Here is a 114449-nt window from a genome sequence, read left to right as displayed (position 1 = left end):
ACCCGGCCGCGACGCTGTCGCGCACCACGGTCGCTGCGGCCTCGTCGCCGGAGGCGATCGTGCGCGCGACGAAGCGCGCGGTGGCCTCGGCACCGAGCGCGGCGTTCTGCACCGCCCCGAGCGCGAGCACCAGGTAGACGATCGGCACGAGCAGGATCAGCCCGGCGACGATGAACTCGAGCGACGCGCTGCCGCGCTCGTCATCCCGCGGATTCCACGGGCGCATGCGCGGTCACCACCGATCCGGCCGAGATGCCGAAGAACCCGACGAGCGGATAGGTCGCACCGAGGTCGACCTTGACCATATCGACGCCGTTCATGCTCATCCGCGTCACGAGCGCCCACTCGATCGTGTCGTGACCGAGCGCGGCCGTCACCACCTCGTGAGCGCGGTGCTCGGCCTCCGCGTCGCTCGTGTCGGCGAGCGCCGCATGGAAGGCGGCCTCGACGGCCGCGTCCTGCACGATGTTGCGGGCGTACATCGCGAGCCCGAACTGCAGCACCGCGAGGGTGAGCGCCGTGAGCAGCAACCCGACGAGGATGAACTCGGCGGGCGCCGACCCGCGTTCGCCCGCGCTGTCGGGCTCGGCCATCACATGCCGTTGATGAGCCCGAGCGCCTTGCCGAACAGCCCCTCGAGCGCGGGACCGGCGATCGCCCAGATCGCGACGCCGATCGTCACGGTCATCAGAGTTATGAGTACCCAGCCAGGGATGTCGCCACGCTCCTCGTCGCGGATCTCGCCCCACGCGTCGCGGGCTCGGATCGAGCCTCTGATGGTCAGTTCTGTCAGTCGGTCGTACATGCGTGTCGCCTTTCATCTGCGGATCAGAACCCCTGTTGGAGAATCGCGACCCCGGGGAAGATCGCGAACAGAACGGAGAGGGGGAGGAGGCCGAAGACGAGCGGAATCATCATCAGAATCTCCTTGCGCCCGGCCGTCTCGATGAGCGCGCGCTTGGCGTCCTCGCGCGCGTCCGATGCCTGTGCTTCGAGCGTCTCGGCCAGCGGCGAGCCCCGCTCAATCGCGGCCACGGCGTGATCGATCGCGCGCGTGAGCACGGGCGCCTTGATGCGCCTCGTCATCGCGGTGAGCGCGTCGGTGAGCGTGGCGCCGGTGTCGACCTCGACGGTCGCGGCGCGCAGCTCGGCGGTCAGCTCGCCGGTTCCGACGTCGGCGACGCGCCGGACGCTGCCGAGCACGCCCTCGCCAGCCGACAGGCACAGGGCGAGGAACTCCAGGACGGTCGGCAGCTCCTCCTCGATGCGCGCGACGCGCGAGCGGGCCGCCGCCGAGAGCAGCAGGTCGCGCGCGACGACTCCGGCGGCCGCGGCGATGAACGGGACGGCGATCGCGGCGACGGACATGCGCCCGGCGGTCATCATCGCGACGACGATCGCGGCGCCGATGCCGAGGCCCGCGAGGCCCCAGACCAGCTGCGAGCCGCGGAACGCCGCGACGTCCGGGGTCCGGCCCGCCTGCGCGAGCCGCAGTTCGAGCGATTCCGCGCCGCCGAGGATCCGGGCGAACTTCGCCTGCCCGCGCCGCCACAGCGATCCGACGCCGCCCGCGAGCGCCGCGGTCGGATCGGTGATGGCGTCGGCGAGCGTCGTGCCGGCGGGATCCGTGACGTCGCGCACGTACGGCCCGACGCGGCGCACGAGCGCGGGGGATCGCCATGACGGAAGCGCCGCCGCCACGCACCACGCGCCCACGCCGATGCCGCCGCCGAGGAGCAGGGCGATCGCCACATCGGTGGCCCCGGTCACGCGAACCACCTCCGCGGCTCGGGGAGGCGCCCGACGCGCAGCATGATTCGGTAGGCGACGAACGAGATGACCGCACCGACGAGGATGAGCGTGACCCCCGACGCGCTCGCGTAGGCCTGCGCGCCCTCGGGTCGAACCGACATCACGGCGAGCACCGCCCACGGGGCGACAACGCCGAGCACGGCGGCCCCCTTCGTCCACGACTGCTTCGACTCGACCTCGCCGCGGAGAGCGGCATCCGATCGGATCGAGACCGACAGCGCCCGGAGGACGGGCACGAGCTCGGTGCCGCCGACCTCGCGGGCCATGCGCAGCGTCTCGACGATGCGGTCGGCCATCGGATCGGAGAGCTGCTGCTTCAGCCGGTCGAGGCTCGACGCGAAGTGACCCGATGCGCGCACATCGCGGTCGAACTGGGCGAAGGCGGGCCGCACGGCGCTGGGCGCCGAATCTCCGAGCACCGCGACCGCGTCGGGCAGGGAGAGCCCCGCGCGCACCGACCCGACGAGCAGATCGCACACGTCGGGCCACACCGCGCGGCGCACGCGCACGAGCCGGGCCGCGCGCGAGCGCAGCCACACGAGGGGCGCCCACGCGGCCGCAACCCCGGCGAGAAGGGCGAGCGCGCCCGCGGTCGTCACGAGCCACGCCACGGCGGCCGCGGTGAGCGCGCACCCGGCCATGACCGCGCCGAGCACGCGCGGCGCGACCTGCGCGTATCCGGCCGCCTCGAGCAGCTCGGTCGCTCGCGAGACGAGCGCGTTCGGACCCTTCGGCGCCCGCGCGCGCGAGCGATCCGCGGGCCATAGCCAGGGGGACGCGACGAGCAGAAAGCCGATGCCGAGCCCTCCGCCGAGGAGGGCGATCATGCGGCGCGCTCCGATCGGCGCAGTGACGGGGCGCGGTCGGTATGCGCGCGGTAGATCGTGCGCGTGGTCGGTGCGCCGCCCGTGATCTCGCCCGTCGGCTCGATGATCTCCTCGACGTAGCGAGCGCCGTCGGCAGACCGCGCGCAGTGCACGACGAGATCCAGCGACCCGGCCACGGCCGGGAGAACGAAATCGCGGTCGATGTTGCGGCCCGCGAGCAGCGGCAGAGCCGAGAGCTTCACGAGCGCGTCCGCCGCGGAGTTGGCGTGGATCGTGGCGGCGCCGGGGAGGCCCGTGTTGAGCGCGAGCACGAGATCGAGCGCCTCCGCGTCGCGCACCTCTCCGACGATGAGCCGGTCCGGCCGCATGCGGAGGGCCTCCTTCACCAGGCGGCGCAGCGTGATCTCGCCCGTGCCCTCGAGGCTCGGCTGCCGCCCCTGCATCGCGACGAGGTCGGGTGCATCGATCGACAGCTCGAAGGTCTCCTCGACCGTCACGATGCGCTGCTCGGGCCGGCACTCGGAGGCGAGGGCGCCGAGCAGCGTGGTCTTTCCGGCGTGCGTGGCCCCGGACACGAGCACCGAGCGTCCCTCGCGCATCGCGTCCCCGAGCAGGTCGGCCGTGCGGCGGGGGAGCGAATCCAGCTCGACGAGGCGGTCGAGGGACCCGACGGACGGCAGGAACTTTCGGATGTTGACGGCCCAGCTGCCCCGCGCGATTCCGCCGTGCACGACGTGCAATCGCGAGCCGTCGGGCAGCGAGGCGTCGACGAACGGCTGGCTGATGTCGATGCGCCGTCCCGACGTGTGCAGCATGCGCTCGACGATGTCGCGCACCAGATCGTCGGTGAGCTCCATCGGCACGCGCTCGGAGACGCCGGCCCGAGCGATGAACACGTCTCGGGCGGAGTTCAGCCAGATCTCTTCGATGCCGGGGTCGTCGAGGAGCGGCTGCAGCGGGCCGTATCCCGCCACGGCGGCGACGACCTCGCGGGCGGCGGCGTCGAGGTCGTCGACGGTGCGGGATCCGCGTGCGAGCGCGTAGTCGTTGTGGCGCCGGATCTCCGCGAACGCGAGGCGCCGGACGTCGTCGGCCAGCACGGCGCGACCGCTGAGGACCGACTGATCGCCGCGGATGCGCTCGCGCACGCGCTCGACGATCGAGTGCTGCTCCGGATTCATCCGGCAAGCGTGCCAGAAATCCGAGATCAGCCTCGAAAGTTATCCACAACCAGAAGTTTTCGGCCTCTGACCTGGGATTGACCAGCCTCCGTGGAGGAATCCTCTCAGTGCGTCGTCGCCTCGAGCTCCTTGCGAACGATGCTCGAGCCCGCGCTGAGCGCGCTCAGCTTGCCGAGCGCGACGTCGCGGGACAGGGGCGCCATGCCGCAGTTCGTGCTCGGCACGAGCTTGTCGGCATCGACGAACGCGAGCGCCTTCCGGAGGGTGTCGGCGACCTCCTCCGGCGTCTCGATCGTCTCGCTCGCGACGTCGATCGCTCCGAGCATGACCTTCTTGCCCCGGATGAGCTCGATGAGATCCATCGGGACGTGGGAGTGGTGCGATTCCAGCGAGACGATGTCGATGGCCGACTGCTGCAGGAGCGGGAACGACTTCTCGTACTGCCGCCACTCCGACCCGAGGCTCGCCTTCCAATCGTTGTTCGCCGCGATCCCGTAGCCGTAGCAGATGTGCACGGCGGTCTCGGCGCGCAGGCCCTCTGCCGCCCGCTCGAGCGCCGCGATGCCCCAGTCGTGCATCTCATCGAAGTAGACGTTGAACGCGGGCTCGTCGAACTGGATGATGTCGACGCCCGCCGCCTCGAGGTCTCGCGCCTCCTGGTTGAGGATCGTCGCGAACTCCCACGCGAGCTTCTCGCGGCTCTTGTAGTGGCTGTCGTAGAGCGTGTCGATCATGGTCATCGGGCCGGGCAGCGCCCACTTGATCGGCTGATCGGTCTGCTGGCGGAGGAACGTCGCGTCCTCGACGAAGACGGGCCTCTCGCGGCTCACGGCACCGACGACGGTCGGCACGCTCGCGTCGTAGCGGTCGCGGATCCGGACCGTCTCGCGCTTCTCGAAGTCGACGCCGCTGAGGTGCTCGATGAACGTCGTCACGAAGTGCTGGCGGGTCTGTTCGCCGTCGCTGACGATGTCGATGCCGCGGCGGCGCTGCTCCTGGACCGCGACGCGCAGCGCATCCTGCTTGCCCTCGACCAGGTCGTCGCCCTCGAGCTTCCACGGCGACCACAGGATCTCCGGCTGTGCGAGCCACGACGGCTTCGGCAGGCTGCCGACGATGGAGGTGGGGAGCAGCGCGGGCGTGACCGGGCGCTCTGCGCCGGTCATGCGGCGGGCACCGGGTAGGCGGCGGCCCACTGTTCGAGGATCTCCCCGTGCGGCTTCATGAAGTGCTCCTCCGTGTATCGTCCCTGCGTGATCGCGAGCTCGCTGCGCTCCACGCGATCGTAAGCGATCTGCGTCGGCGTGAAGTCCTGCCCCTCCAGGCTCGGTCGGTAGACGTCGGCGGCGGGAACGTTCGCGCCGTAGATCTCGGGTCGATAGATCTTCTGGAACGTCTCCATCGTGCTGATGGTGCCGATGAGCTGCAGGTGGGAGTAGTCGTTGAGCAGGTCTCCGCGGAAGTAGAACGCGAGGGGCGCAGAGCTGCCGGCGGGCATGAAGTAGCGCACCCGCAGCCCCATCTTTCCGAAGTACTCGTCGGTCATCGAGAAGTCGTCCTGCCGATACTCGACGCCGAGCACCGGGTGGTGGTTCTCGGTGCGAGAGTACGTGCGGCTCGTCGACACGCTGATGCAGATCACGGGCGGCATCGCGAAGCGCTCCCGATACACCGGGGAGGCGAGGAAGTGCTCGAACAGCTTGCCGTGCAGATCGCCGAAGTCGGCCGGAACGGCGGGGCCGTTCGAGGCGTCGCGAGCCGCCGGCAGCAGCACGCTGAAGTCGTAGTCGCGAACGTAGGACGAGAAGTTGTTGCCCACGATGCCGTGGTGGCGCCGGCCGGTGTGGCGGTCGACGATCTGGATGTCCAGGACCTCGAGCAGCGGGAACGCCCGATCGTCGCCCTCGGCCGTGAACTCGAGTGCGACGGACACGATGTCGAGCTCGAGGGTGTAGCGGTCGCGGTTCGGGTTGTCCCAGTGCGCGAGAGCGTTGAACCGGCGGTCGATCATCGTCAGCGCGTTCCGGAGGTTCTGCTGACGGTGCTCGCCCCGAGCGAGGTTCGCGAAGTTCGTGGTGATCCGCGAACTGTCCGTCGGCGAGTAGTCCTCGTCGAAGCGGGTGGTGGTGATGCTGAAGGTGAAGTCGTTCGCCATGAGCGGCCAATCCGGTGGTTGGTCGGCCGGGCCCGGCCTAACGGAAGTCGATTCGGCTACGTTACGTGCGCGCCGCGGTCATCGAGTAACCCGGCTCGACTATGACGTTCTATAGTTTTTGACTATGACCCGAGGATCGAGCGGCATCACCCTGCAGCAGCTGCGCTATTTCATCGAGGTCGCGGCGGAGGGATCGATCTCGGCCGCCGCCGACCTGCTCTACGTGGCCCAGCCGACGATGTCCGCGGCGATGAAGGATCTCGAGACGAGGGTCGGCCGCGCCCTCCTGCGCCGGTCCGCCCGCGGCGTGACGCTCACGGATGAGGGCGCCGAGTTCCTCGGATACGCCCGGCAGGTCGTCGAGCAGGTTGCGCTGCTCGAACACCGCTATCTCGGTCAGCCGCTGTCGCGACGCCTGCTCGGGGTATCCGCGCAGCACTACTCGTTCGTCGTCGACGCGTTCGTCCGCATGGTGAAGGACGGCGGGGCGGACGAGTACGAGTTCTCGCTGCGAGAGACCCGCACCTGGGACATCATCGAGGACGTCCGCACGCTCCGCAGCGAACTCGGAATCCTCTATCGGAACGACTTCAACCGCAAGGTCATCGACAAGCTGCTGCGCGATTCGGGGCTGGCGTTCCACCCGCTCTTCCTCGCCGTGCCGCACATCTTCATCTCGCGGAAGAACCCGCTCGCATCGAGAGATCGCGTCACCCTCGCGGATCTCGCCGAGTTTCCGCGGCTCACGTTCGACCAGGGCGCGAACAACTCGTTCTACTTCGCCGAGGAGATCCTCTCCACGATGTCGACCAGTAGGGAGATCCGGGTCTCCGACCGCGCGACCATCTTCAACCTCATGAGCGGACTCGACGGCTACACGATCTCGACGGGCATCATCAGCGACGACCTCGACCCCGAGATCGTCGCGATTCCGCTCGATGTCGACGAACGCATGGAGATCGGCTGGATCGGCCATTCCTCGATCCCGCTCAGCGAGCAGGCGCAGCGCTACCTCACCGAGGTGCGGGCCGTCGTCGCGGGTTTCGGCGTTGCGCTGATCGGCTAGCCCGACGCCATAGAATGGTCGGCGCGCGGGCGTGGTGGAATCGGTAGACACGCAGGATTTAGGTTCCTGTGGCTTCGGCCGTGCGGGTTCAAGTCCCGCCGCCCGCACCCAGCGCGGCGCGCTACCTGTTCGGCGAGTATCGCGGCACCCACCGCATGAAGCCGAGCGCACCGACGAGGCCGATGGCGCCGATGACGCCGGTGGCCACGGGAAGCGACGCGATCGCGGTGATCCCGGCGACGAGCAGGGGAGTGGCCGACGCCCCGCCGTCCGTCATCGTGCGCCACGCCCCGAGGAACGGGGCCGGATCGTCCTGCGGCGCCTGGTCGGATCCGAGCGTCATGAGCGCGCCCGACGAGAGCCCGTTGCCGATGCCGATGATGATGGCGCACACGGCGAACGCGATCTCCGCCGATCCGGCATTGTGCGTCAGCGCGAGGCAGAGCAGCGACAGGCCCATCATGAGCTGTGACGGCACGGTCGCCCAGATGCGGCCGAAGCGGTCCATCACCTGGCCGCTCGCGTAGAACAGCGAGAACTCGGCCGCGCCGGCGAAGCCGACGATGAGCGAGATCTGCCACGATTCGAGGCCGATCGCGAGCCCCCACAGCGGGAGGATCGCTTGGCGCCCCGCGCGCACCGCGGCCATCGAGGCCGCCGACAGCCCGAGGCGCGCGAGCACGCCGCGGTGCCGGCGGATCGTCGCGAACAGGCCGTGTCGACCGGCCGCAGGGATCGATCCGGTCACCGGTTCGCCCGTGTCCTCCAGCTCCATCGATCGCTCCCGTGCGCGCCGCGCGCGATCGTCCGCGGCGGCGCGCGTCTCCGGATCCGGTCCGAACGCGACGAGGAGGCCCATCGCGACGAGACACGCGCCGAAGAACCACAGCGTCGACGTCTCGCTGCCGGTCATCGCGATGAGGCCCGCCGCCATGAGGGGGCCGGTGAACGTGCCGAGCCGGAAGGATCCGCCGATCAGGGCGAGCGCCCGCGCGCGGAACGCGAGCGGCGCGCGCGTGGTCATGAACGCGTGCCGCGCGAGCGCGAAGACCGATGCGCACGTGCCGATGAGCAGGGCCCCGAGGCCGAGCACCGCGATGTTGGGCGCGAGCAGCATGACCGCAATGCCGACGAGCGAGATCCCCGCGGCGACGATCATCGCGGCCCGCTCGCCGAAGCGCGCGATGAAGACGCCGGCGGGCAGGTTTCCGCACAGCTGACCGACCGGAATCATCGCCGCCACGAGCGCCGCGGCCGGCAGCAGGGCCTCGGGGGCGAGCCCCGCCGCATGGTGCGCGGCGATCTTCGGCAGCACGGGGATGAGCGCGCCCTGACCCATCGAGTACATCGCCGTGGGAGCGTAGATCATCGGCCAGTACGCGCGGATCGCCCGCCCAGCCGCGCCCCGCGCCGCGGGTTGTCCGGTCATTGCACTCCAGGTCGCTCGCAGTGAGAACGCTCCCCGCGTGAGCAGGATAAGCTTCTCAGGACATGCTAGAACTCGATCTCTCCGCCGAAATCCACTCGCTGCGCACCACCTTCGACAACATCCGCGAGGTGGTCGACGTCGATGGCCAGCGCGCCGAGGTCGCCAAGCTCGAGGAGCGCGCGGCCGATCCCGACCTCTGGAACGATCAGGAGAACGCGCAGAAGGTCACGAGCGCGCTCAGCCACCACAAGGCGGCGATCCGCAAGATCGAGTCGGCGGCATCGCGCCTCGACGATCTCGAGGTGATGGTCGACCTCGCCAATGAGATGGACGACGAGGACGCGGCGACCGAGGCGCGCACCGAGCTCGCCGCGCTCGAGACCACGATCCAGGACCTCGAGGTGCAGACGCTGCTCGACGGCGAATACGACGAGCGCGCCGCGGTCGTCACGATCCGCGCCGGAGCGGGCGGCGACGACGCCACCGACTTCGCCGAGATGCTCATGCGCATGTACCTGCGGTGGGCCGAGCGCAACAGCTACTCGACGAAGGTGCTCGACACGTCCTACGCCGAGGGCGCGGGCATCAAGTCGGCGACGTTCGAGATCGACGCCCCGTACGCGTTCGGCGTGCTGTCGGTCGAGGCCGGCACGCACCGCCTCGCGCGCATCAGCCCGTTCGGATCCGCGGACAAGCGCCAGACGAGCTTCGCCGCCGTCGAGGTCATCCCCCTTATGGAGGAGGCGACCGAGGTCGACATCCCCGAGAACGACATCCGTGTGGACGTGTTCCGCTCGTCCGGCCCCGGCGGCCAGTCGGTGAACACGACCGACTCGGCTGTGCGCATCACGCACATCCCGACGGGCATCGTGATCTCGATGCAGAACGAGAAGTCGCAGATCCAGAACCGCGCCGCGGCGATGCGCCTGCTGCAGACGCGCCTGCTGCTGCTCCAGCGCGAGCAGGAAGCGGCGAAGAAGAAGGAGCTCGCCGGCAACATCACGGCGAGCTGGGGCGATCAGATCCGTTCCTACTTCCTCTACGGCCAGCAGCTGGTCAAGGACCTGCGCACCGGATACGAGATGACGCAGCCCGACCAGGTGTTCGACGGCGATCTCGAGGGGCTCATCAACGCCGGCATCCGGTGGCGCAAGCGAGCGGACAATGACTGACGAGACGTCCGCTGACGACGACGCCCTCCGCTGGGACGGCGACGACGATCCGACCCTGCGGGCGACGCCGCGCGACGAGGCCCCGGCGCCGCGGAAGGTCGCGGCTCCGGTGTCCGAGCCCGCTGGCGATGAGGCCGAGCCCGTAGCCGGATCCGGCAACGTCGCGCTCGTCGCGTACGGCGTGCTCGGCGGGATCTACGCGCTGTGGACGGCCGGCTGGGTGCTCGGGGCGATGCGCCTGCGGGAGCGCATCGAAGGAGCCACCGGCGCGGTCGCCGACTTCATGTTCCTCGGCAGCATGGTGCTCGCGATCGTGACGCCCGCCGTGTGGTTCGTGACCGCCGTTCTCGGCACCCGCGGAAAGCGTCCGTGGCAGCGATTCCTCTGGCTCGGTCTCGGCGTGCTGCTGCTCGTGCCGTGGCCCTTCATGATGGTGGGGGTGGTCGGACAGTGACCGATACCGCTTCCTCGAAGAGGTCCGCCCCCGCGTGGGTCCTCGCGAGCATCGCCGGCCTCTTCGGCCTGTTCTACGCATACGCCGTGTGGGCCGGAGTGCAGTACCTCATGGTGACCCTGCAGGAGATCTCCCGCCAGGAGGAGCTGCTCGGCGCCGAGGTCGCGCTCACGCCCGTCGCATGGATCGCGCTCGTCATGGCGATCCTCGTGCCGATCGCCGCCTTCGCGATCGCGATGGTTCTCGGGCGCGGAAAAGCCGCGTGGAAACTCGCGCTGCTGCTGCTCGCCGGCCTCGCCATCACCTCGGTGTTCTGGCTCGACGTGCAGGCGTTCACGATGACCGCGCGCATCATCGCCTGACCGCGGGGTGTGCGGGGCACCCGCTCGACGCGACTAAGCTTGAGCGCACGGCGGCGCCGTGGGCGCGGCCGTTCCCGTGTGCAGCGCCGTCCCAAAGGATCCACTTTGTCGAAGCCCGTCGTCCTTCTTGCAGAGCAGCTTTCCCCCGCAACCGTCGATGCCCTCGGGCCTGATTTCGACGTCCGCTCGGTCGATGGGACCGACCGACCGGCGCTCTTCGAGGCCCTGGCCGATGCGAGCGCCGTCCTGATCCGCTCCGCGACGAAGATGGACGAGGAAGCGATTTCGCACGCGCCGAACCTCAAGGTCATCGCCCGCGCGGGCGTCGGCCTCGACAACGTCGACATCAAGGCCGCCACGACGGCCGGCGTCATGGTCGTCAACGCGCCGACCTCGAACATCATCTCGGCCGCCGAGCTGACCTGCGGCCACATCATCAGCCTGGCGCGCCACATCCCCGCGGCGAACGCCTCGCTGTCGGACGGCGCGTGGAAGCGCAGCTCGTTCACGGGCACCGAGCTGTTCGAGAAGACCCTCGGCGTCATCGGCCTCGGCCGGATCGGCGCGCTCGTCGCGGCCCGCATGCAGGCATTCGGCATGCGCGTGGTCGCGTTCGACCCCTACGTCACGCCCGCTCGCGCGCAGCAGCTCGGCGCCGAGCTCGTCTCGCTCGACGAGCTCGTCGCGCAGGCCGACTTCCTGACGATCCACATGCCGAAGACTCCCGAGACGACGGGCATGATCGGCGAGGCACAGCTGAAGGCGATGAAGAAGACCGCGTACGTCGTCAACGTCGCTCGCGGCGGCCTCATCGACGAGCAGGCCCTCGCCGCGGCCCTCGAGGCCGGCGAGATCGCCGGCGCCGGAATCGACGTGTTCACGCAGGAGCCGCCGGCCGACGACTCGCTCACGCGCCAGCACCGCGCCGTCGTCACCCCGCACCTCGGCGCCTCGACCGCCGAGGCGCAGGAGAAGGCGGGCGTCTCGGTCGCGAAGTCGGTCAAGCTCGCGCTCGAGGGCGACCTCGTGCCCGACGCGGTCAACGTCGCCGGCGGTGCGATCGATCCGTTCGTGCGCCCCGGCATCGCGCTCGTCGAGAAACTCGGCCAGGTCTTCAGCGGGATATCTCACGGACCCCTCACGAGCCTCGAGATCGACGTGCGCGGCGAGCTCGCGGAGTACGACGTCAGCGTCTACAAGCTCGCGGCGCTCAAGGGCATCCTCGGCAGCGTCGTCAGCGAGAAGGTCTCCTACGTCAACGCGCCCATCCTCGCCGAGCAGCGCGGCATCGAGACGCGTCTGAACGTCGAGAAGGACAGCCCCGAGTTCCGCAACCTCACCACCCTCACCGGCACGCTCTCCGACGGCACCGTTCTGTCGGTCGCGGGCACGCTCGCGGGTACGCGCATGGTGCAGAAGCTCGTGGGCATCAACGGCTACGAGCTCGATGCGCCGCTCGCCGAGCACCACCTCGTGATCCTCTACAAGGACCGCCCCGGGGTCGTCGCGGTCTACGCCGAGCAGTTCGGCGAGAACGGCATCAACATCGACGGCCTGCAGGTCGCGCGCGCCACCGGCGAGGAGGCGCTCTCGGTCGTCACGGTCGACAAGCGCGTTCCCGATGACCTCCTCGCGCGCATCGCCGGCGCGATCGACGCCCGCATCATCCGCCAGATCGAGATCGTCGAGGCGTAGCAGCACCTTTCGGACCGCGCCCCTCGCCGCTCGGCGGGGGGCGCGGTCGTCTCGGGATGAACAGAACAGGAATCAGGCAGTGAGTCTCTCCACCGACGCGATCGCCACCGACGGCCCGCGCGCAGGATGGCGCGCATGGGCCGCGCTCACCGTGCTGATGCTGCCCGTGCTGCTCGTCTCGATGGACAACACGATCCTCAACTTCGCGCTGCCCGCGATCGCGCGCGAGCTCGAACCGACGAGCGCCGAGCAGCTCTGGATCATCGACGCGTACTCGCTCATGCTCGCGGGCCTGCTCGTCACGGCGGGCTCGTTCGGCGACCGGATCGGCCGGCGCAAGATGCTGCTCTTCGGCGCCGTCGGGTTCATGCTCGTGTCGATCGCTGCGGCATTCGCGCCGACCGCCGAGTGGCTCATCGCGGCGCGCGCGGCGATGGGCGTCTTCGGCGCTACGCTGATGCCGTCGACGATGTCGCTGCTGCGCTCGACGTTCCGTCACCGCGGCCAGCGCCGCATCGCGATCGCCGCTTGGTCGGGCGCCTTCGCCGCGGGCGGCGCCCTCGGCCCTGTCGTCGGCGGGTTCCTGATCGAGCACTTCCCGTGGCAGAGCGTGTTCCTGCTCGCGGTTCCGATGGTCGCGCTGATGCTGATCGGCGCGCCGATCTTCATCGTCGAGAGCCGCGACCCGAACCCCGGTCCGATCGACGGCTGGGGCATCCTGCTCTCGATGCTCGCGCTCGCGCCCCTCGCCTACGGCATCAAGGAGCTCGCCGTGACGGGCTGGCCGGGCGCGATCGGCATCGTCGCGGGGCTGGTGTTCGGCTGGCTGTTCGTCCGGCGCCAGCTGCGGATCCCGCACCCCATGCTCGACATGGCGCTGTTCCGGCGCCGCAAGTTCTCTGGATCCCTCGCCGTGAACCTGTGCTGCGTCATGGCGTACATCGGCTTCCTGTACTTCGTCTCGCAGCACCTGCAGATGATCGCCGGGCTCTCGCCCATGGAGGCGGGCCTCGCGCTCATCCCGGGCGCCGTGTGCTCGATCGTCGCGGGCTTCGTCGTGACCCCCTTCGCGAGCCGGTTCTCGGCGGCGATCGTGGTGCCGATCTGCCTCGCGATCGGCGCGGCGGGCCTCGTGCTGGTCGCGTTCGCCGGAGCGGGCGACGTCTGGATGCTCGTGGTCGCGTTCGTCGTCATGGGCGGCGGCGCGGCGGCGGCGCAGACCGTCTCCGGCGAGCTGATCATCTCGTCGGCGCCGGCCCACCGCGCGGGCGCCGCGAGCGCCATCAGCGAGACCGCATACGAGTTCGGCGCGGTCCTCGGCACGTCGATCCTCGGCGGGATCCTAACGGCCTGGTACCGCACGGCGCTCGTCATCCCGGAGGGCGTGCCGCAGAACCTCGCCGGGCACGCGCGGGAGACGCTCGCCGGCGCCATGAACGCGGCAGAGCAGCTCGGCGGCACCGCGGGCGGCGCACTCGCGGAGGCGGCGGCCGCCGCGTTCGACGGCGGAATCACCGTCACGAGCCTCATCGGCGCGGCGCTGCTCGTGATCGCGTGCGTCGTGTCTGCGACTACGCTGGGATCAAGCCGCACGGTGGCGTCGCGGTGATCGATCCTCCCTCCCGAGTCAAGGAGCATGAATGTCGCGCGTCGTGAAGTTGGCCATCATCCCCGGTGATGGAATCGGCCCCGAAGTCATCGCCGAGGCCGACAAGGTGCTCGACGCCGCGACGAACGGAAGCGACGTCTCGTTCGACAAGACGCACTTCTCGCTCGGCGCCGACCGGTTCATCCAGACGGGCGACGTGCTCACCGATGACGACCTCGCCGCGCTTGCGGCGCACGACGCGATCCTGCTCGGCGCCGTGGGCGGCACGCCGAACGACCCGAGGCTGGCCGATGCCAACATCGAGCGCGGCCTGCTGCTGAAGCTGCGCTTCAGCCTCGACCACTATGTGAACCTGCGCCCGTCGAAGCTGTTCCCGAGCGTGCCCGGCCCGCTGAAGAACCCGGGCGAGGTCGATTTCGTCGTCGTGCGCGAGGGGACCGAGGGATCGTACGTCGGAAACGGCGGCGTGCTGCGCCAGGGCACCGAGCACGAGATCGCGAACGAGCTCGGCGTGAACACCGCGCACGGCGTGCGCCGGGTGGTCGAATACGCGTTCGATCTCGCCCAGAAGCGCCGCGGCAAGCTCACGCTCGTGCACAAGACGAACGTCATGGTCAACGCCGGCAAGCTCTGGGCGCGCATCACGGCGGAGGTCGGCGCAGAGCACCCGGATGTCGCCGTAGACTATATGCACATCGATGCGGCAACCATTCACATGGTCGACAACCCGAGCCGCTTCGACGTCATCGTCACCGACAACCTCTTCGGCGACATCCTCACAGACCTGGCCGGGGCGATCACCGGCGGAATCGGTCTCGCCGCCTCGGGGAACCTCAACCCGTCGGGCGCATTCCCATCGATGTTCGAGCCCGTGCACGGTTCGGCGCCCGACATCGCGGGAACCCAGAAGGCCGATCCCACTGCCGCGATCGGCTCCGTCGCACTGCTCCTCGAGCACCTCGGCCTCACCGCCGAGTCTCAGCGCGTGACCCGCGCGATCGAGGACGACCTCGCCGCACGGACCGGCGAGCACCGCACGACGGCACAGGTCGGCGACGCCATCGCGGCGCGCCTCACGGCCTGATCCACAGATTTCGCGCAACCGCGCCGCGCAGACAGGAACGCACATGACCACGACCGACCCCGACCTCACGACGCTGGACTTCCAGGTCACGAAGAACCTCGCCGCGAAATCGCCGGCGGAGCGCGAGCAGCTGCTCGCCGACCCGGGATTCGGCAGCGTCTTCACCGACCACATGGTCGACGTGTGCTGGTCCGAGAAGGGCGGCTGGCACCGTCCGCGCGTGCAGCCGTACGGCCCGATCTCGCTCGACCCCGCCGCCGCCGTCCTGCACTACGCGCAGGAGGTGTTCGAGGGCATGAAGGCGTATCGGCACGCCGACGGATCGGTGCACACCTTCCGCCCTGAGCAGAACGCGCGCCGCTTCAACCGCAGCGCCAAGCGCCTGTCGATGCCCGAGCTCCCGGAGGGCGTGTTCATCCAGGCGCTCCGCGAACTCATCGCGGTCGACGAGGCCTGGGTGCCCTCGGGCGAGGACCAGACCCTGTACCTGCGCCCGTTCATGTTCGCCAAGGAAGCCTTCCTCGGCGTGCGCCCGGCGAAGAAGTACGGGTTCTATGTGATCGGCAGCCCCGCCGGCGCCTACTTCACGGGCGGCGTGAAGCCGGTCTCGATCTGGCTCAGCGAGACCTACGCCCGCGCGTCGGAGGGCGGAACCGGATCGGCGAAGACGGGCGGCAACTACGCCTCGAGCCTGCTGCCGCAGTCGGAGGCGTACGACAAGGACTGCGACCAGGTCGTCTTCCTCGACGCGCACGGCAACGTCGAGGAGCTCGGCGGCATGAACATCGTGTTCGTGAAGAAGGACGGCACGCTCGTCACACCCGCCTCGGACACGATCCTCGACGGCGTGACCCGCAACTCGCTGCTGCAGCTCGCCGAGGATCGCGGACACTCCATCGAGCGCCGCCCGATCTCGCTGAACGAGTGGCGCGAGGGCATCGCGTCGGGCGACATCGTCGAGGTGTTCGCGTGCGGCACGGCCGCGGTCGTGACGCCGATCGGCACGCTCAAGGCGGCCGGCTTCACCGACGAGCAGCCCATCGGATCCCTGGCGCTCTCGCTGCGCGAGGAGCTCACCGACATCCAGTACGGGCGCCGCGAGGACCGTCACAACTGGTTGTACGAGCTGTCCTGATCCCAGTCGATCTCGGGCGACGCGTGGAATCGGATGCCGGCCTCGCGCCACGCCGGTCCGCGTCGCCCGACCCGCGCGCGGAATGACGCCCAGTCGCGCTGAGGCGAGCCGAGCGGCCGCGACCACGCCGCCTCCGCCGCAGACGCGATCCGCGGGAAGGCCATGGCCTCGACAGCGGTCGCATCGGCGATCGTCTCGGTCCACATCGCCGCCTCGACGCCCAGGATGTGCTCGTCCGTGATGCCCGCGATGACGTCGGCCGGATCCCACGCGTACGAGCGCTCGACGCTCGTCGGGCCGTTCGCCCACGTCAGTCCCATGGGCGACGAAGCGTCGTACTTCATGTCGAGGTAGATCGCGTCGGCGGGGGAGAGCACGACCTGTCCGCCGCGGGACACGGCGCGGATCACCCTTCTGGCGTGCTCCGGGTCGGGGTCGAGGAGTCCCCAGAACTGCACGACGGATCCGTCCGGGAGATCGGCGTCGCCCGCCTCGTGCCACGCGACCGGGGTCTTCCCGGTCTCGGCGACGATCCTCGATGCGAGCGCCACCAGCGCGCGATAGTCGTCGGTCGAGGTGCCGAGCGCTTCGTCGCCGCCGAGGTGGACGTACGGCCCGGGCGTCATCGCGGCGACCTCGCCGAAGACGTCGCGCAGCAGAGCCTCGGTCCCGGCCGCGTCCGCGCGCAACGACGAGAACCCCACGCCGAGCCCCGTGTACGGCGCACCGGCGCGCGGCAGCTCACCGCCGTACTCCGCGGTGACGGCTACGACCTCCTCGCCGATGACGGGATCCGCGACGAGATCCGGGTGGCTGAGGCCGAGCGCATGCGTGTGGCCCGGCACGTCGATCTCGGGAACGACGATCATATGGTGTCGTTCGGCGGCCTCGACGATGAGGCGCACGTCGTCTCGCGTGTAGAAACCGCCGGGATCCCCGCCCGTGCTCGACGACGAACCGCGCTCGGTCAGCTCGGGGTGCGAGGCGATCTCGACGCGCCACCCCTGGTCGTCGGTGAGGTGCAGGTGCAGCGCGTTGAGCTTCAGCGCCGCGGCGCGGCCGATGAGCGAGATCACGGTCGAGGCGGAATGGAAGTGCCGGGCGACGTCGAGCATGACGCCGCGGTACGCGAAGCGCGGCTCGTCCCGGATGTCCGCGCAGGGGAGGAAGAAGCCGTCGTCGTCGCGGTCGATGAGCTGTTCGAGCGTCTGCTCGGCGTAGAACGCGCCGGCCGCGGTCGAGGATTCGATGACGACGCCGTCGCCGTCGACGCGCAGCGCGTAGCCCTCGGCGCCGTACTCGGCCGCGCTGGTATCGCGAGAAGCGTCGCGCGCGAGCGTCGCGGCGACGGCGGATCGCGTGCCCGCGCCCTCCGCGCGCAGCGCACCGCCGGTGAGCGTGACGGACGTCGGCCAGGGCACGAGAGCGGGTGTCATGCCCGGGACGCTAGCACGTGCGTGCCGCCAGGTCGAGGCAACATCACGGTTTTGTAAAGGTCACTCACAAAATGGCGCAGACCCTTGCGCGATGCCCGTTTGTAAGCTTTCCTTACAAACATGCCGAAGACGGTCCTCACGACGCACACGGCCACCGGAGCGGGTCGCGGTGGCCGCGTCAAAGCGCTGCCCGATCAGATGCGCCAGCACAATCGCTCGCTCGTTCTCACCGCGCTGTTCCACGATGGGGCGATGAGCCGCGCGGACCTCGCGCGGACGACGGGGCTGACCCGCGTCACGATCTCGGCGCTCGTCGGCGACCTCGTGACGGCGGGCCTCGTCCGCGAACAGGGCGCACGCGAGGCGTCGGGGCCGGGCAAGCCCGCCGTCGTCGTCGACCTCGACCGCACCGGCCTCACGATCATCGGCGTCGATCTCTCGGGCTCGCACGAGATCCGCGGCGCCGTGCTCGACCTGTCGGGCACCGTGCTGCATCGATCGAACGTCCGGCGGCCGGCCGACGGTGACGCGTCCGAGACGCTCGCGATTCTCGAGCGGCTGATCGACGACCTCCGCGAATCGGCGACGGGACGGGTGCTCGGCGTCGGCGTCGGCACGCCGGGAATCGTCTCGGACACCGGCGTCGTGGTCGCGTCCCCGGACATCGGCTGGCACGATCTGCCGCTGCAGGAGAACCTCCGCGAGCGCACGGGCCTTCCGGTGTACGTCGCCAACGACGCCGACGTCGCGACCCTCGCGGAGCGCACGCTCGGCGGCGCGGGCGAGAACTTCATGCTCCTCAAGATCGATCGCGGCGTCGGCGGCGGCGTGGTCGTGCGCGGCGAGCTCGCGCGCGGCAGCCGCTATGCCGCCGGCGAGGTCGGCCACGTCACGGTCGGCACCGATGCCGGCCGCCTCTGCGCGTGCGGCCGCCGCGGATGCCTCGAGACGTGGGCCTCGGTCAGAACGATCGAGACGCGGATCTCGGAGGGCGAGCCCGCCGAGCGCGTCCTGCGCGAGGCGGGGGAGCGCGTCAGCATCGCGATCGCACCGGTCGTCGGTGCCCTCGACCTCTCGGAGGTCGTTCTCTCCGGCCCGGTGCAGCACCTCGACGGCCTGCTGCGCGACACGGCGGAGCGCACGCTGCGCGAGCGCGTCTTCCTCCACGACGACGTGCAGGTGCGGATGTCGGCGCTCGGCGAAGACGTCGTCCTCCTCGGCGCGACCGCGATGCTGCTGCACGGCGAGCTCGGTATCACCTGATTCCGGTGGGCACAGGCGCCCGCCATCCCGAACGAACGAACAGACAAGGAAGTCCTCTCATGAATCGCAAAACGATTGTCGCCACCGGGGCGATCCTCGCGGGCGCATCGCTCGCGCTCGCAGGCTGCTCCAGCGGATCCGGGGGATCCGCCGCCGACGCCGAGCCCGCCGACTCCGGCGAGCTCACCGTGTGGCTGGTCGGCACCGATACGCCCGACGAGGCGCGCGAGCTGCTCGCGTCGACCTTCGAGGAACAGAACGACGGCTGGACGCTGCACGTCGAGGAGAAGACCTGGGCCGACGTGTCGGAGAGCTACGTCGCCGCGCTGCAGTCCAACGACGCCCCCGACGTCGTCGAGGTCGGAAACACGCAGGCGATCGGCTTCATCGACCAGGGCCTCTTCGCCGATCTCACCGATATCCGCGGCGATCTCGGCGACCTCAACCCCGGCCTCGAAGAGTCCGGAACCGCGGACGGCGTGTTCTACGCCGCGCCCTACTACGCGGGCGGCCGCGTCGTCTTCTACTCGCCCGAGAACGTCGATCCCGACAACCTGCCGACCACGCTCGAGGAGTACGTCGACCAGGGCATCGAGTACCGCACCGACAGCATGTCGGGCATCTACGCGCCCGGCCGCGACTGGTACAACATGCTCCCGTACATCTGGTCGTACGGCGGCGAGATCGCGGTGCAGGACGGCGACACCTGGGACGCACAGTTCTCGAGCGCCGAGTCGCAGGAGGGCCTGAAACTGCTGCAGAAGGTCTACCTGGAGGCGACGAACGCGCCGACCGACGGCGACGAGGCCGATGCCAACGTGCCGTTCTGCGCGGGCGAGACCGCGTTCCTGTCGGCGCCGGCGTGGATGGCCGGATCCATCACCGCGCCGGAGGACGCCGAGGTGCCCGGCTGCGCCGAGACCTACGGCAAGGACCTGCGCGCATTCCCGCTGCCGGGGCTCACCGAGGGCGAACCCGCGCCGGTCTTCGCGGGCGGATCGAACGTCGGCGTCGCCGCCCTCAGCGACAGCCCGGCGATGGCGAAGGACGCCGTCAAGATCATGCTGTCGAAGGAGTACCAGGACGTGATGGCCGCGGCCGGCCTGACGCCCGCGCTCCTCGACTCGAACGAGGCGCTTCCCGACACCGACGTCGCGCAGTCGCAGGCGGCCGCTCTGGCCGTGTCCAAGAGCGTGCCGACGACGGCGAAATGGCAGGAGGTCGAGTCGAGCCTCGTGATCCAGGATTCGCTCGTGCGCATCGCGCAGGGCGATGACACCGCGGAGGTCGCGGAGGCGCTCGACCAGCGGATCGAGGAGATCCTGAACGGCTGACCCGGCTCGGGGCGGGCGCGCACCATGCGCCCGCCCCGCACTCCTCGTCCCGGAAGGACACCCCGTGTACGCAACAGCTTCCGTCGCGCCCGCGCGCGCCGAACGCGCCAGGCGGCGCCGCAGATCGCAGTCGATCTCCGCCTGGGCCCTCCTCGTGCCGTCGATCGCGCTGATCGCGCTGATGGTCGGATACCCCGGCCTGACGATGGTCTGGCAGTCGTTCACCGACTACCAGGTGCGCAACAAGATCCAGGGCACCCCCGCGAGCTTCGTGGGGCTCGACAACTTCACCAAGATCCTCACGAGCAGCGACTTCCCGGAGGTGCTCGCGCGCACGATCGGCATCATGGTTCTGACGACGACCCTGATCATGATCGGCGGCGTCCTGATCGCCGTGCTGATGACGAAGCTCGGCCGCGCGATGCGCCTTCTCGTGTCGGTCGGTCTGCTGCTGGCCTGGGCGATTCCGCCGCTGACGGCGACCGTCGTGTGGGGCTTCATCTTCGACACCGAGTACGGGCTCGTCAACTGGCTGCTCAACACCGTGACGGGCACCAACGACTGGCACAACCACCCGTGGCTGCTGAACCCGTGGACGTTCGTGATGGTCCTGACGATCATCGTCGTCTGGGGTGCGATCCCGTTCGTGGCGTTCACGTCCTATGCTGGCCTCGGTCAGGTGCCCCGCGAGACCCTCGAGGCGGCCGAGATCGACGGGGCCGGCGGGTGGCAGCGGTTCTGGGGAGTGATCTTCCCCGCGATCCGCCCCGTGCTCGGCGGCGTGCTGATCCTGCAGATCATCTGGAACATGAAGCTGTTCACCCAGGTGTACGCGCTGCAGAGCCGCGGCGGCATCGCCGCCGATACGAACGTCCTTCCCGTGTACCTCTTCCGCCAGGGTATCGGCGAGTTCGGCGAGACGAGCGCCATCGGCATGCTCATCGTCGTGATCATGCTCGCGATCAGCTGGTACAACATTCGCCTGCTCCTGAAAGAGGACGACTGATGACGGCCCTCGCCACCCGTGCCCTCGTGACCCCCGCGCGGCGCGCGCGCCGCTCGCCCGCGTCGCCCGTGCGCCGGCCCGCTCACCGGATCCTCTTCAACGTGCTGGGCGTCATCGTCTTCGCGTGCTCGGTGTTCCCGGTGTATTGGATGGTGAACCTCTCGTTCACGCCGGGAAACCAGATCATCAGCCGCGATCCGTCCGTCGTGCCGCGCGAGCCCACGCTGCGCAACTTCGTCACCGCGTGGACGCGCCCCGCGGCCCCCGGCCAGACGGACTTCCCGAACGCGCTGAGGACCAGCCTGCTGATCGTCCTCGTGGTCGTCGTCGCGGCGCTGTTCGTCGCGTTCCTCGCCTCGATCGCGCTCGCGCGGTTCCGCTTCCGCGGGCGGCACGCGTTCATCGTCGGGATCCTCGTCGTGCAGATGATTCCCGGCGAGGCGATGATGTTCACGGTCTACAACCTCGTCGACGACATGCGCCTGATGAACACCCTGATGGGGCTGGCTCTCGTGCACATCGCGTCGGTGATCCCCTTCACGATCTGGACGCTGCGCGGCTTCGTCGCGGGGGTTCCGATCGAGCTCGAGGAGGCGGCGCAGATCGATGGATGCTCGAAGCCGCAGGCGTTCTGGAAGGTCACCTTCCCGCTCCTCGCGCCGGGGCTGGTCTCGACCGGCATCTTCGCGTTCATGCAGTCGTGGAACGAGTTCACGATGGCGCTGCTCATCATGAAGGGCAACAACCTCACGCTTCCGACCTGGCTCAACTCGTTCCAGTCGGCGACCGAGGCGACGAACTACGGCGCGGTCATGGCGGGGTCGACGCTGATCTGCATCCCGGTCGTCATCTTCTTCCTCATCGTGCAGGGACGCATGACGGGCGGCCTCGTCGCGGGCGCGGTGAAGGGATGAGCGCCGGCGTGCGCGTCGGCGTCGACGTCGGCGGATCCACGACCGAGGCGGTCGCGCTGAACGGCGCGGGATCGGTCATCGCGCGCCACGAGCGCGCCACGATCCCCGGGGCTGCCGGCGTCACAGGCGGCATCATCGCCGCGATCGAGGCGGTCTCGGCAGATGACGTCATCTCGTCGATCGGCATCGGCGTGCCCGGCCGGGTCGCGGACGGGCACGTTCACGATGCCGTGAACCTCGGCATTTCCGAAGCGGATCTGTCGGGGCCGGTCGCCGCGCGGTTCGCAGCCGTCGTGCACCTCGAGAACGACGTGCGGGCCGCGACGCGCGGCATCGGCAGGCAGAAGCAGATCGCGTCGCTCGCGTACCTCAATCTCGGCACGGGCGTCGCGGCGGGCGTGCTCGTCGACGGGCGCGTCAACGGCGGATCCCGCGGGGTCGCGGGCGAGATCGGGCACCTCTCCATCGATCCGGCCGGTCCGGTGTGCGCGTGCGGCCAGCGCGGCTGCATCGAGGCGTTCGTCGGTGGCGGCGCGATCGCGCAGCGCACGGGCGGCGGGCCGTTCGCGGTCCGCGACGCGTTCGATCGCGCCGATGACGGGGATCCCGCCGCGCGCGAGGTCGTCTCGGGCGTCGCGCGCGGCGCCGCGGCCGCGATCCGCACGCTCGCGCTCGCGGTCGATCCCGAGCGCATCGTCATCGGCGGGGGCATCGCCCGGCTCGGCGACCGGCTCCTGGCGCCGGTCATCGGCGAGCTCGAGCGTGCGGCGAACGGCTCGGCGTTCCTCGGTTCGCTGCGCCTGGCCGCCCGCATCGAACTCCTGCCGCGGGGCGTGCCGATCGGCGCGATCGGCGCCGCGCTCTCGGACGCGCGGAGCGCGGCGATCGGCGTCGGCGCGGGATAGGCTGATCCCGTGAAAATCACGCGGTTCAGCCATAACGACGCCATCAAGTTCGGAATCGTCGACGGGACGGAGCTCGTCGTCCTCGCCGGGGATCCCCTGTTCGCGGGGTTCGATACGACGGGGGAGCGCGTGTCGCTCGGTGACGTCGCGCTGCTCGCGCCCGTGATCCCGCGCTCGAAGGTCGTGTGCGTCGGACGCAACTATCGCGATCACGCCGCCGAGCTGAACAACGACGTGCCGAGCGAGCCGCTGCTGTTCTTCAAGCCCAACACGGCCGTGATCGGCCCGGGCGATGCGATCGTGCGCCCGCCCCAGACGAACGACACGCAGTGGGAGGGCGAGCTCGCCATCGTGATCGGCAAGATCGCGAAGAACGTCGCGGCCGCCGACGCATCCGACGTGATCTTCGGCTACACGATCGCCAACGACATCACGGCCCGCGACCTGCAGGGTCCGGATCGCCAGTGGGCGCGCGCGAAGGGCATGGACACGTTCTGCCCCGTCGGCCCGGCGATCGAGACCGATTTCGACGTCTCCAAGGGCGAGATCATCACGCGTCACAACGACGTCGAGGTGCAGCGCGGATCCTTCACCGACATGATCTTCGACATCCCGTCGATCATCGAGTACGTCTCCGCGGCGTTCACGCTGCTGCCGGGCGATCTGGTGCTCACCGGCACGCCGGCCGGCGTCGGGGCGTTCCAGGCGGGCGATTCGGTCGAGGTCGAGGTGCCGGGCATCGGCATCCTGCGCAACATCGCGCGCGACGCCGCGTAAGGCGTCTTCCCGGATCCGTCGCGCCGCGCGGCGTAGGATCGCAGGTGATGTCATCTGCACCTGATCCCCGCACCACAACGGCCACCGGCAGCGACGTACGCGTGCGCTTCTGCCCGTCGCCGACCGGCCTGCCGCACGTCGGCCTGATCCGAACCGCGCTGTTCAACTGGGGCTTCGCGCGCCACCACGGCGGGAAGCTCGTGTTCCGCATCGAGGACACCGACGCGAACCGCGACAGCCAGGAGAGCTACGATCAGCTGATCGACGCCCTCACGTGGCTCGGCATCGACTGGGACGAGGGCGTCGAAGTCGGCGGCCCGCACGAGCCCTATCGCCAGTCGGAGCGCCACGGCCTGTACCGCGAAGCACTCGACAAGCTGCTCGAAAAGGGCCTCGTGTACGAGAGCTTCTCGACGGCGGAGGAGATCGACGCCCGCAACGAGGCGAACGGCCGCGCGAAGCAGCAGGGCTATGACAACTTCGACCGCGACCTCACGGACGAGCAGAAGGCCGCGTTCCGCGCGGAGGGCCGGAAGCCTGCGCTCCGCCTGAAGGTGCCGGATGAGGACATCACCTACGACGACCTCGTGCGCGGCGAGGTGACCTTCCCCGCCGGCAGCTTCACCGACTTCGTCATCGTGCGCCCGAACGGGATTCCGCTGTACACGTTCGTCAACCCGGTCGACGACGCGCTCATGGGCATCACCCACGTGCTGCGCGGCGAGGACCTCATGCCGTCGACGCCGCGCCAGATCGTGCTCTACAGCGCGCTCATCGATGCCGGCGTCACGTCGTTCGTCCCGCGCTTCGGCCACATGCCGCTCGTGCTCGGCGACGGCAACAAGAAGCTGTCCAAGCGCGATCCGCGGGCGGATCTGTTCCTGCAGCGCGACAAGGGGTTCGTGCGCGAGGGCCTGCTCAACTACCTTTCGCTGCTCGGCTGGTCGATCGCGCCCGACCGCGACGTGTTCTCGCTCGACGAGTTCGTGGCCGCGTTCGATATCACCGACGTGAACCCCAACCCGGCGCGATTCGACCAGAAGAAGGCCGAGTCGATCAACGGCGACCACATCCGTCTGCTCGAGCTCGACGACTTCGCCGGCCGCCTCGTGCCGTACCTGCAGCAGGCCGGTGCGCTGGGGGAGACGCCGAGCGCCGATGAGCTCGCGCTCGTCGCGGCGGCCGCGCCCCTCGTCAAGGAGCGCATGCAGCTGCTCGGGGAGGTGGGCGACATGCTCGGCTTCCTGTTCACCGACGAGCTCGCCTACGACGACGACGCGGTGGCAAAGCTCACGGACGACGCCCCGCGCGTGCTCCAGGCGAGCATCGACGCACTGACGCCGCTCGAGGCATTCGACGCGGAGTCGATCCAGGGCGCGCTGTCCGCGGCTTTGATCGAGGGGCTCGAGCTGAAGCCGCGTGTGGCGTACGCGTCACCGCGCGTCGCGATCTCGGGCCGCCGCGTATCGCCGCCGCTGTTCGAGTCGATGGAGCTGCTCGGCAAAGAGCGCACGCTCGCGCGCCTGGCCGCGCTGATCCCTCGGCTGGCGGGCTGAACCGGCGCGACACGCCCCGGTTGCACGCTCGAATTGGCGCCTGGTCTCAGACTCATATAAGCTGTTCTCTTGTGACGGCGAGAGCCTGAGCGCCCTTGGGGTATGGTGTAATTGGCAACACAGCGGTTTCTGGTACCGCCATTCTTGGTTCGAGTCCAGGTACCCCAGCAAGATGAAGACCCCCGGTTCGCCGGGGGTTTTTTCATGGGATTCGTTGACCGTCCGCGAGCCCCGAGCGCAGCGTCGTCATCGTGTGCGGCGCGTTCCTGCCCGCCCTCGTCTACGCGCCGTTCGCGTCGGCGCTCGTCGAGCAGCTCGGTTCCGACTGGGCCGTGCACGTCTACGACCGGCGCGGCAAGGGCTAATCCTCCCCGGTCGATGACTCCTACTCGTTCGACACCGAACTCGACGACGTGCGTACCGCGCTGCGCGAGACCGGCGCGCGTCACCTGCTCGGTCATTCGCTCGGCGGATCCATCGTGCTGCACGCGGTGCGCTCCATGGCCGCGGGCGACGATCCGCTGCTGCCGGCGACCACGACGGTGTACGACCCCGCGATCAATCTCGACGGCTCGCTCGACACGTCCTGGCTGCCGAAGTTCCAGCAACTGGTCGACAAGCGCCGCTGGGGCCGCGCGATGGCCGTCATCGAGAAGGTCATGGGCATGTCGTCGACGCTCTCACGGGCGCCGTCCTGGATGGTTGCTGGGGTCATGGGGGTGAGCGTGCGCACGGGTCTGCGAGGCATGTCGAAGGCGGTTTTACCCGCCGGTGTCGCGGAGCTCACGGCCGCGTTCGCGGAGGAGGCTCGCGGCTCGGACTTCGCCCATATGCCGCCCGATCTTTGCATTCTCGTGGGAGAACACAGCGCCGACTATTTCCGTGCGACGGCCGAGGCGCTTAACCGTTCGATGCCGGACGCGCGCTTCGTCGTCGTGCGCAAGGGGATCCACGGATCCGTGCCCGCCGTGCGACATCCGATCGTGAAGACGTTCGCTCGATGGCTGCTCGAGGAGCCCATGGGCGACGTCGCCCTCGAGGTTTCGGAGCCCGAGCCGGCCTGAGCGTCACAATTCGTCGCTGAATTCCTCGTCGCCCCAAGTTTCTGGCACGGTGGATCAGCCAGGTCGCCGTGCGGCCGGAGAGGAACCGATGATCGAGCTGCGCGACGTCACGAAAGTGCACGCCGGGGGAGTGACCGCCCTCAACGGCGTGAGCCTGTCGGTGGCCGCGGGAGAGATCCACGGGATCGTCGGGCGATCGGGCGCCGGGAAATCGACGCTCATCCGCTGCCTCACCGGGCTCGACCCCGCCACGAGCGGTCGCATCGAGATCGACGGCACGGACATCGGTGCGGCGCGCGGATCCGACCTCGCACGGGCCCGTCGCAAGATCGGTATGGTCTTCCAACACGTCAACCTGCTCGACTCGCGCACCGCGGAGCAGAACATCTCGCACCCGCTCGAGGTCGCCGGCGTCCCCGCCGCGGAGCGCAGACGCCGCGTCGCCGAGCTCCTCGCGCTCGTCGGGCTCACCGATCGCCGCCGCAGCTACCCCGCGCAGCTCTCGGGCGGGCAGAAGCAGCGCGTCGGCATCGCCCGAGCGCTGGCCGCCGAGCCGCGCGTTCTGCTCTGCGACGAGCCGACCTCGGCCCTCGACACCGCCACGACCCGGCAGATCCTCGGTCTCATCCGCTCGCTGCGCGACCGGCTCGGGATCGCCGTGGTCATCATCACGCACGAGATGTCGGTCGTGCGCGAGATCTGCGACGCGGTGTCGCTGCTCGAGGACGGACGCGTTGTGCGCACCGGATCACTGCTCGATGTGATCAGCGACGGCGGATCAGCGCTGTCGCGCGACCTGATCGCGCTTCCGCCGGCCGCCCTGGATCCCGACGAGACGATCGTGGAGGCGTTTCTCACGGGCCCCGCTGCGCGCGACGTCGGAGCGCTCTTCGCCGCCCTCGGCCGCGCGGAGCTTCCCGCGCGGATCGCGGCGGGCACGATCGAGACGATGCACGATCAGCAGGTCGGTCGCCTCCGCTTCCTCGCCCGCGACGCCGCCGAGGCCGAGCGGATCGCGGACGCGCTGCGCGGCGCCGGCGCCTCGGCCGAGGTCACGACGGCACAGGCGGCCGCTCGCACCGACGAGCGCGCCGCAGACGAGGAGGCGGGCTCATGAGGCTCGCGGCCGACGAGATCTTCTGGAACAACCCGGTGTTCCACGACCGCCTCTGGGAGGCGACCGGCGAGACGGTTCTGATGATGATCTTCACGACCCTCGCGGTCGCGATCATCGGCCTGCCGCTCGGTCTCCTGCTGCACGCCACGAGCGCGAAGGGCCTCACGCCTCAGGCCCCCGTCTATCGCGTGCTGAGCCTCATCGTCGACTTCGGGCGGTCGATCCCGTTCATCATCCTGATGATCGCCCTGATACCGTTCACGCGGTTCGTCGTCGGCAGCGCGCTCGGATGGCAGGCGACGGTCGTGCCGCTGGCGGTGGGTGCGATCCCGTTCTTCGCTCGACTCGTGCAGAATGCCCTGCGCGAGATCGACGCGGGAAAGATCGAGGCCGTTCAGATGATGGGCGCCTCAAAGCGCCACATCACGCTGCACGTCCTCGTGCGCGAGGCGCTGCCGGCCATCGTCGGCGCGCTCACCGTCACCGTCGTCACCCTCATCGGCTACACCGCCATGGCGGGCACGATCGGCGGCGGGGGCCTCGGTGCCCTCGCGATCGACTACGGCTACCGGCGCTACCAATCCGACACGATGATCGCCTGCATCGTGCTGCTCGTCGCCCTCGTGGCGCTCATGCAGTGGGCGGGCGACGCCATCGTGAAGAAGATCGACCACCGCTGAACAGCGGATCCCTCACAGCACAGGAAGAAGCACCACCATGCGACGCACCCTCACCACCCTCGCAGCCGCGGCCGCGGCGACGCTCGTTCTCGCCGGCTGCGGCGCGTCCGGCGCAGACGAAGAGGTCGGATCCGATGACGGCGGCATCACGACGCTCACCGTCGGCGTCTCGCCCGTTCCGCACGGCGAGATCCTCGAGTTCGTGCGCGACAACCTCGCGGAGGACGCGGGGCTCGACCTCGAGATCGTGTCGTACGACGACTACGCGCTGCCGAACCGCGCGCTCGTCGACGGCGAGCTCGACGCGAACTACTTCCAGCACCTTCCCTACTACGACTCCGAGGTCGAGAGCCAGGGCTACGAGCTCGCGCACTTCCCGGGCGTGCACATCGAGCCGTTCGCGCTGTACTCGAACACGGTCACGGACGTCGCCGACCTGCCCGACGGCGCCACGATCGGCATCAACAACGACCCGTCGAACCAGGGCCGCGCGCTCGACCTGCTCGCGCAGGCCGACCTCCTGACGCTCGACGACTCGGTGGACGTCGTCTCGGCGACCGTCGCCGACATCGTCGACAACCCCCACAACTTCGAGTTCATCGAGGCCGATGCGGCGTCGCTGGCCCGCACCCTCGACGACGTGGACGCCTCCGTCATCAACGGCAACTACGCGATCGAGGCCGGCCTGTCGCCGACGACCGACGGACTGCTCGTCGAGGCCGGCGCCGACAACCCCTACGCGAACTTCCTCGCGGTGCGGGCAGGCGACGAGACCAACGAGGCGCTGGTCGCGCTCAACGACCTGCTGCACTCGGAAGAGACGCGCCAGTTCATCGCTGACACGTGGTCGGACGGATCCGTCATCGCGGTCGACTGACGACCGCAGTTCACACGCGGGTCGGCGTCCGGAATGTTCCGGACGCCGACCCGCGTTGTACGTGGGGGAGGCCGCGTACTGTGGTCTCGTACGACCGATAGCGAGGAGCGCAGACGATGACGAGCGGAACGCAGGACACGGGCGAGCTGACGATCGAGCCCGGCACGGAGACCGCCGTCCTCGCGGGCGGGTGCTTCTGGGGCATGGAAGACCTGATCAGGAGCCAGCCGGGAGTGAAGAGCACGCGGGTCGGGTACACGGGCGGCGACAACGACCACGCGACGTACCGCAACCACCCCGGGCACGCCGAGGCCGTCGAGATCGTGTTCGACCCGGCCGAGACGACGTACCGCGACATCCTGGCGTTCTTCTTCCAGATCCACGACCCGTCGACGCTCGACCGACAGGGCAACGACGTCGGTGCGAGCTACCGGTCGACGATCTTCCCGGTGACGCCCGAACAGGAGGCCGTCGCGCGGGAGACGATCGCGGACGTGGATGCGTCCGGTCTCTGGCCGGGGAAGGCCGTCACGACGATCGAGCCCGTCGGCCCGTTCTGGGAGGCCGAGCCGGAGCACCAGGACTACCTGATCACGTACCCCAACGGGTACACCTGTCACTTCCCGCGCGCGGGATGGGTGCTGCCGAAGCGCGCCGCCTGACCACAGTGAAGGGGAGGGACGCGACCAGCGCGTCCCTCCCCTTCACTGTGTGCGTGCCGCGTCAGAGCTTGACGTCGACCTTCGCGTCCTTGCGGAGCGTCTCCAGGATCTGCTCGATCGCCGCGTTCTGGCTCTCGGAGACGGCCTGATCGGTGAGCTGCTGCTTCGCGTCCTCGAACTCCGGAACCTGATCCTCGGCGCCCTGCGCCTTGGCCTGCTCGACGAGCTCGTCGTACTGCGCCTTCAGCTCTTCCTCGCTCGGCTCCGCGACGTCAGCCTCCTGATCGACGTAGGAGTCGACGAGGAACTGCCCCTCGGCCTGCTCGCGCAGCGCGTCCTCGTCCAGGCCCTGCTCGCCGAAGGCCTTGACGACCTCGTCGACCGATCCCAGGCCGTTCTGATCCGCGATGTCCTGCAGCACCGAGTCGACGTCTTCGTTGGTCGCCTCGATACCTGAACCGGCCGCGGCCTGCGTGAGCAGCGCATTGTTGACGAGCAGATCAGCGGTCTGCTGCTTGAGCGCGTCCTGATCGACGGCCTCGCCGCCCTGCTGCTGCATCATGGTGGCCTGCTGGAACTGCGCCTCGTACGCCTGAGTGAACTCCTCGAGCCCGATCTCCTCGTCGTTGACGGTGGCGACGACGTCGGGCAGCCCGCTGAGGTCGGCCTCAGGGGCGGCGGCTGCCTCGGTCGGTTCGGGCGTCGCTTCCGGCTCGCCTGATGCGCTGCATCCGGCGAGCGCGAGAACGGCAACCGTCCCGACGGCGAATAGGGCACGCGAGATCGACATATGGCCTCCAGATTGTCTTTGCGGTCGTCGCGACGCTACACGCTCACGGTATGAGCGAGGTCAGTACGCGGTCAGGAAGCTTCTCGCGTCCGGCGATACCGCAGCAGCAGCTCCTCGCTCGAGCGCAGCACCGAGACGAGCTGCATCGGCGTGGGGGAGGCCTCTGCGCTGGCGGCGATCCGCCGTGCCGTGCCGCCCTCGAGCGTCGGCGCGAGCGTGAGGCACAGCTCGTCGACCGCGCCCTGCGCGAGAGACGATCCGAACATGCTCGGCCCGCCCTCGGAGTGGATATGCCGGAGACCCCGACGCGCGAGGTCGGCGACGACGGCCGGAAGCTCGACCTCCTCGGCGCCGACCGCCACGACATCGGCGACCCGCTCGAGCACCGAGCGCCGATCGGCGGGGGCGTTCTGCGTGGTGTAGACGATCGGACGCACTGGCGCATCCGCGAACACGGGCGAGGCCGGATCGAGGTCGAGCGAAAGCGAGACGAGCGCGAAGACCGGGTGCGGCGGCTTTCCGCGGCGCGTGCGCCACGCGACCGAATCGTCATCGAGCCGCATGGCCTCGTACCCCTCGGCGCGAACCGTTCCGGCGGCGACGAGCACCGCGTCGGCGGGGCGGCGGAGCAGATCGAACACCCGATGATCGGCGTCGTCGCCGAGTCCGCCGGAGAGCCCCTCCCGCGTTGCGGCCCCGTCGAGGCTCGAAATGAAGTTCATGCGCAGCCACGGCCCGTCCGGGAAGGCGTAGGTCTCGACGAGCGAGTCGTCGTCGACGTCGAGTTCGGGGTCCGGCCACAGCCGGTCGATGCGCGCGCTCATACGTTGTGCGTCGGGTGGGTGTTGTGCTCGAGGCGAACCGGCTTCCGCCAGCCCATGACCGATTCGACCATGCGCGCGGCGTCGACCGAGGCCGCGACGTCGTGCATGCGAAGGATCCGCGCGCCGCGCTCGACGCACATCACCATGGCCGCGAGCGAACCGGCGAGGCGATCGGGCTTCGCGCGCTCGAGCGACTCTCCGATGAAGTCCTTGTTCGACACGGCCGCGAGAACGGGCAGCCCGATGTCCGAGATCTCGTCGAGCCGCCGCGTGAGCTCGAGGGAGTGGAGCGTGTTCTTGTCGAGGTCGTGTCCCGGATCGATGATGATCTTCTCGCGCGGAACACCGGCGGCCGTCGCGCGGTCGACGCGTTCGACGAGGAACTCGCGCACCTCGTTGACGACATCGTCGAAGCGGGCAGCGGGCTTCTCCATCCGCGGCGGCCCGACGCTGTGCGTGATGACGACGTGCACGCCGGATCGGGCGATGACGTCCGCCATGTCGGGGTCGCCGAGGCCGCTCGTGTCGTTGATGACGGCGGCGCCGGCGTCGATGGCGGCTTGCGCCACCTCGGCGCGATTGGTGTCGACTGAGATCACGACGTCGGTCTCGGCGGCGACGGCGCGGACGACCGGCGCCACGCGGTCGATCTCCTCCTCCGCCGACACGATCGGCCCCCGCCCGAACGGCACGCCCCCGATGTCGACCCAGTCGGCGCCGTTCCGGGCCGCCTGCACGCAGGCCGCCACGGCGCTGTCGAGGGCGAACGTCGCCCCCTGGTCGAAGAACGAATCGGGCGTGCGATTGATCACGGCCATCACCGCGATCTGGTGCGAGAAGTCGAAGTCGCGGCGGCCGATCCTATGAACCGTCCGCTCCGCGGCGAGCACGTATGGATCCATGACTGCATGCTACGCGGCGCGGCGGACGCCAGGCGTGCCGCCGGGCGCGCATTCCGTCTTACAATCGCCTCATCCTCCGCCGATGGCCGGCGCGGGCATCGAAGGAGATCGAACATGTCCGAGACGACCCACATCGGAATCGTGTTCAACCCGTCCAAGGGCGAGCGCGATGACCTCGAGAGGTCGATCGCCGACGCCACCGGCCTCCCCGTGACCTGGCACGAGACGTCCGTCGACGATCCCGGCGTCGGGGCGACGCGCGAGGCCCTGGCGGCGGGCGCCGATCTCGTGATCGCGGCGGGCGGCGACGGCACGGTGCGGGCGGTCTGCGAGCACCTGGCCGACTCTGAAGCGCAGGCGGATCTCGGCATCGTCCCCCTCGGCACGGGCAACCTGCTCGCTCGGAATCTCGGGGTGCCGCTGAACAGCATCCGCGGGGCGGTCGACCGGGCCCTGTCCGGAGAGCCGCGCGTGATCGACGCCGCGTGGGCCGACACGGACGAGTCGCGATACGCGTTCGTCGTCATGGCGGGGTTCGGGATCGACGCGCACATGATCACGGAGACCGACGACGACCTGAAGTCGCGCGCGGGCTGGCTCGCGTACGTCGAGTCGCTCGGACGTGCGCTGTCGGCGAGCGAGGTGATCGAGGTGACGGTCGCGACCGACGACGCGGAAGCCGAGCAGCACTCCGTCCACACGCTCATCGTCGGCAACTGCGGCATGCTGCAGGGCGGCATCACGCTGCTGCCCGACGCGGATCCGTCCGACGGCGAGCTCGATCTGATCGTGCTCGACGCGACCGATGCGAGCGGCTGGGCCGACACGCTCAAGAACGTCGTCTGGGACAACGGAATCGGGCGCGTCTTCCGAAAGGATCGGACCGCAGCCAGCAGCGACAGCGTGACCCATCGGCGCCTCACATCGATCGACATCGTGCTCGCCGAGCCGCGCGTGTTCGAGGTCGACGGCGACGACGTCGGCGAGGTCACGCGCGTGCGGATCAGCGTCCAGCCGGATGCGATCCGGGTGCGCTGACCCCGAGGGAACGAATCGTCAGACCTCGATCGAGTCGCCGCTGTCGAGGCGATGGAATGTGCCGCCCGATTGTTCGGCCGCCCACGCGAGGCGATCGCGGTGCATGCCGAGGCCGGCGGACGACAGCGTCGAATCGTGCGTGCCGAACGCCTCGCGCGGCGCGACCGCGAGTACGAAGTCCATCGCCTCGCCGATCTTGAGCCAGGGCGCCCCGACGGGCGCCGCGAGAACGCGCACGTCCACGCCCTCGGGGACGGCGTACGAATCGCCGGGGTAGTAGAGGATGTCGTCGATCAGCACGCCGACGTTGTCGATGAGGGGGATCGACGAGTGGATCTCGTTGTGGGTCCCGCCGAAGAAGCGCAGCGAGAACGAGCCGGCCCGCACCTCGTCGCCGGGGGAGACGGCCGTCATCTCCACGGGCGCGGACTGCGCGGTCGCGGCCGTCGTGAACATCGGCGCGCCGGGGAACGCGGCGGCGATCGCCTGCAGGTGGTCGGGCGTCCAGTGATCCGCGTGCTCGTGGGTGATGACGACGCCGACGACATCGGACAGGTCACTGACGTCCGCGGCGAAGACACCGGGGTCGATGACGAGAGTTTCGCCGCGCTTCTCGAGCGTGAGGTAGGCGTGGTCGTGCTTCGTGATGCGCATACCCTCACCGTGCCATGAGATCGAGGGTTTCGTGAAGCGACGATGTCGATTAGGATCCGAATCAGCGGACACGCCCGGGCGACACGCAGTGCGTCGCCTGATTTTGTCGTGCACTCGCGATCCGTATATAGTGATCTAGTTGCCGCGAGCGGGAACAACAAGTGAAAAACATGCGGCCCCATCGTATAGCGGCCTAGTACGCTGGCCTCTCACGCCGGTAACGCGGGTTCGAATCCCGCTGGGGTCACCGCAGAAGATGAGCGCCTGAACTTCGGTTCGGGCGCTCGTCTTTTTCTTCGCAGAGACGCGGTAACCTGGTCTGCGCGAGAGGGAGTATCCCGTCACCGCACGCAGCGTCAACACGAGCACCATCGAAGAGGCTCCGGGCGTGTGGCGCATCCGTCCGATGCGGGGAGAGACTTTCGGACGTCAACAGACCCCCCGAGAGGCACCCTATGGATGTTATTCCGCTCTGGTTCGAGATCGGATCGATGACCGTCCTGGTCCTGATCCTGATCGCCGATCTGTTGCTCATCCTCAAGCGGCCGCACATTCCCTCGACGAAGGAATCCGCGCTCTGGGTCGCGTTCTACGTCACGCTCGCACTGATATTCGCGCTGGTGCTCTGGATGATCGGCGACTCGGAGCACGCCGTCCAGTTCTTGAGCGGCTGGCTCACCGAGTACAGCCTATCGATCGATAACCTGTTCGTCTTCGTGCTGATCATGACGCAGTTCTCGGTGCCGAGGCGTTATCAGCAGGAAGTGCTGATGTTCGGCATCATCATCGCGCTGATCCTGCGCGGCGGATTCATCCTCCTGGGCGCCGCGCTCATCGAGAACTTCAGCTGGATCTTCTTCATCTTCGGCGCGTTCCTCGTATACACGGCGGCCAAGCAGGTGTTCGAGAAGGAGCACGACGGCGACGCCCAGGCGGAATCGTTCATCGTGCGGGTGCTGCGACGGTTCATCCCGATCCACGACGCGTACGACGGTGCGAAGCTGCGGACGGTGGTGAACGGCAAGAAGATACTGACGCCGATGGTGATCGTCTTCGTGTCGATCGGTGTGACCGACCTGATCTTCGCGATCGACTCGATCCCCGCGATCTTCGGCATCACGCAGAACCCGTTCCTGGTCTTCGCCACGAACCTGTTCGCGCTCATGGGCCTGCGCCAGCTGTACTTCCTGCTCGGTGACCTGCTCGACAAGCTGCGCTACCTCAAGTACGGCGTCGCGTTCATCCTGGCCTTCATCGGCGTGAAACTGTTCTTCCACGCGATGCACGTCAACGAGCTGCCGTTCATCAACGGCGGCGAGCCGATCCTGTGGGCTCCGGAGATCAGCAACTGGCTGTCGCTCGGCGTCATCGTCGCGTCGATGGTCGTCGCGACCGTGGCGAGCCTCATCGCGAACTCCCTCGAGTCGAAGCAGGCCAGCCGCAATGAATGACACGCCACAGCGTGTATGCCTGAGCAGAGTGCTCACCGATCGGCCATCGTGAACGGTCGGCGGTGAGCACTCTGTTATTCTCGTCGTGTGCGGTGCAACAGCCTCCTTCTTAGCTGCCGCGACGGGATCCGTTTCTAGGCCTTCCCCGTCGCGGAGTCTGTCGACGGCCGACACCGCTTCGTCTAGGAGTAAGAAACACGCATGAGCGCTGACATCCACATCACTGATCACCCGCGCACGCTGGCCGAGAAGCTGTGGGACGACCACGTCGTCGTTCCCGGTTCGGGCCAGGAACCCGATCTGATCTACATCGACCTCCACCTGATCCACGAGGTGACGAGCCCGCAGGCGTTCGACGGCCTCCGCACCGAAGGTCGTCCGCTTCGACGCGTCGACCTGACGATCGGCACGGAGGATCACAACACTCCGACGCTGGCGATCGACAAGCCGATCGTCGACCTCACGAGCCGCACACAGGTCGACACGCTGCGGAAGAACGCCGCGGAGTACGGCGTGCGCCTGCATTCGCTGGGCGACGCCGAACAGGGCATCGTGCACGTCATGGGCCCGCAGCTCGGGCTCACGATGCCGGGCATGACGGTCGTCTGCGGCGACAGCCACACCTCGACCCACGGCGCGTTCGGTTCGCTGGCGTTCGGCATCGGCACCAGCGAGGTCGAGCACGTCATGGCCACGCAGACCCTGCCGCTGAAGCCGTTCAAGACGATGGCGATCAACGTCGAGGGCGAGCTGAAGACCGGCGTGACGGCGAAGGACATCATCCTCGCGGTCATCGCGAAGATCGGCACCGGCGGCGGCCAGGGCTACGTGCTCGAGTACCGCGGCAGCGCGATCCGCGCCCTGTCGATGGAAGGTCGCATGACGATCTGCAACATGTCGATCGAGGCAGGCGCCCGGGCCGGCATGGTCGCGCCCGACGAGACGACGTTCGAGTACGTGAAGGGCCGCGACCACGCGCCGAAGGGCCAGGACTGGGACGACGCGGTCGCGTATTGGACGACGCTGCCGACCGACGAGGGTGCAACGTTCGACGCCGAGGTGTTCATCGACGCGAACGAGCTCGAGCCCTTCGTCACGTGGGGCACGAACCCCGGCCAGGGTGTGTCGCTGAACGACGCAGTCCCGACGCTCGACAGCTTCGCCGACGACGAGGCGCGCCAGAGCGCCGAGCGCGCATTCGAGTACATGGATATCGCGCCCGGCACCCCGATGAAGGACATCGCGGTCGACGCCGTGTTCATGGGCTCGTGCACGAACAGTCGCATCGAGGATCTGCGCGCGTTCGCGTCGGTCATCCAGGGCCGCACGAAGGCCGAGGGCGTCCGGGTCATGGTCGTTCCCGGCTCGGCCCGCGTTCGGCTGGAAGCCGAGGCGGAGGGGATCGACAAGATCGTCACCGACTTCGGCGCGGAATGGCGCTTCGCCGGCTGCTCGATGTGCCTCGGCATGAACCCGGATCAGTTGGCGCCGGGGGAGCGGTGCGCCTCGACGAGCAACCGCAACTTCGAGGGCCGCCAGGGCAAGGGCGGGCGCACGCACCTGGTTTCTCCGCTGGTGGCGGCGGCGACGGCGGTGCGCGGCACCCTGTCGAGCCCGAGCGACCTCGACAATGCCGACGACCGCGAGCTGGTGGGAGCCTGATCATGGAGAAGTTCACGACGCACACGGGTGTGGCCGCGCCGCTGAAGCGGTCGAACGTCGACACCGACCAGGTGATCCCGGCGGTCTTCCTCAAGCGGGTCACGAAGACCGGCTTCGACGACGCGCTGTTCTACAACTGGCGCCAGCAGGATGATTTCGTGCTGAACCAGGATGCCTTCCGGAACGCGACGGTTCTCGTGGCGGGGCCCGATTTCGGCACCGGTTCGAGCCGCGAGCACGCCGTCTGGGCGCTGCGCGACTACGGCTTCCAGGTCGTGCTGTCGCCGCGGTTCGCCGACATCTTCCGCGGCAACGCCGGGAAGCAGGGGCTGATCGCCGGCGTCATCACCGAGGAGGTCCTCGAGAATCTCTGGGCCGCGATCGGCGCGAACCCGGGCGTCGAGATCACGGTCGATCTCGTGGCGTGCACCGTGACTCTTGGCGACTATACGGCTCCGTTCGAGATCGACGATTACACTAGGTGGCGGCTCCTCGAAGGCCTCGACGATATCGGGCTCACGCTCCGGCATCAGGACGAGATCACGAAGTTCGAGGCCCGCCGAGAGGCGTGGCGGCCGCGGACCCTTCCGGTTCCGTGAGCTGAGAGGCCGACCCGAGACCCGGGCGCGGCTGGTCGCGGTATCGAAGTGAGGATCCACTGGAATGACGCTCGTAGCAGGAACTGACGCGCAGAAGACACCCGCCAAGGGCGACGTTCTGGAGATCCGGGGCGGCCAGCCGCTGCGCGGGCAGGTCGACGTGAAGGGCGCGAAGAACCTCGCGACGAAAGCGATGGTGGCCTCGCTCCTGGGTGAGACGCCGTCGACGCTCCGCGATGTCCCGGAGATCCGCGACGTCGAGGTCGTCCGGTCGCTCCTCGAGGTGCACGGCGTCAGCGTGACTGAGGGTGACGAGCCGGGCTCGCTCGTGCTCGACCCGACGCGCGCGAAGTCCGCAGGGTTCGAGGAGATCGACGCGCACGCCGGGTCGAGCCGGATTCCGATCCTGTTCTGCGGCCCGCTGCTGCACGTGCTCGGACAGGCGTTCATCCCCGACCTCGGTGGATGCCGTATCGGCGATCGCCCGATCGACTTCCACCTCGAGGCGCTCCGCAACTTCGGCGCCATCGTCGACAAGCAGCCGAACGGCATCCGCCTGTCGGCGCCCGACGGCCTGCACGGCGCGAACATCGAGCTGCCGTACCCGAGCGTCGGCGCGACGGAGCAGGTGCTCCTGACAGCCGTGCGCGCGAAGGGCGTCACCGAGCTGCGCAACGCGGCGATCGAGCCCGAGATCATGGACCTCATCGGCGTGCTGCAGAAGATGGGCGCCATCATCTCGTACGAGCCGAACCGCGTCATCTTCATCGAGGGCGTCTCCGAGCTCAAGGGCTACGACCACCGCAGCCTGTTCGACCGCAACGAAGCCGCCAGCTGGGCCTGCGCCGCGCTCGCGACCGACGGCGAGATCTTCGTCAAGGGCGCGCGCCAGTACGAGATGCTCACGTTCCTCAACGTCTTCCGCAAGACCGGCGGATCCTTCGATATCACCGACGACGGCATCACGTTCCGCCGCTCGAAGACCCCGCTGACGCCCGTCATGGTCGAGACCGACGTGCACCCCGGCTTCATGACCGACTGGCAGCAGCCGCTCATCGTCGCGCTCACCCAGGCGGAGGGCGTATCGATCGTGCACGAGACCGTCTACGAGAACCGGCTGGGCTTCACCTCGGCGCTGAACCAGATGGGGTCCGACATCGTCGTGCACCACGACGGGCTCAAGGGCGCGTACCGCCGCGTTCCGGAGCGCGAGCTGGAGCAGGCCGCCGTCATCACCGGCCCGACTCCGCTCAAGGGCGCTGACATCGTCGTTCCCGACCTCCGCGGCGGGTTCGCGTACGTGATCGCGGCGCTCGCTGCCGAAGGCACGTCCGTGGTCTCGAACGTCGGCATCATCCGCCGCGGGTACGAGAAGTTCTTCGACAAGCTCATCGCGCTCGGCGCTGATTTCGACGTCGTAGGCTGATGGCGCGGGCCTCGCAGGAGAAGTCGCGACCGAGTCTGTTCTGGCTGCTCGCCGCGATCGTGATCCCCGTCATGGGGTGGTTCGCGAAGATTGAGGTGCGTGGCGCGGAGAACCTTCCGAGCGACGGCGCCTACGTGCTCACTCCCAATCACCACAGCGAAATCGATCCGCTGACGGTCGCAATCGCCACGTGGCGCATCGGGCGCGCTCCGCGATTCATGGCGAAGGAGAGCCTCTTCAAGGTTCCCGTGCTTGGCTGGGCCATGCGCTCGACCGGAATGGTGCCGGTCACCCGCGGCAAGTCCGGGGCAGCGCAGTCGATCGCCCAGGCGACCGAAATCGTCGAGAATTCGCGCGGCGTCATCGTCTACCCCGAGGGCACGCTGACGCGCGACCCCGACCTGTGGCCGATGCGCGGCAAGTCGGGCGCCGTGCGGCTCGCGCTGGCCGGCGACATCCCCCTCATCCCGGTCGCCCACTGGGGCGAGCAGCAGTTCATGCCGCGGTACGGCAAGCTCAAGCCGTTCCCGCCGCGCCGCCAGGTGACGGTCGTCATCGGCGAGCGGGTCGATGTCAGCGACCTCGCGGGCCGCGAGCACGCGCAGGGCACGTTCACCGAGGCGACAGATCGCGTGATGGCGGCGATCACGCGACTGCTCGAGCAGCTTCGCGGCGAGACCGCTCCGCTCGAGCGGTGGGATCCGATGAAGAACGGTCAGAACGAGACGGGGCGCATGTGAGCGCCCGGATCACGGTTCTCGGCGCCGGAAGCTGGGGAACGACGTTCGGCAAGATCCTCGCCGACGGCGGATCCCGCGTGACGATGTGGGCGAGGCGGCCCGAGCTCGCGCGCGAGATCGACGAGGCCAAGCGCAACTCGCGCTACCTGTCGGGCATCAACCTGCCCCGTTCGATGCACGCCACGCACGACATCGCGCGCGCCCTCGAGGGCGCCGACGAGGTCTACATCGCGGTTCCGAGCAAATCGGCGCGCGAGACGCTCAAGCAGGTGCGCCCCATCCTCGCCAAGAGCGATGCGCCGGTCGTGAGCTTGATGAAGGGCGTCGAACAGCGCTCCGGGCGCCGGATGAGCGAGATCATCGAGGAGGTCCTCGGCTGCGACCGATCGCGCGTCGCGGTCGTCGGGGGCCCGAACCTCGCCCGCGAGGTCGCGCAGGAGCAGCCGACCGCGGCGGTGGCCTCGTCGCACAGCGCGGACACGGCCGCGCAGGTCGCGCGCACCTGCTCGAACAGCTACTTCCGCACGTTCGTCAACACCGATGTCGCCGGAACCGAGTTCGGCGGCGTGCTGAAGAACCTCATCGCCGTGGCGACCGGCATCGTCGACGGCGTCGGCTACGGCGAGAACACCAAGGCATCGATCATCACCCGCGGGCTCGTCGAGATGACCGACTTCGCCGTCGCCTACGGTGCGCAGCACGAGACGATGCAGGGCCTGGCGGGGCTCGGCGACCTGATCGCCACGTGCCAGTCGCCGCTGAGCCGCAACAACACCGCTGGTCGTCTGCTCGGTCAGGGCTACACGCTCAACGACGTCGTCGCGCACATGGAACAGACGGCGGAGGGGCTCAGCTCGGTCGCCCCGATCCTGCAGCTCGCGCAGGCCAAGGGCGTCGACATGCCGATCGTGCAGCAGGTGAAGATGGTGCTCGATGGCACGATGGTGCCGCGAGACATCGCACCGCACCTGACGACAGACGACGACACTCCCCAGGAGGAGATTCAGCATGCAGCAGGCGACCGTGGCGGTGCTCTTCGGCGGACGCTCGAGCGAGCACGAGATCTCTTCGGCGACGGCGGGGGGAGTTCTCGGCGCAATTGACCGAGAGCGGTACAACGTGATTCCGATCGGCATCACGCGCGACGGCGTCTTCGTCCTCGAGAAGGACGATCCCGCGCGGTTCCGTCTCGATGCCGACAAGCTGCCGCAGGTCGTCGACAACGGATCGCGGATCATCTGGCCGATGCCGGGCGGCCCCCGCGAGCTGCGCGTGGAGCGCGAGAACGGATCCGTCGAGTCGCTCGGCGAGGTCGACGTCGTGCTGCCGATCCTGCATGGCCTGCACGGCGAGGACGGCACGGTGCAGGGCTTCCTCGACATCCTCGAGATTCCTTACGCCGGCGGCGGCGTGCTCGATTCGGCCATCTGCATGGACAAGCACTTCATGAAGATCGCTCTCGAGGCCGACGGCATTCCCACGGCTCCGGGCATCACGGTGCGCCGAGGCCGCTGGAACGCCGAACCCGGTGTCGTGCGCGGCGAGGTCGCCGAGCTGTCGTACCCGGTGTTCGTGAAGCCCGCGCGCGCGGGCTCGAGCGTCGGCGTGTCCAAGGCCCACGACGAGTCCGAGCTGGCCGAGGCCATGGCCGTGGCGTACGCCGAGGACGACAAGGTGCTGATCGAGCGCGGCATCGTCGGGCGCGAGATCGAGGTCGCCGTGCTCGAGGGGCGCGGATCCGAGCCCACCCGCGCGTCGCTGCCGGGCGAGATCGTGCTGACCACGCGCGAGTTCTACGACTTCGAGGGCAAGTACCTCGGCGGCGACGGCGCCGATGTCGTGTGCCCGGCCGACCTCACCGACGAACAGACGGTGCGGATCCGCGAGATCGGCGCTCGCGCGTTCGACGCGGTCGACGGCCGCGGGCTCGCGCGCGTCGACGTGTTCCTCACGGACGACGGCGAGGTCATCGTCAACGAGCTGAACACGATGCCCGGCTTCACGCCGATCTCGATGTACCCGAAGTGCTGGGTGGCGACCGGTCTCAGCTACGCCGACCTGATCTCCGAGCTGATCGAGCTCGCCAGGGCTTAGCCCGTCTGCGGGGCGTTCTGGTCGGGGTCCGATTCCTCGACCGAGGTGCACTCGGAATCCTGCGGCAGTGCGGCGACCTGCAGGGAGATGGCATCGAGCGCCGCGTCTCCCGAGATCTCCTCGGTGTTCACATACACCTGCGCGGCCGGCGTGCGGCCGTACGTCGTCAGCCGCAGGTAGGGCCGTTCGGCGTCGTCGACGAGCCAGTCGACGCCGCCGAACGAGACGCACTGCAGCGTCGAGGGGGCGGGCGGTTCGAGTCCGCAGGTGAACAGCACCACGCTCGGATCCCCCCAGGCGGCCGTCGACTGCGCGTCCGTCCACACGCGGTCGTTGTCGCCGATCGTCTGCGGCAGGCGCACGCTGACGTCCGCGCACAGCGGATCGTTCGCGTTCGGCGCGGTCTCGAGGTGCACCGTCGGGGTGCATCCCGCGGCAACGGCGATGAGCGCGAGCGCTCCGAGTGCGGACAGACGACGAATCACCCTCTCAGCCTATTCGTGCGCGCCTGTGTGCTCCTTAGGGTTGAAGGGTGAGCACACCCCAGGTCGTCGGCGACCTCTCCGAGCGCGAGATCTTGTCGCGGATCGCCGCGCGCACGGGCACGGCGCGCGCGACCATGATCGGTGTCGGCGATGATGCGGCGGTGCTCGCCGTCAGCGGAGCGGTCGTCGCGACGACCGACACTCTCATCGAGGGGCCCGACTTCCGACGCGAGTGGTCCGACGGGTACTCGCTCGGCTGGAAGGCCGCCGCCGTCAACCTCGCCGACATCGCGGCGATGGGCGCGCGTCCCACGGCGCTGCTGGTGGCGCTGGCGCTGCCGAACGACACTCCGATCGCTTACGTCGAGCGCATCACCGATGGTCTGCGCGAGGCCTGCGAACAGCTCGCTCCAGGATGCGCGGTCGTCGGCGGAGACCTCACGCAGTCGCCCGTGCTGACGGTGGCCGTGACCGCGCTTGGCGACACCGAGGGCAGCGACGCGGTCCTGCGCTCCGGCGCGCGGCCCGGCGACACGGTCGCGATCGCCGGCGATATGGGCGTCGCCGCGCGGGGCCTCGACGTGCTCTTCGCGCGCTTCGACGGATGCGCGCCGCGGCTCGACGAGCTCGACGCCGCCGACCGCCGGGCCGTCGAGCAGCAGCTGCGCCCGACGCCGCCGCTCGCGCTCGGCGTCCGGGCGGCCCGGGCGGGGGCAACGGCGATGATGGATGTCTCGGACGGGCTCGTGCTCGACGCGACGCGCATGGCCACCGCGTCCGGTGTCGCGATCGATCTGGTGCGCGCATCACTCGGCGATGACCCCGAACGCGCTCTTCGCGGAGGCGAGGATCACGCGCTGCTCGCGACGTTCCCGGGCGAGGTCGCAGACGGGTTCCGCGCCATCGGGCGCGTGCGCGAGGCTGGCGATGCGCCGCTGCTCGTGGGCGGCGCCGCGTACGCCGGCCCGGCGGGGTGGGATCCGTACCGCGACTGGCGGGCATCAGGCCCGGCCGTAGGCTGGACGGCGTGACGCGCATCATCTCGGGAACCGCTGGCGGGACCCGCCTCACTGTCCCCACGTCGGGAACGCGGCCGACGAGCGACCGCGTCCGCGAGGCCCTGTTCTCGGCGCTCGAATCGACCGGAATGCTCGAGGACACGGCCGTCGTCGACCTGTACGCCGGATCCGGCGCGCTCGGGCTCGAGGCGATCAGCCGCGGAGCCGCGGTGTGCGACCTCGTGGAGAAGTCGCAGAAGGCCGCGCAGGTCGCACGCCGCAATGCCGAGGCCGTTGCGCGCGCGACGGGCGTTCGCGCGGCGGTCCACGCCGCGGCCGTGCAGACGTTTCTGCGGTCCGCGGCGCGCACGTACGACGTGGCGTTCGTGGATCCGCCGTACGATCTCGCGGATGACACGCTCACGGCGGATCTCGCCCTGCTCGGACCTCGTCTCGCGGCGGACGCGCTGGTCATCGTCGAGCGCGCGACACGATCCGGGGCGCCGCAGTGGGAGGCGGCCGGCATGCGACCGGTCCGCGATCGCACGTTCGGTGACACGGCCCTCTGGTGGGGCGAACCCGCCGTCTGAAACTCTGTCGGTGGTCTAGGTGAGGATCGAAGCATGACGTTGGCACTGGACGCCCCGCTCGCCGAGGCGGTGGGGGAGAAGCTCGCGAAGTCGCTCGCTCGCGCGTTCCAGATGGAGTCCGTGGGCGACCTCGTGTCCCACTACCCGCGGCGCTATGCCAAGCGCGGTCACCTCACGCCGATCAACGAGCTTCCGGTGGGCCAGCCCGCGACGATCATCGCCAAAGTGGTGCGCTCGCAGTCGCGCCCCATGCAGAACAGGCGCGGCACGATCCTCGAGGTCGTGATCGGCGACGACGACGGCGAGATGTCGCTGACGTTCTTCGGCCAGGCGTGGCGCGAGCGCGAGCTGGTGCCGGGCGCGCGCGGCATCTTCTCCGGCAAGGTCGGCGAGTACCGCGAGCAGCTGCAGTTCTCCCACCCCGACTACAAGCTGTTCGAAGACGAACTCGAGGCGCAGTTCGATGCTGAGGAGTTCGCGGAGCGGCCCGTGCCGTTCTATCCGGCGACCTCGACGCTGCCGACGTGGAAGATCCAGCACCTGATCGAGACGGTCCTCGCTCAGCTCGGCGACATCACCGAGCCGTTCGATGCCGATACGCGGGCCGAGCAGAAGATGCTGACGGCCCGCGACGCGCTCGAGAAGATCCACCGCCCGCGCACCGACATCGACGTGCACCAGGCGCGCCACACGCTGCGCATGCACGAGGCCGTCGTGATGCAGACGGCGCTGCTGCAGCAGCGGTGGTTCGTCCGCGCCATGTCGACCACGCCGCGGCGCGCGCAGCCGGGCGGCCTCCTGGAACGCTTCGACCGCGCGCTGACGTTCGAGCTGACGCCGGATCAGCAGACGGTCGGTGCGCGGGTGGCCGACGAGCTCGGCGACGCGGCCCCGATGAATCGGCTCGTCCAGGGCGAGGTCGGGTCCGGAAAGACGCTCGTCGCGCTCCGCGCGATGCTGCAGGTGGCCGAATCGGGCGGACAGTGCGCGCTCATCGCGCCGACCGAGGTGCTCGCGGGCCAGCATCTCCGCTCGATCACGAAGATGCTCGGACCGGAGACCTCCGCCGAGGTGATGCCGACGCTGCTCACCGGGCAGATGACGGCGCCGGAACGCCGCCGCGCGTCGCTGCGGGTCGCGTCCGGGCAATCGAGGATCGTCGTCGGCACGCACGCGCTGCTGAGCGACAAGACGATCTTCGCCGACCTCGCGTTCGTCGTCGTCGACGAGCAGCACCGGTTCGGCGTCGAGCAGCGCGAGACGCTGCGCGCGAAGGGCAATAACCCGCACGTGCTGGTGCTCACGGCGACGCCGATTCCGCGCACCGTGGCGATGACGGTGTTCGGCGATCTCGACGTGTCGACCATCCGCACGATGCCCGCGGGCCGCGCGGGGATCCAGACGTTCGTCGCACCGATCGCCGAGAAGCCGGCGTGGTTCTCGCGCGTCTGGCAGCGGGCGGCTGAAGAGGTCGATAAGGGACACCAGGTCTTCGTCGTGTGTCCCGCGATCGACGCGCAGGATGCGGCCGAGCCCGTCATCGAGGATGACGGCGAACCGGGGCCCGACGGCGAGGACACCGCGCGCAAGGGGCCGCGCTTCGGCGTCGAACAGGTGGCGGCGCGCCTCGCCCGCGAACCGGTGACGGCGAAGCTGCGCATGCAGACGCTGCACGGACGGATGACCGGTGAGGAGAAGGACGGCATCATGCGCGCCTTCGCGCGCGGCGAGATCGACCTGCTCATCGCGACGACCGTGATCGAGGTCGGCGTCGACGTGCCGAACGCCTCGACGATGATCATTCTCGAGGCCGACCGGTTCGGCGTCTCGCAGCTGCACCAGCTGCGCGGACGCGTGGGGCGCAGCGGCGTTCCGGGCCTGTGCCTGCTCGTCACCGACGCGATGCCGGGAACTCCTGCGCGCGAGCGCGTCGAGGCGGTGGCTGCGACGCTTGACGGGTTCGAGCTCGCCGAGGTCGACCTCGAGCTGCGCGGTGAGGGCGATGTGCTCGGCGGGGCGCAGTCCGGGGCGCGTTCGTCGCTGAAGCTGCTGCGTGTGATCAAGGATGCCGCGCTGATCGCACGCGCACGGGACATCGCCGACGATGCTCTCGCGGGCGATCCGGCACTCGAGCGCCACCCCGGTCTCGCGGCGGCGCTTCAGGATCGGCTCGGCATGGAAGAACGCGCCGCACTGCGCAAGAACTGACCCGCGTCAGTGAGCGGGCCTCTAAAGTGGTTGCCATGAGCAATCGGATCGCCGTGGTGCCCGGATCGTTCGATCCGCCCACCCTCGGGCACCTCGACATCATCCGCCGCGCGGCAGGGCTCTACGACGAGCTGCACGTGCTCGTCGTGCACAACCCCGACAAAGAGGGCATGCTGCCGAGCGCGCTGCGCCTGCGCCTCTTGGAGCAGTCGATCGAAGAGGCCGGCATCAAGGGCAAGGTCATCGTCGGCGTCTGGACGGTCGGTCTGCTCGTCGATTACGCACAGCAGGTCGGCGCGGGCGTACTGATCAAGGGCATCCGCTCTCAGCTCGACGTCAGCTACGAAACCCCGATGGCGGTCGTGAACAACCACCTCACCGGGGTCGAGACGGTCTTTCTGCTCGCCAACCCCGCGAACTCGGTCGTGTCGAGCTCGCTCGTGCGCCAGGTCGCGGGCCTCGGCGGCGACGTCTCGCCCTACGTGCCGCCGGCCGTCGTGCGGTATCTCGAACAGTCGACGCCCAGCGACTTCTGAGTCCCACAGGCCGTACGCTGGAGGGGTGAAGAAGAACCTCTCCGGACCTTTCGTCCTGCGGGCGCGCGACATCGTGCGTCGCCCGGGCGAGATGCGCGAACACCAGCTGACTGTTCCCGTGCCCGAAGCCTGGGGCGAGGGGATCGTGCGGATCGAGAAGGACCGACCGGTCGAGCTCGACGTGCGGCTCGAATCCGTGCACGAGGGAATCCTCCTGAGCGGAACGGCCGAGACCGAGTACGAGGGGGAATGCAGCCGGTGCTTGCGCGAGATCTCTCAGGGCGTCGAAGTCGAGTTCCAAGAACTTTTCGCGTATCCTGGTGACGAAACTTCTGATTTCGAGCTTCAAGACGACCACGTGGATCTTGAAACTCTGGTCAGAGATGCGATTGTACTGTCGCTTCCGTTTCAGCCGGTCTGCCAGCCGGACTGCCCCGGTCTTGATCCCACCACGGGCGTGAGGCTGGCCGAATCTTCCGGCGAGGTGCAGGACCCCATCGATCCTCGGTGGGCCGCGCTCCAGAAACTTACCGAAACCGCACCGGCGTCTGACGCCGGTCTGAGCAGAGAAGAGAACTAGCCATGGCTGGTAACCCCCCGAAGCGGAAGATGTCCCGCTCGAACACGCGCTCGCGTCGTGCGCAGTGGAAGGCCTCGGTCCCGGCACTCGTCAAGACTGTCGAGAACGGCAAGGTCGTCTACAGCCGCCCGCACCAGGCGAAGGTCGTCACCGACTCGCAGGGCACCGAGCTGTTCCTCGAGTACAAGGGCCGCAAGGTCGCTGACGCCTGAATCGCGTCATGACTCAGCGCACTGAACGAAGCGCGCGCGAGTCGCTCACCGAGAAGCTCGGCGTCGAGATCGACGCCGAGCTTCTCGCATTAGCGCTCACGCACCGCTCATACGCGTACGAGAACGGCGGGCTGCCGCACAACGAGCGTCTCGAGTTCCTCGGCGATTCGGTGCTCGGCCTCGCCGTTACGGCCGAGCTGTACACGCGGTTCCCTGACGCTCCCGAGGGCGACCTCGCGAAGCGTCGCGCCGCCGTCGTCTCGACCGTCGCGCTTGCCGATGTCGCGCGCGGGATCGGGCTCGGCGCGCACCTCAAGCTGGGGCGCGGCGAGGAGCAGACCGGTGGGCGCAAGAAAGACTCGATCCTCGCCGATGCGACCGAGGCCGTCTTCGGCGCCGCCTTCCTCTCGCTCGGTCGGGTCGCCGCCGAAGCGCTCGTGCTGCGGCTGATCACCCCCCTGATCGAGGATCCGGCGCGCTACGGCGCGGCCGTGGATCCGAAGACCAGCGTGCAGGAGCTGGCGTCACGTCTCGGCGTGGACCCTCCGTCGTACGCCATCACGAGCACGGGCCCCGATCATGATCGACGGTTCACGGCGATCGTGACCGTCGGCGACCGCTCTGCGACGGGCACCGGCACGAGCAAGAAGCAGGCCGAGATGGCCGCCGCGCTCACGCTGTGGCGCGACGCCCATGCCTGAGCTGCCCGAGGTCGAAGTCGTCCGTTCGGGCCTCGCCCCGGCCGTGACGGGCGCGCGCGTCCTCGGCATCGAGGTGTTCGACGAGCGCGCCCTGACGCGGCACGCGGGCGGCGGGGCTGATTTCGAGCGCCGGCTCACCGGCCGGTCGGTGCGCGCAGCCGTGCGCCGCGGCAAGTTCCTGTGGCTGCCGCTTGAGCGATCCGACGAGGCGATCATCGCGCACCTCGGCATGAGCGGACAGCTGCTGCTGCGCGAGCCGGGCGCTCCGGCCGAGCGGCACGAGCGGATCCGCCTTTCGATCGAACACGCGGATCACGGCGAGCTCGCGGTCGTCTTCGCCGACCAGCGCACGTTCGGATCGTTGGCGGTCGACGCGCTCGTTCCCACGCCGGACGGTGCGGCCGGCGGCTACGGGGATCCGCTGCCGCTCGTCGCCTCGCAGGCGGCGCACATTGCGAGGGATCCGCTCGACCCCGCGTTCCGCGACGATCTCTTCCGCGCGGCGCTCGCCCGTCGCAGCTCGGCGATCAAGCGGGCCATGCTCGATCAGAACCTGGTGAGCGGGATCGGCAACATCTACGCCGACGAGGCGCTGTGGGCGGCGCGGATCCATCCCGAGACGCGCGCCGCAGACATGTCGACGCGCGCGGTGAACCACCTGCTCGTCGAGGTGCGCCACGTGCTCGACAAGGCCCTCATCGAGGGCGGCACGAGCTTCGACGCACAGTACGTGAACGTCAACGGGGAAGCGGGGTACTTCGCGCACTCCCTCAACGCATACGGCCGCGGCGGGAAGCCGTGCTCCCGCTGCGGGGATCCGATCGCGCGGGTATCGTTCATGAACCGCTCGAGCCACTTCTGCCCGAGGTGTCAGCGCAAGCGGTGACAGGTCGCTGCCGCCCACGCTAGCCTGAGCCTCATGGCGAAGACGCACCCGCATATCGAAACGCCCACCGCCGACGACCTTATGCGCGTGATCGGCGACCGTCCGCTGACAGACGTCTATCTCGCGCTGCATGCGCTCGTGATCGCGACCCTTCCCACGATCCGACACTCCGTTGACGAGGTCGACGCCGTGATCGGGTACGGCGCGCACGAGTACGGATACGGCGGGTGGGGAATGGCCGCCGTATCGCCGTTCACGAAGTGGGTGTCGCTGACGCTCATGAAGGGGGCCGAGCTGACTGATCCGGATGGGCTCCTGACCGGCACGGCATCGATGCGGCACGTCAAGTTATCCTCCGTCGATGAGCTCGCAGACAAGCGAGACGGCATCGCGGCTCTGCTGCTCTCCGCGACGCGGGTGCAGGCGTGACGCTCTCGCGCGCGGTGGTCTCGCGCATCACGCAGCTCGGCGGATCCGGCGCCGAGTTCGACGGCGTGTCGTTCGCTGGTCCGCTCATCTTCGCTGACTGGGCCGACTACGCGGACGAGGACGTTTATGCGGGCCTCGCGGCGGATCCCTCGCGCGCGCGGGAACTCGTCCGGTACCCGGCGCTGGACTGGGACGTTGTCCGATTCACGCCGTTCGCCCCGCGAACACCGGATCACGATGAATGGGGCGAGACGATCGACGACACTGCCGTCGCGGCAGCCAGCGGCATCTCCGCACCCACGGTCGTCCTCTTCGGCTACTCGGACGGCTGGCCGAATCACTTCTTCGTTCTCGCGGAAGATCCGAACCCGGCGGATCCCGCGGTGTACACGACCGATCACGAGGTGTACTTCCGCGTGGTCGAGCATCGCGGCACACTGCGCGACCTGCTGAACGAGGTGCTCACGCCCGATGAGTTCGACGAATCGGTGCGTGCGGCGCTCCGCACCGTCGACTGAGGCAGAACGCTCGATGTGACCGGGACAAACCATGACGTGCGGATGCATGACGAGTTCATCCCCGGAGCGGGCCTTCGGATGACCGGCCGTCATCACGAGATCTACCTCGGCGATCCGCGCCGCGTTGCGCCGGAGCGGATGCGCACGATCCTGCGGCAGCCCGTGCTCGCGCGCTGAGCCTCGCTAGAACGAGCCTTCCGCGATCTGCGCCAGAGCCGCGAGGTGACCGTCGACGACGGTCGTGCCCTCTGTCGTCAGGGCGGCCCAGGTGCGCATTCGGGTGTTCGACGTGCGCGGATCTTTGCGGAGCTGCACGATCCCCGCATCCGAGAGCAGCTTCAGGTTCTTCGAGAGGTGCGCGTCGGAGATTCGGAGCGTGTCGCGGATCGTCGCGAACTCGAGCTCGTTCGCCGGGCGCAGCAGCGCGCAGATGCGCAGGCGCACGGGGGAGTGCACCAGGTCGTTGAACTGCGGATCCGTCATCTCGCGACGATCTCGCGACGAAGCGCATCGTCATACCGAGGCCCGAGCACGAGCGCTGTCACGAACGCGATGGCCGCGGGCACGAGCACCCACCAGAGGCTCGCGCCGGTGGCCACGATGACCCTTGACGCGATCATTCCCGCCACGAGCACACCGATGACGCTGAACATCAGCGTGCGCGTGCGGCGCCCCGTCACCTTCGTGAACGAGATGCCGTAGCGCCGGTCATAGGCGATGCGCAGAGCGATCAGGCCGATGAGCCCCACGATCACGACGGTCAGACCGTAGAACGGCGGCAGCGCCTGCGACAGCACGAGCCCCGCGAGGATCGATGCATAAACGGGGTGGTACCAGCGCGGCGTGACGACCTTCGCGGCCAGGCGGGCGCGATCGGTGTCGAGTCCCGACAGGGCGCGGCGGGCATCTCGAGGATCCACGTTACTTGCCATGTCGTTAAGTCTAAGTGGACTTGCCAACGTGTCAAGTGAAGGAGGCGGCGAGTTCCAGCGCATCCCGCGCGACCTGCGCGGACGAGTCCGCGTCGCGCATCCAGAGCGGCACCGCGCGGGTGCGGATCCCCGCGTCCGCGAGCGGACCCACGGACTCGGCGTCGGTCTCGTCGACGAGCCAGCCGTCGAGGATCCCGCTCGCGCGGCGCGCGCCATAGTGCTGTGCGACAGCGCGCGCCGAGGTTTCGATGCCGACGGCAGCCAGGCACGCGTCCGCCATGCCGCGCACGACGGATCCGTCGATGATGCCGGAGACGCCGACGACCGGCGCGCGCGACGACAGCAGAAGATCGCGCATACCCGGAATCGCGAGCACCGGACCGATCGACACGATGGGGTTCGATGGAGCGAGGAGGATCACATCGGCGCGAGTGATGGCCTCGTGCGCGCCGCCGGATGGACGGGCCTGGTCGATGTTCTGCTGCTCGAAGCCGAGCGCGGGCACCTGGGCGCGGTGCCTCGCCCACCACTCCTGGAAGTGGATCTGCCCATCGCGCGTCACGACCTGCGTGTCGATCTCGGCGTCGGTCGCCGGATGCAGCGCGGCGCCGAGCGGCCAGCGCGCGCCGAGCCGTCGGTACACGTCGCTCACGCTCTCGCCGGCGCGCAGCCAGGCCGTGCGCGCGATGTGCGTGCCGAGATCCAGGTCGCCGAGGGTGAACCAGTCGGGCGCCGTGCCCCATGCGGCGAGCTCGGCGGACACGCGCTCGGTCTCGCCCGTGCGGCCCCACCCGCGGTCGGTGTCGTTCACTCCGGCGAGCGCGTAGAGCAGGCTGTCGTGATCGGGGGAGATCCGGAGGCCCGAGACCCACCAGTCGTCGGCGGTGTTGACGACGACGTCGATCGTGTCGTCGTTGCCGGTCCTCCGGACGTGCTCTCGAAGGCCGAGGACGAATCGGGCGCAGCCGACGCCCCCACCGATCACCGTGATGCGCATATCTCAACGGTATCGATCAGGCCGCCGTCGTCATGCATCGCGCAGATACCGCTTCAGCGCGCGCGCCGCGTCGCGACCGGCGCGGTTGGCGCCGACGGTCGACTGACTGGGGCCGAATCCGACGAGGTGCACCCTCGGCTCGCCGCGCACCTCGGTTCCGTGCATGGCGACGCCGCCGAGCTCATTGACGAGATAGAGCGGCTCGAGGTGGGCGATGTCGGCGCGGAACCCCGTGGCCCAGAGGATCACGTCGAGCGGGGTGAGAGATCCGTCCGGTTCGCGCACGCCGTCCGGCTCGATGCCGGTGAACATCGGGCGGCGCACCAGCACGCCGCGGTCTCGGGCGGCGCGGGTGTAGTCGGTCCAGCCGAGACCCGTGTAGCCCACGATGCTGCCGGACGGCTGGCCCGCCTCGACCGCCGCGGTGACCCTGGCGATCGTGTCGCGCCCTGTCGTCTCGGGCATGAAATCGCCCTCGATGAACACGGGTTCCCGCCTGGTGTACCAGTGCGTCTCGGCGACGCGCGAGATCTCCTCGAGCAGCTGCACCGCCGAAATGCCGCCGCCGACGATTCCCACGCGCTGCCCGCGGAAGTCCTCGAGTCGGGTGTAATCGCGGGTGTGCAGCTGGCGCCCTCGGAACGATTCGGCGCCGGGGTATGCGGGCAGCAGCGGATTCTGCCAGGTGCCCGTCGCGTTCACGATCGCGCGGGTGCGCCAGGATCCGGCGTCGGTTTCGACGATCAGGTCGCCGGTCTCGTCGTCGTCGGCGTACTCGACGGACCGCACGTGCACGGGCCGGCGCACGTGCAGGTCGTACCGCTCTTCAAAGTCGGCGAAGTACCGCGGCACGGCGTCGTGCGACGGCTCGTTCGGATCCATCGCGGGGGTCGGCATTCCCGGCAGGTCGAAGATGCCGTTCAGCTTCGCAACGGTCAGAGACTCCCACCGGTGCTGCCACGCGCCGCCCGGCTCGGAATTCGCATCGAAGATGACGAAATCGATGCCCCGGCGCTGCAGGTGATGGGCAGCCGAAAGCCCCGCCTGGCCGGCTCCGATGATGATGACGGTCGCAAACTCCACACCCACTGCCAACGCTTCCGTGCCTGTTCCATTCCCCTCGGCAGAATGGGCGGTGTGGCAATCGACGTTATTGTCGGAGCATGACGCAGAAGTGGGCCCCAGAAACCGTCGTCGTCGAATCCGCGCGTCCGCAGCGCGAGCGCGACGCTCCGCTGAACCCGGCCGTCGTGCTCTCTTCGACCTTCGTCGGCACGCACGATCTCGGCGCCGAGGGCGCGGAGGACGACGGGATTCAGTACGGACGGTTCGGAAACCCGACCTGGTCGCCATTCGAGAGTGCCCTCGCCGAGCTCGAACGAGCCGAACTGCCGGGACTCGTCTTCGCGTCCGGCCTCGCCGCCGTCTCGGCGGCTCTCGAGCTCGTCGCCCCGGGCGGCACCGTCGTGATGCCCCGGCACTGCTATCTCGGATCACTCAGCGCGGCGAGGGATTCCGCGGCCGTCGGGCGGTTCGACGTGGTCACCGTCGACATCGCCGATACCGACGCCGTCAACGACGCCGTTTCGGCCGCAGCCGAGCGCCATGCCGGAACGCCTCGGGCCGTGATGCTGTGGGTCGAGAGCCCCACGAATCCGATGCTCGAGGTCGCCGACCTGCCCGCTGTGATCGCGCACGCCAAGAGCGTCGACGCGCTCACGGTCGTCGACAACACGTTTGCGACGCCGCTCGGGCAGCAGCCGCTGACGGTCGGGGCCGACGTCGTCGTCCACTCGGTCACGAAGTACCTCGCGGGGCACTCGGACGTCGTGCTCGGGGCCGCGCTCACCTCGAACACGGACCTGCACGAGGCGCTGCACCACCATCGCTCGATCCGCGGCGCCGTCGCCGGCCCCTGGGAGGTGTGGCTCGCCCTGCGCGGCCTGCGCACCCTCGCCCTCCGCATCGAACGTTCGCAGCAGAACGCGCTCGAACTGGCGAAGCGCCTGTCCGACGTTCCGGGAATCGAGGTGCGGTTCCCGGGGCTGAAATCGGATCCGGGTCACGCCCGTGCGGCCGCCCAGCTGACGGGCTTCGGGTCGATCCTGTGCGTCGTGTTGCCGACCTCGGCCGCCGCGCTGGCGGTGACGGATTGCGTATCTCTGTGGACGCCGGCCACCTCCCTCGGCGGCGTCGAGAGCCTGATCGAGCGCCGTCGCCGGCACGTGCACGAGCCGCACACCGTGCCCGAGGGCCTGCTGCGTCTCAGCGTCGGCATCGAGCACGTCGACGACCTCTGGGCCGACCTCGAGCAGGCGCTGGCCTCGGCGCTGTCTACGCGCTGACCGCGGGGGCGAGCTGCTTGTTCCAGGCGCCCTCCCAGTGCATCGGAACGAACCCGGCCGCCTCGTTCACGTCGAGCATGTAGCGGTTGACCTCGGCGTTGAACGTGAACACGGCGGGGGAGTCGGGAGCGACCTCGCGCCACTTCAGCAGGCCGAGGCACTTCACGATCGTGCCGAGCCGGCGGCCGCGGTGCTCGGCGAGCACGAGGGTGCCGTAGTTCTCGGTCGTGTCCGTGCGGTCGGCGCCGAGGACCAGCTCGTTGAAGGCCACGATGCGGCCCGACGGGCGGTGCACGACGGCCGTGATGCCCCACAGCTGATCGATCGACGCGACCCGATCCTCGCGGGCACGGATGCGTGCCGCATCCCAGGTCTCTTCCTCGACGTCGATGTCGCCGTGCGGCGCGTCGGTCGACATCCGCGAGATCGCATAGGCATACGCGTCCACGTACTCATCGGGCGTGCGGCCGCACCACCAGACCGCCTCGTAATCGGATCCGGCGGTGCGCTCGGCAGCCTCGAGCATCGCGCGGATCGGCGACGGATCCGCGCGCAGGTCGTGCACGCTCGCCCGCTCGACGAGTCCGAGCGAGTAACCGCGCGCGAGCAGCAGCCGCACGCTGTCCGCTGCGCGCGGCAGGCCGCCGATCCCGGACGACGGCCGGATCACGTCGGCCTCGTCGAGCCCGCGAACGTCCGTCGCCGTCGAGGAGTACTCGATCGCGTTCGTGCGGCCGAGCGCTCGCGCCTCGTGCTCGAGGCGCTCGTAGAGCGCGTCGGCGAGCGCCGGGTCGCGGCGGGCCGGATCCACCGAGACCATGAGCTCGACATCGCGGCTCGTCGACCGCTCGAACTCGAGGGATCCGGCCCCGACGATCTCGTCGCCCGTCCGCGCCAGGAACACGCGCACGACGCGGTGCTCCTGGCGGCGCAGGCGGGACAGCTCGACATCGGGGCGCCACGTGAGCAGGCCGTTGCCCGCATCGTGCGCGTACGACGCGTTCATGATCTCGACGTACCGAACGAGATCGGGGTGAGACGCGTCGTGCGGCGCCGTGAGCGGCGTGATCGTGGTGCGCACGGGAGCGCCTTTCCTGGTCATCGGGCGAAGGGGGAGAACGGGTGCGAACGCTTCGAGAGCGTGCGGTCGATCTCGCGGCGCGGGTCGACGCGCTGGTGCACGCCGAAGCCCGACACGTCGGGCCCGATCTGTTTGACCGGGCGGGTGCCCCAGAGGAGGAGCGCCAGCCCGATCCGCATGGCGATGCGGTCGGCGAGCGCGGTGCGCGGCGTGCGCCCCGTCAGAACCTTTTCGGGTGTGCTCGGCGGATGGGTGGGAACAGTGATGTTCACGATGGGTGATCTCCGAAAGAATGAGAAAGAACGTGTGCCGATGGTCGGCGTCAGTGCAGCGCGCGCGAGATGCGCAGCGGGGTGCTCACAGATGAGCTCGGGGCGGCCGGAGAATGGCCGAGATCCCGTGGGCGGAGCGGAAGTGCGCTGTTATGCCTGGCCGAGAATGATTCGACGAGCGTTCGCATCTCGCAGAGCAGGGCCGGAAGCGCCGATGGTGTGGTTGATGAACATCATGGTCTTCCTCCTCTTCAGTCTCTGCGGGCGATCGCGCCCGGAATCGATCGTGCGAGATGTAACGCTACGCACGATGCCTGCCGGCGTCAAGGATTCTCTCAGATATCGGCGTGTCCCGCGTCGTTCCGCGGGAGTGAGAGGGGTGCGCCATAGGGTGATCTCGCACGTGATCGCACACGGAGGGACGGCATGCACCTCAAGAGCCTGACCCTCAAGGGCTTCAAATCCTTCGCGCAGCCGACGACGTTCTCGCTCGAGCCGGGCGTGACGGCGATCGTCGGGCCGAACGGATCCGGCAAGTCGAACGTCGTCGACGCGCTCGCGTGGGTCATGGGCGAGCAGGGCGCCAAGAGCCTCCGCGGCGGCAAAATGGAGGACGTCATCTTCGCGGGCACGTCGACACGGGGCCCTCTCGGGCGGGCCGAGGTGCAGCTCACGATCGATAACGCCGATGGCGCTCTGCCGATCGAATACAGCGAGGTCACGATCCGTCGCACGCTGTTCCGCAGCGGCCAGAGCGAATACGCGATCAACGGCGAGACATGTCGTCTGCTCGATGTGCAGGAGCTGCTGAGCGATTCCGGGCTCGGCCGCGAGATGCACGTCATCGTCGGGCAGGGCCGACTGGACACGGTGCTGCGCGCCACGCCGGAGGAGCGCCGAGGCTTCATCGAGGAGGCGGCGGGCATTCTGAAGCATCGCCGCCGCAAGGAGAAGACGGTCCGCAAGCTCGACGCCATGCAGCAGAACCTCGCGAGGCTGAGCGATCTCGCCGGCGAGATCCGGCGACAGCTCAAGCCCCTCGGGCGACAGGCCGAGATCGCGCGCCAGGCGCAGACGATCGCCGCGGTCGTGCGCGACGCGAAGGCGCGCCTGTATGCCGACGACGTCGTGACGCTGCGCACACAGCTCGCCGACCACGCGCGGGGCGAGCAGGAGCGCCACACCGAACGGGTGATGCTGGAGGAGGAGGCCTCGGGCGTGCGCCTGCGCATCTCGCAGCTCGAACGCGAACAGACCCCGCGCGCCGTCGACGACGCCCAGAAGACGCTGTTCGCGCTCGAGCAGGTCCAGGAGCGCATCCGCAGCCTCTTCACGCTCGCGAACCAGCGGCTGTCGCTGCTCGGGGTCGACGACGATTCCTCCGACCAGCACGTCACGGTCTCGCAACAGGCGATCGACGCCGCCCACGAGGAGGTCACCCGCCTGACCGACGGCATCGATGATGCGCAGGACCAGGTGCAACAGGCGTCCCGAGCGCTCCTGGTGGCGCGCGGCGAGCTCGACGGCGTCGACGCCGAGATCCAGGCGCAGAGCGCGCTGATCAGCGAGTACGACATGCGGGTGACGACCCTGCGCGGATCCGCGGAGGCGGCGGAGCAGACGCTCGACGCCGTGCGCGCGGGCGTCGTGCGCCAGCAGCAGGGCCTCGACGCGGCGCACGAGCGTCGGATCGAGGCGCAGGAGGCGTTCGACGCGCTCGAGACCGCGAAGGCCGGCGAGAACGAGTCGGCCGACCTGCAGGGCGCATACGAGCGGGCCCAGGAGGATGTGAGCGCCGCCGAGAAGGCACTCGACCGGGTGCGCGAATTGCATCGCGCGGCCGAGCGCGAGGCGGACGCGCTGGACGCAAAGGCCGCGGCCCTCAGCTCCGCGCTCGATGTGAAGAACGCCGCCAGCGAGATCATCGCCCGCGGCGGTGAGGGCGTCGGTGGCCTCGTCAGCGAGTCGATCGAGGTCGAGCGCGGATTCGAGCAGGCCATCGAAGCCGTGCTCGGCCCGCTCGCCGAGGGCGTGCTCGCGGACGATCGCGACGCGGCGTTCCGCATCGCCTCGGGGGCGGGCGACGACGGATCCGTTGACATCGTGATCGCGAACGCCGCGTCGGGAGATCTTCCGGACTCCCCTTCGGGATTGCGGCGCGCGTCGGACGTCGTCACGGCCCCCGCGGGAGTCATTGGCCTGCTCCGCGGCGTCTTCGTCGCGGACGACCTCGACCGGGCGCGGGTCGCGACCGGCGCAATCGAGTCGGAGCACACGATCGTCACGCGGTCGGGCGAGATCATCACCGCGCACACGGTCCGCGCCGGGTCGGGCGGCGGCGGATCCCGCCTGGCGCTGCAGGCCGAGCGTGATGCGGCGACCGAACAGCTCGCCGCCGTGCGCGACGACGTCGCTCGTCTCAGCGACGAGCGCGGCGCGCGCCAGGACGACGTCCAGACGACGCGCGCGGCGCAGAAGAAAGCGCTCGACGACCTGCGCGCGCACGATGCGCAGCTCGCGCAGCGGGCCGAGCACGTCAACCGGATCACGGTGCGCCACGAGGCCGCGATCGCCGAGTGCGATCGGCTGGCCGCCGATATCGAGAAGGCGCAGGCCTCGGTCGCCGACTCGGACAAGCGCGCCGGCGCCGCGCAGCGCGCGCTCGAGACCGCGATGCAGCAGCCCCGTCCGATCCTCGATGCGTCCTCGCGCGACCGCTTCGCCCAGGCCGTCGAGACGGCCCGCGAGGCAGAGATGGCCGCGCGGCTCGAGGTCGAGACCACCAAGGAGCGGGTCCGCGCGGCCGAGGCCCGCGCGACGGGGCTCGAGCGCCAGCGGGTGCGCGAGCAGGAGGCCGCGGAGCAGGCCGCACGCCGCGCCGTGCTGCGTCGCCGCCAGCGCGACATCGCACGCGGGGTCGCCGAGCGCGTGCCGGAGATTCTGGACTCGGCGGATCGATCCGTGTCGGAGGCGCGCGCGGCGCTCGGCGAGGCGCAGCGGGTGCGCAGCGCCGTGTCCGGCGAGCTGCGGCAGCTGCGCGAGCGCGACGCGTCGATCCGAGAGAAGCTCGCTCGCTTGACGGAGAGCGTGCACGGGATCGAGCTCCAGGCCCACGAGAAGAAGCTCCACCTCGCGAGTCTGACCGAGCGCGCGCAGTCGGAGCTCGGCATGGGCGAGGAGGTCCTCATCGCCGAGTACGGGCCGGATCAGCCGGTTCCCGCCGACGAGGACGACGTCGAGGCGATGCCGTTCGACCGCGCCGACCAGGAGAAGCGGCTGCGCGCTGCGGAGAAGCGCCTCGCTCAGCTCGGCCGCGTGAACCCGCTTGCCCTCGAGGAGTTCGAGGCGCTCGAGCAGCGGCATGGGTTCCTCGCCGAGCAGCTCGACGACCTCGTGAAGACCCGAAAGGATCTGCAGACGATCATCGGCGACCTCGACGAGCGCATGCAGCAGATCTTCGCCGACGCGTTCGAAGACACGAAGGTCGCGTTCGGCGAGATGTTCCCGATCCTGTTCCCCGGCGGGGAGGGATCGATCTCGTTGACGGACCCGCAGGACCTGCTCGCGACCGGCATCGAGGTCTCGGTGCGCCCCGCCGGCAAGAAGATCGAGCGGCTCTCGCTCCTCTCCGGAGGTGAGCGCTCTCTCGCCGCGGTCGCGCTGCTGACGGCGATCTTCAAGGCGCGCCCGAGCCCGTTCTACATCCTCGACGAGGTCGAGGCGGCCCTCGATGATGCGAACCTCGGCCGCCTGCTGGGCGTGTTCGAGAAGCTGCGCGAGAACAGCCAGCTGCTCGTGATCACCCACCAGAAGCGCACGATGGAGATCGCCGACGCTCTCTACGGCGTCTCGATGCGTCAGGACGGCGTATCTGCCGTCGTGGGCCAGCGGATCAGCGAGCGCGAGAGCGCCTAGGCGCCCCGCCGCCATAGGCTTGAGGCATGGCGCCCGAGCAAGCATTCGATCTGATCTCTTCGCGCCTCGGCCGCTGGCCCGACATCGAGACTCACGATCTCGTCGCCGCCGATCAGAGCGACCGGCTGATCCTGGCGGAGGCGCGCGTGATCCCCGACGACGTCGTCGTGATCGGCGACCGCTTCGGCGCGCTCGCGCTGTCGATCCTGACAGTGGCGCCCGGCGCCCGGATCCGCGTGCACCAGGATGCGATCACCGGCGAGCGGGCGCTCCGAGCGAACGCGGATCGCCTCGGAATCGATCTTGCAGGCCTCAGCTGGCACGACCTCGACGCGTCGCTCGTGCGCGGCGCACACCGGGTGATCGCGCAGCTGCCGCGCGGGCTCGATGCCCTCGACGAGGTCGCCGGCGTGATCGCGGACCACGCGGATCCGTCCGTCGAGGTCGTGCTCGGAGGGCGCGTCAAGCACATGACGACGTCGATGAACGATGTTCTTCGCGTGCACTTCCGCGACGTGCGCGCGAGCCGCGGCGCGGGTAAGTCGCGAGCCCTGCACGCGGCGACGCCCATCGCGGGCGCCGGCGTGCCATGGCCCCGGCGCGCGGATCGCGAGGGGCTCACGATCGTCGCGCACGGCGCCGCGTTCGCCGGCACCGGCCTCGACATCGGCACCCGGTTCCTGCTGAGCTTCCTCGACGACATGCCCGAGGCGGCGCGCGCGATCGATCTCGGGTGCGGCACAGGTGCGATCGCGGCGTCCTACGCGCTCGCGCGCCCGAACGCTCGCGTGCTGGCCGCGGACCGGTCCGCGGCGGCCGTCGCGTCCGCCGCCGCAACGGCCGCCGCGAACGGCGTGACGGATCGCGTGGACGTCGTGCGCGAGGACGGCCTGCGCGCGCAGCTCGACGGATCCGCGGATCTCGTGCTGCTGAATCCGCCGTTCCACTCGGGAACGGCCGTGACCGACGAGATCGCGCCGCGGCTGTTCGCGGACGCGGCGCGCGTGCTGCGCCCGGGAGGCGAGCTCTGGACGGTCTGGAACGGCCACCTGCGCTACCGTCCGCAGCTCGAACGGATCGTCGGGCCCACGCGCCAGGTCGGCCGCGACCGCACGTTCACGGTGACGGCCTCCGCGCGCCGGTAGGCTGGATCCCATGGCAGAGAAGTGGTCGCTCGGTCGCGCGCTGCGCGGCATGTTCGTGAAAGAGACGATCGATGAGGATACGTGGGACGACCTCGAGACGGCGCTGATCACGGCCGATTTCGGTCCCGACATCACTGAGCAGATCATCGATGACCTGCGCGAGAAGGTCGACCGGTTCCGCACCGAGGATCCGCGCGACCTCAAGCGCATGCTCGTGGAGAGCCTCGAAGAGCGCTTCGACAAGTTCGACACGACGCTCAAGCTCACCGAGCGCCCGGCGGTCGTGCTCGTCGTCGGCGTCAACGGCGTCGGCAAGACCACGACGATCGGCAAGTTCGCGAACTTCCTGAAGCGCTACGGCCGCACGATCGTGGTCGGCGCGGCCGACACGTTCCGCGCGGCCGCCGTCGAGCAGCTCGCGACGTGGGCAGAGCGCGGGGGAGCGGCGATCGTGCGCCCCGAGCGCGAGGGCCAGGATCCCGCTTCCGTCGCGTTCCAGACCATCGACTACGCCAAGCGCACCGGCACGGAGATCGTGCTCGTCGACACGGCCGGCCGGCTGCACACCAAGGCCGGCCTCATGGACGAGCTGCAGAAGGTGCGCCGCGTCATCGAGAAGCAGGCGCCCATCAGCGAGGTGCTGCTCGTGCTCGACGCGACGACCGGCCAGAACGGCGTCATGCAGGCGGAGTCGTTCCTCGAGCACGCGGGTGTCACGGGGCTTGTCATCACGAAGCTCGACGGCTCTGCGAAGGGCGGGTTCGTGCTCGCAGTGCAGGAGCGTACCGGCATTCCCGTCAAGCTCATCGGCGAGGGCGAGGGAATCGGCGACATCTCCGGCTTCACACCCTCGGCATTTGCCGCCGGACTCGTTGGCTGAGCGCCGAAGGCGTGATTGAGTAGACCCATGGCGATCGAACACGACTACTTCGGGCTGCTCGAGTCAGGCCCCGACGGCGCGATCTTCTGGTCGGAGAGCATCGACCTCGGCGACATGACCGTCACGGTCGACCTGACGGCGCCGGATCAGGATGACGTCACGCCCGACGCGCTCGACGCCGCGGCGGCGCTCATCACCGCGCTCGACGAGATCGATCGTCGCGCCCGTAACTTCATGCTCGCCGAGGTCGACAATCGCGCGAGCGACGTGACCGAGTTCATCCTGATGATGACCGACCGCTACGGCAGCGAGATCGATCAGATCCTCGTCGACGTCTCGGGCGACGCGCCCGTCGATATCGTGCGCTCGCTCGAGCTCATGAGCATGACGATCCTCGCCGACGAGCACGGCGGCGACGATCCGTTCGCGGTGCTTGAGTATGCGCTCGATCCCGACGAGGCTGACGACGTTCTGCTCGTCAACTTCGCGGGCGACGGCACGGTGCAGTCGGCCACCGGCACCGACTAGGGACTGCCGGACGCCTCGACGAGCGCGCGCGTGACCTCGTGCGTGGGCATCGCGTAGACCTCTTCGGTCGGGCCCGTCTCGACGATGCGACCCGATTGCATGACGGCGACCCGGTCGGCCATCTGCCGCACGACCGCGAGATCGTGCGAGATGAAGATCATCGCCAGGCGCTCTCGGCGCTGTAGGTCGTCCAGCAGATCGAGGATGCCTGCCTGGGTGGTCACATCGAGCGCTGAGACCGGCTCGTCCAGCACGAGCACGTCCGGATCCGCGGCGAGCGCCCGCGCGATCGCGACGCGCTGCCGTTGCCCGCCCGACAATCGGGCCGGCATCCGCGCGAGCAGCGACTCGTCCAGCCCGACCCTGGCCAGCAGCTCGGCGCCGGTCGCGCCCGGTCCCCGTCTCGAATGCTCGAGGATGCGCCCGACCGAATGCCGCGGGTCGAACGAACCGAGCGGATCCTGCGGCACGAGGCGAACGACCGGCGCGCCGGTGCGCGAGACGGATCCGTCGTCGGGGCGTTCCGCCCCGATCAGCAGGCGCGCGAGCGTCGACTTCCCGGAGCCGGATTCGCCGACGATGCCGACGGTCTCGCCCGCGCGGAGCGACAGACTCGCGTCGTCGACGGCCCGCGTCGATCCGTACCTCCGGCCGACGCTGCGGGCCTCGAGTACGACGGCACCGGGGGAGGCCGCGGAGGGTTTGGGCCCGGCGGGGACGGCCTCGAGCAGCGTGCGGGTCGTCGGGTGCGCCGGGGAATCGAGCACCCGGCGAGCGGCGCCCTGCTCCACGGCGCGTCCGCGCTCGAGCACCGTGATCCGATCGGCAATGCGCTCGACGGCCCGGAGATCGTGCGTGATGAAGATCACCGCGGCTCCGTCGTTCGCGAGCACCCGCAGCAGGTCGAGCACCCGCAGCGCGACGGTCGCGTCGAGCGCGGTCGTGGGCTCGTCGGCGATGATCAGCCGCGCGCCGCCGACGATCGCCGACGCGATCAGCACGCGCTGCCGCATGCCGCCCGACAGTTCGCCGGAGCGATGCCCGAGCAGATGCTCCGCACCCGAGAGCCCCGCGCGGTCGAGCGCAGTAACGATCCGCGCCCGCCGCTCGGCGCGCGGCGTCCGGCGCACCGCGAGCGTCTCGCCGACCTCGGCGCGCACCGTGCGCAGCGGATCCAGCGACTGCAGCGCGTCCTGCAGCACGAGCCCGATCTCGCGGCCGCGCAGCGCGCGCCAGGTGCGCTGCGACGCGGACCGCAGATCCCGATCGTCGAACGCCAGCGCGCCCGCGGTGACGCGCGCCCGCGGATCCTGCTGCGTGAGCCCCAGGAGCGTCCGCGCGAGCACCGACTTGCCCGCCCCCGACTCGCCGACGATGCCGTGCACCTCGCCCGCGAGCGCGTCGAGCGAGACGGAATCGACGACGTTCCCGGCTCCCGGCAGCGACACGGTCAGGTCGCGCACGCTCAGCAGCGCACTCATGCGGATCCCTTCGAGATGCGGCGGCCGAGCACCGTGAGGCAGATCGCGGTGACGATGATCGCGAGACCGGGGAACAGCGTCATCCACCACGCCGTCGACAGGTACACGCGGCCCGCGTTGAGCATCGATCCCCACTCCGGCGAGGGCGGTTCCGCGCCGAGCCCCAGGAAGCTGAGCGCCGACACCCACACGATCGCCTGGCCGATGCCGAGCGTGATCATCGCAATGAGTGGCCACAGCGTATTCGGCAGCACGTGGCGACCGAACGCCGCAGGAGCAGATACTCCCTCGTGTCGCGCGTACGCGACGTAATCGCTGCGCACGACCTGCCGCACGCGCGCTCGCACCACGCGCGCGTATCCGGGGGCGGTCGCGAGGCCGATCGCAAGGATCGAGCTCGTGGGACCGGGCCCGATCACCGCGACGAACAGCAGCGCCATCACGAGGGTCGGGAGGGAGTACAGCACCTCCACGACGCGCGTGAGCGCGGCATCGACCGCACGCGGACCGAGCCCCGAGACGAAGCCGATGACAACACCGAGCCCCACGCCGATGGCGGTCGCGGCGATGCCGATGCCGGCGGAGGACCGCGCCCCGTGCACGATGCGGGTGAGGATGTCGCGCCCCGACTCGTCGGTGCCGAACGGGTGCACGAGGCTGGGCGCGAGGAACCCCTCGGTGGGCGAGACGGCCAGCGGATCGCCCGGTGCGATCAGGCCGGGCGCCGCGACAGCGACGAAGATCAGCAGCAGGACTGCTGCGGCGAATTCCGCGGGCACGCCGATCCGCCTCATGATCCCACCGCGATCTCGGGCGCGCGTCGTGAGGCCGCTCGTGCGCGCAGCCGCGGATCCACGAGCAGCTCGATCGCGTCGGTCAGGATGACGACGACGATGTACATGAGCGCGATCACGACGACCGCGCCGATGACGACCGGAACGTCTCGCGAGAGCGCGGCCTCCTGCAGCAGGCGCCCCAGGCCGGGGCGCGCGAACAGCACCTCGACGACGACGGCGCCGGAGAGCAGATTGCCGAACGCCCAGCCGGACAGGGCGACGGCCGGCAGGCTCGCGTGGCGCAGGGTGTGGCGCAGCAGCACGCGCATCTCACCCGCGCCGCGGGAGCGCGAGGTCGTGGCGAACGGCGCCGCATCCGCCTCGTCGAGCGCGTCGCGCGACACCTGCGAGAGGAAGCCCGCGATCGGGATCGCGAGGGTCACGACGGGCATCACGAGGGCTGCGGGGCTCGACCCGGCGCTCGTGGCGGGCAGCCACCCGAGGCCCGACGCGAACAGCATGATCAGGACGGCGCCGAGCCAGAACTGCGGGGTGACGCTCGCGACGATCTCGAGCCCCCGCATGACCGCCCCGACGACGATTCCCGTGCGACCGCGCGAGACGGCCTGGATGATCGAGCCCGCAACGGCGATCGCCCAGGCCAGGGCGAGTGCCAGGGCCGCGAGCAGCAGCGTCGCGGGTAACTGCGCGGCCAACAGGTCGGCGACCGGCTGCCGGCGCGCGAACGAATCGCCGAGCTGCAGCGTCGCGATGTCCCGTAGCTGCAGCAGGTACTGCCACGCGAGCGGCTCGTCGAGCGCGTACTTCTCGATCGCGGCGCGCACGGTGTCCTCGCCGGCCTGCGACCCCGGCCCGCCGAGGATCGCCTCGAGCGGATCGCCCGACAGGCGCAGCGCGAAGAAGACGAGCGTCGCGACGATCCAGACGACGAGGACCGCACCGCCGATCTTCGCGACGGTCCATCGGGCGACGGCGCGCATCACTCCGTGAGGGTCGCGTTCACGAACGTCGGGGTCGAGATCGTGTGAAGGTTCGTCACGCCCTCCACGCCGTTCGTGAGGAAGTGGTTCTGCTGGTCGTACAGCGGCAGCACCGTCAGGCTGTCGAGCACGATCCGCTGCGCGTCGGTGTACAGCGCGCCGCGCTCCTCCGGATCGGTCGTCGCGAGAGCGTCGGTGAGCAGCTGATCGAGCTCATCGTCCTTCAGCTGTGCGTTGTTCGCGAAGTATCCGCTCGGCGCGGGAACGGTGCCGTCCGAGTGATAGAGGATCCGCAGCACGTCGGGGCCGACCGTCGTGTACGGCGCGGAGACGGCCTCGTACTCGTGCGCGGCGAGCGCGCCGTACCAGGTCGAGAGGTCGGTGGGCTGCAGCTCGACGTCGAAGCCGACCGCGGCGGTGTTCGCCTGGATCTGTTCGAACAGCGACTGCTCGGCCGCCGTCGACTGGTTCGTCGAAACAGGGAACCGCACGGTCAGGCGTTCGCCGTCCTTCATCCGCACGCCGTCGTCGTCCTTCTGGGTCCACCCCGCCGCGTCGAGCAGTTCGTTCGCCTCGTCGACGTCGGTGCGGAACAGGTCGTCGTCGCTGAGCGCGAGGGGCTCGGCGCTCGATAGCACCGAGTACGACCGTTCGGTCGTGCCGGCGAACAGCGTCTCGATGCCGGGGTTCGGATCCGCCGAGCGGATGAACGCCTCGCGCACGTCGCGGTCGTCGAACGGGGGCTGCGCCGAGTTGAGCTCGATGCGGTTCGAGGCGGCGGGCCGCGGCGCGTCGATGTGCGAGAGGCCCTGGCCCTCGGCTGCGGCGATATCGGTGGGCAGCGGGTTGTCGATGACGTGGACCTCGCCCGAGGCGAGAGCCGCCTGACGGGTGGCCGCGTCGGGGATGAACCGCCATTCGATCGCGTCGATCAGCGCGCCCCCGTCGTGATCGAGCTCGGGGTTCGTCGGCACGTAGTCGTCGTTGCGGGTCATCGTGACCGACTCCTGCGGCGTCCAGCTCTCGACGATGAAGGGACCGGTTCCGATCGGCGCCTGGCAGTTCTCGTCCATTCCGCGCTCGATGCCCGCGGGCGACTCCATGGCCGACCACTGCTGGCTGAGCACCTCGAGCAGCGTTGACTTGGGGCTGTCCAGGTGCAGCTCGACGTGGGTGTCGTCGACGACCTCGACGTCGCTGATCTCCTTGACGGAGAGGTAGCCGGTCGAGCTGGCCGTGTCGGGATCCTGCAGGTGCTCGATGTTGGCCTTGACCGCCTCGGCATCGAACGGCGTGCCGTCGGTGAACGTGACGTCATCGCGCAGTGTGATCGTCCACGTCAGGCCGTCGTCCGAGGCTTGGCCCGATTCCGCGAGCCACGGCACGACCTCGCCATCGGCGTCGCGCCCGAACAGAGGCTCGAGGTACTGCGTGGAGATCAGGCCCTGCGGATAGTTGCCGCCGACGTGCGGGTCGAGGCACGTCGGTTCGGCGTCGCCCGTGGCGTACACCAGGGTGCCGCCTGATTCCGGCTCCGCGCCGCCGTCAGCGGGGGCCTCGGATGCCGAGCATCCCGCGAGGAGGAGCGCGGCAGAGGCGAGGGCGAGAACGGGCAGGGCGCGGCGGAGCGAACGCATGGATCCCCTTCGGGATTGAGAATGTGGATGCTATCCAGAAATTGGACCAATGTCCAGAATACCCCTAAACGGCCTGGGCAAACTCGGTGGGCGCGCTGTCGGCGATGTGCTGCAGGTGCGCCGGGATCGGGCGGCCTTTCTCGCGCATCGAGTGCGCCCAGAGCCGGCCCGCTCGGTACGACGAGCGCACGAGCGGTCCGGCCAGCACGCCGAGGAAGCCGATGTCCTCCGCCGTCTTCTTGAAGTCGACGAACTCGTCGGGCTTGACCCACCGCGCGACCGGCATGTGGCGCGGCGAGGGCCGCAGGTACTGCGTGAGCGTGATGATGTCGCACCCCGCGTCGTGCAGGTCGTTGAGCGCCTGCACGACCTCCTCGGGCTCCTCGCCCATGCCGAGGATGAGGTTCGACTTCGTGATGAGCCCGGCCTCGTGCCCCTGCGTGAGCACGTTCAGCGAACGGTCGTAGTCGAACGCCGGGCGAATGCGGCGGAACACGCGCGGCACGGTCTCGACGTTGTGCGCGAAGACCTCAGGCCGCGCGTCGAAGATCTGGCCGAGGAACCGGGGATCGCCGTTGTGCTCGTTCGCGAGCAGCTCGACGCCCGTGTTCGGGTTCATCTCGTGGATCCGGCGCACGGTCTCGGCGTTCAGCCACGCGCCCGTATCGTCGAGATCGTCGCGCGCGACCGACGTCACGGTCGCGTAGCGCAGGCCCATCTGGCGCACCGACTCGGCGACGCGGCGCGGTTCGTCCGTGTCGTACGCGTCGGGCTTGCCCGTGTCGATCTGGCAGAAGTCGCACCGCCGCGTGCACTGGGATCCGCCGATCAGGAAGGTCGCCTCCTTGTCCTCCCAGCACTCGAAGATGTTGGGGCAGCCGGCCTCCTGACACACGGTGTGCAGGTCCTCGGTCTTCACGAGCGATTGCAGCGCCTGGTACTCGGGGCCCTGGCGCACGCGCGTCTTGATCCATTCGGGCTTCTTCTCGATCGGCGTCTCGGCGTTGCGCACCTCGAGGCGCAGCAGCTTCCGTCCGCCCGGCGCGGTGACGCTCATGCCGGTACCTCCTCGAAGGCGCGGTCGAAGGCCCGTGCCACGGCGGGGGCGATCTCGCTCGGCGTGACGTCGCGCCCCGCCTCTCGCGCGATCGACGTGATGCCCGCGTCGGAGATTCCGCACGCGATGATCTCGCGATACGGATCCATCGAATTGTTGCAGTTGAGCGCGAAGCCGTGCATCGCGACTCCCTTCTCGACGCGCACGCCGATCGCCGCGATCTTGTTCCAGGCTCCGGCCCGCTCGACCCACACGCCCGACCGGCCCTCGATCTGCCGTCCGGCGATCCCGTAAGCCGACACGACGTCGATCAGCATGACCTCGAGGCGCCGCACGTACGTCACGACGTCCTCCCGGGCGACGCGCACGATGGGGTAGCCGACGAGCTGGCCGGGGCCGTGCCACGTGATCTTGCCGCCGCGGTTCACGTCGATCACAGGGATGCCGGAGTGCGAGGGGCGCTCGTGCTGCTCGGTGCGCGACCCCGCGGTGAACACCGACGCATGCTCGAGCAGGATGAGGGTCTCCTCCCGGGAGCCCGCGACCACCTCGTCATGGACCGACTGCTGCAGATCCCACCCCGCCCGATACTCCACGGACGTGGGGTGGTAGCCCGGTTCGAGCACCTCGATCATGAACGCTCCTCGCATAAATGGACTCAGTCCAAGAAAGCCTAACCCCACCGCGTATGCCGGTCTCGACATACGCTGGGGGCGTGTCATCAACCACGGGGAAGCCGGGCCGGCCGAAGGCGATCTCGCGCGAGATGCTCGCCGAGGCGGCCTGCGAGCTGTTCCTCGAGCGCGGTTACGAGCAGACCAGCGTCGCCGACATCGCGATGCGTGCCGGCGTGGGGAGGTCGAGCTTCTTCAACTACGCATCGAGCAAGGGTGAGCTCCTGTGGGGATCCCTCGACGAGCGGATCGCCCAGGCGCGCCTCGCGGCTGAATCGGGGTCGTCGGCGCACGAGGCCGTGCGCGGGATCGCCGCCGGCTTCGTGCCGGACGCGCTCGCGCTTGCGTTCGCGAACGCCGATGCGATGCAGATCGAGGACCATCTCGAGCGCGAGGCGGCCCTCAGAATGTGGCGCATCGCGGCCCTCGCGGCCGGCGCGCTGCGGCGCGAGGGCGTGGAGCAGACCGCGGCAGAGGTGCGCGGGGGAGCGTACGGCGCGGCGGCGATCTCGGCGATCCGTTCGTGGTCGACATCGGGCGCCGGCAGCGGACCGCTCGGCGGGCATCTGGATCGCGCACTCGCCGTGATCGGCTGACGAGCGGATCGGCGTCGTCGCTCGCGTAGAATGGGGCCACCATGGCTACTTTCGGCACGCTCTCCGACCGTCTCGTCGAGACATTCAAGAACCTCCGCACGAAGGGACGCCTGTCGGCATCTGATGTCGATGGCACCGTCCGCGAGATTCGTCGCGCACTCCTCGACGCCGACGTCGCGCTCGAGGTCGTCAAGCAGTTCACGGCCGACGTGCGCGACCGCGCGCTCGGCGATGAGGTCAACAAGGCGCTGAACCCCGCCCAGCAGGTCGTGCAGATCGTCAACGAGGAGCTCGTGAAGATCCTCGGCGGCGAGCAGCGCAAGCTGCAGTTCGCGAAGAACCCGCCGACGGTCATCATGCTCGCGGGCCTCCAGGGATCCGGTAAGACGACCTTCGCGGGCAAGCTCGCGAAGAAGCTCCGAGGCGAGGGCCACACCCCCGTGCTCGTCGCGGCCGACCTCCAGCGGCCGAACGCCGTCAATCAGCTCCAGGTCGTCGGCGAGCAGGCCGGCGCGGTCGTGTTCGCGCCCGAGCCCGGCAACGGTCAGGGCGACCCCGTCAAGGTGTCGAAGGCCGGCGTCGAGTTCGCGCGTCAGAAGCAGCACGACATCGTCATCATCGACACGGCGGGTCGCCTCGGCGTCGACGAAGAGCTGATGCGTCAGGCCTCGAAGATCCGGAAGGCCACGGATCCCGACGAGGTCCTGTTCGTCATCGACTCGATGATCGGCCAGGACGCCGTCAACACGGCCAAGGCCTTCCAGGAGGGCGTCGACTTCACCGGTGTCGTGCTGTCGAAGCTCGACGGCGACGCGCGCGGTGGTGCCGCGCTGTCGGTCGCTTCGCTCACCGGCCGCCCGATCATCTTCGCTTCGAACGGCGAGGGCCTCGACGCGCTCGAGGACTTCCACCCGGACCGCATGGCGAGCCGCATCCTCGACCTCGGCGACGTGCTCACCCTCATCGAGCAGGCGCAGGCCGCGTTCGACGAGGAGGAGGCCCGCAAGGTCGCCGACAAGCTCGCGAACGAGGCGTTCACCCTCGACGACTTCCTCGAGCAGATGCAGCAGCTCAAGAAGATGGGCTCGATGAAGAAGATGCTCGGCATGCTTCCCGGCATGGGCGGGCAGATGAAGCAGCAGCTCGAGAACTTCGACGAGTCCGAGATCGGCCGCACCGAGGCGATCATCCGCGGCATGACGCCGGCCGAGCGCCAGAACACGAAGATCCTCAACGGATCCCGTCGCGCGCGCATCGCCCGCGGATCCGGCGTCACGGTCACCGACATCAACCAGCTCGTGAACCGCTTCGAGCAGGCCGCGAAGATGATGAAGAAGGTCGCCCGCGGCGAGAACGCCGGCATTCCCGGCATGGGTGCGATGCCCGGCCAGAAGCCGGGCGCCTCATCGAAGCGCGGGAAGAAGAACAAGGGCAAGTTCCAGGGCAATCGGTCGGGCAACCCCGCCAAGCGCGCGGCCGCTCCGGAGCTGCCCGCACAAGCTCCCGCGGGGGCCGGCTTCGGGCTCGGCGCCGCGGCGCCCACCGACGCGAGCGAGCCCGACATGGAAGAGATCCGGAAGCTGTTCGGCAACAAGTAGGGCCCCGCGCGCTCGGTAAGCTGGCGGTCATGCCGGACGAAACTCTGACCGACCCGTACGCCGCGTCGAGCGCACCGCGCGCGCACCCGCTGACGTATCCGGGCACGCGCCCGGCCGCCTCGGTCGTGATCACCCACGACGCGATCTGGGAGATCTGCGATCGTGAGGGCGGCGCGCTCGCGTGGCAGTCCGACCACCTGCAGCGCCTCCCGACCTGCCGGGTCGCGCTGACCGTCGACGAGCGGGAGAAGCTCCGCCTGTCCCGCACGGCCTTCCCGCACCTGTCGTCGGTGCTCGAAGAGGCCTACGGGTACGGGCCGGACACGCGGGTTCCGGTGCTCGCGATCGGATCGAACGCGGCGCCCTCGCAGATGCGCCACAAGTTCGCGACGACGTCCGTGCCGCTCGTGGTGCCGTCGATCCGCGCGCGAGTGGAAGAGATGACCGCGGGCTTCAGCTCGTTCGTCTCGCCGCTCGGGTATGTCCCGGCGACGCTCGTTCCCGAGCCCGGCGCGGTCGCCGAGATGTCGCTGCAGCTGCTCGACGACCAACAGCTCCGCGAGATCGACCGCACCGAGTCTCCGGCCTACCGCCGGGTGTGGGTCGAGACGCCGATTCAGCTGGAGACCGGCGAGCGGCTGTTCGGCGCGTACGCGTACGTGTCCCGCGACGGGTATCTTGCCGACGACGACGGCCCGTGGGTCATGGCGTCCGAGGGCCAGACGCGACCCGATTCGGTGTCGCCCGAGCGGTGGTTCGCCGACCAGTCGGCGGTGCTCGCTCGCGTCAGCGCGGATGCGGGGGTTGCGGCCGTCATCGGATCCACGCCCGAGGAGATCGTCACCCGCCGGGCGGATCCGGTCGCGTCGACGGCCGCGCTCCGCGCGGGCGGCTTCGTCCGCGACGACAACCCGCTGTGGGGCCGGCCCGACGAGATCGGGGGGCAGGCGCGACGGTACGGATCCCTGATCGACGCTCGCATCGTCTCGCGGAACGACGACGGCACGGTCGTCGCGATCGCGGGACGATCGAACGACTTCCTCGAGAGGCGCGGCCGATCGGTCGTGCGGCTGGGCGCGGCGATGGATGAGGCGCTCGGACACCCGAAGAACGTCGAGCTGGTGGCGGAGGCGCTGCAGGACGTCGCAGGTGCCCGTGCGCCGCGCGCGGTCGCTACCGTACTGCGCGACGACGACGGCGACGCGATCCCCGACGAGGCCATCGAACTCGACCATGTGCTGCGCATGGGGCTCGGAATCGAGGCGGGCGAGGAGGTGCGAGCTCGAAAGGTCACGGTGAAGCGCCCGCGATGGGCCGATAAGATCCTCGGGCCGCCGAACTCGCTGACCCTGCGCGTCACGCTGGCTGACACCTCGTCGACCGAGCGCGACGTATGCCTCATGAGCAGGCTATCCCTGCAGCTGCTCGGCGTGGCGAGCGGAGACTACGTCGTGCTCGAGGGCGGCCCGGATGCCAACGGCGTCGTGAGCACGCTCGCGGTCAAAGCGTTCGAGGTGCCCGAAGACGTGCAGATCGAGCGCGAGCGCGTCTCGAACGGCATCTGGGGCGCCCGATTCCCGGGGGTGCGCGAGACGATCGGCGTGTGGCCCGATATCCCGACGGTCTTCGTCGATGCGTCGACGCGCGCCCGGCTCGGCATCGCGCCCCAGCAGCTCGGCACGCTGCGGGCGCGGCCCGCTCGACTGCAGCAGTTCGGAAGCGAACTGCGCGAGATGATGCTTCTGCTCGCGGTCGCTCTGATCGGAGTGGTCACGATCGTGCCGAGCATGGTGCTCGCCCTCGCGCTGATCGGCGCCCTCGTCGTCGGCACGTTCGCTCTGACGGTGGCGAAGCTCCGGCGACGGCTGTCACATCCGCGCCAACGCGCCTAGCGTCTGAGTCTCAGACGTCGTCGTCGACCCAGTCCATCGACTTCGTGACGGCCTTGCGCCACTGCCGCATGAGGCGATTGACCTCCTTCGAGTCCATGCTCGGTTCCCAGCGCTCGTCCTCGCGCCAGTTCGCGCGCAGCTCGTCGAGATCCGACCAGAAGCCCGTCGCGAGGCCGGCGGCGTAGGCGGCCCCGAGCGCCGTCGTCTCGGTGATCACCGGGCGCACGACGGGCACGCCGAGAAGGTCGGCCTGGAACTGCATGAGCGTGTCGTTCTGGACCATGCCGCCGTCGACCCGCAGCTCGCCCAGATCGAGGGAGGTGTCGCTTCCGACGGCATCGAGCACATCGCGCGTCTGGAACGCGACGGCCTCGAGCGCGGCTCGAGCGATGTGGCCCTTGTTCGCGAACCGCGTGAGGCCGACGATCGCGCCGCGCGCGTCCGGCCGCCAGTACGGGGCGAACAGGCCGCTGAACGCCGGCACGAGGTACACGCCGCCGTTGTCGTCGACGCTCGCGGCCAGGGTCTCGACCTCGGGCGCGGAGCGGATGATGCCGAGCTGGTCGCGCAGCCACTGGATGAGGGATCCCGTCACCGCGATCGAGCCCTCGAGCGCGTAGGTGACCGGCTCATCGCCGAGCTTGTATCCGATCGTCGTCAGCAGCCCGTCCGAGGAGAGCACCTTCTCTTCGCCGGTCTGGAAGATGACGAAGTTGCCGGTGCCGTAGGTGTTCTTGCTCTCGCCCGCATCGAACGCCGCCTGGCCGAACGTCGCGGCTTGCTGGTCGCCGAGAATGCCGGCGATGGGCGTCTCGCGCAGCAGCGACGAGTCCTTCGCGTGTCCATAGATCTCGCTCGACGAGCGGATCTCGGGCATCATCGAACGCGGCACGCCGAACTCCTCGAGGATGTCGTCGCGCCACTCGAGCGTGTCGAGATCCATGAACAGTGTGCGCGACGCGTTCGTCACGTCCGTGACGTGCACGCCGCCGTGGGATCCGCCCGTGAGGTTCCAGAGCACCCACGTGTCGGTCGTGCCGAACAGCAGAGCGCCCGAATCGGCGCGTTCGCGCACGCCGTCGACGTTCTCGAGGATCCACGCGATCTTCGTGCCCGCGAAGTACGTCGCAAGCGGCAGGCCGACGATGCTCTTGAAGCGGTCGGTGCCGTGATCCTTCGCGAGCCGGTCGACGATCGGCTGCGTGCGCGTGTCCTGCCAGACGATCGCGTTGTACACCGGCTCGCCCGTCGTGCGGTCCCACACGACCGTCGTCTCGCGCTGGTTCGTGATGCCGATGCCCGACAGGTGGTGGCGGGTGAGATCGGCTCGGCTCAGGGCGATGCCGATCACCTCCTGCACGTTCTTCCAGATCTCCATCGGGTCGTGCTCGACCCAGCCGGGGCGGGGCAGGATCTGCTCGTGCTCCTTCTGACCGGTCGAGACGATGTTCCCGGTGCGGTCGAAGATGATGGCGCGGCTCGAGGTCGTGCCCTGGTCGATGGCGAGGATGTAATCAGGCATGTGCGGCCTCCGCATCGAGGTCGGCATCGAGCTCGACGCCGTGTGCGTCGCGCAGCTCATCGATCGTCGCGGCGATCTCGTCGTTGGTGCGCTCGTCGTCCCAGTCGAGGAACTTCGCCAGGGTTCGGGCGATGTCATCGAGCAGCTCTCGGGAGACGGAACCGGTGAACGCGAGGTCGGTGCGGCGCATCACGACATCGGACAGGTGCACGATGTGCTCGTGATCGACCATCCACGCGAGCTCCCACGTCGAGAGCCGGTCGCCGAGGATCGGCACGTCGTCGTGATCCTCGAGCACGCGCCACACGTGCGCCGCTCGCGTTCCGTATCGGTCGAGCAGGACGGATCCGCGGGTGCCGGATCCGGGCACGCGCGAGCGCAGCCACACGCCGCGCGCGCGGCGCGTCGTCGGGAAGTCGCGGCCGCCGCCGATCGGGCGCCCGCGCGTCGAGATCGCTCGGGGCGCGCCGACCAGGTCGAGCACGACGTTCGAGAGGGTCTCGCCGAGGGAGCGGAAGGTCGTCCACTTTCCGCCCACGAGGGTCACGAGCGGAATGCCCCGAGACGAATCGACGACCACGCGGTAATCGCGCGAGATCTGCGCGTTGTTCGACTCGTCGCTCGCGGGCAGCGGGCGGATCCCGCTGAACCGGTAGACGATCTCGTCGCGCGACACGGCGACGTCGGGGAAGACATCGTTGATGAGGTCGAGGAAGTAGTCGACCTCCTGCTCGGTGCAGCGGGCCGGCTCGGAGGGATCGGCCTCGATATCGGTCGTGCCGACCATCGCGCGCCCCTTGAGCGGGTAGATCAGCACGATGCGCCCGTCGGAGTGCTCGAAGAAGATCTCGCGCCCGCCGGTCGCGGCGACGAGCTCGGGGTTGTCGAGCACGATGTGCGACCCCTTGGTGCCGCCCATGAAGCGGGTCGGGGTGCCGAGCGCCGCGTTCGTGAGGTCTGCCCACGGCCCCGTCGCGTTGACGACGACATCGGCCGCGAGCGCGAACTCCTCACCGGAGACGAGATCGCGCACGGTGACGCCGTCGCCCGTGAAGCCGGTCGCCTCGACGTAGTTCAGCGCGTGCGCGCTGCGATTCGACTTGATGCCGTCGGTGAGCACGTCGAGCGCGAGCCGCTCGGGATCGTGCATCGACGCGTCGAAGTATGTCGCCGTGAACTTGATGTCCGGGTTGAGGCGGGGGAGCTCGCGCAGCGACGCCGCGCGGCCGCGGAACCTGTGCCACGGGGTGCGCCGGGTGGGCCCGACGAACAGGTCGTACATCGTCAGCCCGACCTTGATCAGTGCCGCACCGCGCTCGGCCGGCTTGCCCTTGCGGCCGAACACGAACTTCATCGGAGCCTGGAGAAGGCCCGACCAGAACGAGTAGATCGGCACGGTCGTCTTGAGCGGCCTCACGAAGTGGGGCGCGGTCTTCAGGAGGTCGTTGCGCTCGCGGACCGACTCGCGCACGAGCCGGAACTCGCCGTTCTCGAGATAGCGGATCCCGCCGTGCACCATGTGGCTCGACGCGGCCGAGGCGCCGGACGCGAAGTCGCCCCGTTCGACGAGCACGACCTCCACGCCCTGCAGGGCGAGGTCTCGGAAGGCGGCGATGCCGTTGATGCCGCCGCCGATGATCACGACCTGCGTGCGACCGGCATCACGGACCTGGTTCACGACGTTGCGAGGTGAGGCGCTCATACGACCAGCGTAACGATCTGCGGGGTGCGCGGGGCGATGAATTGTGTAGAACAAAGTAACGAGTATGTAGTTGACTGTATATGTTGCAATAGAACAAAGATGCGATAGAATGGGGGGCATGACCGAGGATGAGTTCGAGGACGAGCTGCGGGGGCTCACGCCCGAGCAGGCCGTCGAGGCTCGCGCCGTGCTCGACGAGCTCGCCGATGCGCGGCGGGCGGCGGCGATGATCGAGGGACACGTCGTCGACCTCCTCGCCCGCCTCGGCCGGCTCTCCGATGCGCAGGCGGCCGCGTCGCTTTCGGGGTCGCGTGCGCGCGAGGACGCGCGGCGCTCGTTCGCCGCGCAGGCCGGCATCGCGTTGCACACCGGCCCGGCCGAAGCCCGGGCCCGGTTGGCGATGGCCGAACAGATCCACGATGACTGCCCCGTCACGCTCGCCGCCCTCCAAGAGGGCAGGCTTTCCCTGCGGCACGCGGAACAGGTCGTCAAAGCCGGCCTTTCCTTGGATGCGGGCGGACGGGCCTCGCTCGACCACGGGGCCGTCGCCCTGGGTGAGCAGCGCACGGCCCGTCAGCTCGGGAAGGTACTGCAGAAGCAGGCCGCCGACCTGGATTCCCGGTCGTTCCGGGAACGACACGCCGAGGCCCGGGCGCACCGGCACGTCACGATCCGCGACGTGGGGGCGGGGATGAGTGAGCTGTTGCTGTGTGGTCCGACGGTGGAGGTGCGGTCGGTGTTCGACCGGGTCGATCAGATGGCCCGCGAGATCAAGAAAGACCGGGCCCGTGCCCGCCGCGCCTACGAGCGCGCACACGGTGAACTCCCCGAGGAGGGGTGGATGGCGCCGGTATCCGGTGGCCTGGACGGCACGGATCCGGAAGTCGTCGCAGCCAGTGACCGGCGCACGCTCCCGCAGGTGCGCACGGACCTGCTCCTCGATGTGCTCCTCACGGCCGCACCCAGCGGGCACGACCTCTTCGCCTCAGGTACTGGGGCGGGTCTCAGTCAGATTCGGGCGGGCGTGCAGGTCACGATCCCCGTCACGCACCTGATCGGCCCCGAGGCCGAGACTGACTCTGAGGGTGGGATCGGTGCGGCGTGGTTGGATGATGGCACCCTGATCGATGCCGACACGGCGAGGATCCTCGCCGGCAACACGGCGGGGTGGGAGCGGATCTTCATCCGCCCAGAATCGGGCACGATCGAGGCGGTCGATCACTACCGGCCCACCACCCCGCAGCGGCGGGCGGTGATGGCGCGAGATATGACCTGCCGCATCCCCGGCTGCGAAGTCCCAGGCCGGCGATGCGATATCGATCACGGGCACGACTATGCCCGCGGCGGGCCCACCCGCCTGGACAACCTCGAAGCACTGTGTCCGGCGCATCACCAGATGAAACACCAAGCCGGATGGACGGTGACCCAGACCGCCGACGGGGTGGTCGTGTTCACCACGCCTACCGGGCATGTTGTCACCGACGAACCGATCAGCCGGGTGTTCTTCCACGAAACCCCACACGCGGCCCGGGCCGAACGTCAACAGATCGCCCGCGACCACGAGGCCAAAGACCGGCGCGTCTATGCCCGGGACCGGCAAGAGATCCACGACGCCGGGTTGTGGGGGCCGGTCTCGAGGTCACTGCCGCATGTGTGCGGTAGGCGCTGCGAGGATCAGGACGCCGGGGTCGACCCGGATGAGTTCCTCGAGATGCTCACCGATGGGCGCATCGCCGACCCGCAGGCCGACATCTGGATGCTGTGCTGAGCGTCAGCTTCCCTCGGCGCGTCCGAGGCGCCAATACCCCATGAACGAGACGGCGCGGCGGTCGATGCCGACATCACGCACGAGGTGGCGGCGCAGCGACTTGACGACGCTCGCCTCGCCGGCGATCCAGGCATACAGCGGCGCCGACTTCAGCGCCGCGCCGCCCTTCGCGGTGCGCGGCACCTCCCAGAGCATGCCGGCGTCGATGTCGACCTCCTCCACGTCAGAGCCGGTGCCGTCGGGACACAGCGCACCGGCGTGCTCGCGCGTGGCCGACTCGAGGTGCGTGTGCCGATCGCCCGATCCGCGACCCGCCGCGTGGACCGTGAACCCCGGATGAGGCGGGAGATAGGCGATGTCGCGCGGATCCGGCACCTCGAGCACCACGATGCCGCGCGCCTCGCGCGGAAGCTGCTCGAGGATCACGGCGATTGCGGGGGCCGCGGTCTCGTCGCCCGCGAGCAGGTAGTTCTCGGTCCGTGCGGGCGGGACGAAGTCGATCCCGTAGCTGACGCCCTCATGGTGAACGGTCGGCGCCATGATCAGCAGTTCATCTCCGATGCTCGCGCGCTCGATCCACGCGGACGCGGGCCCATCGGGCTCGTGCGCGACCATGTCGATATCGACCTCTCCCATGCTCGCGCGCACGGCCCGCGTCGTGTACGTGCGGAACGGCGGGCGCGCGTCCTCCGGCATGGCGCGCCACTCGGCGTACCAGTCGTCGCCGGTCGGCATCGCATCAAGCGGCAGAGCCGCAGTCGGGAAGACCACCTTGACGCGCTGGTCGAACCCGGGATCGCCGTAGTCGGCGATGTCGTCGCTCGTGACGGTGAACCGCCGGAAGCTGGGGGTGAGATCCTCGATGCGCGTCACTCGCACACGGAAGGCGCGGTTCGGTCGGGTGTCGATCATGCGGACTGTCCTCCGGAGACATGGTGGCGGCCGCGCGGAATCACGAGCGGCGTGTGGGAGACGGGATCCGAGATCACCTCGGCATCGAGGCCGAAGACCTCGTCGATGAGTGCGGGGGTGACGACGTCCTGCGGAGCGCCCGACGCGAGGATGTGGCCGTCGCGCATCGCGAAGAGATGGTCGGCGTAGCGCGCGGCGAGGTTGATATCGTGCAGGACCATGGCGATCGTCGTGCCGCGGCTGCGGTTCAGGTCGGTGAGCAGGTCGAGCACCTCGACCTGGTGGGCGAGATCGAGGAACGTCGTCGGCTCGTCGAGCAGCAGCACGTCCGTGCCCTGCGCGAGCGCCATCGCGATCCAGACGCGCTGACGCTGACCGCCCGACAGTTCGTCGATCGCGCGATCGGCGAGCTCCGAGATGCCCGTCGTCTCGAGAGCATCGGCGACCGCGTCGTCGTCCTCCGCGGTCCAGGACCGGAACATCTTCTGGTGCGGATGCCGGCCGCGCCCGACCAGATCCGACACCGCGATGCCCTCGGGGGCGATGGGCTGCTGGGGGAGGAGGCCGAGCGTGAGCGCGAGCTTCTTCGTCGGGATCTGCGTGATCGCCTTGCCGTCGAGCACGGCCGCTCCATCGGTTGCGGGGATCAGGCGCGACAGGGTCTTCAGCAGCGTCGACTTGCCGCAGGCGTTCGCCCCGACGATGACGCTGATCCGGCCCGGGGGCAGCACGAGGTCGACGCCGTCGACGACCGTGCGGCCGCTGTAACCCGAGCTGAGGGAACGCGCTTCGAGCACGTGTGAACCTGTCACGAGGAACCTCCGAGACGACTCGTCCTGATGAGGAGAAAGATGAGGTACGGCGCGCCGACGATGCCCGTGATGACGCCCACGGGGAACGCGGTGTCGAAGCCGAACTGCCCGACGAGGTCGGCCAGGAGCACGAGACAGGCGCCGACGAGCGCCGCGGGGATCACGGGGGATCCGCCCGCGCCGACGATGCGCGCCGCGATCGGGCCCGAAAGGAACGCCACGAAGGCGATCGGTCCTGTCGTCGCGGTGGCGAAGCAGGCGAGCGCGACGGCCGCGACGATCAGCAGCACCCGTGCGCGGTCGACCCGCACGCCGAGTGCCGTCGCTGACGCGTCTCCGAGCTCGAGCGCGCGCAGATCGCGGGAGAGCACCATCACGATCGGCACGAGAACCACGGCTGCGATCGCGAGCGGCCCGAGGTCCTCGAGCCTGACGCCGTTCAGCGAACCTGTGAGCCACCGCATGGCCACGGACACGTCCCACTCGGCGGCGCGCTGCACGAGGAACTGGACGACCGCGTTCATCATGGCGCCCACGCCGATGCCGATGAGGATCAGCCGGCCGCCGGTCGACTCGCCCCCGCGCGCCGCCGCGTAGATGACGACGGCCGTCAGGATGCCGACGGCGAGCGCGAGCGCGGTCGTCGCCGCGGCCGACCAGTGCAGGACGACCAGCGACAGCACGGCAGCGGCCGATGCGCCGGAGGTGATGCCGATCACGTCGGGGCTCGCGAGCGGGTTGCGCAGTAATGTCTGGAAGGTGGATCCGGCGATGCCGAAGGCGATCCCCGCAAGCGCACCCGCGGCGAGCCGGGGGATCCGCAGAGTACCGACCGTGAATGACGCGCCCGGCACGTCCTGTCCGATGATGACGCGGACGACGTCGTCGATCGGATACACCGTCTTGCCGAGCATCAGCATGCCGGCCGCGAGGACGACCAGGAGCGCGGCGAGGGCGGCGATGCCGATTCGGCGCCGGCGCGCGCGACGGGTGCGGCCTGTGCGCACCGCGGTGGCGCCGCTCACAGCGCCCTCATCCGCGTGCGGCGGGCGATGGCCACGAGCACGGGGGCTCCGACGAACGCCGTGATGATGCCGGCTTCGATCTCGCCGGGGGATCCGATGACGCGGCCGATCGTGTCGGCGATCGTCAGCAGCGCGGCGCCGCCGAGCGCCGAAATCGGCAGGATCGCGCGGTGATCGGGGCCCACGACGAGGCGCACGGCGTGCGGCACCATCAGTCCGACGAAGGCGATCGGGCCGGCGACGGCGGTGACCGCGGCGCAGAGCACGACGCCGGCCGCAGCAGCGAGGGCGCGCGTGCGCCCGACGTGCACGCCGAGGCCGCGGGCGACATCGTCGCCGAGCGCGAGCGAGTTCATCCCGGACGCGAGGCAGAACACGACGATCGCCGCGACGGCGATCAGGGGCGCGACGATCGCAATCGATGACCAGTCCGCGCCTCCCGTGCCGCCCACCTGCCAGAAGCGGAACTCGTTCATCGCCGCGGCGCGCGGCAGCAGTACGGCGCTCACGAGGGAGGAGAGGGAGGCAGTGACGGCGGCGCCGGCCAGCGCGAGCTTGATGGGGGTGGCGCCGCCCGCGCCGACGGATCCCACGAGATACACGACGACCGCGGCGAGAGCGCCGCCCGCGAGCGCGAGGCCGAGGTAGGAGAACACCGACGACATACCGAAGAACGCCATCCCGCACACCACGAACAGGGCCGCGCCGGTGTTGACGCCGAGGATGCCGGGATCGGCGATCGGGTTGCGCGTGATCGCCTGCATGACGCCGCCCGAGAGGGCGAGCGCGGCGCCGGCGATCACGCTCAGCGCGGTACGGGGGATCCGTTCGGCCACCGCGATCGCGCCGATCTCCTGGGCGGTGTCACCGGAGACGAATGCTCGGAGTCCCTCGCCGATCTCGGCGATCGAGACCACGCGCGACCCGAAGGCGAGCGACACGGTGACCCCGACGGCGACCAGCACGACTCCGCCGGCCACGCCCCAGATCGTGCGGGCGGACCGGCGGGTTCGAGCCGTCGCGGAGGTCACTCCGCCTTCTGCGCTGCGTCGTCGAGCAGTGCGACGTAGTCGTCGAGCATCCACGGGATGGACAGGGCGGTCGGCGTGACCGCGCCGCTGAAGTCATCGCCCGAACCGGTCACAACGACCGAGCCGTTCTTCACGGCGTCGAGGGTGCCCCACAGCGGGTCGTCCTGCAGTGCCTGCACGAGGGCCTCGTCGCCGTACATGACGAAGACGTCCACGTCGGCGAGCTGATCGGCGTTCTCCGCGGCGATGTCCGCGTAGAACCCGCCGCCGTCGCTCGTGGTGCGCGCCAGTTCGGGGAAGTCGAAGCCGAGGTCGCCGAGGAAGGCCGTGCGCGCGTCGCCGGTCGCGTAGATCGAGATCGTCGAAAGGTCGGTCGGGTTGACGTAGAAGAACGCCGCCGTTCTGCCCTCGAAGCTCGTGATATCGGCGGTGGCGTCCGCGATCTGCTGGTCGAGGTCCTCGACGAGCTGCTCGCCCTCGTCGGCCTTGCCGAGCGCCTCGGAATCGATCCGGATGGAGTCGCGCCACGGGGTGTACCAGGGGATGTCCGGGTAGGCGACGGTCGGGGCGATCTCGCTGAGGGTGGCGTAGTCGTCCTCCGTGAGACCCGAGTATCCGGCCAGGATGACATCGGGCGCCGTGTCGGCGATCGCCTCGAAGTCGACGCCGTCGGTCGCCTCGAATATCGTCGGCTTCGGAGCGCACAGCTCGTCGTAAGCGTCGAGCGTCCATTCGTACAGTCCGAGCTCGTCGTCGCCCGACATCGACCACGTCTGGTCGTCGGTGCCCACCGGTGCGACGCCGAGGGCGAGCGCGACATCCTGGTTGCCCCAGCCCACCGACGCCACGCGCGAGATGTCGGCCGGGATCTCGGTCGTGCCGAGCGCGTGATCGATTGTGACGGCGTCGTTGCCGAGGGGCGCCGGCTCGGTCGCATCGCAGGTTTCACCGCCGCCTGCGGCAGCGTCTTCCGCGGGAGTGCTGCCTGCGCACGAGGCGAGGGCGAGGATGGATCCGGCGATGCCGGCCGCGACGAAGAAGCGATGGCGGGACATGCGAGCCTTTCTGCTCACGAATGGGACAGTAGGTAAGCCTTGCCTTACGGAACTGAAATTGCAAACTCGGCCGCCCGCGTGTTCGCGATCGTCTCGATCATCTGGCAGAATAGAACGTTGGTACGCCCGTTCGACCCTCTATCCAGCGGTGCGTCCACCCTTAGAGCTTCCGCCAGCGTGCATGACCCCACGCGCCGCGCGCACAGGTTCATCAACTCTTTCAATCCACAGGAGAATCGTGGCTGTCAAGATCCGTCTGAAGCGTATGGGTAAGATCCGCGCGCCGTACTACCGCATCGTCGTTGCCGACTCGCGCACCAAGCGCGACGGCCGCGTGATCGAGGAGATCGGCAAGTACCACCCGACCGAGGAGCCCTCGTTCATCGAGGTCGACTCCGAGCGTGCGCAGCACTGGCTGTCCGTCGGTGCTCAGCCGACCGAGCAGGTCGCTGCCCTCCTCAAGATCACGGGCGACTGGGGCAAGTTCAAGGGCGACAAGGACGCCAAGAGCACGCTTCGCGTCGCCGAGGAGAAGAAGCCCTACGAGCCGAACTCGTCCAAGAAGTCGGTTGTGAAGCCGAAGGCCGAGAAGAAGGCCGCCGAGCCTGCCGAGGCTCCGGCCGAGGACGCTCCGGCAACGGACGCGGAGTAACTCCGATCGTGCTGGCAGCTGCGCTCGAACACATCGTCAAGGGCATCGTCGATAACCCCGACGACGTCCGCATCGACGAGACCGCATCCTCCCGAGGCGACGTGCTGGAAGTGCACGTCGCCGAGGAGGACCGCGGTCGCGTGATCGGGCGCGGCGGCCGCACGGCCAAGGCCATCCGCACTGTGGCGGCCGCACTGGCGGGAGACCGCCGTATCCGCGTCGACGTGGCCGACGACTGATGGTCGCCGCCGCGTCACCGAAGAACCAGCTCCGCGTCGGCCGTGTGCTCAAGGCACACGGACTCAAGGGCGCGTTGAAGCTCGAGCTGTACACCGATGATCCCGACGGCCGTTTTGTGCCCGGGGCATCGTTCACGCTCCAGGCCCCGGAGCAGTCCCGCTGGCACCGTCAGACGGTGACGGTGCGGGAGTTCCGCTGGATGAACGCCAGCCCGGTGATCTTCTTCGAGGGCATCGAGGACCGCACCGAGGCAGAGACGCTCGTGAAGGCGATCCTGTGGGTCGACCATCAGGACGACCAGGCCTCTGCTGAACCCGACGCCTGGTACGACCACCAGCTGATCGGCCTCGACGTCGTGCGCGACGGCACAGCCGTCGGCAGCATCGCTCGCGTCGAGCACATGCCCGCGCAGGACCTGCTGATCGTGAAGATCGGCGAGCGCGAGGTCATGGTGCCCTTCGTCTCGGCGATCGTGCCGGAGGTCGACCCCGCGGGGGGCCGTGTCGTGATCACGCCGCCGGCCGGGTTGTTCGAGGAGCTCGCAGACGACGACCAGTAGGCTCGTCGCGTGACATCCCCGGCGCCTGATCGCGCGATCCTTCCCCTCTGGGCGGCACTGGTCGCCGCGGTTGTCGGCGGACTCGCGCTGGACGCCTCGTTTCCGTCGCTCGGGATCTGGCCGCTCGCGTTCGTATCGGTCGCCCTGTCACTCGTCTCGCTGATCGGGCGGCGCGTGTGGTCCGCGTCCGTGGTCGGGCTGGTCTACGGGCTCGCCTTCTATCTGCCGCATATCGACTGGGCGGCGCGATTCCTGGGCGACGACCCGCTGAACTGGGTGCCCTGGGTGGCCCTCGCCGGCGTGGAATCGATCTTCATGGGGGCCGGCGCGATCGTCATCGCCCTCGCGTATCGATGGATCTCACGAGTCATGCGTCCGGGGCCATGGCGCCTCGCCGCGACCTCCCTGGTCGTCGCCGGCGTGTGGACATCGCGCGAGCTCATCATGGGGTCGTGGCCCTACGGCGGCTTCCCCTGGGGGCGGATCGGCATGAGCCAGTCCGAGAGCCCGCTCGCCGTGGTCACATCGTGGGTGGGCGTCGCGGGGCTCACTTTCCTCATGGTGCTCGTCGTCGCGCTCGCGATCGAGGCGGTGCGCGTGATGCGCGTTCGCCGCACCGTCGGCTGGTGGGCGCTGACGGCCCCGGCCCTGCTGCTGATCGCGCTCATCCTCCTGCCGCAGTTTCCGACGGCGGATGCCGGATCCTTCCGCGTTGTCGCCGTGCAGGGCAACGGACCGACCGCGTACCTCGACCAGGGGGAGCGGTACGACGTGCTCGACGCGCAGCTGCAGGCGACGGAGGAAGCCGTCGGCGTGGATCCGGATCTCGTGGTCTGGCCCGAGGGCGGCGTCGGCCTCGATCCGCTCGACGACGCGAACGCCGCCGCCGTGCTCGACCGCGCGACCCGAATGGTCGGCGCGCCGATCCTGCTGAACGCCGCCGTTCCCGACGGCGATCTCGTCTTCAACCGCTCAATGCTGTGGACAGCAGGCGGGGTCGAGCAGTCGCACGACAAGCGGTATCCGGTGCCGTTCGGCGAGTACGTGCCGGACCGCGGGCTCTACGAGAAGATCGTGCCGTCGCTGATCGGGATGATCGGCCGAGAGTACGAGCCCGGCACGGATTCGCCGGTGATGGACATCGACGGCGTGCAGGCGGCGCTCGCAATCTGCTTCGACGTGCTGTTCGACCAGCACATCGAAGAGGGGATCTCCGGCGGCGCACAGGTGCTGATCTTCCAGACCAACAACGCCGACTTCCGCGGCACCGATGAGAACCTTCAGCAGCTCGCGTTCGCCCGGATGCGCGCGATCGAGTCCGGCCGCAGCGTGGTCAACGTCTCGACCGTCGGAACGAGCCAGGTGATCGCGCCCGACGGCACGACGATCGACCAGATCGGCGTCGACGAGCGGGGTGCGATCATCGCCGATGTCGAGTTGCGCGATGGCACGACGCCCGGCATCCTGCTGGGCGCGGGAATCCGCGGGTTCCTCCTGTGGATCCCTCTCGTGTCGGCGGCGATCTTCGGAGTGCTCGCTTCGCGCCTACAGCGCGGCTAGTCTTCAGGCATGAGTGACACCTACTGGTACAACCTGCGTACGGGCGAGGTCGAGCACGGGCCGGAGTCGCCCGCGGTCGATCGGGCCGGGCCCTTCGATACCGCCGCCGAGGCGGCGCGCGCGCCCGAGATCATGCGCGAACGCACCAAAGCGTGGGAAGAAGACGAGCGCCGCGACGAGTGATGGGCCCGCGGGCGATTAGGCTGTGACGCATGGACAAGCAGCAGGATTTCGTACTTCGCACGATCGAAGAACGCGGTGTGAAGTTCGTGCGTCTGTGGTTCACGGACGTCGTCGGCACCCTCAAGTCCGTCGCAATCGCACCGGCTGAGGCCGAAGGCGCCTTCAGCGAGGGGATCGGCTTCGACGGCTCCGCGATCGAGGGGCTCACCCGCGTGCAGGAGAGCGACCTGCTCGCGCACCCGGATCCGACGACGTTCCAGATGCTGCCGTGGCGCGGCGACGTGGATCCCACCGCGCGCATGTTCTGCGACCTGCGCACGCCCGACGGCGAGCCCGCCGCGGCGGATCCGCGCAACGTGCTCAAGCGCGCGCTGTCGAAGGCGGCCGACGCGGGCTTCACGTTCTACACGCACCCCGAGATCGAGTTCTACCTGTTCAAGCCGGGCACTCGCGGCGAGGTCCCCGTGCCCGTCGACTCGGCCGGCTACTTCGACAACGTCCCGGGCGGCACCGCCCACGACTTCCGCCGACGCGCCGTCCGCATGCTGGAAGACCTCGGGATCTCGGTCGAGTACAGCCATCACGAGGGCGGTCCGGGTCAGAACGAGATCGACCTGCGCTACGCGGACGGCCTGACGATGGCCGACAACATCATGACCTTCCGCACCGTGGTCAAGGAGGTGGCGATCGAACAGGGCGTGCACGCGACGTTCATGCCGAAGCCCCTCGCGGACGAGCCCGGCAGCGGCATGCACACGCACGTGTCCCTCTTCGAGGGCGACACGAACGCGTTCTACGACGCGAGCGCACCGCACCAGCTGTCGGTCACGGGCCGCCGATTCATCGCCGGCCTCCTGCACCACGCCGACGAGATGTCGCTCGTGCTGAACCAGTTCGTCAACTCCTACAAGCGCCTGTGGGGCGGAGACGAGGCCCCGAACCACATCACGTGGGGCCACAGCAACCGCTCCGCGCTCGTCAGGGTTCCCCTGTACAAGCCGGGCAAGGGTCAATCGGCCCGCATCGAGCACCGCGGCATCGACGCCGCCGCGAACCCTTACCTCGCGTACGCCCTCATGCTGTCGGCCGGCCTCAAGGGCATCGAAGAGGAGTACGAGCTGCCCGACGAGGCGGAGGACAACGTCTGGGCCCTGAGCGACGCCGAGCGGCGCGCCCTGGGATATCGCTCGTTGCCGCGCAGCCTCGACAACGCGATCCACCGTATGGAGGAGAGCGAGCTCGTGGCCGAGACGCTCGGCGAGCAGGTGTTCCAGTATGTGCTGGCCAATAAGCGTCGCGAGTTCGAGCAGTACCGGGCTCAGGTCACGTCGGTGGAGCTCAAGACGACGCTCGACATCATCTGAGGTTCGGGCGACGTGTCTGGCGGGAGGGTCTCCGCGCGGTCGCGCCTCGCCGGCGCGGGCTTCACCGACGTCGGCGACGCGACCGCGGCGCTCGACGAGCTCCACGAGGCGACGGGCATCCCGCGCGATGAGCTGATCGCCGGCGGGGCCCGGAGCGCGGATCCTGACGCCGCCCTGCGGTCGATCCTCGACGTCGCCCGCCGCGATCCGGATCCGGTGCGGCGCGTGCTCGAGGACGCGACCAGCGCTCGGTTGCTCTGGCGGGTCGTAGGCGCATCGGTCGGGTTCGGCGAGCTGTTCCGGCGCCACCCGGAGGTGCTCGGCGAACTCGTCGGCGGCGTGCGCACGCTGCCATCGCTCGAGGCGATGACCGAGCGGCTGCTCGCCTCAGTGAAGGCCGAGGACGGCGCGTCGTGCGCGGTCGGATCCGATGCGTGGAACGCACTGCGGCTCGCGTACCGGCGCGAGCTGCTCTCGATCACCGCGGTCGACCTGTCGGCGGCGGATCCCGTCGAGGTCGTGCGCGCCGTGTCCTCGGCGCTGTCGGATGCCGCATCGGCTGCGCTCGAGGCGTCGCTCGCGGTGGCGCGGGCGATGCTCGCGGACCAGTTCACGGCCGACGAGATCGACGCCACGCGCCTCGCGATCATCGGCATGGGCAAGGCGGGCGCGCGCGAGCTCAACTACGTCTCCGACGTCGACGTGATCTTCGTCGCCGGGGCGGCGCCCGGGGCGGAGATCTCCGAGGAGCGGATGATCGATATCGCCACGCGCCTCGCCAAGCACACGATGTGGGGGCTCAGCGAGTTCGAGACTGAGCCGCCGCTGTGGGAGGTCGACGCGAACCTGCGCCCCGAGGGCAAGAAGGGCGCGCTCGTGCGCACCCTCGAGTCGCACCTGGCCTATTACGAGCGCTGGGCAGACCTCTGGGAGTTCCAGGCGCTGCTGAAGGCCCGGGAGATGGCCGGTGACATGGAGCTCGGCCGCGCGTACGTGGAGCGCACCCGCCCGCTCGTCTGGGCGAGCTCGGAGCGCGACGGCTTCGTCGACGGCGTGCAGGCGATGCGCAAGCGCGTCAACGACAACATCCCGCCGGAGGAGGCGAGCCGCCAGCTCAAGCTGGGCCCGGGCGGCCTGCGCGACGTGGAGTTCACGGTGCAGCTCCTGCAGCTCGTCCACGGTCGCAGCGATGAGAGCGTGCGTGCGAGCGGCACGCTCGACGCGCTCGAGGCGCTCGTCGAACGCGGCTATATCGGCCGCGACGACGCCGCCGCGTTCGGCACCGACTACCGGATCCTGCGCCTGCTCGAGCACCGGATCCAGCTGCAGCAGCTGCGGCGCACGCACCTCATGCCGGACGACGCCGACGGTCGCCGCGTGCTCGCCCGGTCGACCGGGCTGTTCGACGTGTCCGAGCGCGTCGCAGGCGGCCTCGCGAGCGACATCACGGCGACGTGGAACCGCGTGCGCAACGAGGTGCGCGACATCCATGTGCGCCTGTTCTACCGCCCGCTGCTGTCGGCCGTGGCGTCCACGGAATACGATTCGCGCTCGCTCACCGGCAGTGAGGCGCACGACCGTCTCACGGCGATCGGGTTCCGGGATCCGCGCGGTGCGCTGTCGCACATCGCGGCCCTCACGAAGGGCGTCAGCCGCAAGAAGACCGTTCAGCGCACGCTTCTGCCCGTGATGCTGCGGTGGTTCGCGGAGGGCGTCGACCCTGACTACGGCCTCGTCGCCTACCGCCGCATCAGCGAGCGGCTCGGCGACAGCCCGTGGTTCCTGCGCATGCTGCGCGACTCGACGGGCGCGGCCGAATCCCTCACGATGCTGCTCAGCGGATCGCGCTACGTCGGCGAGCTGATGGAGTGGATCCCGGAGTCAGTGGCGTGGCTCGACAGCGCCGAGCAGCTGCGGCCGCGCGCATATGAGGTGCTGCGGCACGAGGCATCGGCGGTGCTCAAGAGGCGCACGGCGCTGCCCGAGGCGGCCAGGAGGATCCGCGAGATCCGCCGCCGCGAGCTGCTGCGCACCGCGATGGCGTCGATGACGGGGTCGCTGTCGATCAAAGACGTGACGACGTCGCTCACGGCGATCACGGACGTGACGATCCAGTCCTTGCTTGTGGCCGTGCGGCGTGAGGTCGTGCCCGCCGAGCACCGCGACATGCAGTTCGCGATCATCGGCATGGGACGGTACGGCGGGGCGGAGGTCGGTTTCGGCTCCGACGCCGACGTCCTCTTCGTCTATCGGCCCGGTACGGTAGATCCGCAGGTCGCCGAACCTCTCGCGCGGAAGATCGTCGCCCAGCTGCGCGAACAGTCGGACGACGCGCGGGTGCCGCTCGAGCTCGACGCCGAGCTGCGCCCCGAGGGTCGGAAGGGGCCGATCGCCCGCACGCTCGATGCCTATCGCTCGTACTACGCGAGGTGGTCGGTGTCGTGGGAGGCTCAGGCGCTCCTGCGCGCGCGTCCCGTCGCGGGCGATGACGAGCTGCTCGAAGACGTGATGGCGATGGTCGACGATATTCGGTACCCCGCGCACGCGACCGAGTCGGACGTGCGCGAGATCAAGCGCATCAAGGCGCGAGTCGAGTCGGAGCGCATGCCGCGCGGCGTCGATCCCGCGCGCCACCTGAAGCTGGGCCCGGGGGCGCTCGCGGACGTGGAGTGGCTCGCGCAGCTCATGCAGATGAAGTACGCGCACGCGATTCCCGACCTGCGCACGCCGCGCACGCTGCACGCCCTCCAGGCCGCGTATGAACACGAGCTCCTCGGCGAGGAGGATGCCCGTCAGCTCGGCGCCGCGTGGCGCCTGGCGACGCGGCTGCGGTCGGCCAACACGCTGCTCACGGGCACGACGAGCGACATGCTGCCGACCGACAACCACGCGCTCGACGGCATCGCACGCATCCTCGAGCACGCGCCCGGATCAGCGCGCGAGCTCGAGGAGGAGTGGCTGCGGGTCGCTCGCCGCGCCCGCCGCACCTATGAGGACGTGTTCTACGACCTGTAGGCGGTCACACGCCGTAGTAGAGCTCGAACTCGTAGGGGTGCGGGCGCAGCGCCATCGGCAGGATCTCGTTCTCGACCTTGTAGTCGATCCACGTGTTGATGAGCTCTTCCGTGAACACGCCGCCCTCGAGGAGGAACGCGTGATCCTCGCGCAGCGCGTCGAGCACGGCGGGGAGCGTCGTCGGCACCTGCGGGATGCCCTTCGCCTCCTCGGGAGGCAGCTCGTAGAGATCCTTGTCGATCGGATCCATCGGCTCGATGCGGTTCTTGATGCCGTCGATGCCGGCCATCAGCTGTGCCGCGAACGCGAGGTACGGGTTGCCCGAGGCGTCGGGCGCACGGAACTCGATGCGCTTCGCCTTCGGGTTCGAGCCCGTCAGCGGAATGCGGATCGCGGCCGAACGGTTTCCGGCCGAGTAGACGAGGTTGATCGGCGCCTCGAAGCCCTTGACGAGGCGGTGGTAGCTGTTGATCGTCGGGTTCGTGAACGCGAGAACCGCGGGGGCATGCTTGAGCAGGCCGCCGATGTACCAGCGCGCGACGTCGGAGAGCTGACCGTAGCCCTGCTCGTCGTAGAACAGGGGCTTGCCGTCCTGCCAGAGCGACTGGTGGGTGTGCATGCCGGATCCGTTGTCGCCGAAGACGGGCTTCGGCATGAAGGTTGCGGTCTTGCCCCACTGATCGGCGACGTTCTTGACGATGTACTTGAACTTCAGCACATCGTCGGCGGCGTGCACCATGGTGTCGAACCGGTAGTTGATCTCGGCCTGGCCGGCCGCCCCCACCTCGTGGTGAGCGCGCTCGAGCTCGAGGCCCGCATCGATCAGATGCAGCGAGATGTCGTCGCGCAGGTCGGCCTGCTTGTCGACGGGGGAGACGGGGAAGTATCCGCCCTTCTGGGGCGTCTTGTTGGCGAGGTTGCCGCCCTCTTCCTTGCGACCGGTGTTCCAGCCGGCCTCTTCCGAGTCGACGGAGAAGAAGCTGCGCTTGCTCGAGACCTCGTAGCGCACGTCGTCGAAGATGTAGAACTCGGCCTCGGGGGCGAAGAAGGCCGTGTCGGCGATGCCCGTCGACGAGAGGTACTTCTCGGCCTTCTTCGCGACCTGGCGCGGATCCTTCGAGTAGGTCTCGCCGTTGCGCGGGTTGAAGATGTCGAACACCATCACGAGCGTCTTGTGCTCGCGGAACGGGTCGAGGTAGGCCGTCGTGACGTCCGGAATGAGTTGCATGTCGGACTCGTCGATCGACGCGAAGCCGCGGATCGAGGAGCCGTCGAACATCTGACCCACCGAGAAGAACTCATCGTCGACCGTCGACGCGGGGATGTTGAAGTGCTGCTGCACGCCGGGGAGGTCTGTGAAGCGGATGTCGAGGAACTTGACGTCCTCCTGTTCGATGTATGCGAGCACTTCGGACGAATCTTTGAACATGAAAGCTCCAGGAGGGTTATCGAGTCATCGCCCGTGGCGGGCTGACTCGTCGAAACTATCTCGCGGCCGTTGCCCGTGAGTGTCTCGATTGTTTCCTCAATGTTACGGCGCGCGGCGAGGCCGGGCCAAACCCGCCCCGGACGCGTATGCCTCCCAGACGCGCCACAACGCGGGATCATAGGCTGAGAGCGTGACCCCCGACCAGCGCTCATCCGACTATCCCGGCAAGTCGATCGGTCTTCCGCAGACCGGCCCGGGGAGCCTTGCGACGCTGCCGCGCCGCATCGGCGCGTTCGTGACCGACTGGGCGGCGGTCGTCCTGCTGTCCGCGGCATTCTTCGACTACACCTGGTGGTCGGAGCTGATTCTCTTCGTCCTGATCCAGGCGCTGTTCATCCCGACCGCGGGCGGAAGCCCCGGTCACCGGATCTGGGGATTGCGGGTCACGCGCCGGAACGGCGAATGGGCCGGGGCGTGGCGGCCCCTGGTGCGCGCACTGCTGACGGTCGTCGTGATCCCCGCCGCTATCTGGGACGAGAACAACCGCGGGCTGCACGACGTCGCGGTCGATACGGTCATCGTTTCGTCCCGGTAGACGACTGATGCCCCGGCGAACGGGGCATCAGAGTGCGTCAGCGGATCAGCGCGGCTTCGGCGCGCGCGCCCGGGCGGGGTCGACGCCCTTGGGGATCGGGAGCGACGACATCGCGCCCTGCGAGATCGACTCGGTGCGGGCGACGAGCTGCGTCATGCCGCGACGGTCGACCGCCTTCGGGAGCTTCTTGATCCTCTTCGCGAGCTTGTCGATCGGCACATCGTCCTCGCCGCTGCCCACGAAGAAGACCGTGACAGGCACCGAATCGTGCGTGATGCGCCGCGCCATCGTCTGTTCCTTCTTGATGAGCTTCTCGAGCCGACGTCGGGATCCCTCGCCGACGAGGACGACCCCGCCGCGACCGACGGCGCGGTAGACGCCCTCCTGAGCCTTGGCGTTGATCGCCACCGGCATGTCATCGGCGCGCCAGCTGCGGCCGAGCATGTTCGAGACCACGTGACCGGCGGCGCCGGGGGTGCCCTCGATCTGCTTGTACATCGCGCCCGTCGCGAGGCGGTTCAGCAGCAACATGCTGAAGATCATGCCGAGCATGAGGCCGAACACGCCCCACAGGATGATGCCCCACCAGCGCTGCTGCACGGCGAACGCACCGCCCACGCCGAGGCCGACGCCCGCGAGCAGGATCAGGGGCAGAACCCATACGACCCACGGGTACGACTTGCGCGTGAAGCTCAGGAGCTGCTTGATCGTCGTGAAGAAGCCCGGGCGCTTTTCCGGAGCGGACGTACGTGATGCCATGAGCACCAGTTTACCGGGCATTGCGCGGGGAGTCCGCCTAGAGGTCAGCGCGTGCACATTCCGCAGATCGCGGAGGTTGTCCACATTCCGGGGATCCCGCCCAGCGCGAGAGCTGAACCCGTCGCACGATGGGACCATGAGCACCACGACCCCGCGCACCGCGCCCCTCGACCCGCTCGAGATCGGAGTCCGCCGGATCCGCCGCGTGGGCACGCCCGAGGCGCCGTTCACCGCGACCCGAGCAGTCATGGCGGGGGAGGAACCCGTGCTGCTCGTCGACGTCGACGATCTCGACGACTGGCCGGGCTGGCAGGCGGCGGGCGCGCAGCACCTCCTCGGACCGACCGACGTGCTGCGCGGGCACGCTGGCCACGAGGCCATCCTCAGCGACCTGCGCGAACCGTGCGCCCGCACATTCGGGGCCCGGGACGAGGCAGGCGCGGGTTGGTTGCGTGGCGAGGCCGTGACTTGCATCGTGTCGATGCTGCGCGGGGTCTCGGAGGCGGCCGAGCGCGGGCTCGACGACGCGGCGCGCACCGGCGACTGGTGGATCACCGCCGACGGCCGCCCCGTGTTCGCGTTCGTGTGCGGCGATGCGGAGGGTCGCACGGTCGCGGAGGCCACGGGCGACGCGCTGCGGCGCATTCAGCTCGCGTGCGACGATCGCGTGATCGCGCGGATCGTCGACGACGCGCTCGATGCTCTTGAGGGGCCGAGCCCGCTCGCTCGGCGTGCAGAGGAGATCGAAACGGCCCTGTTCGAGGCGGCCGCGCCGCAGCCGATCGCCGCGTCAGCGGCCCACCGCGCCGCCGCGCGGCCCGCGCGTTCGATCGATGTCGGCCACGACGCGGAGGGAACGTTCGTCGACCGGATCCGAGCCCTGATCGAGCGCCACGTCGACACGGGCGTAGGCGATGCGGTCGCGGGGGCACTGCGATCGATGTCCGAGTGGCGGGCCAGGCGCGGCACCCGAGAGAAGAGCGCGCACCACGGTCGGGTCGCGCTCATCGGCCTCGGCGCCGCCGCGGTGGTGCTCGCGGGAGGCATGCTCTGGCCGGTCGAGTCGGCGCCCCCGTCCCAGGCCGCATCACCGAGCGCGACCGCGACGCCCACGCCGACGCCGACGCCCACGTCGCTGCCGGGCGAGGCAGCGCAGGATCCGCGCGAGGCTGCGGCGCGGATCCTCGTCGAATGGGGCGCCTGCCCGGCCGACTGCGATCTCGCCCGCGGGCTCGAACGCGCGGGAGCTGTCGCGGCGCCTGAGCCCGCGATCGCGCTCGTCGACGACTACGGCGAGGTCGTGCTACTGAAGGTTACGGCGCCCGAGGAGAGCGCCCAGTTGATGGTGCTGGAGCGCGCGGAGGAGAAATGGCGGATCCGCGATGTGTTCGACGCTCCGTGAGAACGCGGAATGGGCCGCACCCGAAGGTGCGGCCCATTCCGATCGCGATCAGGTCAGAGACCGAGGTTCGCCGCGAAGTTCGCTTCCTCGAGGCGGTTCTTGACCGCCGACAGGTAGCGAGCAGCATCTGCCCCATCGATCGTGCGGTGGTCGTACGACAGTGCGAGGTAGACGTACGAGCGCACGCCGATCGCGTCGGCTCCGTCGACCTTCGTCACGCCGGGTCGCTTGTACACGATTCCGGTGCCGAGGATGGCCGACTGCGGCAGGAACACGAGCGGAGTGTCGAACAGCGCGCCGCGCGATCCGGTGTTCGTGATCGTGAACGTGCCGCCCGCGAGGTCGTCGGGCTTCAGCTTGCCGTCGCGCGTGCGAGCCGCGAGATCGGCGATGCCGGACGCGATCTCCGCGAGCGACTTCGACGAGGCGTCGCGCAGCACCGGCGTGTAGAGGCCCTTGGGCGTGTCCACCGCGATGGAGAGGTTCTCCTGCTCGGGGTAGACGATGTTCTCGCCGTCGAGCGTCGAGTTGATGATCGGGTACGCCTTCAGCGCCTCGACCGCGGCGAGCGAGAAGAAGGACAGGAACGAGAGCTTCTGTCCGCTCTTCTCGAGGAACTCGTTCTTTTTCTGGTCGCGGAACTGCGCGAGCTTCGTGACATCGACCTCGACGATCGTCGTCAGCTGAGCCGTTGTGTTGAGCGACTCGACGGCGCGCGAGGAAACGACCTTGCGCAGGCGCGACATCGGCTGCGTCGTGCCGCGCAGCTCGGAGGTCTCCAGCTGCGTGGCGGGAGCAGCCGCCGGGGCCGGCGCGGACGCCGAACCGGTCGGTGCCGACTTCGCGGCGGCGAGCACGTCGTCCTTGCGGATGCGTCCGCCGACGCCCGTGCCGGACACGGAGGCCAGATCGACGCCGTGCTGTGCCGCGAGCTTGCGGACGAGGGGGGTCACGTAGACCGTGTCGGCGCCTGCGGCGGGTGCCTGAGCGGGCTTCGAGGCTTCAGCCTTGGGTGCTTCGGCCTTCGGTGCCTCGGCCTTGGGAGCTTCGGCCTTCGGGGCTTCCGCCTTAGGCGCTTCTGCCTTGGGGGCCTCTTCCTGGGGGGCCGCGGCGGGGGCGCCGGATCCGACGCGTGCGAGCACAGCGCCGACCCCGACGGTGTCGTCTTCGGCTGCGAGCAGCTCGAGGACGGTGCCGGCCACGAGGGAGGGCACCTCGGTGTCGACCTTGTCGGTGGAGATCTCGAGGAGCGGCTCATCGACGTCGACGGTGTCGCCGACCTGCTTCAGCCAGCGCGTGACGGTTCCCTCGGTGACGCTCTCGCCGAGCTCGGGGAGCGTGACGTCGGTCGCGTCGCCAGAAGCCGCCGGGGCTTCAGTCTCGGCCTTCGGCGCCTCAGCAGCGGCCGGGGCCTCTGCCTGGGGGGCTTCTGCCTTCGGTGTTTCTGCCTGAGGCGCTTCGGCCTTCGGGGCCTCTTCCTGGGGGGCCGTGGCGGGGGTGCCGGATCCGACGCGTGCGAGCACAGCGCCGACCTCGACGGTGTCGTCTTCGGCTGCGAGCAGCTCGAGGACGGTGCCGGCCACGGGGGAGGGCACCTCGGTGTCGACCTTGTCGGTGGAGATCTCGAGGAGCGGCTCATCGACGTCGACGGTGTCGCCGACCTGCTTCAGCCAGCGCGTGACGGTTCCCTCGGTGACGCTCTCGCCGAGCTCTGGGAGCGTGACGTCGGTCGCGTCGCCAGAAGCCGCCGGAGCGTCCGAGGCCGGCGCGGCAGGCGCCTCGGCCTCCGCCTTCGGAGCCTCGGGAGCAGCGGGGGCTTCTTCGGCCGGAGCCGCAGGTGCCTCCGACGAACCAGAGCCGTCGCCGATGGTCGCGAGCTCGGCGCCGACCTCCACGGTCTCGTCCTCGTCGACCGCGATCGACTGCAGCACGCCGGCGACCGGCGACGGGATCTCGGTGTCGACCTTGTCGGTCGAAACTTCGAGCAGAGGTTCATCGACCTCGACGGTGTCGCCGACCTGCTTCAGCCAGCGGGTGACCGTTCCCTCGGTGACGCTCTCGCCGAGAGCGGGGAGGACAACGGAAGTGCTCATATTCGAGTCTCCTTCAGAAAGCGAAAATGCTGTTATCAGCTTAGGGGATCGACGTGCGTCCTAGGTGAGTGACGCGTGGGCGCCGATCAGAGTGTGTGCAGGGGAGAACCGGCGAGCGCGAGGAAGGCCTCGCCGAGCGCCTCGCTCTGCGACGGGTGGGCGTGGATCAGCGGGGCGAGATCGTCGGCGCGTGCTTCCCACGCGACCGCGAGCTGGCCCTCTGTGATGAGTTCGCCGACGCGTTCGCCGACGAGGTGCACGCCGAGGATCGGCCCGTCCGCGAGCGCCACGACCTTCGCGAAGCCGGCGCGCGACTCGGATCCGGCCGAGACGATCTCGCTCTTCGCGTTGCCCGCGAGCGACACCTCGCGTGTGACGATGCGATCCGCGCCGTGCGCCGCGATGGCCTGCGGCTCGGTCGAGCCGACGGAGGCGACCTCCGGCGTCGAATATGTGACGCGCGGGAACAGCGAATCATCGAGCGGCGACGGGTTCTCGCCCGCAATGGTCTCCGCCACGAAGATCCCGTGCCGGAAACCGCGGTGCGCGAGCTGGGGGCCCGCGACGATGTCGCCGACCGCCCATACGTGCGGAGCGTTCGTGCGGAGCGACTCATCGACCGAGACGAATCCGCGATCGATCTCGATGCCCGCCTCGGCGAGACCGAGGCCGTTGGTGACCGGGCCGCGCCCGACCGCGACGAGCACGACGTCGGCATCAAGCGTGCGGGCCTCGCCGTCGCGATCGATCGAGACGGTCACGCCGTCATCCGACTGCTCGGCGGCCGTCACGCGCGCGCCGAGCTCGAGCGCGATGCCGCGGCGGCGGTACGCCTTCTCGAGCGCGTCGCGCGAGGACGGATCCTCGTTCGCGATCAGGTTGTCGAGCGCCTCGACGATCGTCACCTCGGCGCCCAGCGAGCGCCAGGCGCTCGCGAACTCCACGCCGATGACGCCGCCGCCGAGAATCACGGCGCGCCTCGGAACCTCGTCCAGCGCCAGAGCCGATTCCGAGTCGAGGATCTTCTGCCCCAGCTCGATGCCCGGAATCGTGCGGCTGGAGGCGCCGGTCGCGATGACGACGTCCGTTCCCACGAGCCGGTCGCCCGACACATCGATGGCCGGGCGGCCGTCGACGGACGTGAGGGTGCCGCGCCCCGAGACGACCGTGATCCCGCGCGCCTTGACGAGTGACGAGAGGCCGCGGTGCTTGCCCTGGACGAGCTTCTCGCGCCAAGCGAGGGACGCGGACAGGTCGATGCCGTCGAGCGTGGCGTTCACGCCGACCGCGGCCGCGCGGCGCACGCCGTCGGCCACCTCGGCCGTGTGCAGCAGCGCCTTGGTCGGAACGCAGCCGCGGTGCAGGCAGGTGCCGCCGAGGAGATCCTGCTCGACGATCGCGACCGTGCGGCCGAGCTCAGCGGCGCGAAGGGCGGCCGCATAGCCGCCGCTCCCGCCGCCGAGCACGACGAGGTCGTAGCTGCTGTCCGTCACGTCACACCGTCCTCTGAGCGGGGAACATCAGACGACCTCGCCGCCCGCGGCGACGAAATCGATGAGGGCGCGCGTCGACGCGCCCGTCGGTCCCTTGTCCGTGAAGCCGTACGGCGACGTCGTGCTCATGCCGCTGCCGGCGATGTCGAGGTGGACCCATGGGATTCGGTCGGCCTCGGGGTCGTTGCCGATGCGGCCCACGAAGCGCTGCAGGAACAGTCCGGCGTAGATCGATCCCGCGGCGCGGTTTCCGACGTTGGCGTTCTGCATGTCGGCGACGCGCGAATCGAGCTGATCCGACATGTAGTCCATGAGCGGCAGGGCCCAGGCTGCCTCGCCGGTGCGATCCGACGAACGCAGGAACGCGTCGGGCGCGTCGCCGTGGCCCATGATGCCGGTGTGGCGCGTGCCGAGCGCGACGACCATCGCGCCCGTGAGCGTCGCGACATCGACCACGACATCGGGGTTTTCGCGGCTCGCGGCGACGAGGCCGTCGGCGAGGACCAGGCGACCCTCCGCGTCGGTGTTGGTCACCTCGACGGTCGTGCCGTCGACCATCGTGAGCACGTCGCCGGGGCGCGTCGCGCGGCCCGAGGGCATGTTGTCTGCGATGCACATCCATGCGGTCACGCGAACGGGGAGCGCGAGCTGGGCGGCGGCGCGCACGACGGCGAGCACCTCGGCCGCACCGGTCATGTCCTCCTGCATGCCGACCATCGAGGCGGCGGGCTTGAGCGAGAGCCCGCCCGTGTCGAAGGTGATGCCCTTTCCGACGAGCGCGACGTGGCGCTCAGCGCCCTCGGGCGCGTAGTCGAGGCGCACGAGGCGCGGCGGGCGGTCGGATCCGATGCCGACGCCGAGGATCCCGCCGAAGCCGCCGTCAGCGAGCGCCTGCTCGTCCCACACGGTCGCCTGGATCGGCAGGTCGCTCACGAGCTCGACGGCGCCGTCGGCCAGCTGCTCGGGGCTCTGGCGATCGGCGGGCGTCGAGACGAGGTCCTTCACGAGTGCGACGGCGGCGCCGTGCGCGCGGGCGGTTCCGAGGTCGTCGTCGGTGACGGATTCGGGGGCGTGGACGAGCACGTGACGGGCGCGGCGCGACCGGGCGAGCTCGTCCTCCGGCGTGCTCTTCAACGCGTCGAACTGGTACGCACCGAGGATCGCTCCCTCGGCGATGGCGCGCCACGCGCCGTCGACCGTGGTGACGGCGTCGATCGCGACGGTCTCGAACCCGGTGAGCTGGCGCGCGGCCGCTCCGACTTGCTCGCGGATCGTGTTGAGGTCGTGATCCGGACCGAGGCCGACGACCGCGAGCGGCAGCGAAGTGAACCCGGGCGCGTATGCGCGAGCGAAGGATCCCTTCTTCCCCGTGAAGCCGATCGCGTCGAGCGCGGATCGCAGCTCGTCGCTCACCGCGGGGTCGTCCGTCGCCGGGATGGCGAGGATGAGCGCGTCGGCTGCTTCGGTCGGAAACGGAACATGGGTGATCGCAATATCAGGAAGCGGCATACCAACCATCCTAGTTTCGAGCTCGCGCCCCGGGCGCGCTCGTACGATGGGGGAATGGATCTGTTCGAGCGCGTTGCGAATGCACCCGTCGTGCCGCCCCGCCTGCCGCTGGTGGTTCTGCTGACGGGATTCACGGACGCCGGGGGCACCGTGGCGAGCGTCGTCGACTACATGCGGGAGGATCTGGAGCCGAGGCCGATCGTCATCTTCGACAACGACGCGCTGCTGGACTACCGGGCGCGGCGCCCGATCGTGACCTTCGACCAGGATCACCTGTCCGAGTTCCGCTCGCCGCGGCTCGAGCTGTCGCTCGTGCACGATGCGCTGGGGCAGCCCTTCCTGCTGCTCGCCGGCTACGAACCCGACTTCCAGTGGGAGCGGTTCGTCGCACTGCTCATGGGCCTCGCCGATGAGTTCGATGTCGGCACGATGACGTGGGTGCACGCGATCGCCATGCCGGTCCCGCACACGCGCCCGCTGTCGACGACGGTGAGCGGGTCGCGCGGCGACCTCATCCAGGCGCACTCGGTGTGGAAGCCGCACACACAGGTGCCGGCCACCGTCGGACACCTGATCGAGTACCGCATGTCGGAGGGCGGCTTCCCCGTGGCCGGCTTCGTCATGCTGGTGCCGCACTATCTCGCGGAGACCGACTACCCGGGATCCACCCTCGCCGCTCTCGACAAGCTCATGACGGCGACCGGCCTCGTGTTCGGACTCGACGACCTGCGAAACGACAACCGCGAGTACCTCGAACGCATCGAGGACCAGATCGCGCGCAACGACGACCTCGCACGGATGATCACGACGCTCGAGCAACGATTCGACGCCTACGCGGCCGGCGAGTTCGACGGCGACGAGCGCTCGCGCGATGACGCCGCGTTCGACGAGGGAGACCTGCCGAGCGCGGACGAGCTCGCGGCGGAGCTCGAGAGGTTCCTCGCGGATCACCCGGGCGATGACGAGCACCGCCGCTGGGAATAGGGATCGCGCCGTGCGCGTTGTCTCACACACTGCATCTCTTGGTCAAGAGCGCGCACGAATGTATGAGAGAATGTTGACCCGAGCCGTTGTCGAGCTGAAGCACCCCTGGGTGGTTCGCGCTTGACAAGGGCCTTAATCGTGTTCGAACACAACCAGGGCGCTGGCGCGCGGTGATCCTGGCGAAAGGTGAAACGTGACTGCTGCCACGAAGACCGACGAATCCGACGAGACGACGGCCACGGCCGCGAAGACCACCGCCAAGAAGAAGGCGGCACCGAAGAAGACCGCTGCGGAAAAGCCCGCGGCGAAGAAGGCGCCTGCCAAGGCCGCTCCGGCCAAGAAGGCGCCGGCGAAGAAGGCGCCTGCCAAGGCCGCTCCGGCCAAGAAGGCGCCGGCGAAGAAGGCGCCTGCCAAGGCCGCTCCGGCCAAGAAGGCGCCGGCGAAGACGGCTGCGGAAAAGCCCGCCGCGAAGAAGGCGACGCGCAAGAAGAGCGATGTCGTCGCGGAGCTCATCGGCGATGACGTGCCCGAGGTCGAAGAGACCGAGGAGAAGAAGGCGAAGCCCGAGCAGGTCGAGCCGCTTCCGTCCGGTGCGATCGTCATCAGCGCCTCCGAAGAGGAGGAAGTGCCGGTCTACTCCACGCAGATCACCGGCGCGACCGCCGACCCTGTCAAGGACTACCTGAAGCAGATCGGCAAGGTGCCGCTTCTGAACGCGGCCGAAGAAGTCGATCTGGCCATGCGCATCGAGGCGGGCCTGTTCGCCGAGGAGAAGCTGACCCAGATGTCGGCTGCCGAGAAGGCGAAGCAGCTCGGTCTCGACATGCAGTGGGTCGTGCGCGACGGACGCCGCGCGAAGAGTCACCTGCTCGGGGCGAACCTGCGCCTGGTCGTGTCGCTCGCGAAGCGCTACACCGGCCGCGGCATGCAGTTCCTCGACCTCATCCAGGAGGGGAACCTCGGCCTGATCCGTGCCGTCGAGAAGTTCGACTACACCAAGGGCTTCAAATTCTCGACCTACGCGACGTGGTGGATCCGCCAGGCGATCACCCGCGCCATGGCCGACCAGGCGCGCACGATCCGCATTCCGGTGCACATGGTCGAGGTCATCAATAAGCTCGCCCGCGTGCAGCGACAGATGTTGCAGGACCTCGGTCGCGAGCCCACACCGGAAGAGCTCGCCCGCGAGCTCGACATGACGCCCGAGAAGGTCGTCGAGGTGCAGAAGTACGGTCGCGAGCCGATCTCGCTGCACACGCCCCTCGGTGAGGACGGCGACAGCGAATTCGGCGACTTGATCGAAGACACCGAGGCGGTCGTTCCGGCCGACGCGGTGGGCTTCACGATGCTGCAGCGCCAGCTCGAGAGCCTGCTCGATTCCCTTTCGGAGCGCGAGGCGGGCGTGATCCGCATGCGCTTCGGCCTGGGCGACGGTCAGCCGAAGACGCTCGATCAGATCGGCGACACCTTCGGCGTGACGCGCGAGCGGATCCGTCAGATCGAGTCGAAGACGATGGCGAAGCTGCGCCACCCGAGCCGCTCGCAGTCGCTGCGGGACTACCTCGAGTGAGCTCGGAAGCGAACGACGGCAAGGCCCTCGAGGTCTCCGTCGATGGAACCGACTTCCTCCGCATCCCGCTGCGCACGCGGGTGGTCATGCCGGGCGACACGCTCGACGAGATCATCCGCGAGTATGCGGTCGGCAAGACCCAGCAGGGTGACATCCTGTTCGTCACGGAGAAGATCGTGGCGATCATGCAGGGCCGGTCGTACATGATGAGCGACATCCACCCCCGGCGGCTTGCGGTCTTCCTGTCGCGCTACGTCACCAAGACGGCGTACGGCATCGGCCTCGGCATTCCCGAGACGATGGAGTTCGCGCTGAAGGAGGTCGGAACGCTGCGGATCCTGTTCGCCGCGGCCGTCTCCGCCGTGACGAAGCTGTTCGGACGCCGCGGCGACTTCTACCGCATCGCCGGTGAGAAGGCGCGCGCGATCGACGGGCCGACGCCCGGAACGATCCCGCCGTACAACGACGCCGTCGTGCTCGGCCCGGAGCGCCCGCACGAGGTGGCGGCCGACGTGAAGAAGCTCGTCGGCTGCGAAGTCGCGGTCGTCGACATCAACGACATCGGCGGCAACATCCTGGGCTCGACGATCGACAAGGCCAGCGAACGTCAGCTGGTGCGGATCCTCAAGGACAACCCGCTCGGCCAGGGCCACCAGTCGACCCCGATGGGCATCATCCGCCGCGCGGCCTGACCACCCTAACCCTTCATTTCTGGCACATTTCCGCGCGCAAATCCGCGCAGAAATGTGCCAGAAATGAAGGTTCGGTGGGGTTAGAAGCCGATGGCGGCGCGGTAGCGGGGCTTGTGGCCCGTTCGGATGCCCGACACGCTCGGCTTGTTCTCGTACACGCCGGCGCCCCAGTTGCCCTCCACGAGCACCGGGCCCTTCTCGGTCGCGACGACGTCCCAGCCCGCGTACTGCACCTCGGGAACCACGCGCGCGGCGCGGTCGATGAGGGCGACGGCCTCGTCGAATCCGGGCAGCTGGAAGTCGGCGATGCGGAAGCCCGTGTCGGGGTGGTTCTCGTGCACGTTCGCGTGCGAGTCGTATCCCGCGCTCATCGCATGGCCCGAGTCGGGGTCGAGCATCGTGTAGAAGCCGCCGTACGACATCTGGTCGCTGACCTCGCCGCGGCCGAACTTCTGCGCGACCGCGAGGATGTGCACGTCCTTGCCGTCGTAGAACGCCGTGATCCGGGTGGTGTTGACGGTTCCGGGGCACACGGCCGACAGGTCGGCGTGCTGGGAGATGACCTCTTCGAGCAGGATCTCGCCGGCATCGATCAGCCCGCGGTGGAAAACACCCCAGTCCGCGACGTCCTTGGCGTGATAACGACGCACGCCGAGGCCCATGTGGCTGACGGGAACCTTGGCGATGACCGTGCCCTGCTGCTCGACGAATTCCCGCACCTCGTCGGCGTTGTCGTCGGTGACGACCAGCCAAGCGCGGTTCAGGAACTCGGAGAAGCGCTCGTTGAACGCGATCTTGTCCTCGAAGATCCGGCGGCCCGCGGGCTGCGAGTACTGCTGCGCGAGCTGGGCGGAGACCGGGTGCGTCATGAAGGTGGCGCGCTCCTCGGGCGTGAGGATGGCGAAGTCGAAGTCGACGTAGTCCTGGAACGCGACGTCCTTGCGGGCGGCCTGCCAGAGCATGTCGGCGAGCACGGTCGGGACCGGCTTACCGTGCTCCTGGCGGACTTCCTTGGCGCGTTCGATCACCGCACCGATATCGATGCGGCGGGCGCGCTGCGCGAGGTAGCGCAGCTTCGGTCCGAGGGCGAGGCCATTCGACGTCATGGATCCTCCGAGTCGGCGGTAAGTGGACGGATCGCGCGGCGCGCTGAAGAAGCACCGTGCGACCGCGTCATAGTCTAGGGCGGATGAGTGAGTCGATACTGGGGACGAGCATTCCGCGCACGCGCGTGTCGCGTTCCGCTCTCGAGCGGAACATCGCCCGCGCGGCGCGCGAGGCACCCGGATCCGCGATCGATCTGCGTCGCGATGCCTGCGGTCACGGCGCCCCGATCGTCGCGGAAGCCGCTCGCGCGACAGGGATCACGACGGCGATCGTCGACGAGGGCGCGGATCCGTTCGGCTTCGCGCCCGCGCCGGACACGGCGCTGCCCCTCGATGCCGTCTTCGGACTCGCCGGTCACGGCGAGCCCGCGATGACGCTCGCCGCGCCCGTGCTGCAGGTGAAGACGCTCCGCGCCGGCGACGGCGTCTCCTACGGATACCGACACCGCGCCGAGCGGGACACCCGCGTCGCGCTCGTGTCCGGGGGATACGCCCAGGGCGTTGCGCGGGCGATCGGATCCCGGGCCGTCGTGCTCTTCGGCGACGACGAGGCACCGATCATCGGCCGCGTGGCGATGGACGTGTGCGTCGTCGACATCGGCGGGATCGACGTCGGCCCGCGCGACGAGGCGCGGTTCTTCGGCGCCGCGCGCCCGGATCTGCTGCGGGCCTGGGCGGACGCGACCGGCTGGACCGAGCTCGAGCTCGCCGCCGTCGTCGGGCTCTCGGTTGCGCGGGAGGAGGTCGCATGATGCGCGCCGAGCTCCGCGTCGACCTCGCCCGCCTGCGCCAGAACGTGCGGGCGGTGCGCGAACGCATGGATCCCGCCGAGGTGCTCGTCGTGATCAAGGACAACGCGTACGCGCAGGGCGTCGAACCGGTCGTCTCCGCGGCCCTCGACGCCGGCGCCACGTGGTTCGGCGGCATCGATCTCGACAGCGCCGTGCGCGCGAAGCGCGAGGCGCGGGAGCGCGCGCGGGTGTTCTGCTGGATGACGCTGTCGTCCGAGGAGGCTCAGCAGGGAATCGACGAAGGCCTCGAGCTCGGCGTCGGCGACGCCGACTACCTCGAGCACGTCGCGGCGGCCGAGGGCACCGCGATCGTTCACCTGAAGATCGACACGGGCCTGCACCGCAACGGCGTGCGGCCCGAGCAATGGGCGGCGTTCTGCGCGCGAGCCGCCGAGCACGAGCGCGGGGGACGGATCCGCGTGGTCGGCATCTGGACCCACATCGCCGAGGCGAGCGACGAGGAGGACGATGCCTCGCGCGCCGAGTTCGACCGTGCAGTCGAGATCGCCCGCACGGCCGGTCTCGAGCCGGAGGTGCGCCACCTGGCGGCGAGCGCGGCCGCATGGCACCGCGCCGAGTTCCGTTACGACCTCGTGCGCGTCGGGGCGTTCTGCTACGGGATCCGCTCGGAGGATGGCCCCGAGATCGCGGGCGTCGCCCCGGCGTCGGCGCTCGTCGCGCCGGTCGTCGCCGTCGGAGACGACGTCGAAGTAGCGATCGGATCCGTCGACGGGTACGCGTCGGCCCTCGCGGGTCGCGTCAGCGTCGCGACGCCGGCGGGCGTGCGCGCCGTCACGAGGGTGGATCCGTTCACCTCGCGCGTGGAACCATGGCCGGGAGCCGCGGTCGGCGACGAGGTGATCCTGTTCGGTCCGGGGGAGAACGGCGAGCCCACCCCGACCGACCTCGGCGAGGCGATCGGTACGGTCGGCGAGGAGCCGCTGCTGCGTGTGTCACCGCTGGTGACGCGCACCTACGTCGACTGACGGGCTAGGACGCCCGGTCGGCGTCCGGGGCGTCGGTCGGCGCGGGCATCTCTCCGCCACCGGGCATCTCGCCCGTTCCCTGTCGGCCCTCTCCGGGCTCACCGCCGCCCATCCTGGGGCCGCCCGGCATCTGCTGGATGGAATCGGAATCGAACGCCTCGCCGTTCGCGACGACGACGCCCTCCGCGACGGTCGCGGTGCCGTTCGCGTCGATCGGGTTGTCTCCGCCGTTCTCGGCGCTCGAGATCGTGACGTCGCCGCCCGAGACGGTGACGGATCCGTTGGAATCGAGCCCGTCGAACCCGGCGTCGATCGTGATCGTGCCGCCCGAGATCTCGAGGCGCTCGCCCGTGTCGGTCTCGCGCTCCTGACCGCCGGCGTTGATGCCGGAGGCGTTGATGCCGTCGTCGACCGCCATGAGGTCGATCGTGCCGTCGAAGATGCCGACGGAGATCGCTTGCATCCCCTCGTTCGACGCGGTCACGGTGATCGTGCCGCCGCCGATGGTGAGGATGCTCTCGCCCTCGAGGCCGTGGTCTGCGGCGTCGATCGTGGTGTCTCCGCCCGTGATGACGACGTCCGTCAGCGCCTGGATGCCGTCGTCTCCCGCGGCGATGCCGATCGTGCCGCCGCTCACCAGAACATATCCCTGGGTCTCGTTCTCCTCCTGGTCGCTCTTGAGGCCGTCGCCGGCCGTCGCCGTGAGGTCGAGCTCGCCTCCCTCGACCACGAGCGCGTCCTTCCCGCGCAGGGCGTCGTCGGCGGCGGACACCGTGATCCTGCCGGCGAGGACGACGAGGTCATCGGTCGACGAGATGCCGTCGTTGCCGTTGCCCGTCACGGTGAGGGATCCGTCGCCGGATATCGTGAGGTCGCTGCTGGCGTCGATCGCCGCGTTGACGGTCGCGTCCTCGGCGTACGAGGCGGCGTCCGAGACGGTGTTCTCGCTGCCCGACGCGAGGTTGATCGCCACGTCGTCCGCCGTGCGCACCTCGATCGCCGGGCCATCGGCGTTCGAGATCTCGGCGCCGTCGAGGATCAGGACGACCTGGGCGTCCTCGGGCGCCTCCACGACGACCGCGCCCTCGAGCGATCCCGACAACCGGTACACACCGGCGGCGGTGACCGTGACGGTGGAGCCGTCCACGCTCACGCCGTCTCCCGACGCTTCCGCGGTGGATCCGTCGAGGGCGACGTCGACGGCGTCGTCCGCCGACCATTCGTCGTCGTTCACGGTCGTGTAGTCGCTGTTCGCGGCGAGCACCTCCTCCGGGGAGAGATCGCCCGTGAACGCGCGTGCCGTCGTTTCGCTCGATCCGGCATCGGCGGCTCCGGCCGAGGCGCTGCAGCTGGCGAGCAGAATGCCCGTCGCGGCCAGAGCGGTCAGGGCGAATGCGGTGCGTTTCATCGTTGCTCCTGGGGGTCGGTGGTGAGAATGGATTCGGAGAACGGCCCGCGCAGCGTGCGAGCCCACTTGCTTACCGGCAGTTCGGGGTGCAGCGCTGCGGTGCCGGTGCCGAACTTGCTGATTCCGCTCGGCCGGTGGCCGGTGCGCCAGAGCGCGCGATCGAGGTCGTTCGGACGCCCCGGCGACTTCGACTCGACGATCGCGTAGCCCGGCAGGCTCAGCGCGCGGCCGTCGGGATCCGACCAGCGGAGATCGGTGTCGATCGTTGCGCGGCTGCCATCGGGCAGCAGCAGCGTCGAGCGGCGGTATCGACTGACGAGAGACGGTCGCATCTCGGCGACGAGCGACGGCTCGTGACCGCGCTGCGCGAGCAGGTCTGCGGCATAGGCGCCGCCCGAGGGGGTGATGCGGGCGCGGTCGATCGGCGCGTACGGCATGCGTTCTTTGACGGTCGTGCCGCGGCCGCTCTTGGTCTTGAGCTCGAGGTACGACCCGCCGGTATCGAGATATGTGCGGGTGCGCAGCTTGAACCGACGCCGGCGCCGGAGCGCGGTGAGTCGATAGGCGAGGAAGTCCGGGGTGTCGAAGTAGACCGAGTCGTACGCGAAGTCGCGGGATCCGTCGATGTCGAGCACGCGCACGCGCGGATCCGCGTGGGAGACGACGTCCGCGACGGTGTCGAGCGGCAGGAGGTACTTGCGATCGACGCGCGTCAGGAGCGCGGCCTGCGCGACGAGCGATTCGAGGGTGACGGGCGCGAACGCGTTCAGGGCGATCATCGCGAGGCCGCGCTCTCCGCGACGGACTGCGTCTGCTTCTCACGACTTGCCGTCACCCGATAGCGCACGTCCACGAGCGTCGAGTCGTTGACGAGGTCGAGCTGTTGCACGGTGATCGCCGTCACGGTGCCGCCGAGGCATTCGCCGAGCTCGTCGCTCAGTTCCTGTTCATCGGCGATCGCGCGATCGAGGCGCACCACCTGGTGTCGGCTGCGTCCGAGCAGCGCGGGATGATCGGCGACCCACATCGTGACGAGGATGAGCGCGATGAGCGCGGCGGGAATCGTGACGGAACTGCCGCCGAGCCCGCCGATCAGGCCCATCGCGAGGGCCGCGAAGTAGTAGGCGACTTCGCGCTGCGAGATCTCGGACGAACGCAGACGGATGATCGAGAGCACGCCGAACAATCCGAGCCCCAGCCCCGCCGCGACCTGCGCCGTGGCGAGCACGCTCGCCACCGCGAGCACGCCGATGTTGACACCGAGGAATGCGACGACGAGGTCGCGCCTCCGATGTCGCGGGTAATAGACGCCGAAGGCGAGGATCAGCGCCGCGACGATGTCGATGGCGATGAGGGTGAGGGTCGAAATGGTCATCGAGTTGCTCCTTGGGAAGTGATTCATCCATCAGAGCGCTCTCAAATTTGTGAGACCTATGCCATTTTGATCAACCGGACATGGATGCGAAAGGGCCGCCTCCCGAGTGGGAGGCGGCCCTTGAGGCTGATCAGGTCAGTCCTGCAGCTTCGCAGTCTCGTCGTGCCAGTTGGTGGCGACGGCGCGCAGCTTCTCTTCGAACTTGCGGCCGTGGTGGGCGCAGTACAGAAGCTCGCTGCCGCCGACCTCGGCGGCGATGTATGCCTGGGCTCCACACGCGTCGCAGCGATCGAGCGCCGTCAGTCGGTGGGAGACAGGGGCTTCGGCCAGGGGTGCTGCAGTCATCGATCTGTCTCCTTCGTGGTTCGTTCCGTGTCACGGGCCATGCCCCATACAACCACGCAGGGCCGACAAAGATTTCCTTCGCGCCTCGGGTTTCGCCTACGGCGTACGCGGACTGGGCGTTCCGTGTGTTCCGACCGGCATCGCGCTGATTCGAAGATAAGCTCGAAGATTGTGACAGCCGAGTATTCCGCCCACCATCTTCAGGTCCTCGAGGGGCTCGAGGCCGTGCGCAAGCGGCCCGGCATGTACATCGGCTCGAACGGTTCCCCCGGCCTCATGCACTGCCTGTGGGAGATCATCGATAACGCGGTCGATGAGGCCGTGGACGGCAACGGCGATCGCATCCTCGTGATCCTGCGCGGCGACGGCAGCGTCGAGGTGCAGGATCGCGGCCGCGGCGTGCCGGTCGACGTCGAACCGCGCACCGGCCTCACCGGCGTCGAGGTCGTCTTCACGAAGCTGCACGCCGGCGGAAAGTTCGGCGGCGGTTCGTACGCCGCCTCGGGCGGGCTGCACGGCGTCGGCGCATCCGTGGTGAACGCGCTGAGCGAGCGCCTCGACGTCGAGGTCGATCGCGCGGGCAAGACCTACGCCATGAGCTTCCACCGGGGCGAGCCCGGCGTGTTCGCCGACGAGGGCGAGGCGCGCCCCGATGTCGCGTTCAGCCCGTTCGAGAACGGCAGCGAGCTGCGGATCGCGGGCAGGGCGCCCCGCGGCGTCACCGGCACCCGCGTGCGCTACTGGGCCGACCGCCAGATCTTCACGAAGGACGCGGCCTTCCAGTACGACGAGCTCGTCACCCGCGCGCGGCAGACCGCGTTCCTCGTACCCGGCCTGGAGATCGTCGTGCGCGACGAGCGCTTCGCCGACGACCCCGAGACGGGCATCCGCGAGACGTCGTACAAGTTCGACGGCGGCCTCGCGGAGTTCGTCGAGTTCCTCTCGAACGATGCGCCCGTCACGGACACCTGGCGGCTGGAGGGCACAGGATCCTTCACGGAGACCGTCCCCACGCTGCAGGCCGACGGGTCGATGAAGTCGACCGTCGTCGATCGCGAGTGCCACGTCGACATCGCGCTGCGCTGGGGGACCGGCTACGACACGCACATGCGGTCGTTCGTGAACATCATCGCCACGCCCAAGGGAGGCACCCACCAGCAGGGCTTCGAGCAGGAGCTCACCAAGCAGCTGAGGGCTGAGATCGAGAAGAATGCGCGCCGGCTGAAGGTCGGCAGCGACAAGCTGGAGAAGGACGACGTGCTCGCGGGGCTGACCGCCGTGCTCAACGTCAGCGTTCCCGAGCCGCAGTTCGAGGGCCAGACGAAGGAGGTGCTCGGCACGCCCGCCGTGCGCCAGATCGTCGCGAAGGTCGTCCGCGAGGGAATGCGGCAGCGGTTCGTCTCGACCAAGCGCGACGACAAGAACCAGGTTTCGATGCTGCTCGAGAAGGTCGTCAGCGAGATGAAGGCGCGTGTCTCGGCGCGCGCGCACAAAGAGACGCAGCGCCGCAAGAACGCGCTGGAGTCGTCGTCGCTGCCCGCGAAGCTGATCGACTGCCGCTCGACCGACGTCTCGAACACCGAGATCTTCATCGTCGAGGGAGACTCGGCCCTCGGCACGGCGCGGAAGGCTCGCGACAGCGAGTATCAGGCGCTGTTCCCGATCCGCGGCAAGATCCTGAACACGCAGAAGGCCTCGGTCTCGGACATGCTCTCGAACGCCGAGTGCGCGGCGCTGATCCAGGTCGTCGGCGCCGGGTCGGGCAGGTCGTTCGATATCGACACCGCGCGGTACGGCAAGGTGATCATGATGAGCGATGCCGACGTCGACGGCGCGCACATCCGCACCCTGCTGCTCACGCTGTTCTACCGCTACATGCGTCCGCTCATCGAGCACGGCCGGGTGTACGCGGCGGTACCGCCGTTGCACCGCGTGATCGTGATGAACCCCGGGTCGAAGCCGAACGAGCCGATCTACACGTACAGCGACCGCGAGCTGAACGCGCTGCTCGCGAAGCTGCGCCGCCAGAACAAGCGGTGGCAGGAGCCGATCCAGCGCTACAAGGGTCTGGGAGAGATGGACGCCGACCAGCTCGCCGAGACGACCATGTCGCGCGACGGCCGCCTGCTGCGCCGCGTGCGCATGGCCGACGCCGAGGCGGCCGGTCGCGTTTTCGAGATGCTCATGGGCAACGAGGTCGCTCCGCGCCGCGAATTCATCGTGCAGGGCGCGGCGAACCTCGACAAAGAAGCGATCGACGCGTAGCCGGAGCGACTCACGCCTTACGTGCCGAGGTCGGCCAGGGCGCTCTCGAGCGTGGGATAGCGGAACTCGAAGCCGCGCTCGGCGAGGACCGCGGACGTCGTGCGGCGCCCCGTGAGCGCGAGCAGCGGATCCGTGCGCAGGCCGATCGACGCGAGTCGCAGCACGAACTCGGGCGTCGGCAGCCCGAACGGCACGCCGGCGGCCTCGCGGAGCGATCGCATGAGATCTGCGTTGCGCACGGGGTTCGGAGCTGCGGCGATGACCGGGGCGTCCGGCAGCTCCAGCGCGGGTTCGAGGCCGAGCGCGGCGCGGGCGATTCGGAGCCAGTCGTGGACGTGGATCCAGCTGAACCACTGGCGGCCGCCGGCGATCGCGCCGCCGAAGCCCAGCTTCGCGGGCAGGAGGAGGCGGTCGAGCGCGGGAGTGTTGCGATCGAGCACGATCGAGGTGCGCAGGGTCACGCGATGGGTCGCGTTCGCGTCCCGGGCTGCGGCCTCCCAGGGGAGGACGATCCCGGTCATCTGGGGGAGACCGTCGACAGGATCCGGCGTGTGCTCGGTGATGTGCTCGTCGCCGGCGTCGCCGTAGATGGCCGTCGTCGACGCCTGCACCCAGCGGTCCACGGGCTGGCCGCGGCGCTCGGATGCGGCCACGAGGGCCTCCGTCGCCCGTACCCGCGAATCGCGCAGCTCGCGGATGTTCTGCTCTGTGGGGCGGCAGTCGACCGGCTTGCCCGCGAGGTTGACGACGCCGACCTCGCCGCCCGATTCGAGCGCGTGCGCCCAGGCCGCCACATCAGCGGGATCCCAGCCGACCTCGGTGGTGCCCGGGATCGGGTGCCGGCCCGGTGCCCGCGTGAGGGCGACGACATCGTGGCCGTCGGACACGAGCGAGCCGGCCAGGGCGCGCCCGAGCGATCCGCTCGCGCCCGAGATGATGATCTTCATGCGCCAGACGCTACAGCGCGCGTCCGATCGTGTCGACGGGCGCGTCGAGCAGCTGGCCGGAGCCGTCGCGCTTCGAGAGCGTCATCGGCAGCTTTCGGACGGATCCCTTGGCGTCGAGCGCGTATGCGGGATCCGGGCCGGCCCACGCGAGCTGCAGGCCGTCCTCGCCCTTCAGGAACGCGTGCGCGCGCACGCCGCTCGTCGCGCGCCCCTTGGAGGGATACTCGCCGTAGTCGCTGATCTTCGCGCGCCCCGGGTCGGTGCCCGGAAGCGCCGTCGACGAGGTGGACACCGTGACGACGACGTTGCCGTCGCCCGTGACGGCGCCGAAGAACAGGGCGCGGGCATCGGGGGAGAGCTTGACGCCGGCCATTCCCGCCGCCGAGGCGCCCTGCGGGCGGACCGTCGAGGCGGCGAACCGCAGCAGGCGCGCATCGCTCGTCACGAACACGAGGTCGGATTCGTCCGTCGTCGTAGCGGTGCCGATCACGCGGTCGCCGGGCTTGAGCGAGATGATCTCGAGGTCGGGCTTCGACGGCAGGCCCGATGGCACGACGCGCTTCACGATGCCCTGCGCGGTGCCGATCGCGAGCGGGGCGTCGGAGGCGAGCTCGACGAGCCCCACGATCTCCTCGGCCTTGTCGGTGAGCCCGATGTAGTCGCGCAGCCGCTGGCCCGCGCTGAGCGAGATCGAGCTCGTCGGCACGGACGGCAGATCGATCGGGTGGAACTTCACGAGCCGGCCCACCGAGGTCACGGCGCCCAGCTCGCCGCGCACGGTCGTGCGCGCGGCGGCCAGGATCGCGTCGTGCTTGCCGCGGCGCGCGGGGGCAGTGATCTCCTCGCCGTCCGGCACGTCGATCCGGATCGCGCGGCCCGTCGTCGACAGGGCGACGAGGGTCGGCGCATCCGCGATCTGGAGATCCTCTTCGCTCGCCTTCGCCGACCTCTTCGGCTGCGGCTTCGCGTTCATCAGGACCGTGCGCCGCGGCGTGCCGAGCTCGTCCGAGACGGCCTCGAGCTCGACGGCGACCTGTCGGCGGATGAGCGCATCGGACCCGAGCAGCTCCTGGAGCTGCGCGATCTCGGCGAGCAGCTCGTCGCGCTCGGTCTCGAGCTCGATGCGGGAGAACTTCGTGAGGCGGCGCAGGCGCAGCTCGAGGATGTACTCGGCCTGCACATCGTCGAGGTCGAACACCTGGCACAGGCGCCCCCGGGCCTCCTCGCTCGTCTCGGACGAGCGGATGACCTGGATCACCTCGTCGATGTCGAGGATCGCCACGAGCAGGCCCTGCACGAGATGCAGGCGCTCCTGGCGACGGGCCAAGCGGAACGTCGTGCGCCGGGTGATGACCTGGATCCGGTGGTTGACGTAGACGACGAGCATGTCGCGCAGCCCGAGCGTGGACGGCTGCCCGTCGACGAGGGCGACGTTGTTGAAGCCGAACGAATCCTCGAGCGGCGTCAGCCGGAACAGGCGCTCGAGCACGGCCTCGGCGTCGAAGCCGGTCTTCACGCCGATGACCAGGCGCAGGCCGTGCTTGCGGTCCGACAGGTCGTTGACGTCGCTGATGCCCTGCAGCTTCTTGGACTGCACGGCGTCCTTGAGCTTCTCGATCACGCGCTCGGGGCCCACCATGTACGGCAGCTCGGTGACGATGATGCCCGTGCGGCGGGGGCCGATCTGCTCGATCTGCGTCTTCGCGCGCACCTTGACGGATCCGCGCCCGGTCTCGTAGGCGTCGCGGACGCCGTCGAGGCCCATGATGATGCCGCCGTCGGGGAAATCGGGCCCCGGCACGAACTGCATGAGCTCGGTCGTGGTCGCGCCGGGGTGCTCGAGCAGATGCGTGGCGGCGTTCACGACCTCGATGAGGTTGTGCGGCGCCATGTTCGTCGCCATTCCCACCGCGATGCCCGTCGCGCCGTTGACGAGCAGGTTCGGGTAGGCCGCGGCGAGCACGTCGGGCTGCTGGTACTGGCCGTCGTAGTTCGGCACGAAGTCGACGACGTCCTCGTCGAGGTTCTCCGACATCCGCATCGCGGCGCGATCGAGGCGGGCCTCGGTGTAGCGGCTCGCGGCGGGCCCGTCATCGAGGGATCCGAAGTTGCCGTGACCGTCGACGAGCGGCACGCGCATGGCGAAGTCCTGCGCGAGGCGCACGAGCGCGTCGTAGATCGCCGAGTCGCCGTGGGGGTGCAGCTTTCCCATCACGTCCCCGACGACGCGCGCGCTCTTCACGTGCCCGCGGTCGGGCCGCAGCCCCATCTCGGACATCTGATAGAGGATCCGTCGCTGCACGGGCTTGAGCCCATCGCGCGCGTCGGGGAGGGCTCGCGAATAGATGACGGAGTACGCGTACTCGAGGTACGACCCCTGCATCTCGTTCTCGAGCGCGATGTCCTCGATGCGCTCGTTCACCGGGGCGACCTGGTCCTGCTTGCGCGCCATGCGGCCCTTTCTGATTCACGTCACGAATGTCGGGCAGAAAGCGCCTGTGCGAGACTGACCCTGATGCAGAAAATCGTACCCGTGGCGGCCCGTTCGGCCCGGAATCTCGCCGGAGTGGCGCCCGAGATGCTTCGTTCTCTGCGCGG

108 protein-coding genes, 3 tRNA genes and 2 pseudogenes (2 of these 113 only partly in view) are annotated in these 114449 nt (G+C 69.3%); 67 read left to right on the top strand and 46 right to left on the bottom strand.

Translation table 11 applies throughout. The features are described 5' to 3' along the window. From G510_RS0101155 to G510_RS0101120, 8 genes are all read right to left on the bottom strand, one after another. A protein-coding gene (locus G510_RS0101155) for a hypothetical protein (RefSeq protein WP_029152090.1) crosses the window boundary here: on the bottom strand, positions 1-226 show its 5' portion. The gene continues 206 nt to the left of window position 1, outside the view; the window shows 226 of its 432 coding nt (coding positions 1-226); its start codon is at positions 224-226; its stop codon lies beyond the left edge, outside the window. Further along, positions 201-593, bottom strand: coding sequence for a TadE/TadG family type IV pilus assembly protein (locus tag G510_RS0101150; RefSeq protein ID WP_036321440.1), 393 nt, complete (start codon positions 591-593; stop codon positions 201-203). Before G510_RS0101150 ends, G510_RS0101155 begins: the two co-directional genes overlap by 26 nt. Next, the gene (locus G510_RS14905) at positions 593-805 is read right to left on the bottom strand and encodes a hypothetical protein (RefSeq protein ID WP_036321437.1); all 213 of its coding nucleotides are present in this window, start codon (positions 803-805) and stop codon (positions 593-595) included. Before G510_RS14905 ends, G510_RS0101150 begins: the two co-directional genes overlap by 1 nt. 23 nt (positions 806-828) lie before the next feature. After that, complete coding sequence (locus G510_RS0101140; RefSeq protein WP_029152088.1) at positions 829-1770, bottom strand: type II secretion system F family protein; 942 nt, start codon at positions 1768-1770, stop codon at positions 829-831. Beyond that, entirely contained in the window at positions 1767-2639 is an 873-nt protein-coding gene (locus G510_RS0101135) for a type II secretion system F family protein (RefSeq protein ID WP_029152087.1), read from the bottom strand. Before G510_RS0101135 ends, G510_RS0101140 begins: the two co-directional genes overlap by 4 nt. Continuing rightward, positions 2636-3820, bottom strand: a complete 1185-nt coding sequence (locus tag G510_RS14900; RefSeq protein WP_051216111.1) for a TadA family conjugal transfer-associated ATPase — start codon at positions 3818-3820, stop codon at positions 2636-2638. The genes G510_RS0101135 and G510_RS14900 overlap by 4 nt, the downstream gene beginning before the upstream one ends. 104 nt (positions 3821-3924) lie before the next feature. Beyond that, on the bottom strand, positions 3925-4986 hold the full coding sequence (locus G510_RS0101125) for a methionine synthase (protein WP_029152086.1): 1062 nt from the start codon (positions 4984-4986) through the stop codon (positions 3925-3927). After that, positions 4983-5975, bottom strand: coding sequence for a DUF1852 domain-containing protein (locus G510_RS0101120; protein ID WP_029152085.1), 993 nt, complete (start codon positions 5973-5975; stop codon positions 4983-4985). Before G510_RS0101120 ends, G510_RS0101125 begins: the two co-directional genes overlap by 4 nt. A gap of 124 nt (positions 5976-6099) precedes the next feature. Between G510_RS0101120 and G510_RS0101115 the strand changes: the two genes are divergently transcribed. Together G510_RS0101115 and G510_RS0101110 are read left to right on the top strand one after the other, a co-directional pair. Next, positions 6100-7041, top strand: coding sequence for a LysR family transcriptional regulator (locus tag G510_RS0101115; RefSeq protein WP_029152084.1), 942 nt, complete (start codon positions 6100-6102; stop codon positions 7039-7041). A 25-nt stretch (positions 7042-7066) separates the two neighbouring features. Beyond that, positions 7067-7148 (top strand) — tRNA-Leu (locus G510_RS0101110). Between the two features lie 14 nt (positions 7149-7162). Here the strand turns inward: G510_RS0101110 and G510_RS0101105 are convergent. Beyond that, on the bottom strand, positions 7163-8470 hold the full coding sequence (locus G510_RS0101105; RefSeq protein ID WP_036321434.1) for an MFS transporter: 1308 nt from the start codon (positions 8468-8470) through the stop codon (positions 7163-7165). A 62-nt stretch (positions 8471-8532) separates the two neighbouring features. Between G510_RS0101105 and prfB the strand changes: the two genes are divergently transcribed. The 7 genes from prfB (at position 8533) to G510_RS0101070 (ending at position 15981) form a co-directional block, all read left to right on the top strand. Next, positions 8533-9642 carry a peptide chain release factor 2 gene (gene prfB, locus G510_RS0101100; RefSeq protein WP_029152082.1) on the top strand — a complete coding sequence of 370 codons (1110 nt, stop codon included), beginning with the start codon at positions 8533-8535 and terminating at the stop codon, positions 9640-9642. Continuing rightward, entirely contained in the window at positions 9635-10096 is a 462-nt protein-coding gene (locus G510_RS0101095; protein WP_029152081.1) for a hypothetical protein, read from the top strand. Before prfB ends, G510_RS0101095 begins: the two co-directional genes overlap by 8 nt. After that, the gene (locus G510_RS0101090) at positions 10093-10458 is read left to right on the top strand and encodes a hypothetical protein (RefSeq protein WP_029152080.1); all 366 of its coding nucleotides are present in this window, start codon (positions 10093-10095) and stop codon (positions 10456-10458) included. The genes G510_RS0101095 and G510_RS0101090 overlap by 4 nt, the downstream gene beginning before the upstream one ends. A 105-nt stretch (positions 10459-10563) precedes the next feature. Continuing rightward, positions 10564-12153, top strand: coding sequence for a phosphoglycerate dehydrogenase (gene serA / locus G510_RS0101085; RefSeq protein ID WP_029152079.1), 1590 nt, complete (start codon positions 10564-10566; stop codon positions 12151-12153). 79 nt (positions 12154-12232) lie between these two features. Beyond that, positions 12233-13762 carry an MFS transporter gene (locus G510_RS0101080; protein ID WP_036321430.1) on the top strand — a complete coding sequence of 510 codons (1530 nt, stop codon included), beginning with the start codon at positions 12233-12235 and terminating at the stop codon, positions 13760-13762. A gap of 31 nt (positions 13763-13793) precedes the next feature. Continuing rightward, positions 13794-14846 carry a 3-isopropylmalate dehydrogenase gene (locus G510_RS0101075; RefSeq protein WP_029152077.1) on the top strand — a complete coding sequence of 351 codons (1053 nt, stop codon included), beginning with the start codon at positions 13794-13796 and terminating at the stop codon, positions 14844-14846. Positions 14847-14889: 43 nt separating this feature from the next. Further along, positions 14890-15981, top strand: a complete 1092-nt coding sequence (locus G510_RS0101070; protein ID WP_029152076.1) for a branched-chain amino acid aminotransferase — start codon at positions 14890-14892, stop codon at positions 15979-15981. Here the strand turns inward: G510_RS0101070 and G510_RS0101065 are convergent. Continuing rightward, on the bottom strand, positions 15954-17417 hold the full coding sequence (locus G510_RS0101065) for a family 20 glycosylhydrolase (RefSeq protein WP_029152075.1): 1464 nt from the start codon (positions 17415-17417) through the stop codon (positions 15954-15956). The genes G510_RS0101070 and G510_RS0101065 overlap by 28 nt on opposite strands. 120 nt (positions 17418-17537) lie before the next feature. On the opposite strand from G510_RS0101065, the gene G510_RS0101060 reads away from it, so the two are divergent. From G510_RS0101060 to msrA, 13 genes and pseudogenes are all read left to right on the top strand, one after another. Beyond that, positions 17538-18680 carry an ROK family transcriptional regulator gene (locus tag G510_RS0101060; RefSeq protein WP_029152074.1) on the top strand — a complete coding sequence of 381 codons (1143 nt, stop codon included), beginning with the start codon at positions 17538-17540 and terminating at the stop codon, positions 18678-18680. A gap of 59 nt (positions 18681-18739) precedes the next feature. After that, positions 18740-20014 carry an extracellular solute-binding protein gene (locus tag G510_RS0101055; protein WP_029152073.1) on the top strand — a complete coding sequence of 425 codons (1275 nt, stop codon included), beginning with the start codon at positions 18740-18742 and terminating at the stop codon, positions 20012-20014. Between the two features lie 64 nt (positions 20015-20078). Beyond that, positions 20079-21020 (top strand): carbohydrate ABC transporter permease, encoded by a 942-nt coding sequence (locus G510_RS0101050; RefSeq protein ID WP_029152072.1) that lies wholly within the window; start codon positions 20079-20081, stop codon positions 21018-21020. Further along, a complete protein-coding gene (locus G510_RS0101045) occupies positions 21020-21934 on the top strand; it encodes a carbohydrate ABC transporter permease (RefSeq protein WP_084644132.1) in 915 nt (304 codons plus the stop codon). The genes G510_RS0101050 and G510_RS0101045 overlap by 1 nt, the downstream gene beginning before the upstream one ends. After that, entirely contained in the window at positions 21931-22839 is a 909-nt protein-coding gene (locus G510_RS0101040) for an ROK family protein (protein ID WP_245563200.1), read from the top strand. The genes G510_RS0101045 and G510_RS0101040 overlap by 4 nt, the downstream gene beginning before the upstream one ends. Before the next feature lie 9 nt (positions 22840-22848). Next, complete coding sequence (locus tag G510_RS0101035) at positions 22849-23616, top strand: fumarylacetoacetate hydrolase family protein (RefSeq protein ID WP_029152069.1); 768 nt, start codon at positions 22849-22851, stop codon at positions 23614-23616. A gap of 47 nt (positions 23617-23663) precedes the next feature. Further along, entirely contained in the window at positions 23664-25172 is a 1509-nt protein-coding gene (gltX, locus tag G510_RS0101030; protein ID WP_029152068.1) for a glutamate--tRNA ligase, read from the top strand. A gap of 96 nt (positions 25173-25268) precedes the next feature. Further along, positions 25269-25340, top strand: a tRNA-Gln gene (locus tag G510_RS0101025). A gap of 221 nt (positions 25341-25561) precedes the next feature. Beyond that, positions 25562-26236, top strand: a pseudogene (locus tag G510_RS14895) (alpha/beta fold hydrolase); the annotation flags it as partial. An 88-nt stretch (positions 26237-26324) separates the two neighbouring features. Further along, complete coding sequence (locus G510_RS0101015) at positions 26325-27353, top strand: methionine ABC transporter ATP-binding protein (protein ID WP_029152067.1); 1029 nt, start codon at positions 26325-26327, stop codon at positions 27351-27353. Beyond that, complete coding sequence (locus G510_RS0101010; RefSeq protein WP_029152066.1) at positions 27350-28033, top strand: methionine ABC transporter permease; 684 nt, start codon at positions 27350-27352, stop codon at positions 28031-28033. Before G510_RS0101015 ends, G510_RS0101010 begins: the two co-directional genes overlap by 4 nt. Positions 28034-28070: 37 nt before the next feature. Further along, positions 28071-28910, top strand: a complete 840-nt coding sequence (locus G510_RS0101005) for a MetQ/NlpA family ABC transporter substrate-binding protein (RefSeq protein ID WP_029152065.1) — start codon at positions 28071-28073, stop codon at positions 28908-28910. A 116-nt stretch (positions 28911-29026) separates the two neighbouring features. After that, entirely contained in the window at positions 29027-29572 is a 546-nt protein-coding gene (msrA, locus tag G510_RS0101000) for a peptide-methionine (S)-S-oxide reductase MsrA (protein ID WP_029152064.1), read from the top strand. A gap of 61 nt (positions 29573-29633) precedes the next feature. Here the strand turns inward: msrA and G510_RS0100995 are convergent, their stop codons facing one another. The 3 genes from G510_RS0100995 to folP form a co-directional block, all read right to left on the bottom strand. After that, entirely contained in the window at positions 29634-30362 is a 729-nt protein-coding gene (locus tag G510_RS0100995) for a SurA N-terminal domain-containing protein (protein WP_029152063.1), read from the bottom strand. Positions 30363-30433: 71 nt separating this feature from the next. After that, the gene (locus G510_RS0100990; RefSeq protein WP_036321425.1) at positions 30434-31186 is read right to left on the bottom strand and encodes a pyrimidine reductase family protein; all 753 of its coding nucleotides are present in this window, start codon (positions 31184-31186) and stop codon (positions 30434-30436) included. Beyond that, positions 31183-32088, bottom strand: a complete 906-nt coding sequence (gene folP, locus G510_RS0100985) for a dihydropteroate synthase (protein WP_036321422.1) — start codon at positions 32086-32088, stop codon at positions 31183-31185. Before folP ends, G510_RS0100990 begins: the two co-directional genes overlap by 4 nt. A gap of 114 nt (positions 32089-32202) precedes the next feature. Between folP and G510_RS0100980 the strand changes: the two genes are divergently transcribed. Further along, positions 32203-33126 (top strand): diacylglycerol/lipid kinase family protein, encoded by a 924-nt coding sequence (locus tag G510_RS0100980; protein WP_029152060.1) that lies wholly within the window; start codon positions 32203-32205, stop codon positions 33124-33126. Positions 33127-33144: 18 nt separating this feature from the next. Here G510_RS0100980 and G510_RS0100975 read toward each other — a convergent pair whose 3' ends face one another. Next, positions 33145-33780, bottom strand: coding sequence for an MBL fold metallo-hydrolase (locus G510_RS0100975; protein ID WP_029152059.1), 636 nt, complete (start codon positions 33778-33780; stop codon positions 33145-33147). A gap of 174 nt (positions 33781-33954) precedes the next feature. Between G510_RS0100975 and G510_RS0100970 the strand changes: the two genes are divergently transcribed. From G510_RS0100970 to G510_RS0100935, 8 genes are all read left to right on the top strand, one after another. Next, positions 33955-34027 (top strand) — tRNA-Glu (locus G510_RS0100970). 208 nt (positions 34028-34235) lie between these two features. Next, positions 34236-35231, top strand: coding sequence for a TerC family protein (locus tag G510_RS0100965; protein ID WP_029152058.1), 996 nt, complete (start codon positions 34236-34238; stop codon positions 35229-35231). Positions 35232-35432: 201 nt separating this feature from the next. Beyond that, a complete protein-coding gene (gene leuC / locus G510_RS0100960) occupies positions 35433-36893 on the top strand; it encodes a 3-isopropylmalate dehydratase large subunit (RefSeq protein WP_029152057.1) in 1461 nt (486 codons plus the stop codon). Positions 36894-36895: 2 nt separating this feature from the next. Further along, positions 36896-37492 carry a 3-isopropylmalate dehydratase small subunit gene (leuD, locus tag G510_RS0100955; RefSeq protein ID WP_029152056.1) on the top strand — a complete coding sequence of 199 codons (597 nt, stop codon included), beginning with the start codon at positions 36896-36898 and terminating at the stop codon, positions 37490-37492. A gap of 64 nt (positions 37493-37556) precedes the next feature. Then, on the top strand, positions 37557-38918 hold the full coding sequence (gene murA, locus G510_RS0100950) for a UDP-N-acetylglucosamine 1-carboxyvinyltransferase (RefSeq protein ID WP_029152055.1): 1362 nt from the start codon (positions 37557-37559) through the stop codon (positions 38916-38918). Continuing rightward, positions 38918-39658, top strand: a complete 741-nt coding sequence (locus G510_RS0100945) for a lysophospholipid acyltransferase family protein (protein ID WP_036321418.1) — start codon at positions 38918-38920, stop codon at positions 39656-39658. Before murA ends, G510_RS0100945 begins: the two co-directional genes overlap by 1 nt. After that, a complete protein-coding gene (locus tag G510_RS0100940; protein ID WP_029152053.1) occupies positions 39655-40761 on the top strand; it encodes an NAD(P)H-dependent glycerol-3-phosphate dehydrogenase in 1107 nt (368 codons plus the stop codon). Before G510_RS0100945 ends, G510_RS0100940 begins: the two co-directional genes overlap by 4 nt. Continuing rightward, positions 40667-41752 (top strand): D-alanine--D-alanine ligase family protein, encoded by a 1086-nt coding sequence (locus tag G510_RS0100935; protein ID WP_029152052.1) that lies wholly within the window; start codon positions 40667-40669, stop codon positions 41750-41752. The genes G510_RS0100940 and G510_RS0100935 overlap by 95 nt, the downstream gene beginning before the upstream one ends. Here the strand turns inward: G510_RS0100935 and G510_RS14890 are convergent. Next, complete coding sequence (locus tag G510_RS14890; RefSeq protein ID WP_036321413.1) at positions 41749-42237, bottom strand: DUF3515 family protein; 489 nt, start codon at positions 42235-42237, stop codon at positions 41749-41751. The genes G510_RS0100935 and G510_RS14890 overlap by 4 nt on opposite strands. Positions 42238-42284: 47 nt before the next feature. Between G510_RS14890 and thiL the strand changes: the two genes are divergently transcribed. The 11 genes and pseudogenes from thiL to G510_RS18970 all read left to right on the top strand — a co-directional run. Beyond that, complete coding sequence (gene thiL, locus G510_RS0100925; RefSeq protein ID WP_029152051.1) at positions 42285-43268, top strand: thiamine-phosphate kinase; 984 nt, start codon at positions 42285-42287, stop codon at positions 43266-43268. Then, complete coding sequence (gene rsmD, locus G510_RS0100920) at positions 43265-43825, top strand: 16S rRNA (guanine(966)-N(2))-methyltransferase RsmD (RefSeq protein WP_029152050.1); 561 nt, start codon at positions 43265-43267, stop codon at positions 43823-43825. Before thiL ends, rsmD begins: the two co-directional genes overlap by 4 nt. A gap of 33 nt (positions 43826-43858) precedes the next feature. Then, positions 43859-46033: an ATP-dependent DNA helicase RecG gene (locus tag G510_RS0100915; protein WP_029152049.1), complete on the top strand. Its 2175-nt coding sequence runs from the start codon at positions 43859-43861 to the stop codon at positions 46031-46033. Between the two features lie 35 nt (positions 46034-46068). After that, entirely contained in the window at positions 46069-46569 is a 501-nt protein-coding gene (gene coaD / locus G510_RS0100910) for a pantetheine-phosphate adenylyltransferase (RefSeq protein ID WP_029152048.1), read from the top strand. A gap of 91 nt (positions 46570-46660) precedes the next feature. Beyond that, the gene (locus tag G510_RS0100905; RefSeq protein ID WP_051216187.1) at positions 46661-47149 is read left to right on the top strand and encodes a YceD family protein; all 489 of its coding nucleotides are present in this window, start codon (positions 46661-46663) and stop codon (positions 47147-47149) included. 2 nt (positions 47150-47151) lie between these two features. Further along, on the top strand, positions 47152-47361 hold the full coding sequence (gene rpmF, locus G510_RS0100900) for a 50S ribosomal protein L32 (protein ID WP_029152046.1): 210 nt from the start codon (positions 47152-47154) through the stop codon (positions 47359-47361). A gap of 8 nt (positions 47362-47369) precedes the next feature. Then, entirely contained in the window at positions 47370-48062 is a 693-nt protein-coding gene (gene rnc, locus G510_RS0100895; RefSeq protein WP_029152045.1) for a ribonuclease III, read from the top strand. Further along, entirely contained in the window at positions 48055-48948 is an 894-nt protein-coding gene (mutM, locus tag G510_RS0100890) for a bifunctional DNA-formamidopyrimidine glycosylase/DNA-(apurinic or apyrimidinic site) lyase (RefSeq protein ID WP_029152044.1), read from the top strand. The genes rnc and mutM overlap by 8 nt, the downstream gene beginning before the upstream one ends. 33 nt (positions 48949-48981) lie before the next feature. Continuing rightward, on the top strand, positions 48982-49377 hold the full coding sequence (locus G510_RS0100885) for a DUF1801 domain-containing protein (RefSeq protein ID WP_084644131.1): 396 nt from the start codon (positions 48982-48984) through the stop codon (positions 49375-49377). Beyond that, positions 49374-49895, top strand: coding sequence for a hypothetical protein (locus G510_RS0100880; RefSeq protein ID WP_029152042.1), 522 nt, complete (start codon positions 49374-49376; stop codon positions 49893-49895). The genes G510_RS0100885 and G510_RS0100880 overlap by 4 nt, the downstream gene beginning before the upstream one ends. Positions 49896-49937: 42 nt before the next feature. Further along, positions 49938-50072: pseudogene (locus G510_RS18970) on the top strand (GyrI-like domain-containing protein); the annotation flags it as partial. A gap of 6 nt (positions 50073-50078) precedes the next feature. On the opposite strand, the gene G510_RS0100870 reads toward G510_RS18970, so the two are convergent. Genes G510_RS0100870 through G510_RS0100855 form a run of 4 tightly spaced genes read right to left on the bottom strand, consistent with a single transcriptional unit; the run spans position 50079 to position 52907 of the window. Continuing rightward, the gene (locus tag G510_RS0100870; protein ID WP_029152041.1) at positions 50079-50378 is read right to left on the bottom strand and encodes a transcriptional regulator; all 300 of its coding nucleotides are present in this window, start codon (positions 50376-50378) and stop codon (positions 50079-50081) included. Further along, on the bottom strand, positions 50375-50827 hold the full coding sequence (locus G510_RS17355; protein WP_157560370.1) for a hypothetical protein: 453 nt from the start codon (positions 50825-50827) through the stop codon (positions 50375-50377). Before G510_RS17355 ends, G510_RS0100870 begins: the two co-directional genes overlap by 4 nt. A 31-nt stretch (positions 50828-50858) precedes the next feature. Beyond that, positions 50859-51824 carry a 2-phospho-L-lactate transferase gene (gene cofD, locus G510_RS0100860; RefSeq protein ID WP_029152039.1) on the bottom strand — a complete coding sequence of 322 codons (966 nt, stop codon included), beginning with the start codon at positions 51822-51824 and terminating at the stop codon, positions 50859-50861. Between the two features lie 30 nt (positions 51825-51854). Next, on the bottom strand, positions 51855-52907 hold the full coding sequence (locus G510_RS0100855; protein ID WP_029152038.1) for an FAD-dependent oxidoreductase: 1053 nt from the start codon (positions 52905-52907) through the stop codon (positions 51855-51857). Between the two features lie 80 nt (positions 52908-52987). On the opposite strand from G510_RS0100855, the gene G510_RS0100850 reads away from it, so the two are divergent. Beyond that, the gene (locus tag G510_RS0100850; protein ID WP_029152037.1) at positions 52988-54169 is read left to right on the top strand and encodes a trans-sulfuration enzyme family protein; all 1182 of its coding nucleotides are present in this window, start codon (positions 52988-52990) and stop codon (positions 54167-54169) included. Here G510_RS0100850 and G510_RS14885 read toward each other — a convergent pair. Both G510_RS14885 and G510_RS0100840 read right to left on the bottom strand, forming a co-directional pair. Then, positions 54159-55250, bottom strand: a complete 1092-nt coding sequence (locus tag G510_RS14885) for a GNAT family N-acetyltransferase (RefSeq protein ID WP_051216107.1) — start codon at positions 55248-55250, stop codon at positions 54159-54161. The genes G510_RS0100850 and G510_RS14885 overlap by 11 nt on opposite strands. Before the next feature lie 17 nt (positions 55251-55267). Then, complete coding sequence (locus G510_RS0100840) at positions 55268-55522, bottom strand: hypothetical protein (protein WP_029152036.1); 255 nt, start codon at positions 55520-55522, stop codon at positions 55268-55270. 426 nt (positions 55523-55948) lie between these two features. On the opposite strand from G510_RS0100840, the gene smc reads away from it, so the two are divergent. The 4 genes from smc to G510_RS0100815 are packed head-to-tail and all read left to right on the top strand — an operon-like array spanning position 55949 to position 61990. Further along, positions 55949-59437, top strand: coding sequence for a chromosome segregation protein SMC (gene smc, locus G510_RS0100830; RefSeq protein WP_029152035.1), 3489 nt, complete (start codon positions 55949-55951; stop codon positions 59435-59437). 26 nt (positions 59438-59463) lie between these two features. After that, positions 59464-60582, top strand: coding sequence for a class I SAM-dependent methyltransferase (locus tag G510_RS0100825; protein ID WP_051216105.1), 1119 nt, complete (start codon positions 59464-59466; stop codon positions 60580-60582). Between the two features lie 10 nt (positions 60583-60592). Next, on the top strand, positions 60593-61462 hold the full coding sequence (ftsY, locus tag G510_RS0100820) for a signal recognition particle-docking protein FtsY (protein WP_029152033.1): 870 nt from the start codon (positions 60593-60595) through the stop codon (positions 61460-61462). 27 nt (positions 61463-61489) lie between these two features. Next, entirely contained in the window at positions 61490-61990 is a 501-nt protein-coding gene (locus tag G510_RS0100815) for a DUF2004 domain-containing protein (protein WP_029152032.1), read from the top strand. Here G510_RS0100815 and G510_RS0100810 read toward each other — a convergent pair. From G510_RS0100810 to lipB, 6 genes are all read right to left on the bottom strand, one after another. After that, positions 61987-63471, bottom strand: a complete 1485-nt coding sequence (locus G510_RS0100810; RefSeq protein ID WP_029152031.1) for an ATP-binding cassette domain-containing protein — start codon at positions 63469-63471, stop codon at positions 61987-61989. The genes G510_RS0100815 and G510_RS0100810 overlap by 4 nt on opposite strands. Continuing rightward, positions 63468-64250, bottom strand: coding sequence for an ABC transporter permease (locus tag G510_RS14880; protein ID WP_245563199.1), 783 nt, complete (start codon positions 64248-64250; stop codon positions 63468-63470). Before G510_RS14880 ends, G510_RS0100810 begins: the two co-directional genes overlap by 4 nt. Before the next feature lie 11 nt (positions 64251-64261). Continuing rightward, a complete protein-coding gene (locus G510_RS14875; RefSeq protein ID WP_036321405.1) occupies positions 64262-65248 on the bottom strand; it encodes an ABC transporter permease in 987 nt (328 codons plus the stop codon). Beyond that, entirely contained in the window at positions 65248-66885 is a 1638-nt protein-coding gene (locus tag G510_RS0100795; protein ID WP_029152030.1) for an ABC transporter substrate-binding protein, read from the bottom strand. The genes G510_RS14875 and G510_RS0100795 overlap by 1 nt, the downstream gene beginning before the upstream one ends. A gap of 64 nt (positions 66886-66949) precedes the next feature. Further along, entirely contained in the window at positions 66950-67942 is a 993-nt protein-coding gene (gene lipA, locus G510_RS0100790; RefSeq protein ID WP_029152029.1) for a lipoyl synthase, read from the bottom strand. Next, a complete protein-coding gene (lipB, locus tag G510_RS0100785) occupies positions 67939-68577 on the bottom strand; it encodes a lipoyl(octanoyl) transferase LipB (RefSeq protein ID WP_029152028.1) in 639 nt (212 codons plus the stop codon). Before lipB ends, lipA begins: the two co-directional genes overlap by 4 nt. 80 nt (positions 68578-68657) lie before the next feature. Between lipB and G510_RS14870 the strand changes: the two genes are divergently transcribed. The 3 genes from G510_RS14870 to G510_RS17350 are packed head-to-tail and all read left to right on the top strand — an operon-like array spanning position 68658 to position 72702. Next, positions 68658-69212, top strand: a complete 555-nt coding sequence (locus G510_RS14870; RefSeq protein WP_036321538.1) for a TetR/AcrR family transcriptional regulator — start codon at positions 68658-68660, stop codon at positions 69210-69212. Between the two features lie 41 nt (positions 69213-69253). Next, the gene (gene ffh, locus G510_RS0100775; protein WP_029152027.1) at positions 69254-70810 is read left to right on the top strand and encodes a signal recognition particle protein; all 1557 of its coding nucleotides are present in this window, start codon (positions 69254-69256) and stop codon (positions 70808-70810) included. Positions 70811-70839: 29 nt separating this feature from the next. Beyond that, entirely contained in the window at positions 70840-72702 is a 1863-nt protein-coding gene (locus G510_RS17350) for a gamma-glutamylcyclotransferase (RefSeq protein WP_051216101.1), read from the top strand. Positions 72703-72712: 10 nt separating this feature from the next. On the opposite strand, the gene glpK is transcribed toward G510_RS17350, so the two are convergent. After that, on the bottom strand, positions 72713-74224 hold the full coding sequence (glpK, locus tag G510_RS0100765; RefSeq protein ID WP_029152026.1) for a glycerol kinase GlpK: 1512 nt from the start codon (positions 74222-74224) through the stop codon (positions 72713-72715). After that, positions 74217-75926 carry a glycerol-3-phosphate dehydrogenase/oxidase gene (locus G510_RS0100760; RefSeq protein ID WP_029152025.1) on the bottom strand — a complete coding sequence of 570 codons (1710 nt, stop codon included), beginning with the start codon at positions 75924-75926 and terminating at the stop codon, positions 74217-74219. The genes glpK and G510_RS0100760 overlap by 8 nt, the downstream gene beginning before the upstream one ends. A gap of 118 nt (positions 75927-76044) precedes the next feature. On the opposite strand from G510_RS0100760, the gene G510_RS0100755 reads away from it, so the two are divergent. Beyond that, a complete protein-coding gene (locus tag G510_RS0100755; protein ID WP_169562538.1) occupies positions 76045-77694 on the top strand; it encodes an HNH endonuclease signature motif containing protein in 1650 nt (549 codons plus the stop codon). 3 nt (positions 77695-77697) lie between these two features. Here G510_RS0100755 and G510_RS0100750 read toward each other — a convergent pair whose 3' ends face one another. The 5 genes from G510_RS0100750 to G510_RS0100730 are packed head-to-tail and all read right to left on the bottom strand — an operon-like array spanning position 77698 to position 82547. Next, positions 77698-78606, bottom strand: a complete 909-nt coding sequence (locus tag G510_RS0100750) for a siderophore-interacting protein (RefSeq protein ID WP_029152023.1) — start codon at positions 78604-78606, stop codon at positions 77698-77700. Continuing rightward, entirely contained in the window at positions 78603-79418 is an 816-nt protein-coding gene (locus tag G510_RS0100745) for an ABC transporter ATP-binding protein (protein ID WP_029152022.1), read from the bottom strand. The genes G510_RS0100750 and G510_RS0100745 overlap by 4 nt, the downstream gene beginning before the upstream one ends. Next, entirely contained in the window at positions 79415-80443 is a 1029-nt protein-coding gene (locus G510_RS0100740) for a FecCD family ABC transporter permease (RefSeq protein WP_029152021.1), read from the bottom strand. Before G510_RS0100740 ends, G510_RS0100745 begins: the two co-directional genes overlap by 4 nt. Further along, entirely contained in the window at positions 80440-81474 is a 1035-nt protein-coding gene (locus G510_RS0100735) for a FecCD family ABC transporter permease (protein WP_245563198.1), read from the bottom strand. The genes G510_RS0100740 and G510_RS0100735 overlap by 4 nt, the downstream gene beginning before the upstream one ends. Then, positions 81471-82547, bottom strand: coding sequence for an iron-siderophore ABC transporter substrate-binding protein (locus tag G510_RS0100730; RefSeq protein WP_157560369.1), 1077 nt, complete (start codon positions 82545-82547; stop codon positions 81471-81473). Before G510_RS0100730 ends, G510_RS0100735 begins: the two co-directional genes overlap by 4 nt. Positions 82548-82767: 220 nt before the next feature. Here G510_RS0100730 and rpsP point away from each other — a divergent pair, with 220 nt between their 5' ends. Genes rpsP through G510_RS0100695 form a run of 7 tightly spaced genes read left to right on the top strand, consistent with a single transcriptional unit; the run spans position 82768 to position 90102 of the window. Then, entirely contained in the window at positions 82768-83181 is a 414-nt protein-coding gene (rpsP, locus tag G510_RS0100725) for a 30S ribosomal protein S16 (RefSeq protein WP_029152018.1), read from the top strand. 8 nt (positions 83182-83189) lie between these two features. Beyond that, complete coding sequence (locus tag G510_RS0100720) at positions 83190-83420, top strand: RNA-binding protein (protein ID WP_029152017.1); 231 nt, start codon at positions 83190-83192, stop codon at positions 83418-83420. After that, entirely contained in the window at positions 83420-83980 is a 561-nt protein-coding gene (gene rimM, locus G510_RS14860) for a ribosome maturation factor RimM (RefSeq protein WP_051216099.1), read from the top strand. The genes G510_RS0100720 and rimM overlap by 1 nt, the downstream gene beginning before the upstream one ends. A 9-nt stretch (positions 83981-83989) precedes the next feature. Beyond that, a complete protein-coding gene (lnt, locus tag G510_RS0100710; protein ID WP_029152016.1) occupies positions 83990-85540 on the top strand; it encodes an apolipoprotein N-acyltransferase in 1551 nt (516 codons plus the stop codon). Between the two features lie 9 nt (positions 85541-85549). Then, complete coding sequence (locus G510_RS18155) at positions 85550-85723, top strand: hypothetical protein (protein WP_029152015.1); 174 nt, start codon at positions 85550-85552, stop codon at positions 85721-85723. Positions 85724-85752: 29 nt separating this feature from the next. Then, entirely contained in the window at positions 85753-87087 is a 1335-nt protein-coding gene (locus tag G510_RS0100700; protein WP_029152014.1) for a glutamine synthetase family protein, read from the top strand. A gap of 12 nt (positions 87088-87099) precedes the next feature. Further along, positions 87100-90102: a bifunctional [glutamine synthetase] adenylyltransferase/[glutamine synthetase]-adenylyl-L-tyrosine phosphorylase gene (locus tag G510_RS0100695; RefSeq protein ID WP_029152013.1), complete on the top strand. Its 3003-nt coding sequence runs from the start codon at positions 87100-87102 to the stop codon at positions 90100-90102. Between the two features lie 4 nt (positions 90103-90106). Here G510_RS0100695 and glnA read toward each other — a convergent pair whose 3' ends face one another. Continuing rightward, positions 90107-91531 (bottom strand): type I glutamate--ammonia ligase, encoded by a 1425-nt coding sequence (gene glnA, locus G510_RS0100690; RefSeq protein ID WP_029152012.1) that lies wholly within the window; start codon positions 91529-91531, stop codon positions 90107-90109. Positions 91532-91721: 190 nt separating this feature from the next. On the opposite strand from glnA, the gene G510_RS0100685 reads away from it, so the two are divergent. Next, entirely contained in the window at positions 91722-92126 is a 405-nt protein-coding gene (locus tag G510_RS0100685) for an RDD family protein (protein WP_029152011.1), read from the top strand. Positions 92127-92171: 45 nt separating this feature from the next. Here G510_RS0100685 and G510_RS0100680 read toward each other — a convergent pair whose 3' ends face one another. Beyond that, positions 92172-92885: a DUF4191 family protein gene (locus G510_RS0100680; RefSeq protein WP_029152010.1), complete on the bottom strand. Its 714-nt coding sequence runs from the start codon at positions 92883-92885 to the stop codon at positions 92172-92174. 136 nt (positions 92886-93021) lie between these two features. On the opposite strand from G510_RS0100680, the gene G510_RS0100675 reads away from it, so the two are divergent. Then, entirely contained in the window at positions 93022-94287 is a 1266-nt protein-coding gene (locus G510_RS0100675) for a hypothetical protein (protein ID WP_029152009.1), read from the top strand. Positions 94288-94340: 53 nt separating this feature from the next. On the opposite strand, the gene sucB is transcribed toward G510_RS0100675, so the two are convergent. From sucB to G510_RS0100660, 3 genes are all read right to left on the bottom strand, one after another. Beyond that, the gene (sucB, locus tag G510_RS0100670) at positions 94341-96380 is read right to left on the bottom strand and encodes a 2-oxoglutarate dehydrogenase, E2 component, dihydrolipoamide succinyltransferase (protein WP_029152008.1); all 2040 of its coding nucleotides are present in this window, start codon (positions 96378-96380) and stop codon (positions 94341-94343) included. 86 nt (positions 96381-96466) lie between these two features. After that, positions 96467-97873, bottom strand: coding sequence for a dihydrolipoyl dehydrogenase (gene lpdA, locus G510_RS0100665; RefSeq protein ID WP_029152007.1), 1407 nt, complete (start codon positions 97871-97873; stop codon positions 96467-96469). Between the two features lie 27 nt (positions 97874-97900). After that, positions 97901-99382 carry a leucyl aminopeptidase gene (locus G510_RS0100660; protein WP_029152006.1) on the bottom strand — a complete coding sequence of 494 codons (1482 nt, stop codon included), beginning with the start codon at positions 99380-99382 and terminating at the stop codon, positions 97901-97903. A 54-nt stretch (positions 99383-99436) separates the two neighbouring features. On the opposite strand from G510_RS0100660, the gene G510_RS0100655 reads away from it, so the two are divergent. From G510_RS0100655 to G510_RS0100645, 3 genes are all read left to right on the top strand, one after another. Further along, positions 99437-100366 carry a proteasome assembly chaperone family protein gene (locus tag G510_RS0100655; protein ID WP_036321400.1) on the top strand — a complete coding sequence of 310 codons (930 nt, stop codon included), beginning with the start codon at positions 99437-99439 and terminating at the stop codon, positions 100364-100366. Between the two features lie 193 nt (positions 100367-100559). Continuing rightward, positions 100560-101936 (top strand): RNA polymerase sigma factor, encoded by a 1377-nt coding sequence (locus G510_RS0100650; RefSeq protein ID WP_029152004.1) that lies wholly within the window; start codon positions 100560-100562, stop codon positions 101934-101936. After that, positions 101933-102628: a coenzyme F420-0:L-glutamate ligase gene (locus tag G510_RS0100645; protein ID WP_029152003.1), complete on the top strand. Its 696-nt coding sequence runs from the start codon at positions 101933-101935 to the stop codon at positions 102626-102628. The genes G510_RS0100650 and G510_RS0100645 overlap by 4 nt, the downstream gene beginning before the upstream one ends. Positions 102629-102708: 80 nt before the next feature. On the opposite strand, the gene G510_RS0100640 is transcribed toward G510_RS0100645, so the two are convergent. Further along, a complete protein-coding gene (locus G510_RS0100640; RefSeq protein WP_029152002.1) occupies positions 102709-103734 on the bottom strand; it encodes a sugar-transfer associated ATP-grasp domain-containing protein in 1026 nt (341 codons plus the stop codon). 83 nt (positions 103735-103817) lie between these two features. On the opposite strand from G510_RS0100640, the gene G510_RS0100635 reads away from it, so the two are divergent. Both G510_RS0100635 and G510_RS0100630 read left to right on the top strand, forming a co-directional pair. Beyond that, a complete protein-coding gene (locus G510_RS0100635) occupies positions 103818-104486 on the top strand; it encodes an alanine racemase (protein WP_051216097.1) in 669 nt (222 codons plus the stop codon). Beyond that, positions 104483-105511, top strand: coding sequence for an alanine racemase (locus G510_RS0100630; RefSeq protein WP_029152000.1), 1029 nt, complete (start codon positions 104483-104485; stop codon positions 105509-105511). The genes G510_RS0100635 and G510_RS0100630 overlap by 4 nt, the downstream gene beginning before the upstream one ends. 4 nt (positions 105512-105515) lie before the next feature. Here the strand turns inward: G510_RS0100630 and G510_RS14855 are convergent, their stop codons facing one another. The 4 genes from G510_RS14855 to G510_RS0100610 all read right to left on the bottom strand — a co-directional run bounded on the left by G510_RS14855 (position 105516) and on the right by G510_RS0100610 (position 108639). Then, positions 105516-106919, bottom strand: coding sequence for a carbohydrate-binding domain-containing protein (locus G510_RS14855; RefSeq protein ID WP_051216096.1), 1404 nt, complete (start codon positions 106917-106919; stop codon positions 105516-105518). Then, on the bottom strand, positions 106916-107698 hold the full coding sequence (locus G510_RS0100620) for a polyphosphate polymerase domain-containing protein (protein ID WP_029151999.1): 783 nt from the start codon (positions 107696-107698) through the stop codon (positions 106916-106918). Before G510_RS0100620 ends, G510_RS14855 begins: the two co-directional genes overlap by 4 nt. After that, a complete protein-coding gene (locus tag G510_RS0100615) occupies positions 107695-108294 on the bottom strand; it encodes a DUF4956 domain-containing protein (RefSeq protein WP_029151998.1) in 600 nt (199 codons plus the stop codon). Before G510_RS0100615 ends, G510_RS0100620 begins: the two co-directional genes overlap by 4 nt. Before the next feature lie 135 nt (positions 108295-108429). Beyond that, positions 108430-108639 carry a DUF7455 domain-containing protein gene (locus G510_RS0100610; RefSeq protein ID WP_029151997.1) on the bottom strand — a complete coding sequence of 70 codons (210 nt, stop codon included), beginning with the start codon at positions 108637-108639 and terminating at the stop codon, positions 108430-108432. Between the two features lie 168 nt (positions 108640-108807). Between G510_RS0100610 and G510_RS0100605 the strand changes: the two genes are divergently transcribed. Next, positions 108808-110904 carry a DNA topoisomerase IV subunit B gene (locus G510_RS0100605; protein WP_036321525.1) on the top strand — a complete coding sequence of 699 codons (2097 nt, stop codon included), beginning with the start codon at positions 108808-108810 and terminating at the stop codon, positions 110902-110904. 17 nt (positions 110905-110921) lie between these two features. On the opposite strand, the gene G510_RS0100600 is transcribed toward G510_RS0100605, so the two are convergent. Next, the gene (locus G510_RS0100600; protein ID WP_029151995.1) at positions 110922-111851 is read right to left on the bottom strand and encodes an epimerase; all 930 of its coding nucleotides are present in this window, start codon (positions 111849-111851) and stop codon (positions 110922-110924) included. Between the two features lie 10 nt (positions 111852-111861). After that, positions 111862-114303 carry a DNA gyrase/topoisomerase IV subunit A gene (locus tag G510_RS0100595; protein WP_029151994.1) on the bottom strand — a complete coding sequence of 814 codons (2442 nt, stop codon included), beginning with the start codon at positions 114301-114303 and terminating at the stop codon, positions 111862-111864. Between the two features lie 63 nt (positions 114304-114366). On the opposite strand from G510_RS0100595, the gene G510_RS0100590 reads away from it, so the two are divergent. After that, positions 114367-114449 carry the beginning of an alkaline phosphatase family protein gene (locus tag G510_RS0100590; protein WP_036321396.1) on the top strand. It continues 1051 nt past the right edge of the window, so the window shows 83 of its 1134 coding nt (coding positions 1-83); the start codon lies at positions 114367-114369; the stop codon falls past the right edge of the window.

It is taken from the genome of Microbacterium gubbeenense DSM 15944 (assembly GCF_000422745.1).
GTDB classification, from domain to species: domain Bacteria; phylum Actinomycetota; class Actinomycetes; order Actinomycetales; family Microbacteriaceae; genus Microbacterium; species Microbacterium gubbeenense.
This window is presented reverse-complemented; position numbering and strand designations above follow the sequence as displayed.

Excerpts from the sequence above, each read along its gene's own strand:
- G510_RS0100755 (WP_169562538.1), top strand. The coding sequence starts at position 76,045 with ATGACCGAGGATGAGTTCGAGGACGAGCTGCGGGGGCTCACGCCCGAG.
- G510_RS0100615 (WP_029151998.1), bottom strand. The coding sequence starts at position 108,294 with ATGACCATTTCGACCCTCACCCTCATCGCCATCGACATCGTCGCGGCG.
- G510_RS0100885 (WP_084644131.1), top strand. The coding sequence starts at position 48,982 with ATGGCGAAGACGCACCCGCATATCGAAACGCCCACCGCCGACGACCTT.
- G510_RS17350 (WP_051216101.1), top strand. The coding sequence starts at position 70,840 with ATGCCGGACGAAACTCTGACCGACCCGTACGCCGCGTCGAGCGCACCG.
- G510_RS0101095 (WP_029152081.1), top strand. The coding sequence starts at position 9,635 with ATGACTGACGAGACGTCCGCTGACGACGACGCCCTCCGCTGGGACGGC.
- murA (WP_029152055.1), top strand. The coding sequence starts at position 37,557 with ATGACGCTCGTAGCAGGAACTGACGCGCAGAAGACACCCGCCAAGGGC.
- G510_RS0100610 (WP_029151997.1), bottom strand. The coding sequence starts at position 108,639 with ATGACTGCAGCACCCCTGGCCGAAGCCCCTGTCTCCCACCGACTGACG.
- G510_RS0100620 (WP_029151999.1), bottom strand. The coding sequence starts at position 107,698 with ATGATCGCCCTGAACGCGTTCGCGCCCGTCACCCTCGAATCGCTCGTC.
- G510_RS14900 (WP_051216111.1), bottom strand. The coding sequence starts at position 3,820 with ATGAATCCGGAGCAGCACTCGATCGTCGAGCGCGTGCGCGAGCGCATC.
- G510_RS0101015 (WP_029152067.1), top strand. The coding sequence starts at position 26,325 with ATGATCGAGCTGCGCGACGTCACGAAAGTGCACGCCGGGGGAGTGACC.
- G510_RS0101125 (WP_029152086.1), bottom strand. The coding sequence starts at position 4,986 with ATGACCGGCGCAGAGCGCCCGGTCACGCCCGCGCTGCTCCCCACCTCC.
- G510_RS14905 (WP_036321437.1), bottom strand. The coding sequence starts at position 805 with ATGTACGACCGACTGACAGAACTGACCATCAGAGGCTCGATCCGAGCC.
- sucB (WP_029152008.1), bottom strand. The coding sequence starts at position 96,380 with ATGAGCACTTCCGTTGTCCTCCCCGCTCTCGGCGAGAGCGTCACCGAG.
- ftsY (WP_029152033.1), top strand. The coding sequence starts at position 60,593 with ATGGCAGAGAAGTGGTCGCTCGGTCGCGCGCTGCGCGGCATGTTCGTG.
- G510_RS0100825 (WP_051216105.1), top strand. The coding sequence starts at position 59,464 with ATGGCGCCCGAGCAAGCATTCGATCTGATCTCTTCGCGCCTCGGCCGC.
- G510_RS0100935 (WP_029152052.1), top strand. The coding sequence starts at position 40,667 with ATGCAGCAGGCGACCGTGGCGGTGCTCTTCGGCGGACGCTCGAGCGAG.
- rpmF (WP_029152046.1), top strand. The coding sequence starts at position 47,152 with ATGGCTGGTAACCCCCCGAAGCGGAAGATGTCCCGCTCGAACACGCGC.
- rnc (WP_029152045.1), top strand. The coding sequence starts at position 47,370 with ATGACTCAGCGCACTGAACGAAGCGCGCGCGAGTCGCTCACCGAGAAG.
- folP (WP_036321422.1), bottom strand. The coding sequence starts at position 32,088 with ATGGATCCATACGTGCTCGCCGCGGAGCGGACGGTTCATAGGATCGGC.
- G510_RS0101120 (WP_029152085.1), bottom strand. The coding sequence starts at position 5,975 with ATGGCGAACGACTTCACCTTCAGCATCACCACCACCCGCTTCGACGAG.
- G510_RS0101060 (WP_029152074.1), top strand. The coding sequence starts at position 17,538 with ATGCCGAAGACGGTCCTCACGACGCACACGGCCACCGGAGCGGGTCGC.
- G510_RS0100635 (WP_051216097.1), top strand. The coding sequence starts at position 103,818 with ATGAGTGAGTCGATACTGGGGACGAGCATTCCGCGCACGCGCGTGTCG.
- G510_RS0101150 (WP_036321440.1), bottom strand. The coding sequence starts at position 593 with ATGGCCGAGCCCGACAGCGCGGGCGAACGCGGGTCGGCGCCCGCCGAG.
- G510_RS0101045 (WP_084644132.1), top strand. The coding sequence starts at position 21,020 with ATGACGGCCCTCGCCACCCGTGCCCTCGTGACCCCCGCGCGGCGCGCG.
- coaD (WP_029152048.1), top strand. The coding sequence starts at position 46,069 with ATGAGCAATCGGATCGCCGTGGTGCCCGGATCGTTCGATCCGCCCACC.
- gltX (WP_029152068.1), top strand. The coding sequence starts at position 23,664 with ATGTCATCTGCACCTGATCCCCGCACCACAACGGCCACCGGCAGCGAC.
- rimM (WP_051216099.1), top strand. The coding sequence starts at position 83,420 with ATGGTCGCCGCCGCGTCACCGAAGAACCAGCTCCGCGTCGGCCGTGTG.
- G510_RS0100600 (WP_029151995.1), bottom strand. The coding sequence starts at position 111,851 with ATGAAGATCATCATCTCGGGCGCGAGCGGATCGCTCGGGCGCGCCCTG.
- smc (WP_029152035.1), top strand. The coding sequence starts at position 55,949 with ATGCACCTCAAGAGCCTGACCCTCAAGGGCTTCAAATCCTTCGCGCAG.
- G510_RS0100815 (WP_029152032.1), top strand. The coding sequence starts at position 61,490 with ATGGCGATCGAACACGACTACTTCGGGCTGCTCGAGTCAGGCCCCGAC.
- G510_RS0101070 (WP_029152076.1), top strand. The coding sequence starts at position 14,890 with ATGACCACGACCGACCCCGACCTCACGACGCTGGACTTCCAGGTCACG.
- G510_RS0101115 (WP_029152084.1), top strand. The coding sequence starts at position 6,100 with ATGACCCGAGGATCGAGCGGCATCACCCTGCAGCAGCTGCGCTATTTC.
- G510_RS0100905 (WP_051216187.1), top strand. The coding sequence starts at position 46,661 with ATGCGCGAACACCAGCTGACTGTTCCCGTGCCCGAAGCCTGGGGCGAG.
- G510_RS0100700 (WP_029152014.1), top strand. The coding sequence starts at position 85,753 with ATGGACAAGCAGCAGGATTTCGTACTTCGCACGATCGAAGAACGCGGT.
- G510_RS0100675 (WP_029152009.1), top strand. The coding sequence starts at position 93,022 with ATGAGCACCACGACCCCGCGCACCGCGCCCCTCGACCCGCTCGAGATC.
- G510_RS0101055 (WP_029152073.1), top strand. The coding sequence starts at position 18,740 with ATGAATCGCAAAACGATTGTCGCCACCGGGGCGATCCTCGCGGGCGCA.
- G510_RS0100760 (WP_029152025.1), bottom strand. The coding sequence starts at position 75,926 with ATGAGCGCCTCACCTCGCAACGTCGTGAACCAGGTCCGTGATGCCGGT.
- G510_RS0101075 (WP_029152077.1), top strand. The coding sequence starts at position 13,794 with ATGTCGCGCGTCGTGAAGTTGGCCATCATCCCCGGTGATGGAATCGGC.
- G510_RS14855 (WP_051216096.1), bottom strand. The coding sequence starts at position 106,919 with ATGAAACGCACCGCATTCGCCCTGACCGCTCTGGCCGCGACGGGCATT.
- msrA (WP_029152064.1), top strand. The coding sequence starts at position 29,027 with ATGACGAGCGGAACGCAGGACACGGGCGAGCTGACGATCGAGCCCGGC.
- G510_RS0100965 (WP_029152058.1), top strand. The coding sequence starts at position 34,236 with ATGGATGTTATTCCGCTCTGGTTCGAGATCGGATCGATGACCGTCCTG.
- G510_RS0100595 (WP_029151994.1), bottom strand. The coding sequence starts at position 114,303 with ATGGCGCGCAAGCAGGACCAGGTCGCCCCGGTGAACGAGCGCATCGAG.
- G510_RS0100980 (WP_029152060.1), top strand. The coding sequence starts at position 32,203 with ATGTCCGAGACGACCCACATCGGAATCGTGTTCAACCCGTCCAAGGGC.
- G510_RS0101135 (WP_029152087.1), bottom strand. The coding sequence starts at position 2,639 with ATGATCGCCCTCCTCGGCGGAGGGCTCGGCATCGGCTTTCTGCTCGTC.
- G510_RS0100990 (WP_036321425.1), bottom strand. The coding sequence starts at position 31,186 with ATGAGCGCGCGCATCGACCGGCTGTGGCCGGACCCCGAACTCGACGTC.
- glpK (WP_029152026.1), bottom strand. The coding sequence starts at position 74,224 with ATGCCTGATTACATCCTCGCCATCGACCAGGGCACGACCTCGAGCCGC.
- G510_RS0100915 (WP_029152049.1), top strand. The coding sequence starts at position 43,859 with ATGACGTTGGCACTGGACGCCCCGCTCGCCGAGGCGGTGGGGGAGAAG.
- G510_RS0100680 (WP_029152010.1), bottom strand. The coding sequence starts at position 92,885 with ATGGCATCACGTACGTCCGCTCCGGAAAAGCGCCCGGGCTTCTTCACG.
- G510_RS0101065 (WP_029152075.1), bottom strand. The coding sequence starts at position 17,417 with ATGACACCCGCTCTCGTGCCCTGGCCGACGTCCGTCACGCTCACCGGC.
- G510_RS0100945 (WP_036321418.1), top strand. The coding sequence starts at position 38,918 with ATGGCGCGGGCCTCGCAGGAGAAGTCGCGACCGAGTCTGTTCTGGCTG.
- G510_RS0100995 (WP_029152063.1), bottom strand. The coding sequence starts at position 30,362 with ATGTCGATCTCGCGTGCCCTATTCGCCGTCGGGACGGTTGCCGTTCTC.
- ffh (WP_029152027.1), top strand. The coding sequence starts at position 69,254 with ATGGCTACTTTCGGCACGCTCTCCGACCGTCTCGTCGAGACATTCAAG.
- G510_RS0100750 (WP_029152023.1), bottom strand. The coding sequence starts at position 78,606 with ATGATCGACACCCGACCGAACCGCGCCTTCCGTGTGCGAGTGACGCGC.
- G510_RS0101010 (WP_029152066.1), top strand. The coding sequence starts at position 27,350 with ATGAGGCTCGCGGCCGACGAGATCTTCTGGAACAACCCGGTGTTCCAC.
- cofD (WP_029152039.1), bottom strand. The coding sequence starts at position 51,824 with ATGCGCATCACGGTGATCGGTGGGGGCGTCGGCTGCGCCCGATTCGTC.
- prfB (WP_029152082.1), top strand. The coding sequence starts at position 8,533 with ATGCTAGAACTCGATCTCTCCGCCGAAATCCACTCGCTGCGCACCACC.
- G510_RS0101005 (WP_029152065.1), top strand. The coding sequence starts at position 28,071 with ATGCGACGCACCCTCACCACCCTCGCAGCCGCGGCCGCGGCGACGCTC.
- G510_RS0101105 (WP_036321434.1), bottom strand. The coding sequence starts at position 8,470 with ATGACCGGACAACCCGCGGCGCGGGGCGCGGCTGGGCGGGCGATCCGC.
- G510_RS18155 (WP_029152015.1), top strand. The coding sequence starts at position 85,550 with ATGAGTGACACCTACTGGTACAACCTGCGTACGGGCGAGGTCGAGCAC.
- leuD (WP_029152056.1), top strand. The coding sequence starts at position 36,896 with ATGGAGAAGTTCACGACGCACACGGGTGTGGCCGCGCCGCTGAAGCGG.
- G510_RS14875 (WP_036321405.1), bottom strand. The coding sequence starts at position 65,248 with ATGCGCGCCGTCGCCCGATGGACCGTCGCGAAGATCGGCGGTGCGGTC.
- G510_RS0101040 (WP_245563200.1), top strand. The coding sequence starts at position 21,931 with ATGAGCGCCGGCGTGCGCGTCGGCGTCGACGTCGGCGGATCCACGACC.
- G510_RS0100660 (WP_029152006.1), bottom strand. The coding sequence starts at position 99,382 with ATGCCGCTTCCTGATATTGCGATCACCCATGTTCCGTTTCCGACCGAA.
- G510_RS0100640 (WP_029152002.1), bottom strand. The coding sequence starts at position 103,734 with ATGACGTCGAATGGCCTCGCCCTCGGACCGAAGCTGCGCTACCTCGCG.
- G510_RS0100975 (WP_029152059.1), bottom strand. The coding sequence starts at position 33,780 with ATGCGCATCACGAAGCACGACCACGCCTACCTCACGCTCGAGAAGCGC.
- G510_RS0100795 (WP_029152030.1), bottom strand. The coding sequence starts at position 66,885 with ATGCGTTCGCTCCGCCGCGCCCTGCCCGTTCTCGCCCTCGCCTCTGCC.
- lipA (WP_029152029.1), bottom strand. The coding sequence starts at position 67,942 with ATGAGCGTCACCGCGCCGGGCGGACGGAAGCTGCTGCGCCTCGAGGTG.
- G510_RS0100630 (WP_029152000.1), top strand. The coding sequence starts at position 104,483 with ATGATGCGCGCCGAGCTCCGCGTCGACCTCGCCCGCCTGCGCCAGAAC.
- G510_RS0100810 (WP_029152031.1), bottom strand. The coding sequence starts at position 63,471 with ATGAGTGCGCTGCTGAGCGTGCGCGACCTGACCGTGTCGCTGCCGGGA.
- leuC (WP_029152057.1), top strand. The coding sequence starts at position 35,433 with ATGAGCGCTGACATCCACATCACTGATCACCCGCGCACGCTGGCCGAG.
- G510_RS0100850 (WP_029152037.1), top strand. The coding sequence starts at position 52,988 with ATGACGCAGAAGTGGGCCCCAGAAACCGTCGTCGTCGAATCCGCGCGT.
- G510_RS0100870 (WP_029152041.1), bottom strand. The coding sequence starts at position 50,378 with ATGACGGATCCGCAGTTCAACGACCTGGTGCACTCCCCCGTGCGCCTG.
- lipB (WP_029152028.1), bottom strand. The coding sequence starts at position 68,577 with ATGATCGAGGTGCTCGAACCGGGCTACCACCCCACGTCCGTGGAGTAT.
- mutM (WP_029152044.1), top strand. The coding sequence starts at position 48,055 with ATGCCTGAGCTGCCCGAGGTCGAAGTCGTCCGTTCGGGCCTCGCCCCG.
- G510_RS0100655 (WP_036321400.1), top strand. The coding sequence starts at position 99,437 with ATGGATCTGTTCGAGCGCGTTGCGAATGCACCCGTCGTGCCGCCCCGC.
- glnA (WP_029152012.1), bottom strand. The coding sequence starts at position 91,531 with ATGTTCAAAGATTCGTCCGAAGTGCTCGCATACATCGAACAGGAGGAC.
- G510_RS17355 (WP_157560370.1), bottom strand. The coding sequence starts at position 50,827 with ATGGCAAGTAACGTGGATCCTCGAGATGCCCGCCGCGCCCTGTCGGGA.